Annotated in this window: 100 protein-coding genes, 1 tRNA gene and 2 pseudogenes (2 of these 103 running past the window's edge); 55 read left to right on the top strand and 48 right to left on the bottom strand. The window is 72.9% G+C overall.

The annotated features are described in order from the left end of the window. Positions 1-684 carry the 3' portion of a class I SAM-dependent methyltransferase gene (locus FIV44_RS11835; RefSeq protein WP_141004612.1) on the top strand. The gene continues 177 nt to the left of window position 1, outside the view, so 684 of the gene's 861 nt are visible here — the last part of the coding sequence; its start codon lies beyond the left edge, outside the window; it ends in the stop codon at positions 682-684. Between the two features lie 28 nt (positions 685-712). On the opposite strand, the gene FIV44_RS11830 is transcribed toward FIV44_RS11835, so the two are convergent. Further along, a complete protein-coding gene (locus FIV44_RS11830; protein WP_141004611.1) occupies positions 713-3,031 on the bottom strand; it encodes a sensor histidine kinase in 2,319 nt (772 codons plus the stop codon). A gap of 217 nt (positions 3,032-3,248) precedes the next feature. Here FIV44_RS11830 and FIV44_RS11825 point away from each other — a divergent pair, with 217 nt between their 5' ends. The 7 genes from FIV44_RS11825 to FIV44_RS11795 all read left to right on the top strand — a co-directional run bounded on the left by FIV44_RS11825 (position 3,249) and on the right by FIV44_RS11795 (position 14,074). Further along, positions 3,249-3,824 (top strand): thioester domain-containing protein, encoded by a 576-nt coding sequence (locus FIV44_RS11825; RefSeq protein WP_141004610.1) that lies wholly within the window; start codon positions 3,249-3,251, stop codon positions 3,822-3,824. 38 nt (positions 3,825-3,862) lie between these two features. Beyond that, positions 3,863-5,788: a VaFE repeat-containing surface-anchored protein gene (locus FIV44_RS11820; protein WP_141004609.1), complete on the top strand. Its 1,926-nt coding sequence runs from the start codon at positions 3,863-3,865 to the stop codon at positions 5,786-5,788. Positions 5,789-5,849: 61 nt separating this feature from the next. Beyond that, the gene (locus FIV44_RS11815) at positions 5,850-6,530 is read left to right on the top strand and encodes a response regulator (RefSeq protein ID WP_141004608.1); all 681 of its coding nucleotides are present in this window, start codon (positions 5,850-5,852) and stop codon (positions 6,528-6,530) included. A 146-nt stretch (positions 6,531-6,676) separates the two neighbouring features. Then, positions 6,677-8,254, top strand: coding sequence for a LuxR family transcriptional regulator (locus FIV44_RS11810; RefSeq protein ID WP_141004607.1), 1,578 nt, complete (start codon positions 6,677-6,679; stop codon positions 8,252-8,254). 171 nt (positions 8,255-8,425) lie between these two features. Then, on the top strand, positions 8,426-10,843 hold the full coding sequence (locus FIV44_RS11805) for an SdrD B-like domain-containing protein (protein WP_141004606.1): 2,418 nt from the start codon (positions 8,426-8,428) through the stop codon (positions 10,841-10,843). Continuing rightward, positions 10,837-13,179, top strand: coding sequence for an SdrD B-like domain-containing protein (locus tag FIV44_RS11800; protein ID WP_141004605.1), 2,343 nt, complete (start codon positions 10,837-10,839; stop codon positions 13,177-13,179). The genes FIV44_RS11805 and FIV44_RS11800 overlap by 7 nt, the downstream gene beginning before the upstream one ends. A gap of 109 nt (positions 13,180-13,288) precedes the next feature. After that, positions 13,289-14,074, top strand: a complete 786-nt coding sequence (locus tag FIV44_RS11795) for a hypothetical protein (protein ID WP_141004604.1) — start codon at positions 13,289-13,291, stop codon at positions 14,072-14,074. A 31-nt stretch (positions 14,075-14,105) separates the two neighbouring features. On the opposite strand, the gene FIV44_RS11790 is transcribed toward FIV44_RS11795, so the two are convergent. The 3 genes from FIV44_RS11790 to FIV44_RS11780 all read right to left on the bottom strand — a co-directional run bounded on the left by FIV44_RS11790 (position 14,106) and on the right by FIV44_RS11780 (position 17,115). Then, positions 14,106-15,326 (bottom strand): Dyp-type peroxidase, encoded by a 1,221-nt coding sequence (locus FIV44_RS11790; protein WP_141004603.1) that lies wholly within the window; start codon positions 15,324-15,326, stop codon positions 14,106-14,108. Next, on the bottom strand, positions 15,323-16,642 hold the full coding sequence (locus tag FIV44_RS11785) for a right-handed parallel beta-helix repeat-containing protein (protein ID WP_181411123.1): 1,320 nt from the start codon (positions 16,640-16,642) through the stop codon (positions 15,323-15,325). Before FIV44_RS11785 ends, FIV44_RS11790 begins: the two co-directional genes overlap by 4 nt. Before the next feature lie 107 nt (positions 16,643-16,749). Continuing rightward, the gene (locus FIV44_RS11780; protein ID WP_141004601.1) at positions 16,750-17,115 is read right to left on the bottom strand and encodes a hypothetical protein; all 366 of its coding nucleotides are present in this window, start codon (positions 17,113-17,115) and stop codon (positions 16,750-16,752) included. A 131-nt stretch (positions 17,116-17,246) separates the two neighbouring features. Between FIV44_RS11780 and FIV44_RS11775 the strand changes: the two genes are divergently transcribed. Both FIV44_RS11775 and FIV44_RS11770 read left to right on the top strand, forming a co-directional pair. Then, positions 17,247-18,131, top strand: coding sequence for an AAA family ATPase (locus FIV44_RS11775; protein WP_219996407.1), 885 nt, complete (start codon positions 17,247-17,249; stop codon positions 18,129-18,131). Between the two features lie 2 nt (positions 18,132-18,133). Continuing rightward, positions 18,134-19,555, top strand: a complete 1,422-nt coding sequence (locus FIV44_RS11770; RefSeq protein ID WP_141004600.1) for a VWA domain-containing protein — start codon at positions 18,134-18,136, stop codon at positions 19,553-19,555. 106 nt (positions 19,556-19,661) lie between these two features. Here the strand turns inward: FIV44_RS11770 and FIV44_RS11765 are convergent, their stop codons facing one another. The 10 genes and pseudogenes from FIV44_RS11765 to FIV44_RS33155 all read right to left on the bottom strand — a co-directional run. Continuing rightward, the gene (locus FIV44_RS11765; protein WP_141004599.1) at positions 19,662-21,131 is read right to left on the bottom strand and encodes a flavin-containing monooxygenase; all 1,470 of its coding nucleotides are present in this window, start codon (positions 21,129-21,131) and stop codon (positions 19,662-19,664) included. Continuing rightward, a complete protein-coding gene (locus FIV44_RS11760) occupies positions 21,132-21,842 on the bottom strand; it encodes a TetR/AcrR family transcriptional regulator (protein WP_141004598.1) in 711 nt (236 codons plus the stop codon). It lies immediately after the preceding gene. Between the two features lie 23 nt (positions 21,843-21,865). Beyond that, a complete protein-coding gene (locus FIV44_RS11755) occupies positions 21,866-23,548 on the bottom strand; it encodes an FAD-dependent oxidoreductase (protein ID WP_141004597.1) in 1,683 nt (560 codons plus the stop codon). Positions 23,549-23,558: 10 nt separating this feature from the next. Beyond that, on the bottom strand, positions 23,559-24,563 hold the full coding sequence (locus tag FIV44_RS11750) for an AurF N-oxygenase family protein (protein WP_141004596.1): 1,005 nt from the start codon (positions 24,561-24,563) through the stop codon (positions 23,559-23,561). A 242-nt stretch (positions 24,564-24,805) separates the two neighbouring features. Then, positions 24,806-26,374: a hypothetical protein gene (locus FIV44_RS32110; RefSeq protein WP_246086925.1), complete on the bottom strand. Its 1,569-nt coding sequence runs from the start codon at positions 26,372-26,374 to the stop codon at positions 24,806-24,808. Next, positions 26,371-27,330: a hypothetical protein gene (locus FIV44_RS11740; RefSeq protein ID WP_141004595.1), complete on the bottom strand. Its 960-nt coding sequence runs from the start codon at positions 27,328-27,330 to the stop codon at positions 26,371-26,373. Before FIV44_RS11740 ends, FIV44_RS32110 begins: the two co-directional genes overlap by 4 nt. Before the next feature lie 7 nt (positions 27,331-27,337). Further along, the gene (locus FIV44_RS11735; protein WP_141004594.1) at positions 27,338-27,790 is read right to left on the bottom strand and encodes a WXG100 family type VII secretion target; all 453 of its coding nucleotides are present in this window, start codon (positions 27,788-27,790) and stop codon (positions 27,338-27,340) included. A gap of 59 nt (positions 27,791-27,849) precedes the next feature. Further along, on the bottom strand, positions 27,850-29,019 hold the full coding sequence (locus tag FIV44_RS11730) for an aminotransferase class I/II-fold pyridoxal phosphate-dependent enzyme (protein WP_246086924.1): 1,170 nt from the start codon (positions 29,017-29,019) through the stop codon (positions 27,850-27,852). A 108-nt stretch (positions 29,020-29,127) separates the two neighbouring features. Continuing rightward, a complete protein-coding gene (locus tag FIV44_RS11725; protein ID WP_281285862.1) occupies positions 29,128-30,165 on the bottom strand; it encodes an FAD-dependent oxidoreductase in 1,038 nt (345 codons plus the stop codon). A gap of 134 nt (positions 30,166-30,299) precedes the next feature. Then, positions 30,300-30,539 (bottom strand): annotated as a pseudogene (locus tag FIV44_RS33155) (FAD-dependent oxidoreductase); the annotation flags it as partial. 175 nt (positions 30,540-30,714) lie between these two features. Here FIV44_RS33155 and FIV44_RS11720 point away from each other — a divergent pair. Beyond that, positions 30,715-32,208: a potassium/proton antiporter gene (locus FIV44_RS11720; protein WP_141004593.1), complete on the top strand. Its 1,494-nt coding sequence runs from the start codon at positions 30,715-30,717 to the stop codon at positions 32,206-32,208. An 18-nt stretch (positions 32,209-32,226) separates the two neighbouring features. Here the strand turns inward: FIV44_RS11720 and FIV44_RS11715 are convergent, their stop codons facing one another. Continuing rightward, positions 32,227-32,769: a LytR C-terminal domain-containing protein gene (locus tag FIV44_RS11715; RefSeq protein WP_141004592.1), complete on the bottom strand. Its 543-nt coding sequence runs from the start codon at positions 32,767-32,769 to the stop codon at positions 32,227-32,229. 7 nt (positions 32,770-32,776) lie between these two features. Then, positions 32,777-33,073 carry a type II toxin-antitoxin system VapB family antitoxin gene (locus FIV44_RS11710; protein WP_141004591.1) on the bottom strand — a complete coding sequence of 99 codons (297 nt, stop codon included), beginning with the start codon at positions 33,071-33,073 and terminating at the stop codon, positions 32,777-32,779. Positions 33,074-33,139: 66 nt separating this feature from the next. On the opposite strand from FIV44_RS11710, the gene FIV44_RS11705 reads away from it, so the two are divergent. Beyond that, positions 33,140-34,795, top strand: a complete 1,656-nt coding sequence (locus tag FIV44_RS11705; protein ID WP_141004590.1) for a helicase HerA-like domain-containing protein — start codon at positions 33,140-33,142, stop codon at positions 34,793-34,795. A gap of 6 nt (positions 34,796-34,801) precedes the next feature. Here FIV44_RS11705 and FIV44_RS11700 read toward each other — a convergent pair whose 3' ends face one another. Further along, positions 34,802-35,014 carry a hypothetical protein gene (locus FIV44_RS11700; RefSeq protein ID WP_141004589.1) on the bottom strand — a complete coding sequence of 71 codons (213 nt, stop codon included), beginning with the start codon at positions 35,012-35,014 and terminating at the stop codon, positions 34,802-34,804. A 131-nt stretch (positions 35,015-35,145) separates the two neighbouring features. Then, entirely contained in the window at positions 35,146-35,898 is a 753-nt protein-coding gene (locus FIV44_RS11695; RefSeq protein WP_141004588.1) for a helical backbone metal receptor, read from the bottom strand. A gap of 180 nt (positions 35,899-36,078) precedes the next feature. Between FIV44_RS11695 and FIV44_RS11690 the strand changes: the two genes are divergently transcribed. Both FIV44_RS11690 and FIV44_RS30440 read left to right on the top strand, forming a co-directional pair. After that, complete coding sequence (locus FIV44_RS11690; RefSeq protein WP_141004587.1) at positions 36,079-37,005, top strand: glycoside hydrolase family 16 protein; 927 nt, start codon at positions 36,079-36,081, stop codon at positions 37,003-37,005. Positions 37,006-37,031: 26 nt separating this feature from the next. Further along, complete coding sequence (locus tag FIV44_RS30440; RefSeq protein ID WP_181411122.1) at positions 37,032-37,379, top strand: YrdB family protein; 348 nt, start codon at positions 37,032-37,034, stop codon at positions 37,377-37,379. A gap of 15 nt (positions 37,380-37,394) precedes the next feature. Here the strand turns inward: FIV44_RS30440 and FIV44_RS11680 are convergent, their stop codons facing one another. Beyond that, the gene (locus tag FIV44_RS11680; protein ID WP_141004585.1) at positions 37,395-37,892 is read right to left on the bottom strand and encodes a thioesterase family protein; all 498 of its coding nucleotides are present in this window, start codon (positions 37,890-37,892) and stop codon (positions 37,395-37,397) included. Between the two features lie 168 nt (positions 37,893-38,060). Between FIV44_RS11680 and FIV44_RS11675 the strand changes: the two genes are divergently transcribed. Beyond that, entirely contained in the window at positions 38,061-39,335 is a 1,275-nt protein-coding gene (locus tag FIV44_RS11675) for an MFS transporter (RefSeq protein WP_141004584.1), read from the top strand. 122 nt (positions 39,336-39,457) lie between these two features. Here FIV44_RS11675 and FIV44_RS11670 read toward each other — a convergent pair whose 3' ends face one another. Further along, complete coding sequence (locus tag FIV44_RS11670; RefSeq protein WP_141004583.1) at positions 39,458-41,047, bottom strand: 4-hydroxyphenylacetate 3-hydroxylase family protein; 1,590 nt, start codon at positions 41,045-41,047, stop codon at positions 39,458-39,460. An 11-nt stretch (positions 41,048-41,058) separates the two neighbouring features. Then, positions 41,059-41,604, bottom strand: coding sequence for a flavin reductase family protein (locus FIV44_RS11665; protein ID WP_141004582.1), 546 nt, complete (start codon positions 41,602-41,604; stop codon positions 41,059-41,061). Between the two features lie 202 nt (positions 41,605-41,806). Here FIV44_RS11665 and FIV44_RS11660 point away from each other — a divergent pair, with 202 nt between their 5' ends. The 3 genes from FIV44_RS11660 to FIV44_RS33150 all read left to right on the top strand — a co-directional run bounded on the left by FIV44_RS11660 (position 41,807) and on the right by FIV44_RS33150 (position 44,246). Further along, positions 41,807-42,742 carry an AraC family transcriptional regulator gene (locus tag FIV44_RS11660; RefSeq protein WP_141004581.1) on the top strand — a complete coding sequence of 312 codons (936 nt, stop codon included), beginning with the start codon at positions 41,807-41,809 and terminating at the stop codon, positions 42,740-42,742. Between the two features lie 39 nt (positions 42,743-42,781). Further along, on the top strand, positions 42,782-43,315 hold the full coding sequence (locus tag FIV44_RS11655; RefSeq protein WP_181411121.1) for a tetratricopeptide repeat protein: 534 nt from the start codon (positions 42,782-42,784) through the stop codon (positions 43,313-43,315). A 64-nt stretch (positions 43,316-43,379) separates the two neighbouring features. Beyond that, positions 43,380-44,246 carry a collagen-like domain-containing protein gene (locus FIV44_RS33150; RefSeq protein WP_141004579.1) on the top strand — a complete coding sequence of 289 codons (867 nt, stop codon included), beginning with the start codon at positions 43,380-43,382 and terminating at the stop codon, positions 44,244-44,246. Here the strand turns inward: FIV44_RS33150 and FIV44_RS11645 are convergent. The 3 genes from FIV44_RS11645 to icmF form a co-directional block, all read right to left on the bottom strand. Further along, the gene (locus FIV44_RS11645) at positions 44,219-45,502 is read right to left on the bottom strand and encodes an RNA polymerase sigma factor (RefSeq protein ID WP_141004578.1); all 1,284 of its coding nucleotides are present in this window, start codon (positions 45,500-45,502) and stop codon (positions 44,219-44,221) included. The two genes, FIV44_RS33150 and FIV44_RS11645, sit on opposite strands and share 28 nt — an antisense overlap. Positions 45,503-45,751: 249 nt before the next feature. Next, positions 45,752-46,126: a YciI family protein gene (locus tag FIV44_RS11640; RefSeq protein WP_141004577.1), complete on the bottom strand. Its 375-nt coding sequence runs from the start codon at positions 46,124-46,126 to the stop codon at positions 45,752-45,754. A 394-nt stretch (positions 46,127-46,520) separates the two neighbouring features. After that, positions 46,521-49,691 (bottom strand): fused isobutyryl-CoA mutase/GTPase IcmF, encoded by a 3,171-nt coding sequence (gene icmF, locus FIV44_RS11635; RefSeq protein ID WP_141004576.1) that lies wholly within the window; start codon positions 49,689-49,691, stop codon positions 46,521-46,523. A gap of 83 nt (positions 49,692-49,774) precedes the next feature. Here icmF and FIV44_RS11630 point away from each other — a divergent pair, with 83 nt between their 5' ends. Continuing rightward, on the top strand, positions 49,775-50,278 hold the full coding sequence (locus FIV44_RS11630) for a MarR family winged helix-turn-helix transcriptional regulator (RefSeq protein ID WP_141004575.1): 504 nt from the start codon (positions 49,775-49,777) through the stop codon (positions 50,276-50,278). Between the two features lie 45 nt (positions 50,279-50,323). On the opposite strand, the gene FIV44_RS11625 is transcribed toward FIV44_RS11630, so the two are convergent. Together FIV44_RS11625 and FIV44_RS11620 are read right to left on the bottom strand one after the other, a co-directional pair. Further along, positions 50,324-51,322, bottom strand: a complete 999-nt coding sequence (locus FIV44_RS11625; protein ID WP_181411120.1) for a vWA domain-containing protein — start codon at positions 51,320-51,322, stop codon at positions 50,324-50,326. Between the two features lie 128 nt (positions 51,323-51,450). Further along, entirely contained in the window at positions 51,451-53,061 is a 1,611-nt protein-coding gene (locus FIV44_RS11620; RefSeq protein ID WP_219996406.1) for a sigma-54-dependent Fis family transcriptional regulator, read from the bottom strand. A gap of 160 nt (positions 53,062-53,221) precedes the next feature. On the opposite strand from FIV44_RS11620, the gene FIV44_RS11615 reads away from it, so the two are divergent. The 5 genes from FIV44_RS11615 (at position 53,222) to FIV44_RS11595 (ending at position 59,519) form a co-directional block, all read left to right on the top strand. Further along, positions 53,222-54,334 carry an NDMA-dependent alcohol dehydrogenase gene (locus FIV44_RS11615; RefSeq protein WP_141004572.1) on the top strand — a complete coding sequence of 371 codons (1,113 nt, stop codon included), beginning with the start codon at positions 53,222-53,224 and terminating at the stop codon, positions 54,332-54,334. Further along, complete coding sequence (locus FIV44_RS11610; RefSeq protein WP_141004571.1) at positions 54,334-55,233, top strand: AAA family ATPase; 900 nt, start codon at positions 54,334-54,336, stop codon at positions 55,231-55,233. The genes FIV44_RS11615 and FIV44_RS11610 overlap by 1 nt, the downstream gene beginning before the upstream one ends. A gap of 146 nt (positions 55,234-55,379) precedes the next feature. Then, entirely contained in the window at positions 55,380-56,177 is a 798-nt protein-coding gene (locus FIV44_RS11605) for a vWA domain-containing protein (RefSeq protein ID WP_219996405.1), read from the top strand. A gap of 86 nt (positions 56,178-56,263) precedes the next feature. After that, positions 56,264-57,772, top strand: a complete 1,509-nt coding sequence (locus FIV44_RS11600; protein ID WP_141004570.1) for an aldehyde dehydrogenase family protein — start codon at positions 56,264-56,266, stop codon at positions 57,770-57,772. 55 nt (positions 57,773-57,827) lie between these two features. Continuing rightward, positions 57,828-59,519, top strand: coding sequence for an AMP-binding protein (locus tag FIV44_RS11595; RefSeq protein WP_141004569.1), 1,692 nt, complete (start codon positions 57,828-57,830; stop codon positions 59,517-59,519). A gap of 71 nt (positions 59,520-59,590) precedes the next feature. Here FIV44_RS11595 and FIV44_RS11590 read toward each other — a convergent pair whose 3' ends face one another. The 4 genes from FIV44_RS11590 to FIV44_RS11575 form a co-directional block, all read right to left on the bottom strand. Next, positions 59,591-60,436 carry a 3-hydroxybutyryl-CoA dehydrogenase gene (locus FIV44_RS11590; RefSeq protein WP_281285861.1) on the bottom strand — a complete coding sequence of 282 codons (846 nt, stop codon included), beginning with the start codon at positions 60,434-60,436 and terminating at the stop codon, positions 59,591-59,593. Between the two features lie 110 nt (positions 60,437-60,546). Further along, positions 60,547-61,050 carry a low molecular weight protein-tyrosine-phosphatase gene (locus FIV44_RS11585; RefSeq protein ID WP_246086923.1) on the bottom strand — a complete coding sequence of 168 codons (504 nt, stop codon included), beginning with the start codon at positions 61,048-61,050 and terminating at the stop codon, positions 60,547-60,549. Between the two features lie 4 nt (positions 61,051-61,054). Next, the gene (locus tag FIV44_RS11580; RefSeq protein ID WP_141004567.1) at positions 61,055-61,447 is read right to left on the bottom strand and encodes a phage holin family protein; all 393 of its coding nucleotides are present in this window, start codon (positions 61,445-61,447) and stop codon (positions 61,055-61,057) included. Continuing rightward, a complete protein-coding gene (locus FIV44_RS11575; protein ID WP_141004566.1) occupies positions 61,384-62,160 on the bottom strand; it encodes a GntR family transcriptional regulator in 777 nt (258 codons plus the stop codon). The genes FIV44_RS11580 and FIV44_RS11575 overlap by 64 nt, the downstream gene beginning before the upstream one ends. Positions 62,161-62,185: 25 nt before the next feature. On the opposite strand from FIV44_RS11575, the gene FIV44_RS11570 reads away from it, so the two are divergent. From FIV44_RS11570 to FIV44_RS11535, 8 genes and pseudogenes are all read left to right on the top strand, one after another. Beyond that, positions 62,186-62,623, top strand: a complete 438-nt coding sequence (locus FIV44_RS11570; protein WP_219996404.1) for a hypothetical protein — start codon at positions 62,186-62,188, stop codon at positions 62,621-62,623. Continuing rightward, a complete protein-coding gene (locus FIV44_RS30435; protein WP_181411119.1) occupies positions 62,623-63,636 on the top strand; it encodes an Rv0361 family membrane protein in 1,014 nt (337 codons plus the stop codon). The genes FIV44_RS11570 and FIV44_RS30435 overlap by 1 nt, the downstream gene beginning before the upstream one ends. Positions 63,637-64,006: 370 nt before the next feature. Next, entirely contained in the window at positions 64,007-64,894 is an 888-nt protein-coding gene (locus FIV44_RS31290; RefSeq protein WP_219996403.1) for a DUF2510 domain-containing protein, read from the top strand. Between the two features lie 4 nt (positions 64,895-64,898). Then, the gene (locus tag FIV44_RS11555) at positions 64,899-65,777 is read left to right on the top strand and encodes a hypothetical protein (protein WP_141004565.1); all 879 of its coding nucleotides are present in this window, start codon (positions 64,899-64,901) and stop codon (positions 65,775-65,777) included. A 171-nt stretch (positions 65,778-65,948) separates the two neighbouring features. Further along, positions 65,949-66,821 (top strand): hypothetical protein, encoded by an 873-nt coding sequence (locus FIV44_RS11550; protein ID WP_141004564.1) that lies wholly within the window; start codon positions 65,949-65,951, stop codon positions 66,819-66,821. 398 nt (positions 66,822-67,219) lie between these two features. After that, positions 67,220-67,990: pseudogene (locus FIV44_RS11545) on the top strand (thiamine pyrophosphate-dependent enzyme); the annotation flags it as partial. A 213-nt stretch (positions 67,991-68,203) separates the two neighbouring features. Beyond that, positions 68,204-69,181, top strand: a complete 978-nt coding sequence (locus FIV44_RS11540) for an alpha-ketoacid dehydrogenase subunit beta (RefSeq protein WP_141004563.1) — start codon at positions 68,204-68,206, stop codon at positions 69,179-69,181. Between the two features lie 14 nt (positions 69,182-69,195). Next, positions 69,196-70,524 carry a dihydrolipoamide acetyltransferase family protein gene (locus tag FIV44_RS11535; RefSeq protein WP_141004562.1) on the top strand — a complete coding sequence of 443 codons (1,329 nt, stop codon included), beginning with the start codon at positions 69,196-69,198 and terminating at the stop codon, positions 70,522-70,524. A gap of 31 nt (positions 70,525-70,555) precedes the next feature. Here FIV44_RS11535 and FIV44_RS11530 read toward each other — a convergent pair whose 3' ends face one another. Both FIV44_RS11530 and FIV44_RS11525 read right to left on the bottom strand, forming a co-directional pair. Beyond that, positions 70,556-71,140 (bottom strand): hypothetical protein, encoded by a 585-nt coding sequence (locus tag FIV44_RS11530; RefSeq protein ID WP_141004561.1) that lies wholly within the window; start codon positions 71,138-71,140, stop codon positions 70,556-70,558. Positions 71,141-71,501: 361 nt separating this feature from the next. Then, entirely contained in the window at positions 71,502-72,857 is a 1,356-nt protein-coding gene (locus tag FIV44_RS11525) for an IS110 family RNA-guided transposase (RefSeq protein ID WP_219996402.1), read from the bottom strand. Positions 72,858-73,194: 337 nt separating this feature from the next. Between FIV44_RS11525 and FIV44_RS11515 the strand changes: the two genes are divergently transcribed. After that, positions 73,195-74,337, top strand: a complete 1,143-nt coding sequence (locus FIV44_RS11515) for a protein kinase domain-containing protein (RefSeq protein WP_141004560.1) — start codon at positions 73,195-73,197, stop codon at positions 74,335-74,337. Here FIV44_RS11515 and FIV44_RS11510 read toward each other — a convergent pair. Then, entirely contained in the window at positions 74,334-75,869 is a 1,536-nt protein-coding gene (locus tag FIV44_RS11510; protein WP_141004559.1) for an NHL repeat-containing protein, read from the bottom strand. The genes FIV44_RS11515 and FIV44_RS11510 overlap by 4 nt on opposite strands. Positions 75,870-75,913: 44 nt before the next feature. Continuing rightward, positions 75,914-76,831: a LysR family transcriptional regulator gene (locus FIV44_RS11505; protein WP_141004558.1), complete on the bottom strand. Its 918-nt coding sequence runs from the start codon at positions 76,829-76,831 to the stop codon at positions 75,914-75,916. 159 nt (positions 76,832-76,990) lie between these two features. On the opposite strand from FIV44_RS11505, the gene FIV44_RS11500 reads away from it, so the two are divergent. From FIV44_RS11500 to FIV44_RS11485, 4 genes are read left to right on the top strand one after another with little or no spacing between them, the layout of a single operon-like run. After that, positions 76,991-78,094, top strand: a complete 1,104-nt coding sequence (locus FIV44_RS11500) for an LLM class flavin-dependent oxidoreductase (protein ID WP_141004557.1) — start codon at positions 76,991-76,993, stop codon at positions 78,092-78,094. After that, positions 78,091-78,945, top strand: a complete 855-nt coding sequence (locus tag FIV44_RS11495; protein WP_141004556.1) for an ABC transporter permease — start codon at positions 78,091-78,093, stop codon at positions 78,943-78,945. The genes FIV44_RS11500 and FIV44_RS11495 overlap by 4 nt, the downstream gene beginning before the upstream one ends. Further along, on the top strand, positions 78,942-79,658 hold the full coding sequence (locus FIV44_RS11490; protein WP_246086922.1) for an ABC transporter ATP-binding protein: 717 nt from the start codon (positions 78,942-78,944) through the stop codon (positions 79,656-79,658). The genes FIV44_RS11495 and FIV44_RS11490 overlap by 4 nt, the downstream gene beginning before the upstream one ends. Positions 79,659-79,702: 44 nt before the next feature. Next, positions 79,703-80,686, top strand: coding sequence for an ABC transporter substrate-binding protein (locus FIV44_RS11485; RefSeq protein WP_141004555.1), 984 nt, complete (start codon positions 79,703-79,705; stop codon positions 80,684-80,686). A 3-nt stretch (positions 80,687-80,689) separates the two neighbouring features. Here FIV44_RS11485 and FIV44_RS32100 read toward each other — a convergent pair whose 3' ends face one another. Together FIV44_RS32100 and FIV44_RS32095 are read right to left on the bottom strand one after the other, a co-directional pair. After that, positions 80,690-81,349, bottom strand: a complete 660-nt coding sequence (locus FIV44_RS32100) for a M1 family aminopeptidase (protein ID WP_342778907.1) — start codon at positions 81,347-81,349, stop codon at positions 80,690-80,692. 125 nt (positions 81,350-81,474) lie between these two features. After that, positions 81,475-82,161 carry a gluzincin family metallopeptidase gene (locus FIV44_RS32095; RefSeq protein ID WP_246086921.1) on the bottom strand — a complete coding sequence of 229 codons (687 nt, stop codon included), beginning with the start codon at positions 82,159-82,161 and terminating at the stop codon, positions 81,475-81,477. A 124-nt stretch (positions 82,162-82,285) separates the two neighbouring features. Between FIV44_RS32095 and FIV44_RS11475 the strand changes: the two genes are divergently transcribed. The 6 genes from FIV44_RS11475 to FIV44_RS11450 all read left to right on the top strand — a co-directional run bounded on the left by FIV44_RS11475 (position 82,286) and on the right by FIV44_RS11450 (position 93,949). After that, positions 82,286-84,877, top strand: a complete 2,592-nt coding sequence (locus FIV44_RS11475; protein WP_141004553.1) for an amidohydrolase family protein — start codon at positions 82,286-82,288, stop codon at positions 84,875-84,877. 178 nt (positions 84,878-85,055) lie between these two features. Further along, the gene (locus FIV44_RS11470; RefSeq protein WP_141004552.1) at positions 85,056-88,484 is read left to right on the top strand and encodes a (Fe-S)-binding protein; all 3,429 of its coding nucleotides are present in this window, start codon (positions 85,056-85,058) and stop codon (positions 88,482-88,484) included. 174 nt (positions 88,485-88,658) lie between these two features. Further along, a complete protein-coding gene (locus FIV44_RS11465) occupies positions 88,659-90,293 on the top strand; it encodes an AMP-binding protein (RefSeq protein ID WP_141004551.1) in 1,635 nt (544 codons plus the stop codon). A gap of 36 nt (positions 90,294-90,329) precedes the next feature. After that, positions 90,330-90,911: a toxin-antitoxin system HicB family antitoxin gene (locus FIV44_RS11460; RefSeq protein ID WP_141004550.1), complete on the top strand. Its 582-nt coding sequence runs from the start codon at positions 90,330-90,332 to the stop codon at positions 90,909-90,911. A 24-nt stretch (positions 90,912-90,935) separates the two neighbouring features. Continuing rightward, positions 90,936-91,769 carry a DUF4097 family beta strand repeat-containing protein gene (locus FIV44_RS11455; RefSeq protein WP_141004549.1) on the top strand — a complete coding sequence of 278 codons (834 nt, stop codon included), beginning with the start codon at positions 90,936-90,938 and terminating at the stop codon, positions 91,767-91,769. Positions 91,770-91,843: 74 nt separating this feature from the next. After that, the gene (locus FIV44_RS11450) at positions 91,844-93,949 is read left to right on the top strand and encodes a CocE/NonD family hydrolase (protein ID WP_141004548.1); all 2,106 of its coding nucleotides are present in this window, start codon (positions 91,844-91,846) and stop codon (positions 93,947-93,949) included. Between the two features lie 106 nt (positions 93,950-94,055). On the opposite strand, the gene FIV44_RS11445 is transcribed toward FIV44_RS11450, so the two are convergent. Next, on the bottom strand, positions 94,056-94,808 hold the full coding sequence (locus tag FIV44_RS11445) for an IclR family transcriptional regulator (protein WP_141004547.1): 753 nt from the start codon (positions 94,806-94,808) through the stop codon (positions 94,056-94,058). Between the two features lie 68 nt (positions 94,809-94,876). Here FIV44_RS11445 and FIV44_RS11440 point away from each other — a divergent pair, with 68 nt between their 5' ends. The 3 genes from FIV44_RS11440 to dmpG are packed head-to-tail and all read left to right on the top strand — an operon-like array spanning position 94,877 to position 97,691. Next, positions 94,877-95,710, top strand: coding sequence for a 2-keto-4-pentenoate hydratase (locus FIV44_RS11440; RefSeq protein ID WP_141004546.1), 834 nt, complete (start codon positions 94,877-94,879; stop codon positions 95,708-95,710). Next, positions 95,707-96,654 carry an acetaldehyde dehydrogenase (acetylating) gene (locus FIV44_RS11435; RefSeq protein ID WP_141004545.1) on the top strand — a complete coding sequence of 316 codons (948 nt, stop codon included), beginning with the start codon at positions 95,707-95,709 and terminating at the stop codon, positions 96,652-96,654. The genes FIV44_RS11440 and FIV44_RS11435 overlap by 4 nt, the downstream gene beginning before the upstream one ends. Beyond that, positions 96,651-97,691: a 4-hydroxy-2-oxovalerate aldolase gene (gene dmpG, locus FIV44_RS11430; RefSeq protein ID WP_246086920.1), complete on the top strand. Its 1,041-nt coding sequence runs from the start codon at positions 96,651-96,653 to the stop codon at positions 97,689-97,691. Before FIV44_RS11435 ends, dmpG begins: the two co-directional genes overlap by 4 nt. A gap of 133 nt (positions 97,692-97,824) precedes the next feature. On the opposite strand, the gene FIV44_RS11425 is transcribed toward dmpG, so the two are convergent. The 4 genes from FIV44_RS11425 to FIV44_RS11410 all read right to left on the bottom strand — a co-directional run bounded on the left by FIV44_RS11425 (position 97,825) and on the right by FIV44_RS11410 (position 100,787). Beyond that, positions 97,825-98,814, bottom strand: coding sequence for a siderophore-interacting protein (locus FIV44_RS11425; protein ID WP_141004544.1), 990 nt, complete (start codon positions 98,812-98,814; stop codon positions 97,825-97,827). Positions 98,815-98,916: 102 nt separating this feature from the next. Continuing rightward, on the bottom strand, positions 98,917-99,492 hold the full coding sequence (gene dcd, locus FIV44_RS11420; protein WP_141004543.1) for a dCTP deaminase: 576 nt from the start codon (positions 99,490-99,492) through the stop codon (positions 98,917-98,919). Positions 99,493-99,651: 159 nt separating this feature from the next. Further along, complete coding sequence (locus FIV44_RS11415) at positions 99,652-100,305, bottom strand: hypothetical protein (protein ID WP_141004542.1); 654 nt, start codon at positions 100,303-100,305, stop codon at positions 99,652-99,654. After that, entirely contained in the window at positions 100,305-100,787 is a 483-nt protein-coding gene (locus FIV44_RS11410; RefSeq protein WP_181411118.1) for a SigE family RNA polymerase sigma factor, read from the bottom strand. The genes FIV44_RS11415 and FIV44_RS11410 overlap by 1 nt, the downstream gene beginning before the upstream one ends. Before the next feature lie 76 nt (positions 100,788-100,863). Between FIV44_RS11410 and FIV44_RS11405 the strand changes: the two genes are divergently transcribed. From FIV44_RS11405 to FIV44_RS11395, 4 genes are all read left to right on the top strand, one after another. Further along, positions 100,864-101,637, top strand: coding sequence for an SGNH/GDSL hydrolase family protein (locus FIV44_RS11405; RefSeq protein WP_141004540.1), 774 nt, complete (start codon positions 100,864-100,866; stop codon positions 101,635-101,637). Positions 101,638-101,666: 29 nt separating this feature from the next. Then, a tRNA-Gly gene (locus tag FIV44_RS11400) sits at positions 101,667-101,739 on the top strand. A gap of 120 nt (positions 101,740-101,859) precedes the next feature. Then, complete coding sequence (locus FIV44_RS30430) at positions 101,860-102,555, top strand: DUF3592 domain-containing protein (RefSeq protein ID WP_181411117.1); 696 nt, start codon at positions 101,860-101,862, stop codon at positions 102,553-102,555. A 1-nt stretch (position 102,556) separates the two neighbouring features. Next, positions 102,557-103,189, top strand: a complete 633-nt coding sequence (locus tag FIV44_RS11395) for a DUF2461 domain-containing protein (protein WP_141004539.1) — start codon at positions 102,557-102,559, stop codon at positions 103,187-103,189. Here the strand turns inward: FIV44_RS11395 and FIV44_RS11390 are convergent, their stop codons facing one another. Then, positions 103,190-103,681 carry an FBP domain-containing protein gene (locus FIV44_RS11390; RefSeq protein ID WP_141004538.1) on the bottom strand — a complete coding sequence of 164 codons (492 nt, stop codon included), beginning with the start codon at positions 103,679-103,681 and terminating at the stop codon, positions 103,190-103,192. A gap of 49 nt (positions 103,682-103,730) precedes the next feature. After that, a complete protein-coding gene (locus FIV44_RS11385; RefSeq protein ID WP_141004537.1) occupies positions 103,731-104,183 on the bottom strand; it encodes a nuclear transport factor 2 family protein in 453 nt (150 codons plus the stop codon). A gap of 105 nt (positions 104,184-104,288) precedes the next feature. Here FIV44_RS11385 and FIV44_RS11380 point away from each other — a divergent pair, with 105 nt between their 5' ends. After that, complete coding sequence (locus FIV44_RS11380; RefSeq protein ID WP_141004536.1) at positions 104,289-104,957, top strand: hypothetical protein; 669 nt, start codon at positions 104,289-104,291, stop codon at positions 104,955-104,957. Between the two features lie 139 nt (positions 104,958-105,096). Here FIV44_RS11380 and FIV44_RS11375 read toward each other — a convergent pair whose 3' ends face one another. The 3 genes from FIV44_RS11375 to FIV44_RS32085 all read right to left on the bottom strand — a co-directional run bounded on the left by FIV44_RS11375 (position 105,097) and on the right by FIV44_RS32085 (position 108,573). Continuing rightward, positions 105,097-105,618 carry an RrF2 family transcriptional regulator gene (locus tag FIV44_RS11375; protein WP_246086919.1) on the bottom strand — a complete coding sequence of 174 codons (522 nt, stop codon included), beginning with the start codon at positions 105,616-105,618 and terminating at the stop codon, positions 105,097-105,099. Between the two features lie 76 nt (positions 105,619-105,694). Next, the gene (locus FIV44_RS32090; protein WP_246087019.1) at positions 105,695-106,627 is read right to left on the bottom strand and encodes a PKD domain-containing protein; all 933 of its coding nucleotides are present in this window, start codon (positions 106,625-106,627) and stop codon (positions 105,695-105,697) included. A 503-nt stretch (positions 106,628-107,130) separates the two neighbouring features. After that, positions 107,131-108,573, bottom strand: coding sequence for a hypothetical protein (locus tag FIV44_RS32085; protein ID WP_141004535.1), 1,443 nt, complete (start codon positions 108,571-108,573; stop codon positions 107,131-107,133). A 205-nt stretch (positions 108,574-108,778) separates the two neighbouring features. Between FIV44_RS32085 and FIV44_RS11360 the strand changes: the two genes are divergently transcribed. From FIV44_RS11360 to FIV44_RS11345, 4 genes are all read left to right on the top strand, one after another. Next, on the top strand, positions 108,779-110,662 hold the full coding sequence (locus tag FIV44_RS11360) for an acyl-CoA dehydrogenase (protein WP_141004534.1): 1,884 nt from the start codon (positions 108,779-108,781) through the stop codon (positions 110,660-110,662). A 181-nt stretch (positions 110,663-110,843) separates the two neighbouring features. Next, positions 110,844-111,932, top strand: coding sequence for a family 43 glycosylhydrolase (locus FIV44_RS11355; RefSeq protein WP_141004533.1), 1,089 nt, complete (start codon positions 110,844-110,846; stop codon positions 111,930-111,932). A 24-nt stretch (positions 111,933-111,956) separates the two neighbouring features. After that, positions 111,957-112,772, top strand: a complete 816-nt coding sequence (locus FIV44_RS11350) for a maleylpyruvate isomerase family mycothiol-dependent enzyme (RefSeq protein ID WP_141004532.1) — start codon at positions 111,957-111,959, stop codon at positions 112,770-112,772. Positions 112,773-112,791: 19 nt separating this feature from the next. Next, a complete protein-coding gene (locus FIV44_RS11345) occupies positions 112,792-113,721 on the top strand; it encodes an oxidoreductase (RefSeq protein ID WP_141004531.1) in 930 nt (309 codons plus the stop codon). A gap of 4 nt (positions 113,722-113,725) precedes the next feature. Here FIV44_RS11345 and FIV44_RS30425 read toward each other — a convergent pair whose 3' ends face one another. Together FIV44_RS30425 and FIV44_RS11340 are read right to left on the bottom strand one after the other, a co-directional pair. Continuing rightward, complete coding sequence (locus FIV44_RS30425; RefSeq protein ID WP_181411116.1) at positions 113,726-113,878, bottom strand: hypothetical protein; 153 nt, start codon at positions 113,876-113,878, stop codon at positions 113,726-113,728. A 112-nt stretch (positions 113,879-113,990) separates the two neighbouring features. Next, positions 113,991-114,478 carry the 3' portion of a crotonase/enoyl-CoA hydratase family protein gene (locus tag FIV44_RS11340; RefSeq protein ID WP_141004530.1) on the bottom strand. Its footprint extends 319 nt past the window's final position, so the window shows 488 of its 807 coding nt (coding positions 320-807); its start codon lies off the right edge, out of view; its stop codon occupies positions 113,991-113,993.

Raw genomic sequence — 114,478 nt, 5'->3', positions numbered from 1 at the left:
GTGCGGCAGGGGGCGCGGGCGGTCGGCGTCGACATCTCTCCGGGGATGATCGAGGCGGCCCGGGAGCGGGTGCCGGAGGCGACCGTGCTGCTGGGCGACGCGCAGGAGCTCGACCTGCGCGAGGCGCTCGGCGGCCAGCGCGGCCGCGGGTACGACGTGGTCGCGTCGCGCTTCGGCGTCATGTTCTTCGCCGACCCGGTCGCCGCCTTCGCCAACCTGCGCCGCGCGGCGGCGGACGGCAGGGGCCTGCTCGCCTTCGCGGCCTGGACGGCGCGCGAGGAGAATCCCATGTTCACGCTCGGCACCGAGGTGCTCACCCGGCGCCTGGCCGCGGAGGGCGCGGGCAACGGCTACGCCGCCGCGGGCCCCGGGCCGACCTCGCTGGCCGACCCCGGCGAGGTCGAGCGGATCCTCGCCGCCGCCGGCTGGTCGGCGGTGCACCTCGAGCGGGTCGAGTTCGTCTGCGACTACGGCCAGGACGGGTCGGACGGGGTCGAGGAGCGCCTCGCCACCATCCTCGGTACGACGACGGGCCGGCGCGCCGCCGACGTACTGCGCCCCCTGCTCGGCATGGCCGGGTGGGCGGGCCTGGTGGACGAGGTCCGCGCGGAGCTGCGGTCCGGGATGGTCGGCGGGGTCGTCCGGCACCCGGCCGCCACCTGGCTGGTCACCGCCACCGCCTGACCACCACCCCGACCGCCACCCGGCCCCGTCAGGCCCCGACGACGATCTCCGCGACGTCCTGGTCGGCCAACGACGTCACCCGGGTCGCCGCGGCGAGCGGACCGCGAGCCGCCCGGATGCCGTCCGCGAGGTGCGGGTGGGCGCCGACGAGGGTCATCCGCGCGCCGGCCGAGCTGGGGAACAGCGTGATGGTGAGGTCCTGACCGGTGGGCGTGCCCGCCACGGTCGTGAGCAGGAGGTCGCCGAGGTCGGCCGCGACCTGGGCGGGCAGGTCCTCGCCGCCGGCGCGGACGACGAGCCGGACGCCCTGGTCGTGGGCCTCGTTCAGCGCCCGGGCGAACCACTGGCCCATGTGCACCAGGTCCGGGTGGAGCAGGGTGAGCTGGCGCAGGTACGCCTCCTCCTCGGCGCATCGTGACCGCAGCGCCGGGTCGTCCGGGTCGGCGCCGTCGCGCGCGGCCTCCAGCAGCGAGAGCGAGCGGTTCAGCCCGGCCGCGCGCCATCGCCCCCGGGACCGGTCGGCGGCCTCGCGCTCGGCCAGCTGGGTGCGGGCGGCCCACGCGGCGCGCTCGTCGGCGGCGGCGCGGACGCCGATCGCACCGATGGTGCGCTGGAACCGCCGCCACGCGGCGACCAGCCCCAGGGCGGCGGCGCCGGCCATCAGCACGATCGTCGCGGCCGCCGGCGAGGACCGGCCGACGTCGGCGGCCACGACCAGCACCACGACGGCGTACCCGAGGCCGGCCCACACGACCGTGGCCGGCCGCGGACCCAGCTCGGCGAGGACGATGAGGATCCCGGTGGCGCCGATCGCCTGCCAGAGCACGGGGTCGTCGCGGCCGTAGTCGACGGCGGCGGCGGAGAGCACGAAGGCCGCGGGTGCGGCGGCGGCGAGCACCAGGGCCGCCCAGGCGGGCAGGGCGCGCCGGTTGCGGGTGCACCACCAGGCGAGGGCCGCGCCGAGCGCGGCGATGGTCGCCATGAGGTACTCCGGCGTCGGCTCGCCCGGGTGGTTGCCGACCGCCAGGACGAAGCCGACGGCGGAGACGCCGGCGCCGTACAGGAGACAGGCGCGGCGGCGCAGGACGCGGACGACGTCGGCGATGCCGCCGCGCCGCTCGCGCCGCCGCGGCCCGGCCCCCGAGGACCGGTGCACGGTGAGCGTCACCCGGGTCCCGGCGCCGGGAGCGGTGTCGAGGCCGACCTCGATCTCGGCCTCGCGGGCCCGGTCGAGCACGGACGTGGCCAGCCCGCCGGTGAACCCGGTCCGGCCGTCGAACCCGGCTCCGTCGTCCTCGACCGTCACCACGAGCTCGCCCGCGCGTTCCTCGGCACGGACCCTGACCTCGTCGACGCCGGCGTGCTTGGCGGCGTTCTGGACCAGCTCGGTCGTCGCGCGCCGCAGGGCCCGCAGCCGCGCGGGGTCGAGACGCGCCTCGGCCCCGGCCAGCCGCGCGTCGTCCAGCCCGAGGTGGCGCACCCGGACCCGGGAGTCGTACGACGCCGCGCGGAGCCCGGTGTCGTCGTCCGCCGGCGCGGTGCCGGCCTGCAGGGCCGCTACGGTCGCGATGTCGCGGGCACAGCGCTGGCGCACCGCCTCCGTGTCGCGGACCGCGCCGCCGCCGCTCGCGATGGCGGCGAGGGTGTTGATCACGGTGTCGTGCAGGACCCGGGCGTCCTCGGCCGCGGCCCGGCCCGCGGCCTCCTGGGCGGCGACGGCGGCCCGGTCACGGAGCGCCGCGGACGCCTCGGCGTCGGCCTCGGCGGCGAAGTCGAAGAGGTAGGTCAACCCGACCCGGGTCGCCAGCACGATCGACCACTGCGTGATGAAGACGGCGATCGGCAGCGTCGGCGGCAGATCCGGCCGCAGGAGCAGCATGGCCGCGGGGACCGTCACCGAGGCCAGCGCGGGGAGCACGAGGGCCGGCCGCCCGCGGAGCACGAAGGCCGGCGTGGCGCCGCCGAGGTTCATCATCCAGCAGGACGCGAACAGCAGCGGGTCGACCATCGAGTCCGCCGCTGACCAGCCGCCGACGAACAGCACGTAGACCGCGACGACCGGGACCCATGCGGGGAGGCGGCCCGCCCGGGCCGCGAGCATCGCCCCCAGTGTGGCGGCGTGGGCGAGGAGCAGCGGGACCAGGTCGCGCACCGGTCCCGGCGATGCCACCACGGCGGCCAGCATGACCAGCTGCCACGCGGCGGTGGCGAGTAGGAAGGCCCGCGCCATCGCGCCGGTCAGGGTCCGCGTCGCCCAGCCGTCGACCGCGGGCCGGACGGGGGCGGCGCGGCGGACCAGGTCGCGTGCCAGGTCCCCGAGGTGCCGGCGGGCTCGGACGATCTGCACCGGCCCAGCCTGCCGTACGACGGATCCGGGCGTGACCGGAGGCGGTGCCTTCCCGCTCCGGGGGTGAGGACACGTCCCCCGGACGGGGACATTCGGCGGGCGCCGCGCCGTGGAGCCGCGCTCGCGCCGCCCGGATCGGGCACGGTGCTCCGACCGGTCGGCCGACGACCGGCGACGCGGGATCCCATCGGGTCCACGAACAGGCGGAGACAGATCGATGAGAATGAGCAACGGGCGCCGCACGGGCGTCGCCGCGCTGGCGCTGGCGGTCGTCGCCGTGCTGACGCCGTGGTCGGCGCCGGGAGCGTCCGCGGAGCCGGGCGCCGGCGACACCGTCTACGTCGGCGCGAAGTCGCAGGGCTATCCCGGCAGCGGCATCCACGGCGTCTTCGAGCAGACGCCGGCCGACCCGGGCAACCCGGGCACGCCCGACTACTGGGCCTACTGCATCGAGCACGACGTCACGGCCAAGCCGAACATCGCCGCCGGCGTCGGCACCGCGTCCGACTTCCTCGGCAGCAACCACTTCACCGATCCCGCCGTCCAGGCGAGGGTGCTGTGGGTCCTCGCGCACAGCTATCCGGCGCTGAGCCTCGCCGACTTCGCCACCGCGTCCGGGGTGCCGGGCATCGCGCTCAACGACGCGATCGAGGCCACCCAGTACGCGATCTGGCGCTACACCGACGTCGGGTACGACGCCAGCTGGGCCTGGGCGAGCGACGACTCCGAGGACGCCTACTGGTACCTCGTCAACGGCGCCAACGCCAGTGGCGGCCTGACCCCGCGGACCTGAGCACCACCGCGACCATCGGCGGGCCCGCCGCGGCGCAAGTGGCCGACTCGCTCGTCGGGCCGTTCACGGTCGGCACCGACCAGCCGAGCGTCAGTGTCTCGGTCGCTCCGGCGCTCACCCTGACCGACGCCGGCGGTACGCCGATCGACGCGTCCACGGTCGTCGACGGCCAGCAGCTGTACCTCGACCTGCGCGGGACCACGGCCGCCGGGTCGGCCACCGTCACCGTCACGGCGACGGGCTCGAACGCGACCGGCAAGATCATCTCGGTGCCCACCCAGCCCGGCGGCACCGCGACCGCCGGCGACCACGCGCAGTCGCTCATCCTGGTGGCGCCGAGCACGGCCACCGTCACCGATCAGGCCGCCGTCGCCTGGGCGGCGGCCGCGGCTCCGGCGATCGGGACGACCCTGGTCGACGCCGCCGACGGCGACCACGTGCTGCCCTCGACCGGCGGCTCCGTGACCGACACGGTGGCCTACGCGAATCTGGTGCCGGGCACGACCTACACGATCACCGGCGAGCTGATGCGCAGGTCCGACGGCTCGGCGACCGGCATCACCGGCTCGGCGACCTTCACGCCGACCCAGGCGGACGGGACCGTCGAGGTCCACTTCACCGTCCCGGCGGGGTACGCCGGACAGCAGCTGGTGGCCTTCGAGGAGCTGGTCGAGACCGGCTCGGCGGTCGTCGTCGCCGAGCACAAGGACATCGACGACGCGGCGCAGACCGTCACCGTCAGGGCCGGCCCGACCGTCACCACCCAGGCCTCCGCGGCCACGGCCCGGGTCGGCGCCGCCCTGCACGACGTCGTCACGATCACCGGCCTCGTCCCCGGCGGCACCGCCCAGGGGACCGCCACCCTCTACGGTCCGCTCACCACCGTCGACGACACCGTGTGCGTCGCCGCGAACGAGGCCGGAAGCGTCACCTTCGCCCCGCAGAACGGGACGTCCGCCACCCCGTCGATCACGGTCGTCCGGCCCGGCCTCTACACCTGGCAGGTCACGGTGAGCGCCGACGCCGACAATGACGCGGCGACCCACGAGTGCGGCCTCGCTGCCGAGACGACCCTGGTCGAGGACCAGCCCCCGGGCACGACCCCGTCGACCGTGTCGCTGACGACCGAGACCTCCACGACCGCCGTGAAGCCGGGCAAGAGGATCCACGACGTCGTGACCATCACCGGCTTCGTGCCGGGACACGGCGCGACCGGCTCGGCGACCCTGTACGGCCCGTTCGCGTCCCGCGCCGCGATCACCTGCACCCCCGCGCACGCGGTCGCGACGGTGCCCTTCACCCCGGGCAACGGCGTGATCCGTACGCCGGCGGTGCCGGTGACCCGGACCGGTTACTACACCTGGGTGGCCGCGACGACGGCCGACAGCCACAACACGGCGGCCACGCACGCGTGTGGACTGGCCTCGGAGACCACGCTCGTGCGCAAGCCGTCGTACCGCCCGCCGGTCGTGAGCACCGGCTACCGCTCCGCCGGGCCCGACGTGAACGGCCGCCGGAAGGTCAGTCGGGTGATCATCCCGGCCCTCGGGGTGAACGCACGCACCACGATGGTCGGGATCAGGAAGGGGACCATGCAGGTGCCCGGCCAGGTGGCCCGCACCGGTCAGCTGAGCAGGTCGGCGGCCGCCGGTGACCTGATCGGCACGACGGTCATCGCCGGACACGTCTCCGACCGGCGCGACCGCCCCGGCGCCTTCTGGCGGCTGTCCCGGATCCGGCCGGGCCAGGTGGTCACGGTCCGGGAGGGCAGCAGGCAGCTGCGCTACCGGGTCACCTCGGTCGAGCGGTTCTCGCGCTCGAAGCGGCTGCCCCAGCGGTTCTTCTCGACCACCGGCGAGCACCGCCTCGTCCTGATCAGCTGCGCCGGCCGGGTCGGCACCTCGAACGGCGGCTTCCACTACCGGCAGAACGTGGTGGTCACCGCGACCCCGCTGGACGGCTGACGCCCCGACCCTCACGGGTGATGCCCCTCACCCGTGAGGGTCCACGGCGTGGCCTGCCAGAATGCCCGTCGTGGGTGCGGGGGAGTCGTCCGAGACCGTCTGGCAGGTGGCGCTGGTGGAGGATCACCTCCTGCAGCGTCGGCGTACCGAGGAGATCCTCGGCCGCGAGTCCGGCCTGATCGTGGTGGCGAGCTGCGCCACCCTGCCGGAGTTCCTGGCCTGGGTCCAGCGCGCACCCCGCAGCGCCCGCCCCCACCTGCTCGTGCTCGACCTCAGCGTCGACCGCGGCCCCAGCGTCGACCCGGACGTCGTCGGCCGGCTCGTCGACGCCGGGCTCCGGGTCCTGGTGCTCTCGGCCCTCGCCTCGCCCGGCCTGGTCCGGTCGGTGATCAAGGCCGGGGTGGCCGGCATCGTCGGCAAGCGCGACTCCGAGCAGGACGTGATCGACGCGGTGTGGACGGTACTCCGCCAGGGCGAGTGGATGACGCCCGACCTGGCGGCGATCATCGCCGCCGACGCCGAGCGTCCCCAGCTCAGCGACCAGGAGGAGCGGGCGCTGGTCCTCTACGCGTCCGGGCTCACCCTCGGCGCCGTGGCCGAGGCGCTGGGCGTCAAGCCGGACACGGCGAAGACCTACATCGCCCGGGTCAAGTCCAAGTACGCCGTCGCCGGCCGCCCGGTGCGCTCCAAGGTCGACCTGAGCCGGATCGCCATCGACGACGGGTACGTCGACCGCGGGTGATGCGGCGTCCCCGAACGGGGGGCAAAAAGACCGCCGGCGAGCGGCTCGGGCCACCCGGCCCCGCCGATGCTCCACGCGTCACTCCGGCGCGGCAGTGCGCTCCTCGGGCGCGGGCCCGGGGTCCCGTCCGGCGAGGAGCCCCCATCATGTCCACGGTCGTGTCCGTCGACGCCCTCGGCGAGCTGGCGGCCGCGGGACGGGTGCGGCAGGCGGTCGAGGAGTTCGAGTCGAGCTGGGTGCAGCTCTGGTACACGGTCGAGCCCGCGGCGCTGCGCTCGCTGCTGGTGAGACTCGGCCCGGAGCCGATCGCCCAGCACCCGGGCCTCCGGTTCGTCGCCGTGGCCAGCGGCCTGGTGACCGGGACCGACGCCTGGACCCTGGTCGACGAGGCGATGGGCGCGGTACGACGCGGCCGGCGACCCGACGACGAGATCCTGCTCGCCCACCTCCTCTCCGGCGTCCAGCACCGCGCCAGCGGGCAGCTCCTCCAGGCCCGGCTGCTCCTGGACGGGGCGCGCCCGGTCGCCGCCCGGCGCGCGATGGCGCTGGACGGCGACCTGGACCCGGCCCTCGTCGCCTTCGCCCGGCTGCAGTACGGCATCACCGCGCTGCTGTGCGGGGACATCGCCGACGCGCGCAACCTGCTCGAGGCGGCGTACGACGCCGAGGGCCTGCACGGTTCGCCCGCCGGACGCGCGCACGTGGCCGCGCATCTCGCCCTCGTGTGCGCCGTGGCGGGTGAGCTCCTCGACGCCGCCGAGGCGCTCGCCGCGGTCGACGCGCTCGTCGCGGAGCTGGGGCAGGTCGTCGCGGCGACGAGCGACGCGACCCAGCTCACCCGGATGATCCTGCTGATCGACCACCGGGCGTTCCCCGAGGCCAGCCGGACGGTCCAGAGCCGCACGCCCGCGTCGTACGGCGTCCTGTGGCCGCTGGCCCTGTGGGCTCATGCCCAGTTCCTGCTGCTGACCGAGCGGCACGAGCAGGGCCTGCGCCTGCTGGGACAGGCCGAGGCCGCGGTGCCCGCCGGCATCGCGGGGGAGGGCATCGCCAGCGAGATCATGCGCGCTGCCCGCGCGGACTTCAGCATCGCGCTGGGCAATGTGCGCGAGGCCTGGGTCGCGGTCGAGCCGGGCAGCTCCCGCACGCCGTGGTCCGCGGTCGCGGAGGCGACGGTCCTCTACGTCAGCGGCGAGTTCGAGACGGTGCGCTACGCCGCGCGGGTCGCCCGCGCGGCCCACGACCTCACCCTGCGCGAGTCGGTCCGGCTCCGCGGCCTCGAGGCCGCCTCCTGCGTCGCCACCGGGGACGAGGAGAGCGCCCGGCGCCTGCTGGACGTCCTCCTCGACACGGCCCGGCGCCAGGGCTGGCGCTCCTTCGTCTCGTCACTGCCGCGACCACTGGTCGCCTTCGCCCTGACGAACGACCTGCTGTCGGGCGATCTCGCGGAGGTCGCCCGGGACGCGGTCGGCGTGTGGATGCCGGGACCGGCCCTCGCCGCGCCGCTGTCGCCGCGCGAGCGCGCGGTCTTCCGGCTGCTGCTCGAGGGCGCGGCCCGCAGCGAGATCGCCGACCGGCTCGGCGTCTCGATCAACACGGTCAAGACCCAGATCCGCAGTCTCTACGCCAAGCTCGGCGTCACCAGCCGTCGCGAGGTCCTGCAGAAGGTCGCCCTGATGCCGCCCGCATGGACCTACGACGTCCCCGACTGGCCGGAGGTCTGAGATGCCCCCGCGGCCGGTCCGTACCGACGAGCGGACGGGCCCGCCGTCGTCCGGGGTGAGCCCCGCTCACCCCGGTTCATCCCTTTACCTGAAGCGCCCCGGGCGACCCTTCTCCGTAAATACGATCCCGCGCATGTCTGTGGCATGCCCCGACCAAGGAGTGACACGCTGATGAAGCGCTGGTTCGAACAGGTGAGGTCGTCCCTGCCGACGTACCCCGCCCGACGGCTGACGGCCCTGGCCGTCGCCGCCTCGGGTCTGGCCGTGCTGGGCGGGACGCAGGTGGCTGCCCCGGCCCAGGCCGCCCCGGGCGACGGCACCATCAAGGTGCGCGTCGTCCAGGACTACAACGGCGACGGCGGGTGGGACGACCCGTTCATCGAGCCGGGCCTGGCGGGTGTGACGGTCCGGGTGACCGACGAGGCCGGCGTCACCCAGGACCTCACGACCGACGGCGACGGCCTGGTGGAGATCGTGGGCGCTCCGGGCTCCTACCGGATCGTGGCGGTCAACCCGGACCCCGCGACCCTCCAGCCGGCGCCGGCCCGCGAGAAGACGGGGACGGCGGACACCCCGGCCGCCAAGTGGCTCTCGCCGAACGAGGAGTTCATCACCGTCGGGGCCAACCAGACCGTCCAGATGACGACGGCGTTCTGGGACTCCGGCGACTACTGCCAGTCGAACCCGCTCATCGTCACGGCCTGCCAGCCGCCGATGTTCAACAGCGGCGGCGGGGCGGCGAACAACGCCACCGGCGACACCCTGGTCACCGCGCCGTACCGCGCCGAGGGCGCCGACGTCGCCAAGACCACGCTCTCCACCAAATCGGAGACCGGCGCCCTCTACGGCATCGGCTACCGCAGGCAGGACCGGCGCGTCTTCGCCGGCGCCTACGCCAAGCGCGGCAGCGACTACGGCCCGGGCGGCGCCGGCGCGATCTACGTGACCGACGCCAGCGGCGGCCCCGCGACCCTGTGGGGCACCGTTCCCAACGTGGGGACCCGCGCCCACACCAACGACACCCTCCCCGGCGGCCGCCTGGACTGGAACTTCGCGCCGGCGGTCGGCAAGGAGTCGCTCGGCGACCTCGACGTCAGCGAGGACGGCGACGACCTCCAGGTGATCAACCTGTTCACCCGCGAGCTCTACGTGTACGACGCGTCGGCGGCCACCATGGGCGCCCCGACGCACGTCGTCGACCTGTCCGCGAACCCGGGCTGCGCCGCCGCCTCGGACTGGCGCCCCGGCGCGCTCGGCGAGCGCAAGGGCGTCCTCTACGTCGGCGGCGTCTGCTCGGCCGAGTCGACGCAGAGCGCCGCGGACGTCCGGGCGATTGTGCTGTCGTACGACGCCGACACCTACGCGCCCATCGGCACGGTGATGGACCAGCCGCTCACCGCCAAGCGCCAGGGCAGCGGCGCCGGCAACGGCGGCGGCTGCAACGGTCGCGACATGACCACCTACCGGCCGTGGAACGACGAGGGCATCACCTGCACCAACAAGAACGGCCAGGTCCCGGACCCGCAGGCCTGGCTCAGCGACATCGTCGTGGAGAACAACGGCGACCTGATCCTGGGCTTCCGCGACCGCACCGGCGACCAGCAGCTCGGCCTGAACTCGATCTGGTTCGCCGACACCACCGGCACCGGCGGCACGCGTCTGGGCCTGGTCAATTACAACGCCGAGGGCGACATCAACAAGGCCTGTCCCACGGCCACGTCGGGCGGCATGTTCGTGCTCGACATGAACGGCGCCTGCGGCATCGCGGCCGTCCCGGCCGGCCAGGAGGCCGGCGAGTACTTCACCGGCGACCGCACCGCCCACAACGAGCCCGCCCTCGGCGGCCTGGCGCTCAGCCGCGGCGAACGCGGCGTGGCGACCACGATCATGGACCCGGCCGGCTTCTGGACCCAGGGCTACGCGTCGATCTCCCGCGGCACGGGACGGGCCCTGGACAGCGCCGGCGACGGCTCCGGGCCCGACCCCGACGAGGTGCTGCACGACGGCGACAACTGGGGCAACCGCCTCACCGGGGCCGACGGCTTCGGCAAGGGCCAGGGCATGGCCGACATGGAGGTGCTCTGCGAGTTCGCGCCGATCCAGATCGGCAACCGGGTCTGGAACGACGAGAACGGCGACGGCATCCAGGACCCCGGCGAGGACGGGATCGCCGGCGTCACCGTCAACTTGTACGACCCCGCCGGGAACCTGGTGGCCACCAAGGTGACCAACTCGCGCGGTGAGTACTACTTCGACTCCATCAACGACGGCGTCGGGTTCAACACCGACTACGTCATCCGGCTGGACAAGCCGGAGGACTACACCGGCAACGGCAAGCTGGCCGGGGTGGGACTCACCGACGAGGACCAGGGGACCGGACCGGAGCAGGACCGGCTCGACTCGGACGGCACCCTGGTCGGCGGCTACCCGGAGGCGTCCATCACCACGGGCAACCGTGGCGAGAACGACCACACCATCGACTTCGGCTTCAAGCCGGCGTCGGTGTCGGTCGGCGACTTCGTGTGGATCGACAGCGACGGCAACGGCATCCAGGACCCCGGCGAGTCCGGTCTCGAGGGGTGGTGCTGAAGCTGACCGACAAGAACGGCAACCCGGTGACCGACGTCAACGGCGACCCGGTCGGGCCGGTCACGACGGACGCGAACGGCCGGTACCTGTTCGACAACCTGCCGGTGCTCCCCGCGGGCGACCACTACACGGTCACCATCGACCAGGCCGACCCGTCGACGGTCACCGCGCTGGCGCCGTACGTCCCGACCCAGGCCAACCAGGGCGGGGACGACGCGCTCGACTCCTCGCTGTGGACGGCAGACTCCACGGAGTTGACCACGGCCGGCGCCAGGGACCTGACCCTCGACTTCGGCTTCATGCCGAAGCCGGTCTCGGTCGGCGACTACGTGTGGGTCGACTCGAACGGCGACGGCATCCAGGACCCCGGCGAGCCCGGCATCCCGGGCGTCACGCTCACCCTGCTCGACCCGAGCGGCGCGACGATCGGCACGACGACCACGGACGCGAACGGCTTCTACGTGTTCGCCGACCTGCCGGTCCTCACCGACCCCGACGACCGGTACACGGTGACGATCGACAACGCCCAGCCCGCGCTGGCGCCGTACGTCCCGACCCTGTCGGGCCAGGGCGGCGACCCGGCCAGCGACTCCTCGACCGGGAGCGCCCGGTCCGGACCGCTGACCACGCCGACCGCCAGCGACATGACGCTCGACTTCGGCTTCGTGCCGGCGAAGGTGTCGGTCGGCGACCTGGTGTGGGCGGACACGGACCGTGACGGCGTCCAGGACGCCGGCGAGCCCGGCATCCCCGGCGTCGTCCTGGTCCTGACGGGACCCGACGGCCACCCGGTGACCGACGTCCATGGCGATGTCGTGGGCCCGGTGACCACCGACGCCGACGGCAACTACTCCTTCGACGACCTGCCGGTGCTGCCGGCGGGCCAGCACTACACGGTCAAGATCGACCGGGACGCCCCGTCCACCGTCGCCGCCCTGTCCGGCTACCTCCCGACCCAGACCGGGCAGGGCACCGGAGCGACGGACTCCTCGACATGGGAGGCGGAGTCCGGTGACCTCACCACCGACGGCGACCGCGACCCGACGCTCGACTTCGGGTTCGTGCGCCCCGCGGTGTCCGTCGGCGATCTGGTCTGGGTCGACACGGACCGTGACGGCATCCAGGACCCGGGCGAGCCCGGCATCCCCGGCGTCGTCCTGGTCCTGACGGGACCCGACGGCAACCCGGTGACCGACGTCTACGGCGATGTCGTGGGCCCGGTGACCACCGACGCGGCCGGCCACTACGTGTTCGAGGGCCTGCCGGTGCTCCCGCCCGGCCTGAGCTACACGGTCGCCATCGACCGCAACGCCGCGTCGACGCAGACGGCGCTGGCGCCGTACGGCCCGACCCAGGCCGGCGCCGGCAGTGACCGGGAGGCGGACTCCTCGACCTGGACCGCGGAGTCCGGCGACCTCATCGCGGACGGCGACAGCGACCGCAGCCTGGACTTCGGGTTCGTGCTGCTGCCGGCCACCGTGACGCTGACGACGAGGTCGTCGAAGGCCGAGGCCAAGGTCGGGGTGGCGCTGTCCGACGTGATCACCGTCAGCGGCTTCCGCAGCGGTGGCACGTCGACCGGATCGGCGACGCTGTACGGGCCGTTCGCCAAGCCCGGCGCGGCGACCTGCACGCCCGCGACCGCGGTCGGGACGGTGTCCTTCACGCCGGTGAACGGCACGGTGACGACGCCGTCGATCACGGTCAGCGCCCCGGGCTACTACACCTGGGTCGCCAGCACCACGGCCGACGACCTCAACAAGGCGGCGACCCACGCGTGCGGGCTCGAGGAGGAGACCAGCCTGGTCCACCGCGGCGTCAACCCGGTCCGGGTGATCGACACCGGCTTCACGGGCACCGACAAGGCCGGCCCGGCCGCCCGCAAGGCGCAGCCGGTCAAGCTCGGGTTCGCCAAGCTCGGCATCAACGCGAAGGTGGTGCCGATCGGGCTGGCGGGCAAGAAGGCGAAGGTGCCGGGCAACCGGAGCCTCACCGGCTGGCTGCGGACCTCGGCGCAGCTGGGCGACGTCATCGGTACGGCGGTCATCGTCGGCCACGTGTCCGACAACCACGACCGGCCCGGTGCCTTCTACAACCTGAGGAAGGCCAAGAAGGGCCAGCTCGTGGAGCTGACCGACAAGAACGGGACGGTGCGCACCTACAAGGTCAAGAAGTCCAGGACCTACCTGCGCTCCAAGCCGCTGCCCAAGAAGCTGTTCACGATGACCGGCAAGGCGCGGGTCCAGCTGGTCACCTGCACCGACAAGGTCACCTACGGCAACGGACGGTTCCACTACCGCAGGAATCTGGTGGTCACCCTGATCCCCGTGAGCTGATCCGGGGACCGGCTCACGGCCCCACCGCCCCGGGCTCCGCGACGAGCGGAGCCCGGGGTGCGGTGCGTCGGGAGGTCGAGACGATGGCACGAGGACGAGGAGGTCGCCGGTGACGCCGGTACGACGCAGGACCCTGCTCGGCGGTGCGCTGGGCGCGCTCGGGCTGGGTGCGCTGGGCCTGGGGGTGTCCGGCTGTGGCGCCGGCTCCGGCGCCGCGCGGCCGGAGCCGGCTGACGACCCGCGGCCACTGACCGGCGCGGAGGCCGAGCAGCTGGCCCTGGTGCGCTTCCAGCTCTACTCGGCCTCGCCGGTGCGGGTGGCGATGAGGTGGCCGGGCTCGCCCGCGATCTCCTACACCGTCTCGCTGGACCTGCGCGAGCACCTCGCCTGGGGGACCTTCGAGACCCACGACGGCGAGGACTCCGACACCGGCTTCGTGGCCTGGGACCTCGCCACCGTCGCGACGGCGCCGGGCGCCCCGGACGCGGCGCCGCCGGAGCCGGGCGCGTGGAGTCAGCGCGCGCTGTCGACGCAGTACGCCCAGGACATCTTCCTCGCGCTCACGCTCAACCTGGGCAGCGACCGGCCCGAGAATCCGGCCCTGCTGCGGCAGAGCACGGCCCGCCGCCTGCGCTCCGACGAGGTGGACGGGACCCGGGTCGCGGTCTTCGAGGGACCCCGGCCGGCCGAGGCGACGGCGTCGGCGGGCGGCGGCGCGGCCTCGGGCCGGACCCGGTACTGGCTCGACGACGACGGCGCGCTGGTCCGGTTCGAGGCCTACCTGGGGCAGGCGGACGGCGAGCTCGCCCGCGTCGACGTCGTCGCGTCCGGTCCCGACGACGGTGCGCTGCGGACCCGGGCGAGCGAGGTGCTGGCCTCGCGCAGGGGCGGCTGAGCCTGGTCGACCTCGGCGGTCGGCTCGGCGGTCAGCTCCCGAACAGCGTGCTGCCGAGCGGGCGGTCCGGGGCGAACCCGGGCAGGACGAGGAAGCCGATCTCGGCGGTGGGGGTGGCGAAGTCCATCAGCCGGTCGACCCGGTCCATCCGCTGCTGGGTGCGGGCGAAGACGCGCACGTCGTCCTGGAAGCTGCAGAAGAGCAGGCCCGGCCGGGGTGCGGCGCCGTCGGCGTCGACCCGGATCGCGTAGCTGCGCCGCGCCATCAGTGCCGAGCCGGTGAACGACGGGTGGGCCGCCCGGACGTGGGAGTCCGCGGGCACGAGGTACTCCCCGTGCGGGGTCTTCGCCGTCAGGTCGACGTCGGCGTCCGCGGCGCCGCCGCTCAGCGGTGTCCCGTCGGGCCGGCGCCCGATCACCGCCGCCTGCTCGTCGGCACCGAGTCGGGCGAAGGCCGCGCCGTCGAGGGTGAACCGGCGGACCACCCCGATCGTCCCGTCGGTCGCCGCGCCGTCGCGGATCCACACGCCGGCGTCCATCGCGGCGGCGTCCTCGGGCTGCACGATGCCGTCGAGGAAGCCGAGGGGGTTGCGGACGACGGCGCCCGTGCCCGGCGAGCGGAAGGCGCGCTGAGTCCAGCGCACCCGCAGGCCGGGCAGGTCCGCGAGGAGCAGGTCGACGACGTGGTCGGGGAGCGCCGGGTCGTCAGCGGCGACGGCCAGTACCAGGTCCCCGCCCCGCAGGTCCGCGGCCAGAGCGTCGCTGCCCCGGAACGCGGGCAGCCGCACCCGGTCGCCGAGCCCGGGCTCGGCCAGGTCCGCCCAGGCGGCGCCGACGCCGACCTGGACCGTGAGATTCCCCGGCATGTCGGGCAGGCGGGGGTCGCCCGATGTCGTGAGGACGTCCACCTGCTCGCCCAGGCCGGCGAGCAGCGCCGCGACGTCCGTCCGGCCGAGCGCCGCATCGCCCTGCTCCCCGAGGACGACGAAGGACAGGTGGTGCGGCGGCCGGACCGGACGGTCGACCCCGGCCTGGCGCCGGCCGCGTGCCGCGACGGGAGCGCCGTCGTCGCTGGCGCCGGCCGGGCTCGTGGGGTCCGCCGTGGTCGGCGTGGTCGGCGTACTCGTGGCGTCGCCGCGGGCGCCGGCCCACCAGCCGGCCCCGCCGCCCGCCGCCAGCCCGGCGGCGGAGCCGGCCAGCAGCCGGCGGCGGGTGGCCGTCGGCGGCGACCCGCCGCCGTCCGCGCCGCTCATCCGAGGTCGGCCAGCAGCGTCGCCGCGGGCACCCGCACCTGGGCGAGGTCGGGGTGCGCGACGGTGGCCGGCAGCGGTGCCGGGACGCCGTCCCCGGCCTCCAGCGAGGGCAGGTCGCCGGGCAGCGGCACCTCGAGGAAGCTGATCCCGGCGGGCGCCTGGCCACCGGGCAGGTCGGCGACGGTCGCAGCCGGCTGCGCGGGCGCCGTACAGCTGTCGAGGAGCGTGGGCGGAAGGGCCGACAGCCCCGCGCTCCTGGTGACGCAGTTGCCCGCGGCGGGGGTCAGCTCGCTGGAGGCGTTGGCCACGTCGACCCCGTTGCGGCGGAAGGCGTTGCCCTGCAGCGTGTTGCCGGTGCTCGGCACGTCCTCGACGCTGTCGAGCAGGACGCCGGCGCGCAGGTTGCCGGCCACCAGGTTGCGCACCAGGCGGTTGTCCTGTCCGCCGCCGATGCCGACGCCGATGCCCCACCCGCCGTCCGCCTGGGACGGCGACCGCTGCTCGCTGTTGTCGGTGACGACGTTGCCGGCGACCAGGTTGCCGCGCTGGGGGACGAAGGCCTCCTGGTAGTTGGAGGTCAGCGTCATCCCGACCCGGTTGCCGCTGAACCGGTTGCCGACGATCGTCAGCGAGTCGGACGCGTTGGCGTTCTCGAAGCCCACCGCGTTGCGGGTGGCGACATTCCCGGAGACGACGGTGTCGCACTCGCGGCACTGGCCGACGTAGATCCCGCTGTCCGCGGACCCGGAGGCCCAGGAGTCGACGATCACGCCGTGGCGCGTGTTGAACGCGTAGATGCCGTAGAGGCCGTTGTTGGTCGCCGTCACGTGGTCGATCCGGAACCGCTCCAGCGGCGGGAACCGTGCGGGGTCGAACGACTCGTAGCCGTCCTGGCCCGGGGTCAGCACCTCACGGCCCTCGTGCACGCCGGTGAACAGCACGCCGTACAGGGTCGTGCTGGTGACGGTCAGGTTCTCGACCGTCACCCCGTCGGCGATCACCACGATCCCCGACGTCCGCCGGCCCTCGCCGGTGACGACCACGTCGTTGCGGTCGGTGCCGCGGATCGTCACGCCCGCCACCTCGACCAGCACCTGCTCGGGATAGGTGCCGGGCCCGACCAGGACGAGCCCGTCCTCGGCGACGGACTCCAGGGCCTCGCCGATGGTCGCCGCGTCCTGCGGCACCCGCACCACCTCTGACCGCTGCACCGCCGGACCCGCCGGCTCCGGGTCCTCGCCGGCGGAGCAGCCGGCCAGCCCGGCGCAGCCGAGGACGAGCACGAGCAGGGCCGCGGGAAGCCGGGCTCCGGACACGGGCGACCACTGCTCCTTCATACGTCGGGGCGCAGGCCCACCGTAGTCAGCGCCGGGACGCGTACGGCACCGGCCCGCCAGCCGGCAGGCCCGAGGGTGAACCCGGATCACCCGGCGCGCGTCGGCCCGAGGCAGACGGCGACCAGCTCGCCGGCGATCGCACCGCTGAACACCGCCCAGCCGCGGTCGAAGGACACCAGCTCGACGCTCCCGTCCGGGGTCCGGACGATCGCCTTGCTCGGGATGACGTCGCGGTCGAAGCCGGTGAAGGAGCAGCGGTTCTGCTGCATCATCGCGTCGAGCGGGCCCGCGGACATGTCGACCCGGTGGGACGGGGCGGCCGGTCCGGGCGAGGCGACGTTGCCCAGCGCGCCGAAGCCGACGAGCAGGGTGAGCGCGGCGATCGTGATCGCCGTACGCACGGCGTGGACGGCCACCCGGGGCCAGCTCGGGGACGCGACGGAATCGTGCACGACCGTCCCCCTTGCCATCTGATGATCGCCCGTCGAGCGGGCCTTCCCCACTGCCGATCACAACGACGCGGCGGCGCTCGGGTCACGACCGCGTGACCGGGCAGACACGCCGTCACGGCAGGATGGGGATCATGAACTGGTTCGACGCACCGGCCGACGCGGCCGCCCGGCTCGCGACGGCGGGCTATCTCGCGGACGCCGCCACCGCGACCACCACCTACCTCGCCGGCGCGCTGGAGAAGCCGCTGCTGCTGGAGGGCCCGGCCGGCGTCGGCAAGACCGAGCTGGCCAAGGCGGTCTCGCGGGCGACCGGAGCCGAGCTGGTCCGGCTGCAGTGCTACGAGGGCCTCGACGAGGCACGGGCGCTGTACGAGTGGAACTACAAGAAGCAGCTGCTCCGCATCCAGGCCGCCAACGCGGGCGGCTCCGGTGAGGGCGGGGTCGACTGGGACGCGACCCACGACGACATCTTCAGCGAGGAGTTCCTGCTCACCCGGCCGCTGCTGACCGCGATCCGCCGCGACGAGCCGACCGTGCTGCTCATCGACGAGGTCGACAAGACCGACATCGAGGTCGAGGGCCTGCTGCTGGAGGTGCTCAGCGACTTCCAGGTGACCATCCCCGAGCTGGGGACCGTGGCGGCGACCCGCCGGCCCTTCGTCGTACTGACGTCGAACGCGAGCCGCGAGCTGTCCGAGGCGGTCAAGCGCCGCTGCCTGTACCTCCACATCGACTACCCCGACGCCGCGCGCGAGCGGCAGATCCTGCAGCAGCAGGTGCCCGGCCTCGACGACCGGATCGCCGAGCAGCTGGTCGCGACCGTCGGCCGGCTGCGCGAGCTGGAGCTGAAGAAGGCGCCCTCGATCGCGGAGTCCGTCGACTGGGCGCGGACCCTGATCGCGCTGGAGATCCGCGACCTCGACGAGAAGGCGATCGCCGACACCCTCGGCGCCGTGCTCAAGCACCAGTCCGACCACCAGCGGGCGGTCAAGGAGCTGAAGCTGGCGAGGGCCTGACGATGAGCGCCGAGCAGTCCGGGCTCCTCGACCGCCACCTGGCGTTCGTCGAGGCGCTGCGCGGTGCCGGGCTGTCGGTCTCCCTCGCCGAGGACCTCGACTCGCTGGCCGCGCTCGGTACCGTCCGCTGGGGCGAGCGCGCGACGGTGCGCGACGCGTTCGCGGCGACGATGGTCAAGAAGCAGGCGCAACGGACGACGTTCGACGCGCTCTTCGACGTCTACTTCCCCGCGATGGTGGGGGACGGGGCGGCCTCCGCCGGGGACCAGGAAGCCGGGGACGCGGATGCCGGGGACGACGGCGGGGCGGTCCGCGACAACGCGTCCGCGCTCGCCGACTTCCGCGACCGGCTCGCCGAGGCGCTCGACGGCCCGCAGCTCGACGAGGCCGAGCTGCGCCGGATGGCGGCCGAGATGGTGGGTGTCTTCGGGGCGATGCCCGGCCGCGGACCGGGGCTGTCGTCGTGGTCGGCGTACACCGCCCTCCAGCGGGTCGCGCCGCAGGAGCTCGTCGACCGGCTCGTCGCGGGCCTGATGGGCGAGGGCGCCGACGCGGAGGACGCCCGGCGGCAGGCCAACCGGCGGATCGGGTCGTTCACCGCGATGGTCGAGGACGACGCCCGCCGCCGGATCGCCGAGGAGAAGGGCCCCGACCACGTCGCCGACGTCGCCGTCCGGCCCAGCATCGACAAGCTGGCGTTCATGGCCGCCCGGCGCACCGACCTCGACGAGATGCGCAAGGAGATCTTCCCGCTGGCACGGCGCCTGGCGACCCGGCTGGCCAAGGAGCAGCACTCCCGCCACGCGCGCACGGCCCCGCTGGACTTCCGTCGTACCGTCCGGGCCTCCATCGCCACCGGCGGCGTCCCCATCACCACCCACCACCGCCCCAAGCGCCCGCACCGCACCGACCTGGTCGTGCTCTGCGACGTCAGCGGCTCGGTGGCGAACTTCGCGCAGTTCACGCTGCTGTTCGTGTTCGCGCTGCGCGAGGTGTTCCAGAGCATGCGCGCCTTCACCTTCATCGACCACGTCCACGAGGTCACCGGCCACTTCCGCCCCGGCGCCGACCCGGTGGACGTGCTCTCCGATCTCGCGGCGGCCGCGTCGCACGCCGCGCTGTGGGGTCGGACGAACTACGGGCGGGCGTTCACGAAGTTCGAGGAGTCCCACCTCGACGCGCTCACCCCGAAGACCACGCTGCTCATCCTCGGCGACGCCCGCTCCAACTACAGCGACCTCCACGAGGACGCGCTCAAGCGGCTCGCCGGGTCGGTGAAGCGGGCGTTCTGGCTCAACCCCGAGCACGAGCGGAACTGGGGCACCGGCGACTCCGCCGCCCCGACGTACGGCGAGATCGTGCGGATGATCGAGTGCCGGAATCTCACTCAGCTCAGTGAGTTCGTGCACGACCTCGCGTGGTGAGGGTGCAGGAATCGCCGCTTCAGCGGCGTTTCCTGCGCTTCTTGACCGTTGCAACGGTCAAGAAGCGCCAGTTTCGCCGCTGAAGCGGCGATTCCTGCACCCGATCTCAGCCCGCGAACTCCAGCGCCTCGTCGTCCACCGGCTTGCGGAACACCAGCACGTCCTTGAAGTAGTTCATCTTCAGCCGCCACGGGTACGTCGACCCCTGCTTGGGCAGCGAGTCGATGGACCTCATCACGTAGCCGGCCTCGAAGTCGAGGAAGGGCTCCTCCGTGACGGACGGATCGCGACGGGGGACGACCAGCCGGGCGCCGGTCTCGTCCATCCGCCTGAGCAGCTTGACGACGTACGCGCACACGAGGTCGGCCTTGAGCGTCCACGACGCGTTCGTGTAGCCGATGATGAACGCGAAGTTGGGGATCTCGCTCAGCATCAGGCCCTTGTAGGCCATGGTGTCGGCGGGCTTGACCTCGGCGCCGTCGACGCCGAGGGTGGCGCCGCCGAAGATCTGCAGGTTGAGGCCGGTGGCGGTGATGACGATATCCGCCTCCAGCTCCCTGCCCGACTTCAGCAGGATGCCCTTCGGCGTGAACCGGTCGATGTGGTCGGTGACGATGTCGACGGTGTGGTGACGCAGCGCCTTGAACAGGTCGCCGCCGGGGACGGCGCACAGCCGCTGGTCCCACGGGTCGTACGGCGGCTTGAAGTGCTCGTCGAAGTCGACGTCGGTCGGCAGCTGCCGCTCGAGCAGCTTGCGCAGCAGCGCCCGCGACTCCTTCGGCCGGGCCTGGCAGAACTCGTAGAACGCGATTCGGCTGGTGAGGTAGCGGGTGCGGACCAGCTTCTGCGCGAGCTTGTCGGGCAGCCGGCGGTACATCTGCGCCGACACCTTGTCGTACGTCGGCTGGCTGATGATGTACGTCGGCGTGCGCTGCAGCATCGTGACGTGCCCGGCGCCGGAGTCGGCCAGCGCGGGGATCAGCGTGACGGCGGTGGCGCCCGACCCGATCACGACGATCCGCTTGCCCTGGTAGTCGAGGTCCTCGGGCCAGTGCTGCGGGTGCACGACCTGCCCCTCGAAGTCCTCGACGCCGGCGAACAGGGGCGTGAAGCCCTCGTCGTAGCGGTAGTAGCCCGACGTCGACCACAGGAAGCCGGCGGTCAGCTGGAGCGTCTCGCCGGTGTCGGTGCGCTCGACGGTGACGGTCCAGCGCGCGTCGGCGGTGGAGAACTCCGCGTGCACCAGCTTGTGGTGGTAGCGGATGTGCTCGTCGATGCCGTTCTCGGCCGCCGCCTCCTTCAGGTAGGCGAGGATGTCGGGCCCGTCGACGATCGCCTTGGCGCCCTTCCACGGCTTCCAGCCGAAGCCGAGGGTGTGCATGTCGGAGTCGGAGCGGATGCCCGGGTAGCGGAACAGGTCCCAGGTGCCGCCGAGTGCGTCGCGCATCTCGAGGAGGGCGTAGGACTTCGACGGGAACGCCTTGCTCACGTGGTAGGCCGCGTCGATGCCGGACAGGCCGGCGCCGATGATGAGCACGTCGAGGTGCTCCGGGGTGACGGCAGGGGAGTCGCTCATTCAGGCTTCCTCGATGTTCAGGAGCTGCTCGACCGGAAGGTCGGGCACCTCGATGTCGCGGGACGCGGCGAGCCCCTCGATCTGCAGCCAGGTCACGTCGGCGAGCAGCCGGGTGAACGCGGGTGCCGGGGGACGGAGCTCGTCGCGGGAGCTCCAGCTGCGCACGGCGGCCATCACGCCGCCGACGAGCAGGAAGACGTACGGCGTGAGCGCGTCGCGGTCCTCGTCGCTCACCTCGGCGTCGAGCAGCGCGAGGAAGCCGCCGATGACCAGCTCGATCTGCTCGGCGATCTGGCCGATCGCGTCGTCGAGCGGCTTGGAGGCGGCGCCGGCGATGTCGCGCTCGGCGAACCTCATCAGCGCGACGTTCTCGGCGCCCCAGCCGACGTACGCGTCGATGATCCGGTGCGCGATCTCGCGCGGCGTGCCCTCGAGGGTGACCGCGGCGAGCAGCAGCACGCCCGCGCGGTTGCAGATCTCCTGCTGGATGGCGACGTCGAGGTCGGTGCGGTCCGCGAAGTAGCGGTACAGCACGGTGCGGTGCACGCCCGCCTCGTCGGCGATCTGCTGGACGCTCAGCTCCGCTCCCGGCTCCAGGTCCCGGGCCAGCACGGTGAGGGCGGCGTCGATCACGGCCTGCCGGCGGTCGGCGTTGTGCTGTTGCCAGCGTCGCTTCCGGCCGTCGGGCTGGTCCCGTCTCGCCGTCCCCATGGCGACACCTCCTCGGCTGGTCGTCACGACGTCAGCGCCACCGTACGCCGAAGCAGGCCTCGGCGGCGTACGACGACCGGCGGCGCGGCGATCGAGCGCTGCTCGCCGACGTCGGTGATCTTGGCGCGGGGACGGCCGGCCCGGGTGCCGCGATCGCGCTCGGCGGCGTCGAGGCGCTGCCAGGCGGCGAGGTCGGCGGCGTCGGGGTGCCGCTCGGCGACCAGCGCCGCGATGGCGGACGCCGAGCCGGTAGGGGCGGGGAGGCCGGCGTCGAGGTCGTCGAGGAGGGTCTCGACGGTCTCCTGCGCGTCGGTCTTGTTGGTGCCGATGAAGCCGACCGGACCGCGCTTGATCCAGCCCACGACGTACACGCCGGGCTCGACCCGGCCCTTCTCGTTGGGGACGACCGCGGCGGCCTCGTCGAACGGAAGCCCGGCGACGGGTCGGCCGCGGTGGCCGACGGAGCGGACGACCAGGCCCGTCTCGATCGTGTGGACGTCGTCGGTGGCCCGGGCGCGGATCGTGCCGTCGTCGCCGGGGACGAGGTCGTTGCGGGCGACCCGGACGCCGGTGACCCGGCCGTCCTCGCCGAGGATCTCGACGGGGGAGGAGGTGAAGCTGAGCACGATCCGGCGCCTCGTGGACGCCGGGTCGACCGGCCGCTCGGCCAGCTCGCGGAGCAGTGCGCTGCGCTGGTCGTCGCCGGCCAGCAGCGCCGGGTCGGCGTCCACCACCACGTCGACGTCGTCGAGCGCGGCCAGACCGATCAGCTCGGGCACGGTGAACGCCGCCTGCGCGGGGCCGCGACGGCCGAGCACGACCACCTCGCGGACCCGGCTGGCGCGCAGCTGCTCGAGCGGCCCGGGCGCCAGGTCCGTGCGCTCCAGTACGTCGAGGGGGCGGGCCAGGACGCGGGCGACGTCGAGGGCGACATTGCCGTTGCCGACCACCACCGCGCGCTCGTGCCGGAGCGGGACGTCCAGCTCCTGCTGGTCGGGGTGGCCGTTGTACCAGCCCACCAGGGCGGTCGCGGCCACCGAGCCGGCGAGGTCCTCGCCGGGGATGCCGAGGCTGCGGTCGGCGGAGGCGCCGACGGCGTACACGACGGCGTCGTAGTGCCTGCGCAGGTCGGCCAGGGTGATCCCGCCGTCGGCGCCGACCGCGACGTCGAGGAAGTAGCGGAACCGCGGCTGCCGCTCGATCGCCTCGAACAGCCGGGTGACCAGCTTGGTCGACGCGTGGTCCGGCGCGACGCCGTGCCGGACCAGGCCGTACGGCGTGCGCAGCCGGTCGTAGACGTCGACGCCGTGGACCTCGGGGTGCTTGAGCAGCTCGTCGGCCGTGTAGAGCCCGGCCGGGCCCGCGCCGACGACCGCGACCCGGAACGGCCCGGGCCGGGTGAGCCGCCGCTGCTGCGGGACCAGCGCGACGGGAGTGCGGTCGGCGTGGGGGAAGGTGTCGTAGTAGGCGGCGTTGAGGTCGAGGAAGGGCAGCTGCTTCGTCGTCAGCGCGGCGTCCGGCACCATCGCCCCGACCGGGCACGCGGTCGCGCAGGCGCCGCAGCCGACGCAGGCGGTCGCGTCGACGTACACCATCTCGGTGGTGCCGAAGCCGGGCTCGCCCGGCGCGGGGTGGATGCAGTTGACCGGGCAGGCGACGACGCACGAGGCGTCGGCGCAGCAGGACTGCGTGACGACGTAGGGCATGGCTCGGCCGTCAGGCCGCGGCGGACTTGGGCTCGCTGCGGAACCGCGAGGCGGTGCCGGCGATGCCCAGGGCGCGCCAGATCGGACGGGAGGCCCGGTTCATCAGGCCGAGCTCCTCGGCGAGCATGCGGACGTCGCCGAAGGTGTCGCGCAGCAGCTTCTCCGACTGCGGGCTCCGCCAGTAGACCTCGCGCATGACCGACCGCGGGATGCCCAGGTCCTTCTGCATCCGGCGGCTGGGCTTCATGATCACGTCGCACAGGGTGCGCATGATGACCGGGTAGGCCAGCGAGATGCCGAAGCGCTGCAGCCGGCCCCAGTCGCGGGAGCGCTCGACCAGGTAGGCGTGCGCGAAGCCGATGTGGCGGGCCTCCTCGGCGACGTGGATCTGCATGACCCGCTCGACGATCGGGTGCATCGGGTGGCCCGAGCGGAGCACGGACTTCTGCAGGTAGTCGATCGGCTCCTCGCCCGCGAGGATGCCGATGAAGAAGATGTTGGGGAGCGGGCCGCCGGCCAGGCAGAGGAAGGGCGCGACCTTCACGAACCACCTCGGGCCGCCCTGGACGTCGACGCCGATCCGGTTCACCCCCTCCTGGAACATCTGGGTGTGGTGGCACTCCTCGGTGACCTCGTGCGTGGAGTAGCGGAACTCGGCCCGGTTGTTGGGCATCGCGATGAGGTGGCTCATCACGCCGCCGATCAGCACCTGCTCGAACTGCAGGCCGACCTTCATGATGTTGGCGAGGCGGTACTTGCCGATCTCGATCTGCCGCTCCAGCGGGAGCGACCGGTACCACTCGGTCTGGCCGAGCGGGTCGACCTCCGGGAGCACCCAGCGCGGGTCGTCGTCGACGACCTCGAACTCCGGGCTGTCCCAGGCGATGTCGAGGAAGGCGTCGAAGTGCTGGTGGACCGACGCCTCGGAGAGCACGCGCAGGGTCTCCTGGTAGCTCAGGCCCTCCAGGTCGCTCGCGGTGGGGGTGTCGATCGGGGCGTCGGCAGTCGCAGTCATGGGTCCTCGGTCCGTTCTCTTCATCGAAAGCGGGAGCATGCACGTTGTTAGCGCAACACCATGTTGCGTACATTGACCCCGGTTTTGTCAAGGAGATCGGACAGAAAGGCAGCTGCGCGGCCTGGTGGGGCCTGCTCGGGTGTGACGGGGATCGCGGACTCTGAACCGCGCCCCATGCGAATTCGTCGGGAAACGGGCGGATCAGCGACAGATTCGCATGGGGCGCGGGAACAGCGGGCGAATCAGGCGGGGCGCAGGTAGCCCAGGGCGCGCCAGCGGTCGAGAGCGGCGACGAGGTCCGGGTGGTCGGCGCGGTCGGCGGCCCGACCGCCGGCGACGACGGTGGGTACGCCGGGGTCCGACCCGGCGTCGTACACGACGGTGAGGCGGTTGGCCGCCCCGGCGTTGATCAGCGAGCCGAGGAGGGCGACGGGGTCGCTGCGGTCCTCCAGCGAGAGGACCTGCACGCTGCCGGGGAGCAGGGCGAGCTGGGTGGCGGGGGCGTCGGCGGTGACGACCTGGTCGACGACGAAGCCGGTCAGGTCGGTCCGGGTCGCGATCTCCAGGGCGATCGCGGCGCCGCCGCCGCGACCGACCAGCATCACCCGGCCCGGCTCGCCGGCGCCATCGGCTCCGTCCGCTCCGTCCGCTCCGTCCGCTCCGTCCGCTCCGTCCGCTCCGTCCGCTCCGTCCGCTCCGTCCGCTCCGTCCGCTCCGTCCGCTCCGTCCGCTCCGTCCGCTCCGTCCGCTCCATCGGCTCCGTCCGCCTCGATGGCCGCCGCGAGCGCCCGGATGACCGCCGCCGCTTCCCCCGAGGCGTCACCGGAGACCAGGCGCAGCCGGCCGGCCGCGGTGGGCGTGGGCGCGGCACAGCCGGGGAGCAGGGCGAGCAGTCGGCCGGGCGCGACCCGGAGGATCCGGACCGGCTCGCCCTCGGCGCTGCGGTCGAGGAGCGTCATCAGGTCGCCCAGCCCGGCCGGCGTCTCGGCCGGCTCGTCGACCTCCGCGGCCGGCGTTCCGGGGTCGGCCGTGGTGAGGCCGATCGCGACATCGCGCAGCGCGGCGCTCCAGTCGTCGGCCAGCGGCGTGATGCCGGTGGCCCGCAGTCCACCGGCGCGCGCCGAGCGCCCGGCGTCACCGGCCAGCACGCCCGCGGTGAGCAGGCCCCGCATCTGCAGGCTGTCGAGCACGCCGCCGCCGGTGGTGACGTGCTCCATCAGCTCGGGGTTGGCCTCGGCCAGCTCGCCGAGGTACGCCGCGACGCCGTCGCGGTCGAGCGCGTCGGTCTCGATCAGGCCCGCCGCGACGATCGCGCCGCCGAGGTTGACCTCGGGCGCGAGGTAGCCGATGGCCTTGCCGGCGATCGAGCCGAGGGTCTGGTACGCCGCCGCCTGGAGCTCGTCGATCCAGCGGTAGGTCAGCACGGTCGCGCGCAGCACCAGCGCGTCGGCGTCGAGCTCGATGGAGCGGCTCAGCAGGCTGCCCTTGCCGGTGGTCGCGGCGCGGACCTCCTCCTCGGCGCTCGCCCACGTCGTGGGGGAGAGCGGTGCGGAGTCGGCGACCTCGGGGTCGGCCAGGACGTCGCGGCCCAGCTGGGACCACTCCCGCATCTGGGCGCCGGCGTCGTCGAACAGGTCGGCCAGGCGCAGCATCTGGTCGTACGGCCCGTCGGGGCCGAGCGTGTCGGATATCGAGCTCGCCGCACGGTCGCTCGCTCCGCTCGGACCGCGGGCGTCGCGCGATGCGGCTTCGCCGCCGTCCGCCACGCTGCCGGCCGTGCGGCCGAGCTCGGTCTCGTGGGCGTCGGTCACCGGGCCGCCTCCCCGAGCACCGGCGCGACGACCGTGGCGAGCTCGTCCGGCGCGACCGCGCGCACCTCCAGGCGCAGCACGCCGCCGTCGTGGTGCGGACGCAGCGCCCGCCAGCCGTCGGCGAGCAGGGTCCAGGAGACGACGCCGACGGTGTCGACCTCGGCGCCGGAGACGTCGGCGACCAGCGCCCGCAGCCGGCCGCGGGCCTCGCCCGCGAGGGCGGCGAGCACGGCGACCACGGAGGCGTCGTCCAGAGCGCCGTCGGGTCCGCGTACGGCGCCGCCGTGGCGGGCCGCGAGCACCGGCAGCAGGTCGCCGCGACCGGACCCGCTCGCCTCGGCGGCGGCGTCGGCGAGCTCGAACGGCAGGTCGACGTACGACGGCACGGCCGAGGTCCCGAGCGCGACCTCCTCGGAGACCGCGGCGACCCGGGCCAGCTCGGCGGCCCAGGCGTCGGCGCCGAACCAGCCGAGCTCGTAGACGATCCCGTCGACGGTGGCCAGCGAGGCGACCGCGCCGCCGTCCTGCCGGTGCCAGACCTTGGCCTGCACCCCGCCCATCGCGACGTCGACGTCGAGCGCGAAGTGCGGCGACGCGAGCAGGCCGATCGCACCGGCGAGGCCGGGGTCGAGGACGCCGTCGGCGGTCAGGCCGCGCCGCTCGAGGGCATCGGCCGGGTCGTGCAGCGCGGCCACCACGGTGCGGAAGGACTGGTCGTCGAGGGAGGCCGGGCTCTGTCCGAGCCGCGCCTGCATGGCGTCCGCGGTCGGCGGCGCGGCGACCTCGAAGGGCAGCGGCGCGTCGCCCGCGAGGTGCGCGGCGTGCTGGAGCTCGACCAGGTTCAGGCCGATCCGGCGAGGGGCGGCCGCCAGGGCGCCGGCGGCGTCCGAGGTGTCCGAGTTGTCGGAGATCGCGCGGTCGGGGGGCGCGAGCGAGGTCAGGTCGACGGTGGGCATGCGCCGATCAGCGCTCCAGGCCGGGGACGTCGACGGCGAGCCAGTCGCGGTGGCCCGGCGGGGGCGGGGTGAAGGCGTCGAGCACCTCGTCGAGCGGGTCGGGCGAGACCTGCGGGCCGTCGTTGGTCTCGTTGCGGGCGGCGATCGCGGCGATCCGGGCCCGGGCGTCGGCGACCAGCGCGGACACCCGCGCCTGGGTCGCGGCGATCTCCTCGCGCACCGCGTCCACGCTCTCCGCGTGGTCGGCGAGGGCGTCGGCGGCGCCGATGTGGCGGTCGGCGGCGACCCGGAGGTGGCTGGCGCGGTCGGTCACCCGCTCCCGCATCGCCTCGGCGGCGCGGCCGGTCCACCCGAGGCCCTCGACCCGTGCGACCAGCTCGTCGGCGAGGGCGCGGACGTCGGCACCCTGGTCCCGCAGCTGCGCGGCACGACGCCGGATGACCTCGCTGTCGCCGTACATGAGACGCGCCCTTCCCCTTTCGTGTCCGTGCCAAACCTGCGGATTCCCCCGCCACTCTTCTACAGGTTGCCGTCCAGCCGGTCGAGCGCGGTGGTGATCTCGTCGGCGGTCCCGGCGAAGCTGAACCGCAGGAACCGGCCGCCGTCGACGGTGTCGAAGTCGATGCCGGTGGCGACCGCGACGCCCGTGCGGGCCAGCAGATCGCGGCAGTAGGCCATCGAGTCGCTCGTCAGGTGGCCGACGTCGGCGTAGGCGTAGAACGCGCCGTCCGCCGGGGCGAGCCGGGTGATGCCGAGCCGCTGGAGGCCGTCGAGCAGCAGCCCGCGGTTGTGGGCGTAGCGCTGCACGTGGCCGTCCAGCTCGGCGTACGCCGCGTCCTCGAAGGCGGCCAGCGCCGCCTGCTGGGCGAGCACCGGCGGGCAGATCGAGAAGTTGCCCGTGAGTACGTCGACCGGCCGGCGCAGCCGCTCGGGCGCGAGCATCCAGCCCAGCCGCCAGCCGGTCATCGAGAAGTACTTCGAGAACGAGCCGAACACGACCGCCTCCCGGGAGGTCTCCCAGGCGCAGCTCGCCCGGGCGCCGGCGTACTGGATGCCGTGGTAGATCTCGTCGGAGACCAGCTGCACGCCGCTGTCCTCGCACCAGCGCGCGATCGCGGCGAGCTCCTCGGGCAGCAGCATGGTGCCGGTCGGGTTGGCGGGGCTGGCGACCACGACGCCGTCGAGCGGCTGCCGGGCGTGCGTCTGCGCCAGCTGCAGCGGTGTCGGCTGGAAGCGGGTGTCCGGGCCGGTCGGGATCTCGACCACCTCGCAGCCCAGCGCGGCCAGCACGTTGCGGTAGCAGGGGTAGCCGGGCCGGGCGATCCCCACCCGCGCCCCCGCGTCGAACGCCGCGAGGAAGGCCAGCAGGAAGCCGCCGCTGGAGCCGGTCGTCAGCACCACGTCGTCGGCGGTCACCTCGATGCCGTAGCGCCGGCGGTGGTGGCCGGCGATCGCCGCGCGCAGCTCGACGATCCCGGTCGCGGTCGTGTAGCCGAGCGGGTCGCCGCCGCCGAGCAGCCGGATCGCCGCGGCGTTGACGGTCGCCGGGGCGCCGGTGCTGGGCTGGCCCGCCACCAGGTTGACGAGGTCGCCGTGGGTGCGCTGCCGCTCGGCCGCCGCGGCCAGCAGATCCATCACGTGGAAGGGCGGCACGTTCGCCCGGGCGGCGGCGGTGAGGCGATCGGTCACCCGGTCATCCTGTCACCGCGACCCGGCGCATCCTGACCTCCCTGAGACGCCGACCCGGCGCAAACTGCCCCGGCTCGCTGCGCTCGCGGTCAGTTTCCGCCGGGTCGGCTACCGCGCCTCGCTGCGCTCGCGCGCCCGGGCCGAGGCGGCGTGGCGCCCGGCTCGGCGGCCGAAGAAGGAACCCTCGCCGAGCTGGGTGCCGGAGCAGTAGCCGTTGCCGTCCTGGGCGATATTGGACGCGCAGGCGCCGGCGGCGTACAGGCCCGGGACCACCGAGCCGTCGGTACGCCGGACCTCGCCGTCGACGGTCGTGGCCATGCCGCCGATGGTGAAGCCGGCGTAGAGCGCGACGCCCAGCGACAGGTCGAGGACGGCCCACGGGCCGGCGGTCTGGGGGGCGATCCAGTCGGGGTGCTTGTGGAAGTCGGGGTCCTCGCCGTCGGCCGCGTGCTCGTTGTAGCGCTCGACGGTGGCGACCAGCGCGCCGTCGGGCATGCCGAGGCCGGCCTCCATCTCCTCGAGGGTCTCGAAGCCGTCCTTGAGCGGGACGAGCGGCATGTGGTCCTCGCCGAGGTGCTCGCTGTCGACGATGAGGTACGCGACCGCGTCCGGCTGCTGCATCACGTGGTACGACGTCCGCGCGTGGTAGCTGTCCTCGGCGACGAACCGGCGGCCGTCCCGGTTGACGATGATCCCCTTGCACCGCGAGGACGGCGGGTAGAACGGCGCGGTGATGAACGGCTCCTCCATGTTCTCCAGGGCCGCGCCGACGGACTCGCCGAGGCGGATGCCCAGCCCGTCGTCGTACGTCGAGCCGAGGGTGAACAGCTTGGATCCGAGCGCGGGGGTGTAGCGGGCGACCATGTCGGCGTTCATCACGAACCCGCCCGCGGCGACGACGACGCCGTCGGCGCGGATCACGCCGGTGCGCTCGAACGACTTCCAGGCCACCCCGACCACCCGGCCCGACTCCGGCGGGCCGTCGACGACGAGGTTGGTCGCGCCGGTCTCGTAGCGGACCTCGACGCCGGCCTCCTCGACGGCGGTGCGCAGCAGGTCCACCACGATCCTGGTGCCCTCGGTGTCGCCCGGCACGGGGACCTTGTGGCCCGCGGGGCGGGCGGGACCCGGTCGCGGAACGGCCAGACCTTCTCGTTGCCGGTGAACATCAGCCCCTCGGTGCCGGGCTGGATCACGGCCTTGCCGGGGAAGTAGGAGCGCTCGAAAGCGAAGCCGAGCGACTCCAGCCAGTCGAAGTGGGCGACCGATCCCTCGCAGTAGGCGCGGATCTTCTCCTCGTCGGGGTCCTTCGTGGAGGCCATGAGGTACGCCGCCATCGCCTCGACCGAGTCGTCGTGGCCGGTGGCCCGCTGGACCGCCGTACCGCCGCCGAGATAGAAGTGCCCCCCGGACATCGACGACGTGCCGCCGTGCACGGCCGCCTTCTCCAGCAGGAGCACGCGGGCGCCGGCGCGCGCTGCCTCGAGTGCGGCGCACCCGCCGGCGATCCCGAAGCCCACGACGACGACGTCGGCACGCTCGGTCTCGTCGGTCAGCAGGCTCGCCGGCAGGACGTCGGGAATGGTCAGGCCGGCCGGGACGTTGGAGATCGCAGATGCCACGCCCTGAAATCTAGAACATGTTCTACCGATAGACTAGGGCCCCGCCACCCGACGAGAGCCGAGTGCCAATTTCATGTCCTTCGACGTCCACCAGCTCGACGCGTTCCTGCTGATCGGCGCCGGAGTCACCTTCCTCGCCGTGCTGGCGGTCCGGATGTCCTCCGGGGTCGGACTCCCCAGCCTCCTCGTCTACCTGCTCATGGGCGTCGCCCTGGGCGAGTCCGGGCTCGGCATCGCCTTCGACGACGCGCAGCTCGCGCACGCGATCGGCTTCGGCGCGCTCGCGGTGATCCTCGCCGAGGGTGGTCTCACGACCAACTGGCGCGACGCGCGCCCGGCGATGCGGATGGGCCTGTCCCTGGCCACCGTCGGCGTGCTCATCTCGATCGGCGTGGTCGCGCTGGGGGCGCACTTCCTGCTCGGGCTCTCCTGGCAGCTGTCCATCCTGCTCGGCGCCGTCTGCTCGCCGACCGACGCCGCCGCGGTCTTCTCGGTGCTGCGCGTCGTACCGCTCCCGAAGCGGATCACCGGCACGCTCGAGGCGGAGTCCGGCCTCAACGACGCCCCGACCGTCGTCCTCGTCACCCTCGTCTCCTCCGGTGCCGTCGGGGAGCACGGCCTGCTCGGCACAACCGGCATCGTGCTCTACGAGCTGATCGCCGGCGTCGCGATCGGCCTCGCGGCGGGCTTCGGCGGCGCCTGGGTGATGCGGCGCGCCGCGCTGCCCTCGTCCGGCCTCTACCCGATCGCGGTGCTCTGCCTGGCGCTGATCGGGTACGGCGCCGCCGCGGAGGTGCACGCCAGCGGCTTCGCGGCCGTGTACGTCGCCGCGCTCGTCCTCGGCAACGCCGACCTGCCCCACCGCCCGACCACGCGGTCGTTCGTGGAGGGGCTGGCCTGGCTGGCCCAGATCGGGCTGTTCGTCATGCTCGGCCTGCTGCTGTCGCCCGACCGGCTGTCCTGGACGACCGTCGGCATGGCCGTGGTCGCCGGCCTCGTCCTCACCTTCCTGGCCCGGCCGCTCTCCGTCGTGGTGAGCTCGGTCGTCAAGCCGATGCGCTGGGCGGAGCTGGCCTTCCTGTCGTGGGCCGGGCTGCGCGGCGCCGTCCCCATCGTCCTCGCCACGATCCCGCTGGCCGAGGACGTCGACGGCGCGACCCGGCTGTTCGACATCGTCTTCGTCCTCGTCGTCCTCGACACGCTGATCACGGCGCCGTCGCTCCCGTTCACCGCCCGGCTGCTGCGCGTCGCGCGCCGCTCGGAGCCCCGCGGGATCGAGGTCGAGGCGGCGCCCCTGGACCGGGTGGCCGCCGACCTGCTGCAGATCGCCATCAGCCCGGGGTCGCAGCTGCACGGCGTCGAGGTCGGCGAGCTGCGCCTGCCCGTGGGCGCGAACGTCTCCATGGTCGTCCGGGAGGGCCAGACGCTGGTGCCGGAGCGTCGTACCGTCCTGCGCCACGGCGACGACCTCATCGTCGTCACGCCCCGCCGGCTCCGCGAGGCCACCGAGCAGCGGCTGCGGCAGGTCAGCACCGGAGGCCGGCTCGCGCAGTGGCTCGAGGACTGACCTCCCGTAGGCTCAGGCTCAGGTCGCGTCGTCGGGCTTGCTGCTGAGCGGCGGCGTGCAGACGTACGCATCGGCGCGGGCGGTCACCGTCGGGTGGCCCTGGACGACGCCCTGGAACCGCTTGCCGACCACGATCGTCACGCCCGGGTAGCCCGAGGGCTGGTCGACGACGTCGACGTCGTCACCGAGGTACGACGCCAGCAGCATCGTCGCCGGATCGTCGGGGTCGTCGGACCACACCTGCGCGGCCACCGGGCCGTCGGTGTCGGGCGCGTTGCCGAGGCTGCCCTTGGCGAACCCGAACTCCACGAGCTCGTCCATCGTCTTGCTCGCGAGGCCGTTGGCGCCGCCCCCGTTGAGCACGGTGACCATCACCTGCGGCGGCGCGAGGTCGTCCCCCGCCGGGATCAGCGTGTCGGTGCACGGCGCCGCCTCGGCCTTCTCGGGGAACGGCTCGGTCACCCGCGACCAGCCCCACGCCGCGGCGGCGACGAACACCACCGCCAGCGCGCCCAGCGTGATCGCCGAGCGGCTGCTCGCCCTGACATCGAGACCGTCCATGGGTGTCTCAGCCCTCCATCCGGATCACGCGTGCATGGAGGACGTGCCGCTGCTGCAGCGCGGCACGGAGGGCGCGGTGCAGCCCGTCCTCGAGGTAGTAGTCGCCCTGCCAGAGCACGACGTGGGCGAAGAGGTCGCCGAAGAACGTCGAGTCCTCGTCGAGCAGGGACGACAGCTGCAGCGTGTCCTTGGTCGTGACCAGCTGGTCCAGCCGGACCTGGCGCGGAGGCACGGCAGCCCACCCCTTGGAGTCGAGGCCGTGGTCGGGGTAGGGACGCCCGACCCCCACGCGCTTGAAGATCACGGCTTCGGATTCTACGGGGCGGTCCGCCCGCTGACCGCGACGGCGTGTTCCGCCTAGAGTTCCGGCATGACGCAGGAGCAGACGCCCACTCCCGACGCAGCACCTGACAGCCCGCCCGTCGAGGCCCCGGCGGCGGAGACCCCGGCGACCGACGCGCCGCCCGCACCCGCGGCGAGCAGCCCGATCGAGGAGGCGATCGCCCCCGGGTACGCCTTCGAGGGGCCCGCGCTCGAGCTGGGCGGCCTGATGACCGGCCCGGACCAGCTCTCCGCCAGCACGATCCGGATCCCGCTGGCGATGCTCAACCGGCACGGCCTGGTCGCCGGCGCGACCGGTACCGGCAAGACCAAGACGCTCCAGCTGCTCGCCGAGCAGCTCAGCGCCGCCGGCGTACCGGTCTTCGCCGCCGACATCAAGGGCGACCTCTCCGGCATCGCCACCCCCGGCGAGGCCAACGACAAGCTCCTCGCGCGGACGAAGTCGGTCGGGCAGGACTGGACGGCGACGGCCTTCCCGGTGGAGTACTACGCGCTCGGCGGCCAGGGCATCGGCATCCCGATCCGGGTGACGGTGTCCTCCTTCGGCCCGATCCTGCTCAGCCGGGTGCTCGGGCTCAACGACACCCAGGAGTCCAGCCTGGGCCTGGTCTTCCACTACGCCGACAAGCAGGGCCTGCCGCTGCTCGACCTCCAGGACCTGCGGGCCGTGGTCCAGCACCTGACGAGCGACGAGGGCAAGGCCGACCTCAAGGAGCTCGGCGGGCTGTCCTCGGCGACGGCCGGGGTGATCCTGCGCGAGCTGATCGCGTTCGCCGACCAGGGTGCCGAGGCGTTCTTCGGCGAGCCGGAGTTCGACTCCGCCGACCTGCTCCAGCAGGCGCCCGACGGCCGCGGCCTGGTCAACCTGGTCGAGCTGCCCAACCTGCAGGACCGGCCGGCGATCTTCTCCACCTTCCTGATGTGGCTGCTCGCCGACCTGTTCCACGACCTGCCCGAGGTCGGGGACGTCGACCAGCCCAAGCTGGTGTTCTTCTTCGACGAGGCGCACCTGCTGTTCAAGGACGCGTCGAAGCCGTTCCTCGAGCAGATCGCCCAGACCGTGCGGCTGATCCGGTCCAAGGGCGTCGGCGTCTTCTTCGTCACGCAGAGCCCGACCGACGTGCCCGACGACGTGCTCGCGCAGCTCGGCTCGCGGATCCAGCACCAGCTCCGCGCCCACACCCCCAACGACGCCAAGGCGCTCAAGGCGACCGTCAACACCTACCCCCGGAGCGCGTACGACGACCTCGGCGAGGTCATCACCACGCTCGGGATCGGCGAGGCCATCGTCACGGTGATGGGCGAGAAGGGCGCGCCGACGCCGGTGGCCTGGACCCGCCTGCGGGCGCCGGAGTCGCTGATGGCGCCCAGCAGCACGGAGTCCATGGAGGCCACCGTCAAGGCCAGCTCCCGCTACGCGACGTACGCCGAGGTCGTCGACCGCGAGTCGGCCCGGGAGATCCTGGCCAAGAAGCTCGAGGAGGGCGCCAAGGCGGCCGATCAGGCGAAGGGCGCGCCCGCCGCCAAGCCGAAGGCCGGCACGGCGAAGAAGAAGGACGACGGCGGCGGGGCCGGCAAGATCGCCAAGGACGTGGTGCAGTCCTCGGCGTTCAAGCAGTTCATGCGCACCGCGGCCGCCGAGATCGCCCGGGGCATGTTCGGCACCGCCCGGCGGCGCCGCTGACCCGCCTCAGGCGGTCCAGCGGATGGCGTCGTCGACGAAGTCGGCGAGCGGATGGACACCGCGCAGGTCGCTGCGCTCCTCCATCAGGCGCGAGAGGCCCTGGGCATGGCGGCTGCGGAGAGCGGCGCGGCGGACGAGGGTGCGGTCCACGGGGTCGAGGTCGTCGACGGGCTCGAGGTGACGCCCTGCGGTCTGGGTCTCAGGAGAGGTCGTCTTCATGCATCCAGCCTGCGCGCCTCACGTTTCCAATGTCCAGCGCGTTGGTTAAGAATCCGTGACTCGGCCTGTGAGGCGCACGACACCGGCGATCCGGCCGTTCGGCGCGGGGCCGCGCCAGGACGCGCACGGGGTCAGCCTGACAGCACGTCGTGGGCCTCGACCATCGCCGGGCCGTACCAGGTCAGCAGGCGTCCCGACACCAGCCGCGTCGTGATGTCCGGGAACGCCTCCGGGCCGTCGTCGGCGGTGAACACATAGGGCTCGTCGGGCAGCAGGACCAGGTCGACCGCGGCCGGGTCGAGGTCGGCCAGGTCGATCGCCGGATAGCGGTCCGGCCCGTCGTCGTACGCATTGGCCCAGCCGAGCCGGCGCAGCAGGTCGCCGGTGTAGGTGCGCGGGCCGACGACCATCCACGGGTCCCGCCAGATCGGTACGACGACCCGGCCGCGCGGCGCCGGCGGCGGGCCGTCCCAGCTGGCCCGCGCCCGGACCAGCCAGCCGGGCTCGGGGAGGCCGAGCGCCTCGTCGTAGAGGCGGGCGAGGGAGGCGATCGCCTGCGGCACGGTCTCGATCGAGGTGACCCAGACGGGCACGCCGGCGTCGCGGAGGCGGCGCACGTCGAGCGCGCGGTTCTCCTCCTGGTTGGCGACCACGAGGTCGGGCTCGAGCGCGCGGAGCGCGGCGAGGTCGGGGTTCTTGGTGCCGCGGACCCGGGTGACATCGAGGTCGGCGGGGTGGGTGCACCAGTCCGTGGCGCCGACGAGGCGCTCGGGCACGTCGGTCGCGAGGGCCTCGGTGATCGAGGGCACCAGGGACACCACGCGTCGTACCGGACCGGGGAGGGGGACCTCGTCGCCGAGGTCGTCGACGGCGCGGGAGGTCACCAGGCCACCGTAGCCCGGGGCTCTCACAGCCGATCGACAGGTTCCGGCCGACGCCTCACGACCTCTAGCCAGTAACACGTTCTATGCGCAAGGATCGTCCCGACCTCGCGGTCCGGCCGCCATGGGAGCCCCCTGACGGGGCTGACCGGATCGCATTCCGGGGGGAGAGAAAGGTCCGTCATGCTCCGGTTCCGACTCCTGTGCGCCCTCGGCGCGGCCCTGGCCGCCGTCGCGGCGCTCGCGCCCGTCGCCGCCGGCCCGACCGTGGCCGCGCCCGCGATCGCCGCCACGGCCACCACCGCGGCCGCCGCCGCGGCGGCGCCGACCTGCGGCGGCGAGCGGCCGGCGAAGCCGACCGGTGGGCGGTACGCCTGCACGTTCGAGGACGAGTTCGACGGGACCGCGCTCGACCGCTCCACGTGGGTCGTCCAGGAGACCGCGGTCACCGGCATCAGCGCCCTCGGCAAGGGCTGCTACGTCGACGACCCCGACAACATCCGGGTGGCCTCCGGGCAGCTCCACCTGACCGCGCGCAAGGAGCCGGCGTTCTTCCCCTGCAAGGGCCCGCTGTTCACCTACAACGCCGAGCGCACGGCCGCCACGATCGGCACCTACGGGAAGTTCACCCAGACCTACGGCCGGTTCGAGTTCCGCGCCAAGATGCCCGCCACGACCGTGACCGGCATCCACTCGGCGCTGTGGCTGTACCCGCAGAAGCACACCTACGGCGGCTGGCCCAACTCCGGCGAGGTCGACGTCGCCGAGTGGTTCAGCGCCGACGCCGGCCGGGTCTACCCCTCGGTGCACTACGCGGGCGAGAACACCCTGCTGAGCACCGGCTACAACTGCACGATGGCCACCGCCGGCACCGAGTACCACCGGTACGCCGTCGAGTGGACGCCGACCTCGATGCGCTTCCTGTACGACGGCAAGGAGTGCTTCTCCCACGCCTGGACCCCGTCCGCGCCGCTCACGGCACCGCAGCCGTTCGACCAGCCGTTCTACGTCGTGCTCACCCAGGTCTTCGGCGGCAGCTGGAACGCCATCACCCAGCAGACCCCGCCCGAGGCGACGATGAGCGTCGACTGGGTGCGGGTCTGGCAGTAGCTCCCCGCGCGCGCCATGATCGGCTCGTGAACGCGATCTTCGGGTGGTCCGTGCTGGCCCTGGTCTTCGTCGACGAGCTGCTCGCCGTGGCGGCCTTCGGGGTCTGGGGCTGGCACCACGACCCGCGGTGGCTGCTGGTCTGGCTGCTCCCGGTGGCCGGGATGGCGGTGTGGTTCTGCTTCGCGTCCCCGAAGGCGCCGTACGGCGGCGGGCTGGTGCGCCCGCTGGCCAAGGTCGTCGTCTTCGGCCTCGCCTGCGTGGCGCTGTGGGACGCCGGCCACGAGGACTGGGCGATCGCGCTGCTCGTCTTCTCCATGGTGGTCAACGGCCTCGCGCAGCTGCCGAGCATCCGGGTGCTGGTGGACGAGCAGTAGGCCCGGCCGGCCGCGTCAGCGCAGCGCCAGGAAGCCGGAGGTGGCCGGCTCCCACGCGATCGCCGCGTGCTCGGCGACCCGCTTGTCGAGCCCCACGGCGATGTCGTCGGGCCAGGGAACGGTCTTGCGGTCGGCGAGCCGGACGCAGAGGAAGATCTCCTCGAAGTAGCAGGCGACGCGCTGGTTGGTGTCGTCGAGGATGTGCACGAGGGCGTGGGCGGCGCGCTCGGAGCGGCCGAGCAGGCGCACCCGCACGGACATCTGGTCGCCGGTCCGCAGCTCGTGCAGGTAGGTCAGGTGGTGCTCGGCCGACAGGCAGGCGAAGCCGCTGAGCACCGGCCAGTTGAACGGGATCCCGATGTCGTACAGCGACTCGTCCAGGCCCTCGCTGCCGATGCCGAGGTAGTGCCGCACGTTGAGGAAGCCGTTGCTGTCCTCGAACGCGCTGGGAACCGGCTGGACCGCGAAGGCGGGCAGGGTGACGAGCTGGTCGTACGTCGGCTGCGTGCTCATGACCCGGACCCTAGCGTCGCCGGCGACATCCGGTGCCGATTGGCTGACGTGCGGCACGCCGCGATAATCTGAGCGGAGTCGTTCCCATCCGTGGGTGCATCTACCTCGCGCCGGTCGTCGGACCGGCGGTCCAAGGCGGCACCAGTTCCACCCCTTGGAGTCGAGGTCATGCACGATCACGCGCCCTCCCTGGTCCGCGCCGCCGGTCCGTCGTACTTCCCGATCGCCCTCGTGGCCCGGATGCCGTACGCGATGATGGTCGTCGGGGTGCTCACCCTGGTCGTCGCCGGGCGGGACTCGCTCGCGTTCGGCGGGCTCAACTCGGCGGTGGTCGGCCTCGGCGCCGCCTGCGTGGGGCCGCTGCTCGGCGCGGCCGCCGACCGGTTCGGCCAGCGGCGGGTGCTGCTGGTCAGCGGCCTGGCGTCGGCGACCGCGCTCGGCCTGATGGCGTGGGTCGTCTACAGCCCGCTGCCGGCCGCGGCCGTGCTCGCGGTCGCCTTCCTGGTCGGCGCGAGCGCGCCGCAGATCGCGCCCATGTCGCGCAGCCGGCTGGTGCAGATCATCGGTGCGCGGATCGCACCCGGGCGCCGCTCGCGGACCTTCGACTCCACGATGGCCTACGAGTCGGCCGCCGACGAGCTGGTCTTCATCGTCGGGCCGTTCGTCGTCGGCATCCTCGGCACGACGCTCGACCCGTGGGCGCCGGTCGCCGGCGCCGCGGTGCTCACGCTGGTGTTCGTGACGGCGTTCGCGCTGCACCCGTCCGCGCTCGCCGCGGCCGGACGCGACGAGGACGCGCTGCCGCCCGCCCCCGTCCGCGATCTCTTCCGGCCCGCCGTGCTGGCGGTCGTGGTCGGGATCTTCGGCGTCGGGCTGTTCTTCGGCGCGATGCTCACCTCGCTCACGTCGTTCATGGCCGACCACGGCCGGCCCGCCTCCGCCGGCCTCGTGTACGGCGTGATGGGGATCGGCTCCGCCGCGCTGGCCCTCGGCGTGGCGCTGTTCCCCTCCTCGTTCTCGCTGCGGGCGCGCTGGCTGGTGTTCGGCGCCACGATGCTCGCGGGCGCGGCCCTGCTGCCGAACGTGTCGTCGGTCGCGGCCATGTGCGCGGTGCTGCTGCTCATCGGCTGCGGCATCGGGCCGACCATGGTCACCCAGTACAGCCTCGGCGCCCTGCGCAGCCCCGTCGGCCGCTCGGCCACGGTGATGACCATCCTCGGCTCGGCCGTCATCGTCGGCCAGTCGCTCGCCTCGGCCGTCACCGGCGAGCTGGCCGACCGGTTCGGCACCTCCACCGCGCTGTTCGTGCCGATCGCCGCTGCTGGGGTCGTCGTCCTCGCCGGCATGGCGAACCGGGTCCTCTCCCGCCCCGTCCCGCCCCGCGACCCGGCCCGTCCTGACCTCGAGCTGACGCCGACCCGGCCCGTCCTGACCTCGAGCTGACGCCGACCCGGCCCGTCCTGACCTCGAGCTGACGCCGTCCCGGCGCGAAAGGACCTGCACGCGAAAGGTCCTTTCGCGCCGGGTCAGCGCGAATTGCGGGTCAGCTTGCGCCGGGTCGCGGATCAGAACAGGTCGGGGACCGTCCAGCCGTCGAGGTCGTACTCGCCGAGGAACTCGTCGGCGAAGCCCTTCATCCGGTCGACGATGCCCCGGTTCTGGGCGGCGAAGAGCAGCTCGGCCTTCACGTTCTCGTGGTTGCCCGAGTAGTTGCGCTCGTACAGCTCGTGCCGGCCGCCGAACTCCGACCCGATCGAGTCCCACAGCGCCTTCATCACCTTCACGCGGTCCACGGCGGTGATGCCGTTGGAGCCGCGGACGTACTTGTCGAGGTACGGGCGCACCTCCGCGGACTTGAAGTCGGCGGAGCCGGACGGCAGGTAGATCAGGCCGGAGGCGACGTCCTGCTCGATGATCTCCTTGACCCGCGGATAGCCGTGGATCATGAACATCCGGTAGGTCAGGCCGTACTCCAGCTTCGGGATCACCGCGTCGCCCACCCACGGCTCGGGGTCGCGGGCCATCGACTCGGTCAGCGACCAGAACAGGTTGCGCCAGCCGATGACCTCGCCGACCCGGGTCTGCACGCCGCGGAAGTCGCCGGAGCCGGTGGTCTCGAGGGCCTTCAGAAGCAGGCCGGCGATGAAGTCGAGCTTCACCGCCAGCCGGGTGCAGCCCTGGAAGGTGAACCGCGGGAGGAAGCCGGACTGGGGGAAGAATGCGTTGATGCGGTCCACGTCGCCGTACATGAAGACGTTCTCCCAGGGCACCAGCACCTTGTCGAAGACGAAGATGGTGTCGTTCTCGTCCATCCGGCTCGACAGGGGGTAGTCGAAGGGGGTGCCGTTCCTCGCGGCCTGCTCGGTGTACGACGAGCGGCAGATCAGCTTGATGCCGGGGGCGTCCATCGGGACGGTGCAGATCAGCGCGAACTGCTTCTTGCGGATCGGCAGACCGTAGTGCGCGATGAAGTTGTAGTTGGTGATCGCCGAGCCGGTCGCGACCACCTTGGCGCCGGAGACGACCAGGCCGGCGTCGGTCTCCTTCTCGACCTTCATGTAGACGTCGCCGACCTCGTCCGGCGGCAGGTTGCGGTCCACCGGCGGGTTGATGATCGCGTGGTTCCAGTAGAGGACCTTCTCCTGCGACTCGCGGTACCACCGCTCGGCGTTGTCCTGGAACGGCGCGTAGAGCTCCTTGTTGGCGTGCAGCGTGCCGAGGAAGCTCGCCTTGTAGTCGGGGCTGCGGCCCATCCAGCCCCACGTCATCCTCGCCCAGCGCGCGATCGCGTCGCGCTCCTTGAGCAGGTCCGCCGAGGAGGTCGGGGTCTTGAAGAAGGGCATCGTCACGCCGCCGTTGCCGGTGTCGGTGGGCACGGTGAGCTCGTCGACGTGCGGTCCGGTGTGCAGGGCGTCGTACAGGCGGGCGGTCATCCGGATCGGGTTGCGGAACGCCGGGTGCGTGGTGACGTCCTTCACCCGCTCGCCGTGGAGGTAGATCTCCCGGCCGTCCTTGAGGCTCTCGATGTACTCGTCGCCGGTCATCGGGCGGGAGGCGAAGTTGGTCTGCCGGTTGGCCGGCGAGTCCGCGGCCGGGTTGACGGTCGGCGGACCGTCGGCGGCAGCGCTCGTCTCGGGTGCGAGGGTGTCGGTCATCGGGAATCTCCTCAGTAGTGGGTGTCGGCCGGCACGAGCGCGCCGAACCAGCTGGTGTGGGGGTCGTCCTGGCAGCCGAGCCAGACGACGTCGGACGAACGGCGGCCGATCTGGTGGAAGGCGCTGTCGTGGAACAGCAGCGGCGGTCGGCCGGTGCTGACCACGTCGACCACCTCGCCGAGGAACAGCAGGTGGTCGCCGCCGTCGTCGGTGCGGTGCGCGCGGCAGGTGATGGTGGCCGCCGTACCGCGCAGGGAGGGCGCCGTGGCGCCGTCGCACCACGGCACCGGGTCCGGGCCCGGCCGGCCCGCGAAGTGCATCGCGACGTCGACCTGGTCGGAGGCCAGCACGTTGACGGCGAAGGACGCGCCGTCGAGGTACGCCGCCGCCTTCGACGTCCGGGTCAGCGCCACCTGGACCAGCGGCGGGTCCAGGGAGATCGGGGTGAACGCGGTGACCGTCGCGCCGTGGTGCGCGCCGTCCGGCGTACGGCAGGTGATGACGGTGACGCCGGTCGCGAAGCGGCCGAAGGTCGACCGCAGGGTGCGCGGGTCCATGGGGGGTCCTCCGTCGGTCTCGGGGACCGCCCTGTGGTGGCGGTCACGTGAGCCGGGACGCTAGGCCGGTACGACGGGCCCGGCGATCCGCTCGGCGAAGGCGCTGTCCGGATTGCGCACCGGGTTGGATCGGGTGCGTTTTCCGGATGACGGAGTTCGCTTAGTGTGAGGGGCGTCACGATCGAGGCCGAGGGGGTGGATCATGAGCGCGACCGGCACGGTCACGGCGTCCTCCGACGAGCTGGGCGGCTTCTCCGACTCCGTCGCCCGCGCGTACTTCCCCCACCGGCTGCTCGTGAAGGGTCGTGCGACCGGTCCCGCCGACCTGCGTGCGGTCGATCTCGGCCCGGTGCGCCTGGCCCGGATCGGCTGGGGCTCGGAGGTCTCCGTCGAGTCCGACCACCCCGGTGCGTGGGCGGTGAACGTGCCCCGAAGCGGCGTGCTCGAGGCGCAGATCGGCGCCCACCACGTGCTCTCCCTCGACGGGCAGGCCACCGTGTGCCCGCCCAACGAGGAGACCCGGATGACCCGCTGGTCGGCCGACTGCTCGATCGTCGGGATGCGGGTCGACCGGGCCTATCTCGTCGAGGAGGTGGCCGCCCTGGTCGGCCTGCACACCGACCGGCTCCCGGCCCAGCTGGACCTGCGCACCGACGGCGGCCGCGCCTGGGTCGGGCTGCTCGCCTCGATCGGCACCGAGGCCCTGCGCAACCCCGCCCTCGCCCGCGACGAGCGCGTGGCGCGGCGTCTCGCGGCCACCCTCACCGCCGCCTTCGTCGCCGCCTCCTTCCCCGAGGAGCCCGGGTGCGGCACGGTCCGGCCGCGGATCGTGTCGCGGGTCGTCGAGGCGATCGAGGCCGACCCGGCGCGCGACTGGACCGCCGCCGAGCTCGCCCGCGAGGCCGGCGTCGGCATCCGCCGGCTCCAGCAGGGCTTCCAGCGCTACCTCGGCCACACCCCGACCCAGCACCTCCTCGCCGTCCGGCTCGAGCGGGTGCACGCCGACCTGCTCGCCGCCACCGACGGCAGCGTCGCCGACCTCGCCAGCAGGTGGGGGTTCGCCCACCTCGGGCGGTTCGCCGCGTCGTACCGGGAGAGGTACGGCGTGGCGCCGTCGGTCACCCTGCGCGGTCGGTGAGGGGGAGGGGAGAGCGCCGGGGCGCGTAGGATCCGCGCCGTGTCCCGACGCCTGCACCTGCTGGCGGCGCTCGCCGCCGTCGTGGCCGCCACCCTGCTCTCCGGCTGCAGCGACGAGGAGCCGGGAGCCGAGTCGAGCGCGTCCGCGCTGCTCCAGACCGGCCTCGACCAGCTCAGCGAGGGGTCCACCGCGGCCGCGCGGGGCACCTTCGAGAACGTCCTGGTCCTCGACCCGGACAACCAGTACGCCCTCTACAACCTGGGGTTGATCGCGCAGGCCGACGGTGACGAGGACGAGGCCCGGGCGAGGTACGACGCGGCGCTGGCCGCCGATCCCGACTACGCCCCGGCGCTCTACAACCGCGCCATCCTCGACGAGCGGACGGACCTCGCGGCGGCGATCGCGACCTATCGCCGGGTGCTCGAGATCGACCCCGACCTCGCCGCGGCCCACATGCGCCTCGGCTTCGCCCTGCTCCACCTCGGGCAGACCGCGGAGGCGGAGGCCTCGCTCGCCCGGGGCGTCGCGCTGGACCCCGCGATGGCCGAGATCGAGGCGCCGTCCTACGAGTGAGGACCGCGGCACCGGATTTGTCGTCACCCTTCACAAAAAGTTCGCCGGCGGCGATAGTGGTCCCATGCGTCTCGTCGCCCCGGCCGCCGTCCGCCTTCTCCTGGGTGCGCTCGCGGCCGCGGTCGTCGCGGGCCTGACGCTCGTCGGCGTCGCGCCGGCCCCGGCAGCGTCGGCCGACGAGGACGGCGGCGCGACCGCCACCCGCGCGAGCATCACCGCCTGCCTGACGATCGCCACCGGCGAGCTGCGGGTGATCCCGAACCGCGCGGAGCGTCGTACCGGCAAGAAGAAGTGCCGGGGGTCGGAGCGGCTGATCCGGTGGCAGGTCGCGGGCGTGGCCGGACCGCAGGGCGAGGCCGGGCCCGCAGGCCCGGCGGGCGCCCAGGGGCCGCAGGGTGAGACCGGCCCGGCCGGGCCGGTCGGCCCGCAGGGCGCCATCGGTCCGCTCGGCCCGCAGGGTCCGGCCGGTCCCGCCGGACCGGTCGGTGCCATCGGACCCGCTGGTCCCGTCGGACCTACCGGCCCCATCGGTGCGACCGGCCCGCAGGGCCCCATCGGTCCCCAGGGCGCGACCGGGCCGACCGGGCCCGCCGGCCCCACCGGCCCCGTCGGCCCCACCGGCCCGGCCGGCGGGCTGGGTGGTGCGATCTACCGCACCGCCACGAGCACGACCTTCGAGCCCGACGGCGCGACCATCACCACGCTCACGGCCGACTGCCTGGCGGGGGAGATCGCGCTCGGCGGCGGCGTCCACGCGGCCGATCCGGCCACGGTGAGCGCGGGTCAGGTCCTGCAGCAGTCGTACCCCAGCAACAGCGCCGGCGCTCCGGTCACCACGGCGCCGAGCAGCTGGACGGTCGTCTACGCCAGCCTCGCCGCCCACTCGCCCGGCACGCTGACCGCCTACGTGCTCTGCGCCCCGGCGCCCTGACCGCGGGTCGTGGCGGCCCTCCGCTCCAGCAGGGTCCGCTCGTCCGCGTTGCGGGTACGACGAGCCGCCTCCGCGAACGCCTCGGCCGCCTCCGCGGGGCGGCCGGCGCGCTCGAGCAGGTCGCCGTGGACGCTCGGTAGCAGCGGGGAGTCGCGTAGCGCGTCGGCCGGGAGCGCCGCGAGGACCGCGAGTCCTGCTTCCGGGCCGTGCGCGCGGCCGTGGGCGACGGCCCGGTTGACCTCCACGACCGGGCCGGGCGCGGCCGCGGCGAGGACGTCGTACAGGCGGGAGATGCGGGGCCAGTCGGTGGCCTCGGCGGTGGCGGCGCGGGCATGCTCGGCGGCGATCGCGGCCTGGAGGACGTAGCGGCCCACGGGCACGCCCCGGGCGGCGATCGCCTCCGCGCGGGCGAGGGCGGCGAGGCCGCGGCGGATGAGCAGCTCGTCCCAGAGCGCCCGGTCCTGGTCGTCGAGCAGGACCGGGCTGCCGTCGGCGTCGGCGCGTGCGGGCAGGCGGGAGCCCTGGAGCTCGAGCAGCGCCTGCAGGCCGTGCACCTCGGGCTCGGCGGGGGCGAGCTCGGCCAGCAGCCGGGCCAGCCGGATCGCCTCCGCCACGAGATCGGGTCGGGTCCAGTCGTCGCCGGCCGTGGCGGCGTACCCCTCCGTGAAGATCAGGTAGACGACCGCCATCACGTCGTCGAGACGCTCCGTGCGCTCGGCGCCGGTCGGCAGCTCCAGCTCGGCGCCGGCGTCGGACAGGGTGCGCTTGGCGCGCGAGATCCGCTGGCCCATGGTGGCGTCGGGGACCAGGAACCCGCGCGCGATCTCGGTCGTCGTCAGCCCGCCGACCAGGCGCAGGGTGAGGGCAGCGCGGGACTCGGGCGTCAGCGCGGGGTGGCAGCACAGGAACACCAGCCGCAGCACGTCGTCCTCGATGTGGTCCACCTGGGCCTCCAGGCCGGGCATCGGATCCGCTTCCCCGGCCGCCCGCTTGAGCTCGGCGGTCCTGCGGCGCAGCGTCTCGGCGCGCCGGAACGCGTCGACCGCCCGCCGCTTGGCGGTGGTCATCAGCCAGGCTGCCGGATTGGCGGGTACGCCGCGCTCCGGCCACTGCTCGAGCGCCGCGAGGAACGCGTCCTGGGCCAGATCCTCCGCGAGCCCCAGGTCGTGGGTCATCCGGGTCAGCGCCGCCACGAGGACCGGCGCCTCCCGGCGCCAGACCTCGATGACGACGTCGGTGGCGCCGGCCTCGGGCATGGGGCCAGCCTAGGTCCGCGCGAAGTGCGACCCCCGCAGGTGCGAAGTACGACCCCGGCAGGTGCGAAGTACGACCCCGGCAGGTGCGAAGTCGGGGGACTGCAGGGGCGAGATCAGGGAATTGCAGGGCGCGAGATCGGCAGCATCCGCACTTCGCGCCTGCAGACCTCGCACTTCGTGCGTGCGGAGGTCGCACCTCGCGCGTGCAACCCCCACACCTCGCGCGTGCAACCCCCACACTTCGTCGGTTCAGTCGGCCTGCGGGGGTGCCTCGGCGACCTGGCGGAGGGTGAGCACGAAGTCGAGCTCGGGCCAGTGGTCGGCGTGCAGCTGGGCCATCTCCCGCATGCTCTCGACCGCCGCGTCCTGGGAGTCGAACTGCAGCAGTGCCCAGCCGCCGACGACCTCCTTGGCCTCGGCGTACGGCCCGTCGACCCGGGTGGTCTCACCGCCGCGGATCACGAAGTTCACGGCGTCCTCGGTGCCGAACAGGCCGGCGCCGTCGAGGTAGTTGCCGTTGGCGGTGGTCTTGGCGATGAACTCGTCCATCGCGTCGATCAGCGGCTGCGGGGGAGCGGCGGTGATGCCCTCCTCCATCCGGATCAGGCCCATGTAGCGCGTCATGCGGATCAACCTCTCGGTTCGTAGGTGCTTGTCGAACCTACGTCGAACGGGCGGGCGCACTTTCGACACGGACTCTGGACGAGTTCTCCAGGCGCGGGTGGCGCGGGTGGCGCGGCGGCGGGTGGCCCGGCGGCGGGTGGCCCGGCGGCGGGTGCGCTGTAACACGTAGGGCGGGTGCGCTGTAACACGTAGTTCGCTCACCTACCAGCCCGGTGACATCGCGAAAAGGCCCCTGTGCCGGGCTGCTACCGAGGTGATGGGGCTGCCAGAGCGGCGAACGACGTGTTACAGCGGTGGTCGGGCTGCCAGAGCAGCGAACGACGTGTTACAGCGGTGGTCGGGCTGCCAGAGCAGCGATCAACGTGTTACAGCGGACCCTGGCCGGCGCCAGACCTCAGACATTTCTCCGGTACTGCCCGCCGACCTCGAAGAAGGCCTCGGTGATCTGGCCGAGGGAGCAGACCCGCGCGGCGTCCATGAGGACGGCGAACACGTTCTCGCCGCTCGTGGCCGCCTCCTTGAGCCGGGCGATCGCAGCGGTCGCGTCGTCGGCGTGGCGGGCCTGGAAGTCGCGGAGCCGTACGAGCTGCGAGTCCTTCTCCGAGGTGGTGGCGCGGGCCAGCTCGATGTGGTCGGGGGTGCCGTCGTCGCCGTCGGGCGCCCGGAAGGTGTTGACGCCGATGATGGGCAGGGTGCCGTCGTGCTTGCGGTGCTCGTAGAGCATCGACTCGTCCTGGATCCGGCCGCGCTGGTAGCCGGTCTCCATCGCGCCGAGGACGCCGCCCCGCTCGGAGATCCGGTCGAACTCGGCCAGGACGGCGGCCTCCACGAGGTCGGTGAGCTCGTCGACGACGTACGCGCCCTGGAGCGGGTTCTCGTTCATCGCCAGGCCCCACTCGCGGTTGATGATCAGCTGGATCGCGAGCGCGCGACGTACCGACTCGGCGCTCGGCGTCGTGACCGCCTCGTCGTAGGCGTTGGTGTGCAGCGAGTTGGCGTTGTCGTAGATCGCGATCAGCGCCTGCAGGGTGGTGCGGATGTCGTTGAAGTCCATCTCCTGCGCGTGCAGCGAGCGCCCGGAGGTCTGGACGTGGTACTTCAGCTTCTGCGAGCGCTCGTTGGCGCCGTACCGGTCCCGCATCGCGATCGCCCAGATCCGGCGGGCGACCCGGCCGATCACGGTGTACTCCGGGTCCATCCCGTTGGAGAAGAAGAACGACAGGTTGGGCGCGAAGTCGTCGATGTCCATGCCGCGCGCGAGGTACGACTCGACGTACGTGAAGCCGTTGGCGAGGGTGAACGCGAGCTGGCTGATCGGGTTCGCCCCGGCCTCGGCGATGTGGTAGCCGGAGATGGAGACCGAGTAGAAGTTGCGGACCTGCTGCTGGATGAACCACTCCTGGATGTCGGCCATGCAGCGCAGCGAGAATTCGGTGGAGAACAGGCAGGTGTTCTGCCCCTGGTCCTCCTTGAGGATGTCGGCCTGGACCGTGCCGCGCACCGTCTTGATCGCCTCGTACGGGTCGATCCCGCGCTCGCGGGCCTGGTCCATCGCGGTGTTGAGATAGAACGCGAGGACGGCGGGCGCCGGGCCGTTGATCGTCATCGACACCGAGGTCGTCGGCGACAGCAGGTCGAAGCCGTCGTACAGCGCCTTCATGTCCTCCAGCGTCGCCACCGAGACGCCGGAGGTGCCGATCTTGCCGTAGATGTCGGGGCGCTCGTCGGGGTCGCGGCCGTAGAGCGTCACCGAGTCGAACGCGGTCGACAGTCGGGTGGCCGGCTGGCCCTCGGAGAGCAGCTTGAACCGCTTGTTGGTGCGGAACGGGTCGCCCTCGCCGGCGAACATCCGGGCCGGGTCCTCGTCGGCGCGCTTGAAGGGGAAGACGCCCGCGGTGAAGGGGAAGTGGCCCGGCAGGTTCTCCCGGCGCCAGAAGCGCACCAGCTCGCCGTGGTCCTCGAAGCGGGGTACGGCGACCCGCGGCACCCGGTTGCCGGCGAGCGACTCGCGGCCCTTCGTGGCAGTGTCCTCGTCGTACGACGCCACCACGCCCGGCCACGCCGCGAGCTGGTCGCGGACGTCGAGGGGGAGGTCGTCGTGGGCGCGCGCGGCCGCGGCGGCGAGCTCCTCGATGTCGCCGAGCTCCTCGGCGACGGCGCCGAAGCGCTGCGCGCGGCGTACCTTCTCGACGAACACCTCGGTGTCGGCGTGGTAGCCGCGGACCGTCTCGGCGATCTCGGCGAGATAGCGCACCCGGTCGGCGGGCAGCACCTGCTGGATCCGGGTGGAGCGCTTGCCCTCGATCGGGGCCAGCAGGCCGTCGCCGACGGCGAGGCCCTGCCCGGCGAGCAGGCCGCGCAGGTGCTGGTAGAGCGCGGTGACGCCGTCGTCGTCGAAGGTCGCCGCGGAGGTGCCGAACACCGGCATGTCGGAGGGCTGCTGCCCGAACGCCTCGCGGTTGCGCACCAGCTGCCGGCCCACGTCGCGCAGCGCGTCCTCGGCGCCGCGGCGCTCGAACTTGTTGATCGCGACCGCGTCGGCGAAGTCGAGCATGTCGATCTTCTCCAGCTGCGACGCGGCGCCGAACTCCGGCGTCATGACGTAGAGCGAGGTGTCGACGAAGGGCACGATCGCCGCGTCGCCCTGGCCGATGCCGGGCGTCTCGATGACGACGAGGTCGAAGCCGGCCGCCTTGAGCACGGTGAGCACGTCGGGGAGGTGCTCGGGCACCTCGTGGGCGCCGCGGGTGGCGAGGCTGCGGAAGTAGACCTGGTTGCGGTCCAGCCCGTGGCCGGACAGGTCGAGGCTGTTCATCCGGATCCGGTCGCCGAGCAGCGCGCCGCCGCCCTTGCGCCGGGTCGGGTCCACGGCCAGCACCGCGACGCGGACCTTGTCCTGCTGGTCGACCCGCAGCCGTCGTACCAGCTCGTCGGTGAGGCTGGACTTGCCGGAGCCGCCGGTGCCGGTGATCCCGAGGATCGGTACGGCGTGCGCCGCGGCCGCCTCGGACAACCGGTCCAGCAGCCGGGCGTCGAGCCGGCCGAGCTCCGCGCCGGTGATGGCGCGGGCGAGGGCCGCGCGGTCGCCGCTGAGGACCTGCTCGGCGCTCACGCTGCCGGTCTCCCACAGGTCGGTGTCGCAGGCCTCGACGACGGTGTTGACCATGCCCGGCAGGCCGAGCCGCTGGCCGTCCTCGGGGGAGAAGATCGTGACACCGGACTCGCGCAGCCGCGAGATCTCGTCGTGGACGATGACGCCGCCGCCCCCGCCGACCACCTTGATGTGGCCGGCGCCGCGCTCGCGGAGCAGCTGGGTGAGGTACTCGAAGTACTCCACGTGCCCGCCCTGGTACGACGACACGGCGATGCCCTGCACGTCCTCCTCGATCGCGGCCTCGACCACCTCGGCCACCGACCGGTTGTGCCCGAGGTGGATCACCTCGCAGCCCTGGCTCTGGAAGATCCGCCGCATGATGTTGATCGACGCGTCGTGCCCGTCGAACAGGCTGGACGCCGTCACCAGGCGGACGGGGTGCTGCGGCACGTGCAGGGTGCGCTCGGACATCGATCCTCCAGACTCCTAGGACTTCCTATAGTAGGACGTCCAAGTAATCTGGAAAAGTCCGCATCCCCGATAGTGTGCGGGCCATGTCCGACTCGCGCCTGCCGTTCGACCCGATCGACCGTGCCGGCGACCTGTGGGAGAAGAACTTCGGCGACGCGACCGCGATGCGGCTGGCCACCTCGGTGATGCGGGTCCAGCAGCTGATGATCGGCGCGCTCGACGCCGCGCTCAAGCCCTACGGGCTGACCTTCTCCCGCTACGAGGTGCTCGTGCTGCTGCTGTTCAGCCAGCACGGCTCGCTGCCGCTGAGCAAGATCGGCGAGCGGCTGATGGTGCACCCCACGTCGGTCACCAGCGCGATCGACCGCCTCGAGGCCCAGGGGTACGTCGTGCGGGTGCCCGACGAGGACGACCGTCGGCGTACCCTCGCCCGGCTCACCGCCACCGGCCGCTCCACGGTCCGCAAGGCCACCGAGGCGGTCAGCGCCATCGACTTCGCGATCACCGGTCTCACCGAGGACCAGCAGGCCCTGGCCTACGACCTGCTCCGGCAGCTCCGGCAGGCCTCGGGCGACTTCCCGGCGTGAGGACGGCCCCGCGGAGATCTCCGCGGGGCCGTTCCTGCGTCGCGCCTACTTGCCGGACTTCTTCTTGCTCTGGCTCACCTGGGTCGTCACCGTGACCTCCGGGGCGCCGGAGCCCGCGGCGGTGTTCTTCACCTTGAACTTCAGCTTGCCCGGGGTCAGCTTGGTCACCTTGATCACCAGGTAGGTCGTGCCCTTCTTCGTCTTGACCTTGAGGTTGCGGCCCTTGACCGCGACCACCCTGCCGTTGCGCACGATCCGCAGCTTCTTGATCTTGAACGTGTCGAGCGGGCTGGTCCAGCTCAGCGTGAGCTGGGCGGAGCGCGACTTCTTCTTGATCTTGACGCCGTGCTTCTTCGACTTGCCCGGCTTGATGTTGTCGACGAACGTCTTCGTGGCCGACTGGCAGGTCAGCCGGGTCTGGATGTCGTTCATCACCGACTGCAGCGCCTGCGCGTCGGGGAGCGCGTAGTAGGCGCCGCCCGTCTCGTTGGCGATCTGCTGCAGCCGGGCCTGGTCCGTGGTCCCGGACAGCCCGGGGCTGAAGCCGATGACGTACGTCGGCGTCTGGGCCTGCGGGGCCGGGTTGAGGTGGGCGTTGGCGTAGGCGCCGGAGTTGTGGCCGCCGTCGGTCAGGAAGATCCGGGCCGTCGCGCCCGGGTTGACCGCGCGCGCCGTGCTGAACGCGAGGTTGTAGTCCGTGGCGCCGTTGTCCGCCTGGATGGCCGCGTTGAGCGCGTTCTTCATCGCCGGCGCGGTGGGGCCGACGGCGGCGGGCGCGAAGACGTCGGCCACGCTGGTGCCGAACTCCGTCGCGCCCAGGGTCGTGGAGGCGGCGAGCGCGTCGATCAGCAGGTTCATGGCCTGGACGCGCAGCCGGGTCGGGTCGGTCCCCGACATGGACCCCGAGTCGTCGATGATGGCCTGGATGTTCTTGGCCGGCACGCAGGCCGCGGCGGCCTGTGCCCCCGCCGTCGTGCTGGCGGATGCCGTGGCCGGCGCGACGAGTGTCGCGGAGACGAGTCCCCCCGCCAGACCCCATGCCACGACTGAAACCGGAACTCGCATGCTGATCCCCTTCGCTCGGACGTCCCCGCATCGTCCATCGCGCCGGCGGTCGTGGGCATCATCGAAATACGGGTTATCGACCCCGCGCCGGGATCCTCTGCCCGGGCTCAGTAGACCGTGATCCGCAGCGCCCGCATCTTGGCGTACAGCGTCGTGCGGGAGATCCCGAGCGCCTGGGCGGCCTTGACCTTGTTGCCGTCGTGCTCGCGCAGCGCCTCCACGATGACGGTGCGCTCGGCGCGGTCGATCGGGGCGAGGCGGCGCGACGGCTCCTGGGTCCGGTAGGCCTCGGGGAGGGCGTCGACGACGACGGCGCCGGTGCGCTGGCGGCGTACGACGTGCTCGACGACCGCGCGCAGCTCGCGCAGGTTGCCGGGCCAGGGCTGCGAGGACAGGGCGGCGAGCGCGCCCGGCGTGAAGTGGAGCGACGGGTCGGCGCCGAGGTCGGCCAGCATCGCCCGGACCAGCTCGGGGATCTCGTGGGGCCGGCCGGCGAGCGGGGTCAGCAGGGTCCGCTCGGTGCACTCGCCGGCGAGCGCCGCGGCCCGGCCGGCCAGGCCGTCGACGGGCCCGCTGACCAGCACCAGGCGCGGCGCCCGGCGCTCGGCCAGATGGGCGGCGACGAGGTCGAGGAGGTCGTCGGGGAGCAGGTCGAAGCCGTCGATGCACACCGAGCCCTGTCCCGCTCGCACCACCGCGGCGAAGTTGCGGACCCAGGCCTCGGAGCCGTCGAGCAGCGCGGACGCGGCGCTCAGCACGGTGACGGGCTGCGGGCCGGCGATGCGGCGGGCCTCGGTCGAGCGGCCGGAGCCGGGTGGGCCGGAGACCAGCAGCGGAGCGTGCGCGGCCGGCGTCTCGGCGGCGGGACGGGTACGTCGGGCCTCGCGGCGCGGCTCGACGTGGAGCAGCGCGCCGCCGCGGGCCCCGCCCACACGGGCGGCCTCGACCCGGACCTCCAGCCCGGACTCGAGGGTCAGCTCGATCGCCGCCTCGCCACGCACGTCCGAGGCCAGCATCCGCAGCAGCGCGACGTCGGTCGACCCGAGCAGGTCCGCGGCGGCCTGGTTGGACATCAGCAGGTCGTGGCCGATCGCGACTACCGCCCGGCGCCGGCTCGCGGCGGCCTGGAAGGCGGCGAGCAGCTGCTTCTCCGACACCCGGCTCCCGTCCAGCAGGCGCTGCTCGATGTCGGCGACCGCGCGGGCCACCAGCGGCGGCAGCAGCGGGCTGGCCTCCTCCATCAGCGCCGTGATGTCGAGGACACCCTCGATCCTGCGGGTCGTGGGATGGAAGATCGGGTGGCCGTAGCAGCTGAACCGCCGCAGCGCGACGGCGAAGTGCTCGCGGCCGTTGACCGAGATGCTGGTCCGGGTCTCCAGCACCGTCCCGAGCGCGTTGGTGCCGACGACCTCCTCCAGCAGCGAGGCGCCGACGTCCACGCCGAGGTTGTCGAAGACGCGGCGCGCACCGCTGTCGCCGCACCAGCGCTGCACGATCCGTCCGTCGCGCTCCACCAGGAGCGTGCCGAACATGGTGCCCTCCAGCTGCTCGTTGAGCTCGTCGAGCACGGGGGACGCGGCCACCTGCAGCGGCGTGGTGTGGTCGACGTCGCCGTACGTCAGGTGGTCCAGCGCCGATCCCGGGCTGAGGCCGGCGAGCTCGGCGCGCCGCCAGGACTTCGCGATCGGGTCGCGGAGGTCGTGGGTCTCCGTCGTCACGCGTCCTCCCTGGCTCGGCTCGTTCGTGGCGGCCGTCACAGTATGCGAACCAGGGTTGGGCGGTGGTTGTCCAGTTTCTGAACACTCGCGCGCGGCCGGTCTTGCGAATGTGGCGGGCGTCACCCCACTGCCGCTCCCCGGCGAGATCAGGAGAACCCTCATGAAGACCAAGGCCGCAGTCGTCTACCAGACCGGCAAGCCGATCGAGATCGAGGAGCTGACCCTCGACAAGCCCCGTGAGGGCGAGGTGCTGATCCGGTACACGCACGCCGGGCTGTGCCACTCCGACGTCCACATCGCCCACGGCGACCTCGAGGCGCGGCTGCCCATGGTCCTCGGCCACGAGGGCGCGGGCATCATCGAGGAGGTCGGTCCCGGCGTCACCCGGGTCCGGCCGGGCGACCACGTCGTGTGCTCGTTCATCCCCAACTGCGGCACCTGTCGCTACTGCGCGAACGGCCAGCAGTCCATCTGCGACATGGGCGCGACCATCCTCGAGGGCTACCTGCCGGGCGAGCGGTTCCCGATCACCGGCCGCCAGGGCGAGTACGGCGCCATGTGCATGCTCGGCACCTTCAGCCAGTACGGCGTGATCCACCAGAACTCCTGTGTGAAGGTCGACGACGACCTGCCGCTGGAGAAGGCCGTCCTGGTCGGCTGCGGCGTCCCCACCGGCTGGGGCTCGGCGGTCAACACCGCCGAGGTCGGGCCCGGCCAGACCGTCGTCGTGATGGGCGTCGGCGGCATCGGCATCAACGCCGTGCAGGGCGCGGCGCTGGCCGGGGCGAAGAACGTCATCGCCGTCGACCCGCTCGCCAACAAGCGGGAGAAGGCGATGGAGCTCGGCGCGACCCACGCGTTCGAGTCCGCCGAGCTCGCGATGGAGACGATCACCAACCTCACCCGCGGCCAGATGGCCGACGCGGCGATCCTCACGCCGGGGCTGATGACCGCCGAGATCGTGGGCGACGGGTTCAACGCGGTCGGCAAGGGCGGCAAGGTCGTGCTGACCGGCCTGAACAAGCTCGAGGAGACCAACATCCAGCTGCCCGGCTCGGTGCTGACCCTCTACCGCAAGGAGATCCGCGGCAGCCTGTTCGGCGACTGCAACCCGACCGTCGACATCCCGCGGATCCTCGGCCTCTACCAGTCCGGCGACCTCAAGCTGGACGAGATCCTGACCCGGACCTACACGCTCGAGCAGGTCAACGAGGGCTACGACGACCTCCTCAACGGCAAGAACGTCCGCGGCGTCGTCATCCACGAGCACTGATGACCGCCGTGCTCGCGGCGCTCGCGGTCGTCGACCGGGCGCGGGAGACCGAGCTGCTCGAGGCGGCGCTGGCCAGCGGCGCCCACGTCGTCCTCGAGGGTCCGCCCGGCACCGGCAAGAGCACGCTGCTGCGCCGGGTGGCCACCGGCCGGGCCACGTCGTTCGTGCTCGTCGAGGGCAACGCCGAACTCACTCCCGCCCGGCTCGTCGGGCACTTCGACCCCGCGCTCGTGCTCAGCCGCGGCTACCAGCCCGACGTCTTCGTGGACGGCCCGCTGCTGACGGCCCTGCGCGACGGCGGCCTGCTGTACGTCGAGGAGCTCAACCGGGTGCCGGAGGAGACCCTCAACACGCTGCTCACCGTGATGTCGGAGCGCGAGATCGTCGTCCCGCGCCTCGGGCCGGTGCGGGCGGCGCCCGGCTTCGGCGTGGTCGCCGCCATGAACCCGTACGACGCCGTCGGCACCGCCCGCGTCTCCAGCGCCGTCTACGACCGGACCTGCCGGATCGCGATGGGCTACCAGTCGGCCGAGGCCGAGGCGCAGATCCTCGCGCAGCGCGCGCCGGTGCCGTCCGACGCCTGGCGGGACCGGGCGGTGGCCCTGGTCCGCGCGACCCGCGCGCACCCGGAGCTGCGGGTCGGCTCGTCGGTGCGGGGCACCATCGACCTGGCCGGCATCAACCACCAGCTGGCGCGGTCCCGCGGGGTCGCCGAGGACGACTGGCGGACCGGCCTGGACGCGGCCCTGGTCGCGCTCAGCGGCCGGGTCCGGGTCGACGAGTCGTCGACGCGCTCGCCGGAGGACATCATCGCGGAGCTGTACGCCGACGCCTTCGGGCCCGAGCCCGGGGCGCCGGAGCCCCGGCGGGAGGAGGCGCGGGACCCGGGGGGAGCCTGAGCCCGCCCCCGCCGGGGGCGGGCTCCCCACCACCGGCGGGCGCCCGGCGCGGCCGGCCCGACCGGACGCATGGCCGCTCCGAGCTGGCGCGGGACCCGCGCTTCGAGGAGCTCTCGCCCGAGGTCGGCGAGCTCGACGTCGACGCCGTGGAGGCCGCCGTCGCGGAGGACCCGGACCGGGTGCTCCCGCTGCTCGCGCTGATGAGCCGCGCCACCGACCCCGCCCTGCGGGCCCGGGTCCAGGCGCTGGCGCCGCGGCTCGTGCTGGAGCGGGCCCGCAGCGGGCCCAGCGGCCGGATCGGCTCCGGGCGACTGCGACCTGTGCGGGCCGACCGCGGCGGTGACCTCGACCTGGACGCCTCGCTGGAGGCGGTCGCGGTCGCCCACGCGGAGGGCCGCCCGCCGTCCCTGGAGGAGCTCACCTCCTCGGTGTGGCAGCGGCCGGCGACGGCGCTGTGCCTGCTGGTCGACCGCTCGGGGTCGATGGACGGCCAGCGACTCGCCACCGCCGCCATGGCCGCCGCGGCCTGCGCGCTGCGGATCGGGGAGTCCGGCGGCGAGCTCGCGGTCGTCGCCTTCGACCGCCGGGCCGACGTCGTCGTCGACCTCGCCGCTCCGGCCCGGGCCCGTCGTACCGTCGAACGGGTCCTCGGCCTGCGCGGTCACGGCATGACCTCCCTCGACGCCGCCCTCCGCGCGGCCTGCGAGCAGCTCGCGCCCGCCCGGGCCCGGCGCCGGATCACCGTGCTGCTGTCCGACTGCCGGGTCACCGACGACGTCGACCCCGTGCCCGCGGCGCGTGCGCTCGACGAGCTGGTCGTCATCGCCCCGGCCTCGGACGACGACGAGGCCCGCCGGTTCGCGCGGGAGGCCGGCGCACGGGTCGCCTCGCTCGACGCCCTCGCCGAGCTGCCCGCCGTCCTCGACCGCCTGCTCGCGCCGTGAGCCCCGAATGTCCAGAACCTGAACACCGCCCGCCGCCCGGCGGGACGACGCTCGCCCCATCGATCGACCACGTCACCGGAGGAACCATGACCGACCTTCTCGTCCCCACCGACCACGCCGTGCTGCCCCAGGTGCGCGACTGGCTGTCCCGGCCCCGGCGCCTGTTCGTCGGCGGCGCCTGGGTGGACGCCGCATCCGGCCGCACGTTCGAGACCCGCGACCCCGCCACCGGGCAGGTGCTCACCCGGGTCGCCCACGGCGAGGCCGAGGACGTCGACCGCGCGGTCCGGGCCGCCCGCACCGCCTTCGAGGGGGAGTGGGCGCTGTGGACCCCCGCCCAGCGCCAGCGGCTGCTGTTCAAGATCGGCGAGGCGATCTACGACCACGCCGAGGAGCTCGCCCAGCTCGAGTCGCTCGACAACGGCAAGTCCGCCGCCGTCGCCCAGGCCGTCGACATCACCTGGGTCGCCGAGCTGTTCCAGTACTACGCCGGCTGGGCCACCAAGATCGAGGGCCGCACCATCCCGGTCTCCGTCCCGTGGGCGCCCGGCACCCAGTGGCACGCCTACACGCTGCGCGAGCCGGTCGGCGTCTGCGGCGCGATCGTGCCGTGGAACTTCCCGCTCCTCATGGCGGCCTTCAAGGTCCCGGTCGCCCTCACCTGCGGCAACACCGTGGTGCTCAAGCCCGCCGAGGACACCCCGCTCACCGCGCTCCGCCTCGCCGAGATCATGGCCGAGTGCGGCCTGCCGGACGGCGTCTTCAACGTCGTGACGGGGTACGGCGACGCCGGCGCCGCGCTCGCCGCGCACGACGACGTCGACAAGATCGCCTTCACCGGCTCCACCGAGGTCGGCAAGCTCATCGTCGACGCCGCCAAGGGCAACCTGAAGAAGGTCAGCCTCGAGCTCGGCGGCAAGAGCCCCCAGGTCGTCTACGCCGACGCCGACCTCGATCTCGCCGTCCCCGGCACCGCCTCCGGCTTCCTGTTCAACCACGGCCAGACCTGCACCAGCGGCACCCGGCTGCTCGTCGAGGACCGGATCTTCGACGAGTTCACCCAGGGCGTCGCCGAGGTCGCCGCGGCGAGCAAGCTCGGCCCCGGCCTCGACCCGACCAGCGAGGTCGGCCCGCTCGTGTCGCAGACCCAGCTCGACCGGGTCCTCGGGTACGTCGACCAGGGGCTCCGCGACGGCGCCCGCGCCCTCACCGGCGGTGGCCGCCACGGCGACGCCGGCTACTACGTCGAGCCCACCGTCCTGGTCGACGTCGACTCCTCGTTCAGCGTCTACCGCGAGGAGATCTTCGGGCCCGTCGTCGTGGCGACCCCGTTCAGCGCCGAGAGCGGCGTGGCCGCGGCGGCCAACGACACGCCGTACGGACTGGCGGCGTCGGTCTGGACCAAGGACGTCACCAAGGCGCACCGCACCGCCCGCCAGATCAAGGCCGGCACGGTGTGGATCAACTGCCACAACGCCTTCGACGCCGCGATGCCGTTCGGCGGCTACAAGCAGTCCGGCTGGGGCCGCGAGCTCGGGGCGTCGGCGATCGACGCCTACACCGAGCAGAAGTCGGTCAACGCGCTGCTGGCGTGAGCCCGCCCTCGTTCGGGGGTGTCCGGGCGAGCCCCCGAACGAGGAGAGTGGGACCATGAGCACCGCCCTGAGCACCGCCCGCGACCTGCTGCGCGACCTGCGCGCCGACCACGCGGAGGCGGTGGCCCGGTTCCGCTGGCCGGACGTCGGGCCCAGGTTCAACTTCGTGCACGACTGGTTCGACGGCTACGCCCGCGGCAGCGACCGGCCCGGGCTGGTCATCGTCGAGGAGGACGGCGCGCGGGCGTCGTACTCCTTCGGCGAGCTGGTCACCCGCTCCGAGCAGGTCGCCGCCCACCTGGCCGCGCAGGGGATCGGTCGCGGCGACAGCGTCGTGGTGATGCTGGGCAACCAGGTCGAGCTGTGGGAGTCGATGCTGGCGCTGATCCGGCTGGGCGCGGTGATCATGCCGACCACGACCGCGGTCGGCCCGGCCGAGCTCGTCGACCGGCTCGGGCGCGGCGCTGCGCGGGCGGTGATCTGCAACAGCGCCGACACGGCGAAGTTCGCGGAGGTGCCGGGCTCCTACGCGCGGATCGCGGTCGGGGAGGCCCCGGCCGGCTGGCTGCCCTACGCCGCGGCGTACGACATCGCGGCCGCGCCGCTGCCGCACCCGGGCAACGCCAGCACCGACCGGCTGCTGCTCTACTTCACGTCCGGGACGACGTCGCGGCCCAAGCTGGTCGAGCACACCCACCTCTCCTACCCGGTGGGGCACCTGTCCACGATGTACTGGCTGGGCCTGCAGCCCGGCGACGTGCACCTCAACATCTCCAGCCCCGGCTGGGCCAAGCACGCGTGGTCCAACTTCTTCGCGCCGTGGCTGGCCGAGGCGACCGTGCTCGTCCACAACTACACGCGCTTCGACCCCGCCGCCCTGCTCGGGCAGCTGCGGGCCGAGGGCGTCACGACCTTCTGCGCGCCGCCGACCGTGTGGCGGATGCTGATCAACGCCGACCTCTCCGGCGGGCCGGGCGCACTGCGCGAGGCGATCGCGGCCGGCGAGCCGCTCAACCCCGAGGTCATCAGCCAGGTCGAGAGGCACTGGGGACTGACCATCCGCGACGGCTTCGGGCAGACCGAGACGACCGCGTCGATCGCGAACACCCCCGGCCAGCCGGTGCGGCCCGGCTCGATGGGACGCCCGTTGCCCGGCGTACCCGTGGTGCTGGTCGATCCCCTCGAGGGCACGGTGGTCGACGGCGTCGGCGAGGGCGAGATCTGCCTGGACCTCGCCGCGTCGCCCCTGACCCTGATGACCGGCTACCAGGGGGACGAGGCCCGCAACGCCGACGCCATGGCCGGCGGCTTCTACCACACCGGCGACGTCGCGGCCCGCGACGAGGACGGGTACATCACCTATGTCGGTCGCACCGACGACGTCTTCAAGGCCTCCGACTACAAGATCAGCCCGTTCGAGCTGGAGTCGGTGCTCATCGAGCACCCCGCCGTCGCCGAGGCCGCCGTCGTCCCCGCCCCCGACCCGGTCCGCCTCGCCGTGCCCAAGGCGTACGTCGCGCTCGTCGACGGCCACCAGCCCACGGCCGAGACCGCGGAGTCGATCCTGCGGTACGCCCGCGAGCACCTGGCGCCCTTCCTGCGGGTACGCCGGCTGGAGTTCTTCGAGCTGCCCAAGACCATCTCCGGCAAGATCCGCCGGGTCGAGCTGCGGCAGCGCGAGACCGAGGTCGAGGGCGCCCGGCCGGCTGGGGAGTACCGGGACGAGGACTTCGACCTGCGCGGCTGAGCTCCGAGCCGAGTGGGTCGTGTGCCTGAGAACCCGGATATCCGGGTTCTCAGGCACACGACCGCGTCGGGTCAGCCGTAGGTGTAGAAGCCGCGCCCGGTCTTGCGGCCCAGCAGCCCGGCCTCGACCATGCGGGCGAGCAGCGGCGGGGCGGCGTACAGGGGCTCCTTGAACTCCTCGTAGAGCGACTCGGCGACGGCCTTGACGGTGTCGAGGCCGATCAGGTCGGCGAGGGCGAGCGGGCCCTGGGGGTGGGCGGCGCCGAGGACCAGGCCGTGGTCGATGTCCTCGGCGGAGGCGAAGCCGGACTCGAACATCCGGATCGCCGAGAGGATGAACGGGATCAGCAGGGCGTTGACGACGAAGCCCGCACGGTCCTGGCAGTCGATGGCGGTCTTGCCGAGGTCGTCCTGCACGAACGCCCGGGCCCGCTCGGTGGTGGCCTCGTCGGTCATCAGCGACGGCACCAGCTCGACCAGCTTGAGCACCGGGACCGGGTTGAAGAAGTGCACGCCCAGCACGTGGGTGGGGCGCTTCGTGGCGACCGCGAGCTTCATGATCGGGATGGACGAGGTGTTGGAGGCGAGGATCGCGTCGGGGCTGGTGACGATCTCGTCGAGACGGCGGAACAGGTCGGTCTTGGCCTGCTCGTCCTCGACGATCGCCTCGATCACGATGTCGCGGTCGGCGAGCGCGGTGAGGTCGTCGACCACCCGCACCTGAGCGAGTACGGCGTCCGCGGACTCGATCTTGCCGCGGCTCTCCGCGCGCTTGAGCGAGCTCTCCAGGCGCTGGCGGGCGGCCTCGACGGCGGCGGGGGAGGACTCGACGACGATCACGTCCTTGCCGGCGCGGGCGTTGACCTCCGCGATGCCCGATCCCATCAGGCCGCCGCCGACCACTCCCACACGCTCGATGCTCGTCATCAGGTTCCCCTCGTTCGGTCGGCCGCGCCGGGTTGCGGGGGCCGTTTGCTAGGACGTCCTAGCAAACGTACGGGTGACCCGTGAGTAGGACCAACCGGCGATCAGCCGAGGACGCCGGCCACCGCCGCGACCACCGCGTCGGACGTCCGCTCGACCATGGTGAGCACGGTGCGGAAGCCCGCGTCCCCGCCGAAGTAGGGGTCCGGCACCTCGCCGCCCGGCTCGTCGGGGTCGAAGTCGCGGAACAGCCGCACCCGCGCCGGGTCGGTCTCGCCGAGGTCGCGCAGGTCGCGGAGATTGTCGTGGTCCATGGCGAGCACGAGGTCGTGCTCGGCCAGCCAGGTCGCGAGCACCTGCTGGGCGCGGTGCCGGCTGGCGTCGTACCCGTGGGCGGTGAGGAGCGCCGCCGCCCGGCGGTCCATCGGCTCGCCCACGTGCCAGTCGCCGGTCCCGGCGCTGACGACCTCGACCCGGTCGTCGAGCCCGGCATCGGCCACCCGGGCGGCCAGGACGACGTCGGCCATCGGCGAGCGGCAGATGTTGCCGAGGCACACGAGCGCGATCCGGTAGCGCCCCGGCGTGCGGGGCGGTGGCGCCTGCGTCACGGGATCAGTCGTCGACGCCGACGAGCGCGTCGAGGAACCACGTGGTCACGCTGATGATGATCGAGCCCCACACCGCCGCCCAGAAGCCGTCGACGTGGAACCCGATGTCGACGAGGTCGGCCAGCCACGCGGTGAGCCGCAGCAGCAGCGCGTTGAGCACGATGAGGAACAGGCCCAGCGTCACCAGGATGAACGGGATCGACAGCAGCGTCAGCAGCGGCTTGACCCACGCGGTGATCGCGCACGAGATCAGCGCGACCAGCAGCAGCGGCAGGATCTTGTCCTCGAGCTCCGCGCGCCCCGAGTCGGCACCCTCGAACCAGATGCCGTCGATCAGCTGTGCGGCGACGGCGAGCGCGGCGGCGGTGATCGCCCAGCGCGACAGGAAGGCCAGCATGCGGCCATCCTCTCATTCGAGCCCGAGCGCCTCGATGATCTCGACCTCGGCGTCGTCGATGTGCCGGCGCAGGAAGGCGTGCGCGCCGTCGGGCCCGTCGATCCGGCCCGCCTCCAGCAGCGCGACCAGGCCCCGTGGGAATCCGCCTCGTCGTGGGCGTTGCGGTGCATGCGCTCCACCTGCGCCAGCGCGAGCCGGAGCTCGTCCATCAGCGCCTCGGCCATCTGCACCAGCCGCAGGCTGCCGGTCAGCTCGACGAGGGAGACGTGGAAGGCGAGGTGCCGCTCGTTGAGCTCCTCGTACGACGCCTCGCTGCGGACCGCCGCCGTATAGGCGTCGAGGGTGGTGCGGACCCGCGCCCGCCGTCCGTCGTCGGCGGCGGGCCACGCCTGCACGCCGGCGCCCTCGAGCACCCAGCGCGCGCGGCACACGTCGCGGACCGAGTCCGCCCGCGGCGTCGCCACCATGACGCCGCGGTGCGGCTCGCGCGTCGCCAGGCCCTCGGCCACCAGCACGGTGAGTGCCTCGCGGACGGTCGGCCGGGACACGCCGAGCGACTCGGCCAGCGCGACCTCGCGCAGCGGCGTGCCGCTCTCCAGTTCGCCCTCGAACACGGCCCGCCGCACCTCCGCCGCGACCCGCGACACGGTCGAGGCGTGCTCGACGCTCAGCGGGGTGAAGGGCGACTCGGGTGGCGTGGACGGACCGGCCATGCACCCATTGTGCAAGGCTGAGGGGGTGGCTCCCGACTCCCCGTCCGACGGCTCCCCGTCCGGCGGGCCGTCCCTCGAGGTGGGCGGCGGCCGCGGCCTGCGGGTCGCGATCGCCGTCGGCGGCGTGCTGCTGGCGCTGGCCGTCGTGGCCGTCGGCGCGTTCCTCCTGCTCGGCCGCGACGACGGGGACTCCGACCGGGTCAGCGAGCACACCAGCAGCACCCCGCCGGACGCCCCCGCGTCCGGGACGACGCTCGACCTGCCGACGATCCACCCGTCGGACTTCCCGAGCGACCTGCCCACCGAGAGCCTGCCGAGCGACCTGCCGAGCGTCCCGGACCTGCCGAGCACCGTCCCCAGCGGGCTCCCGTCCGGCATCCCTTCGCAGCTGCCCGGCTTCCCGACCGATCCCGCGGACCTCGAGTCCTGGTTCTCCGACTACCTCAAGCAGGTGAGCCCCTGATGAGCGACATCCCGCCGTACGGCGCCCCGCCGCCCCCGCCGCCCCCGCCTCCGACCGGCCCGCCGCCGAGTGGTCCGCCTCCGAGTGGTCCGCCGCCCAGCGGGCCTCCGCCGAGTGGCCCGCCGCCGTTCCCGCCGCCGGGTGTCCCCGGTGCTCCGGGCGCTCCGGGCAAGGGCACGGGGAAGGGCCTGTGGATCGTGCTCGGCGTGGTGGGCGTGGTCGTCCTGATCGGCGTGGTGGTCGGCCTGATCGTGGCGCTCACCGGTGACGACGACGGCGACGGCCGCGGCGACGATCCGGCTGCCGCCTCCCCCGAGGACGTCGTCGAGGACGTCATCGACGCCGCCGAGGACGGCGACTGCGCCGCCGCGGAGAAGCTGCTGACCGAGTCCGCCCGGGCCGCGAAGCCGTGCGAGTCCGAGGCGTTCCGGCTGCTCTCGACCGAGGACGTCGACGCGGAGGTCGGCGACGCCAGCATCGACGGCTCCACCGCGAGCGTGTCCGTCGACTTCACCAGCGCGCAGGGCACCTCGGAGTACACCTTCGTGCTCGAGCAGGTCGAGGGCCGGTGGCTGGTCGCGTCCTACGCCCCCGCGCGCAGGGCCAGCAGCGACGGCCCGAGCTCCTCGCCGACCGGCGGCGTCGTGACCGACCCGCCCACCTCCGGCGCGCCCAGCCCCTCGGCCGGCGGCACCAGCACCGCCGACGCCGTCCCCGACGAGCCGGCCGCCGTCGTCGCGTCGTTCCTCGACGCGGTGTTCGCGGGGGACTGCGCGACGGCCGAGGACCTCGTCACCGAGGCGTACATCCAGAAGGAGGGCGGCTGCTCCGACGAGCAGCTCCCGTCCGGCATCGGCGACAGCGTGAAGTACGACGTCGGCGAGCCCACCGTCGACCAGGCCGCCGGGACGGCGAGCGTCCCGGTCGAGATCACCGCCTACGGCTCCAGCGAGAGCTCGGTCGTCAAGCTGGTCCGGGTCGACGGTCGCTGGCGGATCGACGAGGCCGACTGACCGGCCCCCGCCGGCCCCGATGCGGCATTAGGCTGACCCCATGACGCAGCCGCCACCGTACGGCGCCCCGCCGCCGACCGGACCCCCGCCGCCGCCCTACCTCGGAGGGCCCGCCCCGCCTACGGCGGCCCTGCCCCCGCGTACGGCGGTCCTGCGCTGCCTCCCCCGCCGCCGAGCGCGAAGCGGACCATCGGCCTGACGATGGGCCTGCTCACCGCTGTCGTGCTCGTGCTGTTCGTGGTGGTCGTGGCGATCATCACCGCCAACAACTGAGGACCCCCGGGACGCACGCCGTACCTCGACCGGGTTGAACCCGGCGGCAGCGTGGCATGATGCCCGCCAGCCTGCCCAGCCCGCCGAGGAGAGTGCGATGTCCGACCCGAACCAGCCCGCCACCCCCGCTGGGTGGTACCCCGACGGCCAGGGCGGGCAGCGCTGGTGGGACGGCACCCAGTGGACCGAGCACACCCAGCCCCCGGCGGCGGGCCCGGGCGTGGACGCGACCGTGGTCGCGCCCCAGCAGCCCGCCCAGCACCAGCCGCCGGTCCAGCCGCAGCAGCCCGCTCCCCAGCAGCAGTTCCAGCAGCCGGCCCAGCAGGCCTACGGCCAGCAGCAGTACGGCCAGCCCCAGCAGTTCGGGGGCCAGCCGGTGTACGGCCAGCAGCCTCCGTACGGGCAGCAGTACGGCCAGCCCGCCTGGGGCGCCCCGCCGGCCGGCGGTGGCGGGGGCAACACGAAGCTGCTCGTCATCCTCGGCGGCGGTACGGCCGCCCTCCTGCTGGTCGTGCTGCTCGTCGTGATCCTGGTCAAGGCGGTCGGCGGGGGCAGCCCCGAGGACGTCGCGAAGGCCTACCTCCAGGCGGGCTTCGAGGGCGACTACGAGAAGGTCTGCGAGCTGACCGCCGAGGACCGCCGGGAGGAGCTGCTCGAGGAGGCGGACGCCGACGACTGCGGCGAGCTCGCCGACCAGCGGAAGGAGGAGGACGAGAAGGAGGAGGAGAAGTACGAGGAGGAGTACGGACTGTCCATCGACGACATCCGCGGCAACTTCGACCTCGACGTCGACATCAGGGATGTCGACGAGAAGGGCGACGACGAGGCGATCGTCGAGGTGCGGCAGACCCGCGAGTACACCAAGGACGACGACTTCCTCGACAAGGAGCTCGGCGGCGACCGGACCAACTCCGCGACCTTCAAGATGAAGCTCGTCAAGGAGGACGGCGACTGGAAGGTCGAGCAGCCCTTCATCGACGAGTGAGCGCATGCGCACCCTCGTCGCGGCCGCTGCCCTCCTCGTCGCCACCCTCGTCGCCCCGTTCGCGATCGCGGGGACCTGGCTGACCGCGCGGGTCGACGACCGCGACGAGTACGTCGACACGGTCGCCGGCCTCGCCGACGACCCGACCGTCCGCAGAGTATTGGCCGACGCGGCCGCCGACGGCGCGATCGACGCGCTGCAGGAGCACATCCCGGTCGGGCTGCCCGAGGCGGTGCGCGAGTGGGCCGGCACGGCCGCGACGGCGGTCGTCGAGAGCCCCGACTTCCCGTCCTTCTGGCGCTCGGCCAACGCCGACGTCCACGACCAGGTGCTCACGATCCTCGACGACCCCCGTGCGCCGGCCAACGGGACGGTCACGATCGACGCGAGCCCGCTGCTCGCCCAGGTGCTGCTGCAGCTCGAGGACCGCGGCATCCCGGTCGGGCTGCTGCCCGATCTCTCGCTCCCGGTGCCGGTGGTGCGGGAGGCGAAGGTCGCGGAGGCGGGCCCGTCGTACCGCACCGCCGAGGGCATCGCCCGCCTGCTGCCGGTGCTCTGGCTGGGCCTGGTCGCCGTGGCGCTCCTCGTGGCCCGCGGCTGGCGCGGCCGGGTGCGGGCGGCCGGCGCCGGCCTGCTGGGAGTGGCGCTCGCCGCGGTGGTGCTGCAGCTGGCCGCGGAGCCGCTGGCGTCCGCCGCGGTGGACCGGGTCCGGCTGGAGCGGCGCGGCCTCGCCGGCGTGCTGCTGGACGCCGTCGTCGGCTCGCTCGAGCCGTACGCCCGCGGCTTCCTCCTGGCCGCCCCGATCGGCCTGGTCCTCCTGGCGGTGACGCTGTGGCCGCGGCGTCGGGTCGAATCGCCCGTCCCGGGGGCCGACTACCACTAGTGTCGCGAGCGCGAAATCCGTGCCATAGGTCGTGCCCCGAGTGCGTGCATCGCAAGGCGGCGTCGCGACGGCAGACCGGGCGTCTTTCGAGCGATGCCAACGCGGCGAGGTGCGTGCTCGGGGTGCGAGTTATGGTGCGGACTTCAAGTTCGGGACACTAGGCTCACGCGCGTGAGCGACCAGTTCCCCCCACCTGGGCAGCCGGGCGAGCAGCCCCCGACCCAGGTCGCGCCGTCCTCGGGCGGCGCCCCCGTGCCTCCGCCGTACGGCGCTCCGGGCCAGCAGCCCGGCTACCCCCAGCAGCCGCCGGCTCCCGGCTACCCCCAGCAGCCCGCGGCGCCGGGCTACCCGCAGCCCCCGCAGCAGCCCCAGCAGCCCGTTCCCGGCGGATACCCCGGCGGCTACCCCGGCGGGGGCTACCCCGGCGGGCCGGGCGGCGGCTATCCCGGCGGTCCCGGCTATCCCGCCCCGCCGACCGGCGGCGGTGGCGGCAGGAAAGGCCTGATCATCGGCATCGTGGCCGGTGTCGTGGTCCTCGTCCTGGGCGTGGTGGCGGTGCTCGCGTTCACCGTCTTCAAGGACGACGATGACGAGCCCGCGGCCAAGGACGACAAGACCACCGCCTCCACCGAGTCCACCGAGCCGACCGAGGAGCCCACCGAGACCGACGAGCCCACGGAGGAGCCGACCGAGACCGACACCGGCGGCGCCGGCGCCGCGCCGGACCAGGACCCGAACATCACCGCCCGGGCGTTCCTCGACTCCCTGCTCGAGGGCGACTGCGTGGCGGTCGAGGGCCTGACGACGCCGGCGTACTTCGCCTCCGAGTTCACCGACCAGGCCGGGTGCCGCGCGGTGGCGGGCAACCTGGAGATGTCGAACGCCGAGTACACCTTCGAGGACCCGATCGTGCTGGGCACGTTCGCGACCGCCAGCGGCGACGTGTACGCCCCCAACACGGGCAAGACGCTGGTCTCGACCTGGATCCTCGACGGCACCACCGGGGACTGGCTGGTGAGCGGCTACAGCTACACGGAGAAGTGAGATGAGGGCGGCCCGGCTCCCCGGGCCGCCGTCCTGCCCTGGGGGACAGGGCGCCGGGAGCGGTCTCCTGCGCGTCGCGCCAGCCGCCGTACGGCGGAGGGAACCATCTGCCGATCATGGGGACGAGTATCGTGGCGATGAAGGTGTGCTCCGGCTCACACGTCACGCCACCCCTGTGACGGATCCCGGAACCACGGACCGACCCCGACCCGCGCCGCGGCGATCCCGCGGGCGGTTGCAAGGAGTGGCGACATGAGCGATCCCGTCTTCGGACCGGCTCCCGAGCACGCACCCGATCCCGAGCTCGTGCAGCTCCTCACCCCGAGGGCGAGCGGGTGCACCATCCCGGCTTCGACGCCGACTTCAGCGCCGACGAGCTGCGCGGCTTCTACCGCGACATGACGCTCGTGCGCCGCCTCGACATCGAGGCGACCGCGCTGCAGCGCCACGGCGAGCTCGGCCTGTGGGCCCAGCTGCTCGGCCAGGAGGCCGCCCAGATCGGCGCCGCGCGGGCGCTGGCGCCGCAGGACTACGTCTTCCCGACCTACCGGGAGCACGGCGTCGCGTGGGTCCGCGGCGTCGACCCGGTGAAGCTGCTCAGCATGTTCCGCGGCGTCGACCAGGGCAGCTGGGACCCGGCGGAGCACAGCTTCGGGCTCTACACGATCGTGATCGGCGCCCAGACCCTGCACGCCACCGGCTACGCGATGGGCGTCCAGCGCGACGGCCTCGTCGGCACCGGCGACCCCGAGCGCGGCATGGCGGTCGTCGCCCACTTCGGCGACGGCGCGTCGTCGCAGGGCGACGTCAACGAGGCGTTCGTCTTCGCCGCCTCCTACAACGCGCCGGTCGTCTTCTTCTGCCAGAACAACCAGTGGGCGATCTCCGAGCCGTTCGAGCGGCAGTCCCGCATCCCGCTCTACCGCCGGGCCCACGGCTTCGGCTTCCCGGGCATCCGCGTCGACGGCAACGACGTGCTGGCGACGTACGCCGTCACGAAGGCCGCGCTGCAGCGGGCCCGCGAGGGGCAGGGACCGATCCTGATCGAGGCCTACACCTACCGGATGGGCGCCCACACCACCACCGACGACCCCACCCGCTACCGGCTCAGCGACGACGTCGAGCACTGGAAGCTCAAGGACCCGATCGCCCGGCTCGAGGTCTACCTGCGCCGCAACGGGCTGGCCGACGACGCGTTCGTGGCCGAGGTCGCGGCGGAGGCGGACGCGCTCGGCGAGCGGATGCGCCGCGAGTGCCACGCCCTCCCCGATCCCCCGTCCACGGGCTGTGGGACCTCGTCCACGCGGAGAAGACCGCGGAGCTGGCCGCCCAGCAGGCCGAGTACGACGCGCACGCCGCGGCGTACGAGGAGGTGCGCTGAGATGGCGACGATGACCCTGGCCAAGGCCCTCAACGCCGGCCTCCGCAAGGCCATGGAGGACGACCCGAAGGTCGTGATCATGGGGGAGGACGTCGGCACGCTCGGCGGCGTCTTCCGGATCACCGACGGGCTGCAGAAGGACTTCGGCGACGCGCGGGTGATCGACACGCCGCTCGCCGAGTCCGGGATCGTCGGCACCGCCGTCGGCCTCGCGATGCGCGGCTACCGGCCGGTGGTCGAGATCCAGTTCGACGGCTTCGTCTACCCGGCGTACGACCAGATCGTGTGCCAGGTCGCCAAGCTGCACTTCCGCAGCCAGGGCCGGGTGCGGATCCCGATGGTCATCCGGATCCCGTTCGGCGGCGGCATCGGCGCGGTCGAGCACCACAGCGAGTCGCCCGAGGCGCAGTTCGTGCACACGCCCGGCCTCAAGGTGGTCGCCTGCTCCAACCCGGCCGACGCGTACGCCATGATCCAGCAGGCCGTCCACGCCGACGACCCGGTGGTCTTCCTCGAGCCGAAGCGGCTCTACCACTCCACGAAGGCCGAGGTCGACATCGAGGCCCCGGCCGCGCCGCTGTGGCAGTCGCGGGTCGTGCGCTCGGGCGGCGACGCCACCCTCGTCGCCTACGGCCCGACCGTCTCGACCTGCCTCGACGCCGCCACCGTCGCCGCCGAGGAGGGGCGCTCGCTCGAGGTCATCGACCTGCGCACCCTCTCGCCGCTGGACCTGGTCCCCGTCTACGAGTCGGTACGACGCACCGGCCGCCTGGTCGTCGTCCACGAGGCCCACGTGACCCTCGGCGTCGGCGCCGAGATCGCGGCCCGGGTCACCGAGGAGTGCTTCCACTCCCTCGAGGCGCCGGTGCTCCGCGTCGGCGGCTTCGACACGCCGTACCCGCCCGCCCGGATCGAGGAGGCGTTCCTGCCCGACCTCGACCGGGTCCTCGACGCCGTCGACCGGACCTTCGGGTTCTGAGGAGGAACGCCGCCATGACGAACGAGTTCAAGCTCCCCGACGTCGGCGAGGGCCTCACCGAGGCCGAGATCGTGGCCTGGCGGGTCAAGGTCGGCGACGTGATCGCCGTCAACGACGTCATCGTCGAGATCGAGACCGCCAAGTCCATCGTCGAGCTGCCCTCGCCCTACGGCGGGGAGGTGCTGGCGCTGCTCGTCGCCGAGGGCGCCACGGTCGAGGTCGGTACGCCGATCATCCAGATCGGCGAGCCCGGCGCCGCCACCGCCCCGGCCCCGGCCGCGTCCGGACCGGTCGTGATCGACACCAACGTGCCGCCGGAGGGGAACGCCACCCTGGTCGGCTACGGGCCCAAGCAGCGGGCGCTCAAGCGGCGGGCCCGCAAGGACGACCCCGCCCCCGCTGCCGGCTCGGCCCCCGCCCCGGCTCCGGCTCCGGAGGAGGCGGGGCGCCCGATCCGGGCGCTGGCCAAGCCCCTGGTCCGGCGGCTGGCCCGCGACCTCGGGGTCGACCTCGCCGCGCTGGTCCCCACCGGCCCGCGGGGGACGGTCAGCAAGGAGGACGTGCTCGCCGCGGCCCAGCCCGGCTCGGCCGCGGGCGGCGCCGCGCGTCCGGCGTCCGCCGTACCCGTCGCCGCCGACCCCGCCGGCCGCGAGACCCGCGAGCCGGTGAAGGGCGTGCGCAAGCAGATGGCCGGCGCGATGGTGGCCTCCGCCTTCTCCGCGCCCCACGCCGCCGAGTGGGTGACCATCGACGCGACCGCGACCGTCGAGCTGGTGGCCCGGCTCAAGGAGCGCCGCGAGCTCGAGGGGGTCAAGGTGAGCCCGCTGCTGGTGGTCGCCCGGGCCTGCCTGCTCGCGCTGCGTCGTACCCCGTTGGTCAACTCGGCCTGGGACGAGGCCGCCCAGGAGGTCGTGGTCAAGCACTACGTCAACCTCGGCATCGCCGCCGCCACCCCGCGCGGGCTGATCGTCCCCAACGTCAAGGACGCCCACGCGCTCTCGCTCGTCGAGCTCGCCCGGGCGCTCGAGGCGCTGACCGCCACCGCCCGCGAGGGCCGCACCCAGCCGGCCGACCTGGCCGGCGGGTCGTTCACGATCACCAACGTGGGCGTGTTCGGGATCGACGGCGGCATGCCGATCATCAACCCCGGCGAGTCCGCGATCCTCTGCCTCGGCGCGATCAAGCCGCAGCCGTGGGTCGTCGGCGACCAGGTCGTGCCCCGCCAGGTGATGACCCTCGCGCTGTCCTTCGACCACCGGCACATCGACGGCGCCACCGCCTCGCAGTTCCTCGCCGACGTCGCCGACCTGGTGGGCGATCCCGCGACGGCCCTGCTGTACTGACCCGGGCGGGGCGCTCGGACGTGTCGGCCGCTCAGCCGCAGGGCTCCTCGCCCCGGGTGAGCACCTCGCCGCCGAGGGTGGTCGTGATCCGGTAGCAGGTGCCGCTCGAGCGGTTGCCTGCGGAGACCACCACGGCGGCCCGGCCGTCGGTGCGCAGGATCGTCACGCCGAGGATGTCCACGGGGCCGGCGGCCGAGCGCCGCGCGGTGCGCACGTGCCCGAACATCGCGTCGACGTCGACCTCGGCGAAGGCGATCAGCCCGGGCTCGAGCGGCGCGCTCGGCGTCCGTGCGCCGTCGTCGAGGAAGGTGCTGCCCTGCAGGAACCAGCGGTGGATCTTGCCTCGCTCCGGGGAGGGGCGGTAGATCACGGCCTGGTGATCGGTGAAGCCGAAGGCCAGCGCGCGCGGCCCTTCGCCGAACTCCTCCTGGTAGAGGGCGGCGAAGCGGCGCACGCCGTCCGGGGTGAAGGAGTAGGCGGCCTCGTCCACTGGCGGCTCCGGCTCCGGCTCGGCCGGCTCGGCCGGCTCGGCCGGCTCGGCCGGCTCAGCGGCTGGTGCCCGGTCGGTCAGGCCGGTGGCGGTGGCCGGCTCGGGCTCGTCGCTCCGGACGACCACGTAGGCCGCTCCTCCCATGACCGCCAACGCGATCACGGCCCCGGCGATCGCGGCGCGGCGCGACCTCGTCGCGTGTCCGCCCGCGGGGTCGCCGCCCCGGAGGTCCTCGGTGAGGCCGGTGAGCTCGGCCAGGGTCTCCGCACGCAGCGCGAGCTCGCCCCGCCTCTCCCACTCGGGCGGGAGAGACGACCCTCGCCGTACGCCGACTCCAGGAGGCTCAGGGCCGCCATCCGGTCGGCCTCGCTCGCCCACCCGCCGCGCTCGGTCATGTCGCGACGCTACCGGGCCGCCGGCCGACCGCCCGGCCGGGATCGGGGGACGCGGGTGACCCGGATCCCCGATGAGTAGCCCTGTGTCAACGTCAGGCCGCGAGAACGGCTTGGAGCGCGTTGTGTTGGTCGGGCTGGTAGGTGGTGCCGTCTTGCCAGCAGCGCCAGATGACGCCGAGCCAGGCGCGGGCCAGGATGCGGGTGGCGTGGGGATGGTCCTTGCCGCGGGCGATGGCGTCGTTGTAGATCTTCGCGGCCCAGGGGTTGGCGCGTCGGGAGTCGCCGGCGAAGTCGCAGACCGCGTCGCGGAGCTCCTTGTTGACCGCCCACCTGTAGGTGACGGCCTTGTGCTTGCCGGACTGGCGGGTCGAGGGCGCGACGCCGGCCAGACAGGCCAGGGACGCGGCGTCGGGGAAGCGGCCGCGGACGTCGCCGATTTCGGCGAGCAGTCGCGCGGCGCGAACGGTGCCGCCACGGGGCAGGGACTGGAAGATGTGGGCGTCGGCGTGCAGGGCGAGTTGTTCGGCGATCTGGGCTTCCAGAGTGGCGATCTGCTCGACGATCTCGGTCAGGACGCTCAGCATGGCGCGGGTGACGTGGGCGCGGGCCGCGCCGTCGGGACCGACCGGTCCGCGGGGCGCATTCTGCAGGTGCGCGAACAGGTCGGCGGGGTCCTTGCGGCCGCAGTAGCCGACACTGCCAAGCCAGGCAGCCAGTCGCTTCACGCTGAGCCAGTCGGCTCGCTCCTGGCAGTCGAAGCGGGCCAGGAACTTCAGGCTGATCTGGGAGTCCAAGTCACTGAAGAGCCCGACCGCGCCGGGGAACGCGGCCTGCAGGTGCGCGCGGAGCTGGTTGCACAGCGCGACGCGGTGCTTGACCAGTTCGCGGCGGGCGCGGACGGTGGCGCGCAGGGTCTTGGTGGCCTCGCTGTTGTGGGTGAGCGGGCGGAGCCGGGTCCGGTCGGTGCGCAGGGTGTCGGCCAGGACGTAGGCGTCGAACCGGTCGTCCTTGTTGCCGGCCGAGCCGTAGCGGCTGCGCAGGTTCTTGAGCCGGTTCGGGCTGATCACGACCACGGTCATGTCCGCCTCGAGCAGGGCGTCGACGACCGGTCCGTCGCCGCGCTCGATGGCGACCTCGCCCACGCCGTGCTGGCCCAGGAACTTCACCAGGGCGCGGAGTCCGGGGCTGGTGTGATCGACGCTCTTGCGGGCGATCTCGAGGCCACGGTCGTTGACGATGCTGACCGCGTGGTCCTCGCTGGCCCAGTCCACACCGGCGGTGACACTGTTGACGGGCTCCTCAGGCAGCTCCTCAGGCAGCTCCTCAGGCAGCTCCTCAGGCAGCTCCTCAGGCAGCTCCCCAGGCAGCTCCCCAGGCAGCTCCTCAGGCAGCTGGTCGGGCAGTTTCCTACCTGTGGTGTTGTTCGGGGTGGTGCTGGCAGACTTCACGTCAGCCTCCTCGCTGCTAGACCCAGTGGGGAGGCACCCTCTTTTCGGTGCCGGGACGCATCTGTCAGTCAGCTCACTGATCGGCGCTCCCAGCCAGCCACGGGGTCGGCCTTGGCGCTCAGCCCTGTCGACGATCACGGCGTCCCGAGTGACCGCCGGGCCCTGCAGAACTCATCGTGGACCTCACTGGGTCGAGCGAGCAGGGCAGTGACCCGACGGCACCTGGGGTGCATCAGCGGCCCATCCAGGACCACCGACGCGAGGAAGGTAGTCCAGTGAGCCACGAGCCTGGGGACGACCGTTCGCCCGCTCCGCGACGAGCGGGTAGAACGGGGGGATGCCGACCCCGCCCCGCTCCGGTACGCCGGCGCCCGGCGACGAGCTCGGGCCGTACCGCATCGTGCGCTGGCTGGGCCGGGGCGGGATGGGGACGGTCTACGAGGCGGTCGACACCGTGCTGGGCCGCCGCGTCGCGCTCAAGCTGATCGCGGAGCCCCACGCCGGCGATCCCGGCTTCCGGGCCGGGTTCGTCCGCGAGGCCCGGCTGCAGGCGTCGCTGGACTCGCCGCACGTCGTCCAGGTCTTCGCGCACGGCGAGATCGACGGACGGCTCTACATCGCCGGCCAGCTGGTGCCCGACGGCGATCTCGGCACCGCGGTACGCCGGCACGGCCCGCTGCCCGCCCGCGATGCGGCCGAGCTCGTCGCCCAGGTCGCCGACGGGCTGGCCGAGGCGCACCGCGTGGGCCTGGTCCATCGCGACATCAAGGCGTCCAACGTGCTGCTGCGCCGCCGCGGCACCCACACGGTCGCCTACCTCGGGGACTTCGGCATCGCCGCCGCGGTCGGCGGCGACGGGATCGCGGACGACGTCCGGGCGCTGGTCCGCCTGCTCCGAGCCGTCCTCGCCGGTCCTCCCGGCAGCGCGCTCGAGCAGGTGCTGCGCGACCCGCCGGCCTCGGCGGCGGCCCTCCGCGACGCCCTCCGCGACGCTCTCCGCGACGACCTGCGGGCGGCCGCGACCAGGCCGTCCCGACGCCGGGCGGCGGGGACCGGAGCGGCCGCCGCCGTCCTGGCGCTGCTCGCCGGAGCGGCCGTCCTGGTCCCCGACCGCCCACCGGTGGCGGGCCGGGGGAGCCGGACGCCGCGGCCGCCCTCGTCCGCAGCCTCGAGCGGGACGCCGGCCTCGATCCGGCCACCGCGCGCTGCACCGCCCGTTCGCTGGTCGCCGCCCGCGGGGCCGGCCGGCTGCGCGACGTGCCCGTCGACGACGTGCTCGCGGCCGCCGCCGGCTGCCTGTGGCGACCCCGATCTAGTGTCCTGTCAGGCTGATTCGCCGCCATATTCGGCGGCCCTGGCACGCACCTCGCGGCGTTGGCCGCGCTCGACAGACGACCCGGTATGCCCTCGCACGGCCGCCTTGCGATGCACGCACCATGACCACCGACTATGTCAGCGCTCCAACCTGACAGGACACTAGCCGTCCGTGAGCCGGACCAACCCCACGATGGTGGCGATGTAGAGGGCGCCGTCCGGACCGAGGTAGATCGAGGCGTAGTGGTTGTTCCACTGGATGCCGGTGCCGGTGAGGCGGCTCCAGCGGGTCTGGCCGGTGCGGATGTCGATGGCGGTGACGTACCACGGGTCGACCAGGTTGCCGCCGGGCTTGGAGTAGACGTAGACGAGGCCGTTGCCGAGGGAGGCCTTCGGGACCGACGACGGCGCGACGGTCGGGTTGGTCCAGGCGACGTGGCAGCCGTCCGGGTCGATCATCACCCGGGAGACGCCGGGGGTGGTGGTCTTGCCGAGGGTCGTGGAGAGCACGCTGGAGTACCCGTAGTTGTTCTCGATGATCAGCGACTCGCCCGCGGCCACCAGGCTGTTCTCGGTCGTGCTGGCACCGCTCTGCAGCACGGGGATCGAGCAGTGCTCGCGGTCGGCGACCCCCGTGCGGCGGTCGTAGACGAGGACGTGGCTCTGCGGCTCGGCGTTGTCGGCGATCGCGATCCAGCGCTCGCCGATCAGCGTGGGCGACGTACCGGATCCCTGGGAGAGCATGCCCGGCTTCGTGCGGGTGCCGCGGTCGTAGGGGATCGCCCAGGTGATGGCCGGCGTGCCGTCGGCGGCGGCGTCGAGGCGGTAGGTCTGGTGGGTGGAGACGAAGTAGACGCCGCCGGTCTCGTCGGTGGAGACGGAGTTGAAGATCCCCTCGCCCGCCGGCAGCTGCAGCGCCCGCACCGCGCCCGTGGCGCGGTCGAGCGTCCCGACCGTGCCCTGCTGGCTGAACCACCAGACCCGGCCGTCCCAGTCGACGCCGGTCGCGACGAGGCAGTCGTCGGCGCCGAGGTGGGCGGCGAGCGGCCAGGTCCGGCCGCGGGTCAGCGTCCCGTCCGCGCCGACCGCCACCTCGGCGATCGAGGAGTCGGTCGTCGTGGCGTACGCGCGGTCCTGGCCGTCGAGGAAGAAGTACGTGCCGCCGCAGATGTCGGTGAACGGGTTCGCGGCCTTGCTGAGGTCGCGCGCGGAGAGCTGCAGCTGCGAGATCGCGCGCAGCGTGACCGGGTCGATCACCATCATGGTGAAGCCCTCCAGCCCGCCGCACAGCCCGACGATCCGGTCGCGGGAGTCGAACGCGATCGTGGCGCACTCCCGGATCCCGTACGACGCGGTGCGCACCTGCAGGTTGCGCCCGGTCGGCCCGGACCCGGCGTACGCGTCGGTGCTGTAGGGGTCGTTGTGCATGCTGCTGCGCCCGTTCGGCGCGAGGTACGGGTTCTGCGGGACCGGTGGCGCCGGGAGCGGCTGCGGGGTGACCGCCGCGCCGGTGAACCGCGGCGCGAGCAGGTCGGTGGGCAGCGACGGGATCGGCAGCCCCGGGACGGCCGGCAGCGCCGGGAGCCCGGGCAGCCCGGGCAGGCCGGGATCGGGGTCGGCCGCCGCGCGGGGCGCGGTGCCGAGCGACAGGGCGAGGACGGCGGCGATCCCCGAGGCCGCGACGCGGAGCAGGAGCATCCCCGGAGAGTAGAACGCGTTCCAGTTCTTGGGAAGGGCCGGCGTCAGGCGGGTGCGGCGTACCGCGTGTAGTCCCGGGCGCGGCGCACCAGCGCGGCGTGGAGGCCGCGGACGACCTCGGGCTGGGGGACCCCGCGACGGGTGCAGGCCACCAGGGTCACGGTGGGCGGCTCGCCGTCGATCGCGCGGTAGGTGATCATCCCGCTCTGCTCGAGCGGGTGGCCCATCACGGTGAAGTCGGGCAGCAGGGTGAAGCCGATGCCCTGCGCGACCAGCGCCTTGCCCAGCTCGGCGCCGTCGGCGGTGTAGCAGACCTCCGGCATCGCCGGCCCGAACCACCGGTGCGCGAAGCGGTTCATCAGGTAGCCCGGCCGCATCTCGACGAAGGGCTCGGGGCGCAGGTCGTCGGCGGTGAGCGTGTCCCGGGCCGCCAGCGGGTGGTCGGGGGTGAGCACCGCGACCGGGCGGCCGTGGATGAGGTCGGCGCGGGCGACGTCGGGTGGTACGTCGTCGCCCTCGAGCACGTTGACCAGGCCCAGGTCGAGGGAGCCGGCGGCGATCTCGGCGAAGATCTCGGACTGCTGCATGTTGCGCAGCTCGACGGTGACCTCGGGGCTGGCCGCGCGGAACCGTCGTACCGCGGGGATGAGCAGGGTGGAGCTGGCGGCCTGCACGGTCCCGACGTGGATCACCCGGGCGGCGGCGGCCTGCTCGCGGGCGGCCGCGCGGATCCGCTGCACCGCGTCGATCGCGTCGACGATGTGCGGGAGCAGGTCGCGGCCCCGCCTGCTGATCCGCGCGCCGGAGCGACGGCGGTCGAGGAGGGTGACGCCGAGCTCGCGCTCGAGCCGCATGATCGACTCCGAGAGCGCCGGCTGCGAGATGTGCAGGTGCTCGCTGGCGCGTCGCAGCGACCCGTGCCGGGTGATCGCGTCGATGTACTCGAGCTGCTCGATGCGCATGGCGGGACTCCTCCTGGACGGCGTGTTCCTCGGCTGCAAGCGATCGTGGAGCCCTATCGCCCCACCGTGAGATCCCATGGCGGAACCAGCGGGGAACCCTTGCATCGACCTAATCCTAGTAGTTCGATTGAATTAAGCACTTTGTGAGCGAGGAGTTCGATGTCCCTGAAGTTCAACTGGTTCCTGCCGACCAACGGCGGCGACGGTCGCCAGGTCGTCGGCGGCGGCCACGGCGTCGACGCCGGCCCGGCGGGCCGTCCGGTGACCGTGCCCTACCTCGGCCAGATCGCCCGCAGCGCCGAGCAACTCGGCTTCGAGTCGGCGCTGGTCCCCACGGGAGCGTGGTGCGAGGACGCCTGGGTGACCACCGCGATGCTGTCCCAGGTCTCCGACAGCCTCGGCTTCCTCGTCGCGCTCCGCCCGGGCCTGATGTCGCCGACGCTGGCGGCGCAGATGGCGACGAGCTTCCAGAACCTCTCGCGCGGCCGTCTGCTGCTCAACGTCGTCACCGGCGGCGAGAGCGCGGAGCAGCGCGCGTTCGGTGACTTCCTCGACAAGGAGGGGCGCTACGCCCGCTGCGACGAGTTCCTGACCGTCGTACGCCGGCTCTGGGACGGCGAGACCGTCGACTTCGCCGGCGAGCACGTCCGGGTCGAGGGCGCGCGACTCCACCAGGTCCCCCACAAGCGTCCCGAGATCCAGTTCGGCGGGTCCTCGCCGGCCGCGGGCCTGGTCGCCGCGCGGCACGCCGACGTCTACCTCACCTGGGGCGAGCCGCCGGCCGCCGTGGGCGAGAAGGTCCGCTGGATCCGCGAGCTCGCCGCGCAGGAGGGCCGCGAGCTGAGCTTCGGCCTCCGCGTCCACGTCATCAACCGCGACACCTCCGCGGAGGCCTGGGCCGAGGCCGACCGGCTGCTGTCCGGCATCGACGACGCCGCCATCGCCGAGGTGCGCGCCGGGCTGGCCCGCAGCGAGTCCGTCGGCCAGCAGCGGATGCTCGACCTCAGCGGCGGCACCCGCGACGACCTGGAGATCCACCCCGGCCTGTGGGCCGGGATCGGGCTGGTCCGCGGCGGCGCCGGCACGGCGCTGGTCGGCAGCCACGAGGAGGTCGCGAACCTGATCGAGGAGTACCACGCCGTGGGCATCGACCAGCTCGTCCTCTCGGCGTACCCCCACCTCGAGGGCGCCTACTGGTTCGGCGAGGGCGTGCTGCCCGTCCTGGAGCAGCGCGGCCTGTGGAAGCGGCCGGTGGCGGCATGAGCGTCGACACCGCACCCCGCGGTCTGGTCTCCGCCGGCGTCGGTACGCCGGCCGCGCGCGGCCCGGCGCGGCCCCGCCGGCGGAGCATCGCGCTGCCCTACCGGCTGCTGCGGCTGCTGAGCCCGCTCATCCTGGTCGGCCTGTGGCAGCTCGCCTCCTCGACCGGCGTACTGAAGGAGAGCACGTTCCCGGCGCCCGGCACCGTCGTCGAGACGACACGCTTCCTGTGGGAGAGCGGCCAGCTGCAGGACGCGATCCTGGTGTCCCTGCGCCGTGCGGCGCTCGGCTTCCTGCTCGGTGGCGGCCTCGCCGTCGTCCTCGGCGCCCTGGCGGGGCTGAGCCGGCTCGGCGACGCGCTCGTCGACCCGTACGTCCAGATGCTGCGCGTGCTGCCGCTCTTCGGGCTGGTGCCGCTGTTCATCATCTGGTTCGGCATCAAGGAGGAGCCGAAGATCTACCTGGTCGCCCTCTTCGCGCTGGTGCCGCTCTACCTCAACCTGGTGGCCGCCCTGCGCGGCGTCGACCGCGACCTCCAGGAGGTCGCGGTGTCGCTGCGGCTGAGCCGCTGGGAGCGGCTGCGCCACCTCTACGTCCCCGCGGTCCTCCCCGGCGCCCTCGTCGGCCTCCGGCAGTCGCTGGGTGCCGCGCTGGTCGCGCTGGTCGTCGCCGAGCAGGTCAACGCCGGCGCCGGCCTGGGCTACCTCATCAACAACGCCCGCGACTTCCTGCGCACCGACATCATCGTGGTCGCCCTGCTCTGCTACGCGATCCTCGGCCTGCTCACCGACGCCGTGGTGCGGGTCCTCGAGCGCGCGGCCGTGCGCTGGCGCGAGGAGGGGGTGTCGGCGTGAGCGAGATCGTCGCCGCCGCCCACGGCGTACGCCGCGCCTTCGGCGACCACGTCGTCCTGGAGGGCATCGACCTCGAGATCCGCACCGGCGAGTTCGTCGCGCTGCTCGGTCGCTCCGGCTGCGGCAAGTCCACCCTGCTGCGCATCCTCGCCGGCATCGACACCGGCGCCGAGGGCGAGGTCGTGGGCGGCCGGGAGCCCGCGGTGGTGTTCCAGGACCCCCGGCTGTTCCCCTGGCGACGCGTGCTCGACAACGTCAGCCTCGGCCTCCGCGGCGCCGATCCCCGCGGTCGCGCGGAGCGGGTGCTGGCCGAGGTCGGCCTCGCCGGCCGTGAGCGGGCCTGGCCGCGCCAGCTCTCCGGCGGCCAGCGCCAGCGCGTCGCCCTCGCCCGCGCGCTCGTCCGCGAGCCCGACCTGCTGCTCCTCGACGAGCCGTTCAGCGCCCTCGACGCGCTCACCCGGATCTCCGCCCAGGAGCTCGTGCAGACCCTGGTCGAGACCCACCAGCCCGCCGTCCTCATGGTCACCCACGACGTCGAGGAGGCGCTGCTGCTCGCCGACCGCGTCCTGGTGATGGACGCCGGCGGGCTGGTCCACGACGAGCGCATCGACCTGCCGCGGCCCCGCCGCCGCGACCACCCCGAGATCGTCCGCCGCCGCGCCGCCCTGCTGGGGCTGCTCGGCGTGGACCAGGGCGCCCCGGCCTCCGCCTGACCGGCCCGCGCCCGCCCACCCCTCCCGAGAAGGACAGAGATTCCATGCTGCACACCAACCGAACCCGCCTGCGCCGCGCCCTCGCCGGCACCGTCGCCGCGATCGCCGCCGTGGCCGGCCTCAGTGCCTGCGGCTCCGGCGACGCCGACGCCTCCGGCGACAAGCCCGTGCTCCGGGTCGGCGTCCAGAAGGACGGCGTCCGCGCCGTGCTCCAGGAGGCGGGTCTGCTCGACGACCTGCCCTACGAGATCGAGTGGGCGGAGTTCACCGCCGGACCGCCGATCGTCGAGGCCGCCTCCGCCGACCAGATCGACGTCGCGTGGGTGGGCTCGGCGCCGCCGATCTTCGGCGCCGCCGCCGACGCGAACTTCAAGATCGTGGCGCAGGTGCAGGAGCGCGACCAGAAGGAGAACTCCATCCTCGTGCCCTCCGGGTCCGACATCGCCGACGTCGCGGGCCTGAAGGGAAAGAAGGTCGCGGTCGGCAAGGGCACCTCCGCGCACGGGCTGCTCCTGCAGGCGCTCGAGCGCAACGGCCTGACCCTCGACGACATCGAGGCGAACTACCTCGCCCCGGCCGACGGACTGGCCGCGTTCACCTCCGGCGAGGTGGACGCCTGGGTGGTCTGGGACCCGTTCGTCACCCAGGCGATCGAGCAGAACGATGCCGTCGAGATCACCGGCGGGGCGCCCGACGAGCAGGGCGTGCAGTTCGAGATCGCCTCGTCGAAGTCGCTCGAGGAGCCCGAGACCCGCAAGAGCATCGAGCACTTCGTCAAGCTCCTCCAGGAGGCCTGGGTCTGGGCGATCGACAACGCCGACGCCTGGGGCGACGGCTGGGCCGCCGAGTCCGGCCTGGCTCCCGAGATCACCCGGGCGGTGGCGAGGAACAAGGCCGCCGACTTCGGCCCGGTCACCCCCGAGACCATCGCGGCCGAGCAGGCCCTGGCCGACGCCTTCTTCGAGGCCGGCGAGCTGCCCAAGCAGATCGACTTCGCCTCGATCGTGGAGCCCGGCCTGATCGACTGATCGTCAGCCCCGCTCCGGGGTGGTCCGGCCGAGCAGCCAGGCGTCGAAGAACGACGACAGCTCCTCGCCCGTCGTCTCCTCGATCCAGTCGACGTACTCCCGCCGGTCGGCGGTGTCGTTGGCCCGGCCGGCCGGCCACTCCCGGAGCACCTCGAAGAACCGCTCGTCCCCGATCCGCTCCCGCAGCTCCTGCCACATCAGGGCCGGGCCGTAGTAGATGTTGCCGTCGCCGAACTGCGCCGGGTCGTAGGCGCCCGGAGGGCCGGCGGCGGCGCGCAGGTCGGGCTCGAAGCCCGCCCAGTCGTCCATCTTCTGCGCGATGGGGATGCCCTCCTGCTCGGCCTCCCACATGCCTTGGAGGTACATCGCCATGCCCTCGTTCATCCACACGTCGGACCAGTCGGCGGGCGTGACCGTGTCGCCGTACCAGTGGTGGGCCGCCTCGTGCACGATCACCGCGGCGGAGAGGCTGTACGGCGTGTCGCCCAGGGTCACCATCGTCTGGGTCTCCATGCCGCTGTCGTTGTCGACGACGAGCAGGCCGAAGCTGTCGAACGGGTACGGCCCCAGGATCTGCTCGAGCCAGTCGATCGCCTCCGGCGCGTAGGCGGTCTGGCCGGGCGTCGCCTCGCCGTCGGCGTCGGTCCAGATCTGGATCGGCACGCCGCTCGACGACTCGAGGTCGGTGTGCTGGAAGTCGCCGAACGCCACCGTCACCAGGTACGACGACGCCGGCTCCGCGAGGTGCCAGCTGTTCACGCTGCGGCCGCCCTCGGTCGTCGAGGACGTCAGCACGCCGTTGGCGACGCCGGACCACGGCGCCGGGACGGAGAGGGTGAAGTCGTAGAGCGCCTTGTCGGACGGCTGGTCGTTGACGGCGTACCAGGTGAAGGCGCCGTAGGGCTCCTGCAGCGTCCACGTCTCGTGCTCGGGGTGATGCTCCACCCGACGCCCTGCGCGAAGTCCCGGCGGGCGCTCGGCGCGGGCGCGGTGGCCGGCGTGCCGGCGTACTCCAGGACCAGCTCGTACTGCTCATCGGCCGTGATCGGGTGCTCGACGGCGAGGTCGTTGCCCTCGACCTTGAACGTGGCGGGGGTGCCGTCGACGCTGACGTGGCTGATCGCGAGCTGCTCGTTGAAGTCGAGCGGGATCCGCTCGGCGTCGCCGGTGGCGCGGAAGGTCAGCGTCTCCTCGCCGGCGAGGTGGTCCTGCTCCGGGTCCCAGGTGAGCCGCAGGTCGTAGTGCAGGGCGTCGACGAGCGGGTTGCCGATGTCGGGGTAGACCGAGTCGGCGCGGGTGTCGTTGCGGGCGATCGCGAGGTCGCCCGCCGCCGCGGTGTTGCTGGGGGAGCTGGTCGGGGACGCCGGGCCGTCGGTCTCGCCCGGTCCGTCCGGGTCGTCGGTGTCGCCGCCGCCGCAGGCGGCGAGGACGAGGCAGAGCGCGAGGGAGAGGGCCGCCGTCGCGCCACGAGTCATGGCGCCATCATGCCCGGCGACGGAATCTGACACCGATTCACGTTAGCGGCGTCACCGAAGCGTCGGACCCTCGTTGGAGGGTGACCGGGGTCACTCGGTGTGCCTGGAAGGTGGAGGTGGAGCGGTGTCGGAGGAGCAGGTCGAGCCCACGAGCGCGTGGCGACGGGTCGGACTCGCGGCGCTGGTCGCGCTGTCCGTGGTCGGGGTCGCGCTCGCTGTCCCGACGGTCGGCCCCGGCGACGGCACGACCACGCTGGCCGCGGCCGCCGAGCAGCAGAAGTCCGACCTCGGCGTGCCCCACGACGACGCCCTGCTCGCGCCGCACGACCACAACGACCCCGCGACCAAGAACGACGTCTCGCGCGGCCTCGCCGTCGGCGCCGACGCGGCCGCCGCGGTCGACCCGACCACCGCGGCCGAGCGGAAGGCCGCCGCGTCGTACGTCGACCGCGAGCGCGCGCTCCCCGACCCGAAGCTCGTCCCGACCGCGGCCCACCCGCCGCGCACCGCCGTCCCCGCCGACCGGTTCGCGATGGCCGGCGGCTGCTACACCCTCAGTGCGTCCGGCGCGACCTTCGGGCCCTACTACTTCAAGGCGACCCGCCTCGGCGGCTACCTGCTGCACACGGCCACGGGCGAGCTCACCCGCAACCCCAACGGCTCGGTCGCGCTCGCCGCCCAGCCCGGCCCCCGCGCCGACTGGACCGTCTCCGGCGGCTCCGGCACCTTCACCTTCCAGATCGACGGCGCCGGCGCCCTCGTCGCGCAGGGCGGCGCGCTCGCCAGCGGCGCGACCGGGACGACCTTCCAGGTCCGCCTCGCCACCGGCTGCCCCGACTACCCCGAGGCCGACGTCAACGTGAGCGGCGCGCCCTTCGGTGGCACGACGCCCTACCAGGAGGTGCGCGGCTTCGTCGACGCCCACACCCACGGCATGGCCTTCGAGTTCCTCGGCGGCAGCCTCCACTGCGGCCGCCCCTGGCACGAGTACGGCGCGCCGTACGCGCTCCCCGACTGCTCGGCCAACCCCGTGGCCGGCGCCGGCACGATGGCCGTCGAGTCGGTGCTGTCGGGCGGGGTGGCGCTCGACCCGGTCGGCTGGCCGACGTTCAAGGACTGGCCGGCGCCCGACGCGCTGGTCCACGAGGGCACCTACTGGCGCTGGCTGGAGCGGGCGTGGCGCGGCGGACAGCGGCTGTTCGTCAACCTGCTGGTCGAGAACAACCAGCTCTGCCGGCTCTACCCGGTCAAGCGCAACTCCTGCGACGACATGGACTCCATCCGGCTCCAGGCCGAGGACATGTACCGGATGCAGGACTACATCGACGCCCAGTTCGGCGGCCCCGGCAAGGGCTTCTACCGGATCGTGAAGGACCCCTACGAGGCCCGCCGGGTGATCAACGCCGGCAAGCTGGCCGTCGTCATGGGCATCGAGACCTCGATCCCGTTCGGCTGCACGTTCAAGAGTCTCCTCGGCCGCGACCGGCCGGCCTGCACGACCGCGGAGATCGACAAGAGCCTCGACGAGATGCAGGCGCTCGGCGTCCGCCAGATGGAGCTGGTCAACAAGTTCGACAACGCGCTCGCGGGCGTGGCCGGCGACGCCGGCGAGACCGGCGTCCTGGTCAACACGGCCAACTTCCTCGAGACCGGCACGTTCTGGGCGATGGAGCACTGCGACCCCGTCGACGGCGAGTCCGCCGACAACCCGCAGCTCACGCTGCCCGACATCACCGCCGGCCAGCAGGACGCCCTGTTCGGCGCGCTCGGCAAGGTGCTCGGCCTGCTGCCGGCGCTGCCGCTCTACCCGCAGCCCGCGCACTGCAACAGGCGCGGCCTCACCGACCTCGGCGTCCACACCATCGCCGGGCTGGCGAAGCGGAAGATGGTCTTCGACCCCGACCACCTCTCCGTGAAGGCGCGGGCCGCGTCGATGGACGTGATCGAGGACCTGCGCTACCCGGGCGTCATCTCCAGCCACTCCTGGTCGACCCCGGACACCTACCCCCGGATCTACCGCGCGGGCGGGTTCGTCACGCCGTACGCCGGCGACTCCACCGGCTTCGTCGCGAAGTGGCGCCGCCACCTCGGCTGGGCCGACTCGCGCTACTACTTCGGGTTCGGCTTCGGCGCCGACATCAACGGGCTCGGTGCCCAGGGCAACCCGCGCGGGGCGAACGTCGCCAACCCGGTCCGCTACCCCTTCACCGGTCTCGGCGGCGTCACCGTCGACCGGCAGCGCGCCGGCCAGCGGGTGTGGGACATCAACACCGACGGCGTCGCCCAGTACGGCCTCTACCCCGACTGGGTCGAGGACCTGCGGCAGGTCGCCGAGGCGCAGCGCCGCGGCGACGGCGCGAAGATCGTCGACGACATGGCGCGCGGCGCCGAGGCCTACCTGCAGATGTGGGAGCGCGCGTACGGCGTACGACCGGACTCCTGCCGCAACCCCGGCCTGCGGATGTCGCTGAAGAAGGCGAAGCGGCTCGCCCAGCAGATGAAGCGCAAGCACCTGACGACCGCGCAGGTGATGGCGAAGGTCGGCCAGCCCTACCAGCGGCTCGGGAAGAAGTACGTCTTCTGCGTGAAGGCGAAGAAGGCGAAGGGCGCGAAGGCGAAGGGTGCGAAGAGCGGGCTGACGAAGGCCGGGAACGCGACCGTCGTGGTCAAGTTCAACGCCCGGGGCACGGTGAAGAAGGTCAAGATCCGCCGGTGAGGTGCGGATCACGGCAGCGACAAGTTACTTGCCGGTAGTATCCCTGGTGGCCCTGCTGCCGGGCGTGCGCGGGTAAGGCATACCTATCATGATCGGCCCCGCTCGTCGGCACTAGGCTCGTCGGGCGCACTCCCATGCGCCCCCTGACTCCGTGGCCGATGAGGAGCTGTTGGACACCATGCAGATCGTTGCGATCGTCGTCTCCCTGGCCGTCTCGGTCGTCGCCGTGGCGCTGACCGCACGGGCCGTCGGTGCGATGCTCGGCGTGATCCGGCGCGGCCAGCCGGCGCCCGGGCGCACCGGCAACCCGCTCGGTCGCACGATGACGATGGTCAAGGAGACGATCCTCCACACGAGGATGCTGCAGTGGACCTGGGTCGGCGTCCTGCACTGGTTCGCGTTCGCGGCGTTCCTGTTCCTCTCCACCGCCGTCGCGGCGGCCTTCCCGCAGCTGTTCTCCCCGGAGTGGACGATCCCGGTCATCGGCAAGTGGGTCGTCTACGAGTGGACCGCGGAGCTGCTCGGCCTGCTCGGCACCCTCGCGATCATCCCGCTGATCGTCTACCGGCTCACCCACCGGCCCTCGGAGATGGGGCGCAAGAGCCGGTTCTTCGGCTCCACGATGTGGCAGGCGTACTTCGTCGAGGCGATGGTCCTCCTCGAGAGCTCGGCGATCCTGTTCATCCGCGGCGCGGAGTACAACCTCGCTCAGGCCCACGGCGGCGAGCACGCCGAGCACGCCACCGGCGCGCACTTCCCGATCTCCCAGGCCTTCGGCAACCTCTACCCGACCGGCCACGACGCGATCGGCTCGCTCGAGAACATCGTCTACGTCATCGCGATGATCAAGATCGTCTCCGCGATGGTCTGGCTCATCGTCATCTCGACGAACCTCACCATGGGCGTGGCCTGGCACCGGTTCACCGCCTGGTTCAACATCTGGCTCAAGCGCGACGACAGCGGCCGGACGGCGCTCGGCGCGGTCAAGCCGCTCACCTCGGCCGGCAAGCCGATCACCCTCGACGACGTCGACGACCTCGACGAGGACGCCGTCCTCGGCGCCGGCTCCATCTGGGACTTCTCCTGGAAGGACATCCTCGACTTCACGACCTGCACCGAGTGCGGTCGCTGCCAGTCGCAGTGCCCCGCCTGGAACACCGAGAAGCCGCTGTCGCCCAAGCTGATGATGATGGCGATGCGGGAGGAGGCGTACGCCGTCGCGGGCGGCGCCGAGCAGCGCGCCCTCGTCGGGTCCGCCGGGCGCGACCAGAGCGAGGGTGTCGACGACTGGTTCTACATGCCCGAGGGCGGCGACTTCGTCGTCGACGAGGACGCCCTGTGGGCCTGCACCAACTGCGGTGCCTGCGTCCAGCAGTGCCCCGTCGACATCGAGCACGTCGACCACTTCGTCGACATGCGCCGCTACCAGGTGCTCGTCGAGTCCAACTTCCCCTCCGAGCTCAACGGCCTCTTCAAGGGCCTGGAGAACAAGGGCAACCCGTGGAACATGTCCGCCACGGCGCGCCTCGACTGGGCCAAGGACCTGCCCTTCGACGTCAAGGTCGTCGGCGACTCGATCGAGTCGCTGGACGAGGTCGACTGGCTGTTCTGGGTCGGCTGCGCCGGTGCGTACGAGGACCGTGCGAAGAAGACGACCCGCGCCGTGGCCGAGCTCCTCGACCTCGCAGGCGTGTCGTTCGGCGTACTCGGCAACGGGGAGACCTGCACCGGCGACTCCGCCCGCCGGGCCGGCAACGAGTTCGTGTTCCAGGGCCTGGCCCAGCAGAACATCGAGGTGCTCACCGACGCCAAGGCGAAGAAGGTCGTCTCGACCTGCCCGCACTGCATGAACACCCTCAAGAACGAGTACCGCCAGCTCGGTCTCGAGCTCGAGGTCATCCACCACACCCAGCTGCTCAACCGCCTCGTCCGCGAGGGCAGGCTGACCCCGGTGGCGACCGGTGCCGGCGCGCACGAGCGCAAGGTCACCTACCACGACCCCTGCTTCCTCGGCCGCCACAACCAGGTCTACACGCCCCCGCGCGACCTGCTCCAGATCCTCCCCGGCGCCGAGCTCGCCGAGATGGAGCGCAACTCCGAGCGGTCCTTCTGCTGCGGCGCCGGCGGTGCCCGCATGTGGATGGAGGAGACCATCGGCGAGCGGATCAACCTGAACCGCACCGCCGAGGCGGTCGGCACCGGTGCCGACCAGGTCGCCGTCGGCTGCCCCTTCTGCCGCGTGATGCTCTCCGACGGCCTCACCAAGATGCAGGCCGACGGCGAGGCCCGCGAGGAGGTCGAGGTCCTCGACGTCGCGCAGATGCTGCTCGCCTCGGTGAAGGGCGAGATGGCCACCAAGCTCGCCCCGGGTGCCGGTGCCCCGCTGCAGCCGAAGAAGGCCGCCGCTCCGGCCGAGGCCAAGCAGTCGGTCGCGACCAAGGCGGATGCGAAGCAGGCGGGGAGCGCAGCGACCGACGCCAAGCCCGAGGCCGGCGACGTGACCCTCACCGAGGACACCGTCGTCGCCACCGAGGACGTCGGCCCGGCGGCCAAGGCCTCCGGCGGGTCGTCGATGTTCGACGACCCCGGCTCCATGTTCGACGACCCGGCGCCTGCTGCGTCCGCTGCTCCTGCTGCTCCTGCTGCTCCGGTCGAGGAGAAGTCGGCCGCGCCCGCCGACGGTGGCTCGCTGTTCGACGACCCGGGCTCGCTGTTCGACACGCCCGCTCCGGCTGCCGAGAAGTCGGCGGCCCCGTCCGCTCCGGCGGCTTCGGCGACGCCGGCGGCCGAGGAGAAGCCGGTGTCCGGAGGCTCGCTGTTCGATGAGGGCGGCTCGCTCTTCGACACCCCGGCCCCCGCTCCTGACCCGGCCGCACCGGCTGAGGAGAAGCCGGAGGAGAAGCCGGCGGAGACGAAGCCGGTCGCGGACCTCGGCGCCGGCGGCTCGCTCTTCGACATCGCCGCCCCCGCGCAGGAGGCCCCTGCGCCCTCCGAGCCCGCCGCTCCGGAGCCCGCCGCTCCGGCACCGGCTGAGGCGTCCGCTGAGGCGCCCGCCGCGGCGCCGAAGCCCGAGGCCCCGGCGGAGCCGACCCCCTCGGTCGACCTGAACGCCGGCGGCTCCCTGTTCGACATCGCCGCCCCCGAGCCAGCCCCGGCCGCCGCGACCCCCGCTCCTGCCCCGGCTCCGACGCCCGAGGCGGAGCCGGTCGAGGCCGAGGCCCGCGCCGAGGAGGCGGAGGTCGTCGCCGACCCGCCGGCCCCCGAGCCCACTCCGGCCGCGACCTCGTCGGCCACGGCGAACGCGCCGAAGACGGACGTCGACATCAACGCCATGGGCTCGCTGTTCGACATCGCCGCTCCCGAGCCGACCGCCGCCAAGGCCGCAGCTGCCCCGACGCCGTCCCCCGCCCCGGTCGCCGAGCCGACCGCCGAGCCGGTCGCCGAGCCGACCCCGGAACCAGAGCCCGAGGCAGCCCCCGAGCCGGAGCCAGAGCCCGAGCCCGAGAAGCCGGCCGTCCCCGCCCCGAAGCCGGCGTCCTCCGGCGAGGCCCACCAGCCCCGCACCGACACCGACATCAACGCCGCGGACTCTCTCTTCGACCTCTGAGCCGGCACCACCCGCCACATCCGTCACAGCCGGAGGGCGTTCCATGCGCTTGTCAGGCGTTGCAACCCCTGACAAGCGCATGGATCCCCGGACATCCGGGATCCATGCAGGCCCACCGCAACCACCCCCTTTCGAGGGGTGTGACCCGGGTCACCGGCGGGTCACCATGGAGCCATGACGGAGCTGTCGTACGCCGCTGGCGAGACCACCACGCCCCTGCTCGACGAGACCATCGGGGCGAACCTCGAGCGCACGGTCGCCCGGTGGCCGGACGGTGAGGCGCTGGTGGAGGTCGCGAGCGGGCGCCGGTGGACGTGGCGGGAGTTCGACCATGCGGTCGACGAGGCGGCGCGCGGCCTGATCGGGCTGGGCATCGCGAAGGGCGACCGGGTGGGGATGTGGGCGCCGAACTGCGCGGAGTGGACGATCGTGCAGTTCGCGGCGGCCAAGGCGGGGGCGGTGCTGGTCAACGTCAACCCGTCGTACCGCACCCATGAGCTGGCGTACGCCGTCAACCAGTCGGGCCTGCGCCTGCTGCTGGCCGCGACCCGCTTCAAGACCAGCGACTACAGGGGCATGGTGGAGGAGGTCGTCGCCGCCGGCGAGGTCGAGGGCCTCGAGCAGACCCTGTACGTCGACTCCGACGACTGGCAGCGCCTGGTCGCCGCCGGCAAGGACCTCCCGGCGGAGGCTCTCACCCGGCGCCAAGCGGAGCTGCGCCCCGACGACCCGATCAACATCCAGTACACGAGCGGCACGACCGGGTTCCCCAAGGGTGCGACCCTGAGCCATCGCAACATCCTCAACAACGGCTACTTCGTCACCGAGCTGATCGGGTTCGGCGAGCAGGACCGGCTCTGCATCCCGGTGCCCTTCTATCACTGCTTCGGCATGGTGATGGCCAACCTCGGCTGCGTCACCCACGGCGCGACGATGGTGATCCCGGCGCCCGGCTTCGACCCCGCGATCACCCTGCGCACGATCCAGGACGAGCGCTGCACCGCGGTCTACGGCGTCCCCACCATGTTCATCGCCATGCAGAGCGCCCCCGACTTCGCCCAGTACGACCTCGAGACCCTCCGCACCGGCATCATGGCCGGCTCGATCTGCCCGGTCGAGGTGATGAAGCGCTGCATCAACGACATGCACATGGCCGAGGTGTCGATCGCCTACGGCATGACCGAGACCAGCCCGGTGTCCTGCCAGACCCGTGCGGACGACGACCTGGACCGTCGTACGTCGACCATCGGCCGCGCCGCGCCCCACGTGGAGATCAAGATCGTCGACCCGGCCACGGGGGAGACCGTGCCGCGCGGCGAGCCCGGCGAGTTCTGCACCAAGGGCTACTCCGTGATGCTCGGCTACTGGAACGACCCCGACAAGACCGCCGAGGCCATCGACGCCGACGGCTGGATGCACACCGGCGACCTCGCCGTCATGCGCGAGGACGGCTACTGCAATATCGTCGGCCGGATCAAGGACATGGTCATCCGTGGCGGCGAGAACATCTACCCGCGCGAGATCGAGGAGTTCCTCTACACCCACCCCGACGTCGAGGACGTCCAGGTCGTCGGTGTCCCCGACGAGAGGTACGGCGAGGAGCTCTGCGCCTGGATCCGGCTGCGGGCCGGTGCGGATCCGCTCGACGCCGACGCCGTCCGCGCCTTCGCCACCGGCCGGCTCGCGCACTACAAGATCCCGCGCTACGTCCTGCTCGTCGAGGAGTTCCCGATGACCGTCACCGGCAAGATCCGCAAGGTCGAGATGCGCGAGCGGTCCGCCGAGCTGCTGGGTCTGACGTCATCCTGACTTGATTTGACGCCATCTTGACGTCATAGTGGCGTCATGGACCTCGCGCCGTACGTCGACAGCCTCCGCCGCGACCTGCTCGCGGCCGCCGACGGCGCCGGTCCGCAGGCGCGCGAGGTGGCGGAGCGGCTCGGCTACGCGCTGGACCCGGCGGTCCGGCTCGCGGTGATGGAGGCGCTCAGCCAGGCCGCGGCGGAGATCACGGCGGCGATGCCGAGCGGCAGCGTCGACGTCCGGCTCGACGGGCGCGACCTCGACTTCGTGGTCGACCCCGGCGCCCCCGAGCCGCCGACGCTCCCGCCGACGCTCCCGCCGGCCGCCAGGCCGCCGAGCCCGGACGCCGGCCCGGGCCCGGCCGACGTCCCCGCCGAGGACGAGAGCCAGGCCCGGGTCAGCCTCCGGCTCCCCGAGTCGCTCAAGGCGCGCGCCGACGACGCCGCGGCGCAGGCCGGCCAGTCGCTCAACACCTGGCTGGTCACCCTCATCCGCGCCGCGACGAGCGAGCGCGCCAGCCACATCGACGTCGACCTGTCCAGCGTGCCCTTCGGCACCGACTTCCCGTTCGGCTCCCCGCCCGGATCCCCGTCCGGCAACCGCCGGCTCACCGGCTGGCTCTGAGCCCACCACCCCAGGAGAGCGCCCATGTCCACCGAACCCCTCCGCCAGGTCCTCGACACCCCGGGCCCGGTCCGGCTGCACGTCGAGAGCGGCCGCGGCCGGATCGTCGTCCACGCCGCCGAGCAGCAGACCACCGACATCACCCTCACCGGCCCCCGTGCGGACGAGGTGCGGGTCACCCAGGACGGCCGCCGGGTCACCGTCCTCGCGCCCAAGCCCCGCAACGGGATCTTCGGCCGCGGCGACGAGCTGCTCATCGAGGTCGTCGTGCCCGTCGACAGCGACCTGGTCGCCCGCAGCGGCAGCGCCGCCATCACCGCCAGCGGCCGGCTGATGACGACCCGCGTGAAGAGCGGGTCGGGCGCGGTCGCGCTCGACCAGGCCACGACCGTCGTGGTGGCCACCGGCTCCGGCGACGTCACCGTCGCCGAGGTGGACGGCGACGCACGTGTCCGCACCGGCTCCGGGGCCGTCGACCTCGGCCGGATCGCGCGCTCCGCCTCGGTCTCCACCGGATCGGGCGACGTCTGCCTCGGGCAGGCGCTGGGCACCGCCGTGGTCAAGACCGGCTCCGGCGACCTCGAGGTCGGCGAGAGCCGGGGCGACCTCACCAGCAAGACCGGCTCCGGCGACGTCGTCGTCCGGACGGCGCGCCGCGGCCGGATCTTCGTCAAGGGCGCGTCGACGCGGGTCCACGTGGGCGTGCCCGTCGGTACGCCGGTCTGGACCGACGTCACCAGTGTCACCGGCCGGGTCACCTCCACCCTGCCGCCGGTCGGCCGGCCCGAGCCCGGCGCCGACCACGTCGAGCTCCGCGCCACCACGGTCTCGGGGGACATCGCGCTCGTTCCTGCGTGATCCGCGCAGACAGGGCGTGACCGACGCCACGTCCCGGTCGTTACCCGTGAGTACCACCACGGGAGGGACTCCGGATGATCGACCCCAGCACGCCTCGCCGCCGCCTGGTCGCGGCCCTGCTCAGCACCGGCCTCGCCGCCGCCCTGGTGCTCCCCGTCGCCGGTGACGCCGCCGGTACGACGGGAGCCACCGCCGCCCAGCACGCCTCCGCCGCGCAGCGGGCCGGTGGTGCGGGCGAGGCGGTCGCCCAGAAGCCGAAGAAGCCGAAGAAGTGCAAGAAGCCCGCCAAGGCGACCAAGCAGGGCACGAGCAAGCAGGGCAAGAAGAAGTACAAGAAGTGCAAGGCCGCGAAGGCCGCGGCCGCCGCCACGCCGGCGCCCACCCCGTCGGGCGGCGCCGGAGCGGCGCCCGCGCCGTCGGCGACCGCTCCCTGGACGCCGCGCGCCGCCGAGTACGACGCGACCGTGACCACCCGGGACATCCCGATCACCATGGACGACGGCGTGATCCTGCGCGGCGACCTCCAGCAGCCCGCAGGGCCGGACGGGAAGCCGGTCACCACGCCGCTGCCGGTCATCGTCACCATCACCGCCTACAACAAGACCGTCCTGTCGGCCGGCGCCGGCGCCACGCTGGCCGGCGCGGACCCGGCGTACCTCGTCAAGCGCGGCTACGCCCAGCTCACCGTCGACGCCCGCGGCACCGGCACCTCCCAGGGCCAGTGGGCCGCGTTCAGCGCCCGCGAGGGCCAGGACGCCGGCGCGATCGTCGAGTGGGCGGCCTCCCAGCCGTGGAGCAACGGCAAGGTCGGCATGACCGGCGCGTCGTACATGGGCATCTCGCAGCTCTTCGCCGCCGCCCGCCAGCCGAAGGGGCTCAAGGCGATCTTCCCGCAGGTCCCGGCCGCCGACGTCTACCGCGACGTGGTCGCGTCCGGCGGGCAGATCGACGTCGGCTTCATCCCGCTCTGGCTGGGCCTGGTCACGGCGACCGGCGTGATCCCGCCGGCGTACGGCCTGCAGGAGCCGCAGGCCGGCCTCGAGATGGCGCTCGACCACCTGATGGGCGGGCTGACCTTCACCCTGCCGCTCGCGGTCCAGGCAGTGCTCGGCGGCGACCCGGCGTACGACGGCCCGTTCTACCGCGAGCGCTCGCCCATCGAGGTCCTCGACAACGTCACCGTCCCGACCTTCCTCGTCGGCGGCGAGTTCGACCTGTTCCAGCGCGGCACCCCGCTGGTCTTCGAGCGGCTCCAGCAGCGCGGCGTCCCGGCCAAGCTGATCTTCGGTCCGTGGGACCACCTGCAGGGCTCCGCCGGCGCCGAGGTCGGCAAGGCGGGCTACGGCTCGCTCGCCGAGCTCCAGCTGCGCTGGTTCGACCAGTACCTGGGCGGCATCGACGGGCAGCTCGACCAGATCGCGCCGCTCACCTACTACGAGCAGGGCTCGGGCGCGTGGGTGCGGAAGTCGAAGTGGATCGACGGCGACCTCTCCGCCCGCACCTACCGGCTCTCCGGCGACGCGTCGATCGGTGGGCGCGCCGGCCTCCTGACCACCGGTACGCCGAGCGCCGGCTCGGCCGTCGTACCCCCCATTCCGGTCACCGGCCTCTGCACCCGCTCGGCCAACCAGTGGACCGCGGGCCTGCCCAACATGCTGCTGAGCGACCTGCCCTGCTTCAAGGACAACCGGCTCAACGACCTCGGCGGCGTCACCTTCGACACCGCTCCCCAGGAGGCGGACGTCCGGTTCCAGGGGCCGCTCAACGCCCGGCTGTACGTCTCGACGCCCTCGGGCGACGGGATGCTCTCGGTCGCGGTCGAGGACGTCGCGCCCGACGGCACGGTGAGCCGGATCAGCGGCGGCTGGCAGACCATCGCCCACCGCGCCCTCGACGAGGGCCGCTCGCGCTACCTCGACGGCCAGCTGCTGCAGCCGTACCACCCGTTCACCCGTGAGGCGAAGGCCAAACTGCCCGCCGGCCAGGTCGCGCCGGTCGACGTCGAGATCTTCCCGACCGGCGCGGTGATCGCGAAGGGCCACCGGCTGCGGATCTCGGTGCAGGCCTTCGACGTCCCGCACCTGCTCTCCCCGGTGACCGACCTGGTCACCCAGCTGGTGCCGGTCACGGTGCACACGGGGCCGCAGTACCCGTCGGCGCTGACCCTGGCGGTGCGCTGAGAGTAGGTCGAGCCGACCGTCTGGCCGCCAGGCGGCCTGGTACTGAGCGAACGTCAACCGCGTGCGCGGCAGTGCGGCGCGACGAAGGAGCGACGCGCTCGCGCCATCAGATAGTGCGGCGGGCCAGGGTGCTGGCGAGCGCCGTGGCCGCCGCCCGGACGGCGTTCTGGTGCGCGTCGGGCCGGAACCGGCCGACCGGCCCGGTCACGCTGATGGCGGCGACGGCGGTCGCGCCGTCGGTGTCGAGCACGGGTGCGGCGACGCACAGCAGGCCGGGCGTCGACTCCTCCCGCTCGAAGGCGAGCCCGGTCTCGAGGGCCCGGTCCAGCTGCTGCTCCAGCAGGCCGGGGGCCACCACCGTGTGCGGGGTACGACGGGCGAGCGGGCCTGACAGCACCGCCGAGCGGATCGCGGGGTCGGCGTGGGCGAGCAGCACCTTGCCGAGGGCGGTGCAGTGCATCGGCATCCGGCCGCCGGTGCGCGAGGGGCTGGGGGCCTGCCGGTGGCCGCCGATCTTGGCGACGTAGACGACCTCGGTGCCGTCGCGGACGCCGAGGTGCACGGTCTCGTGGGTGCGCTCGTAGAGATCCTGCAGGAAGGGCATCGCCACCTCCAGCAGGGTGCGCTCGGTGGCCGCGCGCATGCCGAGCTCGAACAGCCCGCCGGCGAGGCGGTACCCGTGCTCGGTCTTCTCCAGCAGCCGGTGGTGGACCAGGTCGCGGGCGACCCGGTGCACGGTGGGCTTGGGCAGCCCGGTCCGTCGTACCAGCTCCGCGAGCGGGAGCAGCCGGTCCTCGGGCCCGAACGCCCGGAGCAGGGCGACCGCCTTGCCGAGCACGGTGTCGAGGTCGTCCGTCACCCACACAGCGTATCGGTGAGTGGAACGCCGCGATGGTGGTCGGCCGCGCGGGGCCCGAGAGTAGGGACATGACCCCACCCGTCCTCGGCACCGACACCGACGCCGACACCGACGCCGCGGTCGCCGCGGCCGCCGCCCGGCTGCGGACCGCCCTCGAGACCGGCGTCCCCTGTGCCCCGATCCGGGAGCTCGTCGGCGCCACCGACATCCGGCTCGCCTACGCCGTCCAGCAGCAGCTCAACCGGGCCCGGCTCGACGCCGGCGCCCGGATCGTCGGCCGCAAGGCCGGCCTGACCTCCAAGGCCGTGCAGGAGCAGCTCGGCGTCGACCAGCCCGACCTCGGCGTCCTCTTCGCGGACATGGCGTACGACGCCGGGTCGGCCGTCCCGGTCGGCGACCTGCTGCAGCCCAAGGTCGAGGGCGAGATCGCGTTCGTGCTGAAGGAGGACCTCGCCGAGGGCGACCTCGACCCGGACCAGGTCGCGGCCGCGATCGAGTACGCCGTGGCCGCGATCGAGATCTGCGACAGCCGGATCGCGGACTGGGACATCTCCTTCGCCGACACGGTCGCCGACAACGCCTCCTCCGGCGCCTACGTGCTGGGGACCGACCGCAGGACGCTCGCCGAGTTCACCCCGCGCGACGTCGAGATGCGGATGACGGTCACCGGCCAGGACGACTCCACCGGCACCGGCGCCGGCTGCCTCGGCGACCCGCTCCTCGCCGTGCAGTGGCTGGCCCGCCAGGCCCGCGACCTCGGCGAGCCGCTCCGCGCCGGCCAGGTCATCCTGTCCGGCGCCCTCGGACCGATGCGCCCGGCCGCGCCGGGCGCCGACGTCCACGTGACCATCACCGGCCTCGGTGAGGTCTCCGTCCACTTCGCTGACCAGGAGGACCGATGAGCAAGACCAAGGTGGCCATCATCGGGTCGGGCAATATCGGCACCGACCTGATGATCAAGGTCATGCAGACCGCGCAGCACGTCGAGATGGGCGCCCTCGTCGGGATCGACCCGGACTCCGACGGCCTCGCGCGGGCCCGCGACCTCGGCGTACCCACGACGCACGAAGGGGTCGACGGACTGATCGCGCTGCCCGGGTTCGACGAGATCGACATCGTCTTCGACGCCACCTCGGCCAAGGCACACGTCGTGAACGCCGAGAGGCTGCGGCCCCTCGGCAAGCGGCTGATCGACCTCACGCCGGCGGCGATCGGCCCGTACGTCATCCCGGCCGTCAACATCGACGAGCACCTCGACGCGCCCAACCTCAACATGGTCACCTGCGGCGGCCAGGCGACGATCCCGATCGTCGCCGCGATCTCCCGCGTCGTGCCGGTGGAGTACGCCGAGATCGTCGCCTCGATCTCCTCGAAGTCCGCCGGGCCCGGCACCCGCGCCAACATCGACGAGTTCACCGAGACCACGTCCGGCGCGATCACCGCGGTGGGCGGGGCGAAGCGCGGCAAGGCGATCATCATCCTCAACCCTGCCGAGCCGCCGCTGATGATGCGCGACACCGTCTTCGCGCTCGTCCACGCGCCCGACCCGGCGGTGCACGACGAGATCCGCGCGAGCGTGGAGAAGATGGTGGCCGACGTGGCGGCGTACGTCCCCGGCTATCAGCTGGTGCAGAAGGTCCAGATCGCCGAGGTCCCCGCCGACCAGCCGGTCGAGACCCTGCTGGTCGACGGCGCGGAGCGCCCGACGCACCAGGTGTCGGTGTTCCTCCAGGTCACCGGCGCCGGGCACTACCTCCCGGCGTACGCCGGCAACCTCGACATCATGACCTCGGCCGGCCTGCAGGTCGCCGAGCGGATCGCCGCGGCGAAGGAGAGCGCACTGTGAGCACGCCGGCCGAGAAGACCAGGATCTTCGTCCAGGACGTCACGCTGCGCGACGGGATGCACGCGATCCGGCACCGGATCTCGCCCGCCGACGTGAAGCGGATCGTCGTCGCCCTCGACGAGGCCGGCGTCGACGCGCTCGAGGTCGCCCACGGCGACGGCCTGGCCGGCGGCTCGGTCAACTACGGACCCGGCTCGCACACCGACTGGGCGTGGCTCGAGGCCGCCGCGTCGGTGCTGAAGAACGCCCGGCTCACCTCGCTGCTGCTGCCCGGCGTCGGCACCGTCCACGAGCTGAAGCGCGCCTACGACCTGGGCGTCCGCTCGGTCCGCGTCGCCACGCACTGCACCGAGGCCGACGTCTCCGCGCAGCACATCGCCGCCGCCCGCGAGCTCGGCATGGACGTCTCCGGCTTCCTGATGCTCTCCCACATGGCGCCGCCGGAGGAGCTGGCCCGCCAGGCCAAGCTGATGGAGTCGTACGGCGCCCACTGTGTCTACGTCACCGACTCCGGCGGCCGGCTGACCATGGACGACGTCGCCGCGCGCGTCCAGGCCTACCGCCGGGTGCTGGACCCGGAGACCGAGATCGGCATCCACGCCCACGAGAACCTCTCGCTCTCGGTCGCCAACTCCGTGGTCGCCGTCCAGAACGGCGTCTACCGCGTCGACGCCTCCCTCGCCGGCCACGGCGCCGGCGCCGGCAACTGCCCGATCGAGCCGTTCATCGCGGTCGCCGACCTGATGGGCTTCGAGCACCGCTGCGACGTCTTCAAGCTCCAGGACGCCGCCGACGACATCGTCCGCCCGCTCCAGGACCGCCCGGTGCGTGTCGACCGGGAGACCCTCACCCTCGGGTACGCCGGCGTGTACTCCTCGTTCCTCCGGCACGCCGAGCGCGCCGCCGAGCAGTACGACGTCGACGTCCGCGACATCCTGATGGAGTGCGGCCGCCGCAACCTGGTCGGCGGCCAGGAGGACATGATCGTCGACATCGCGCTCACCATCGTGGCCGAGCGCGAGGCGGCTCTCGTCTAGCCGCGACCCGGCGCATCCTGACCTCGCAATTGCGGTGACCCGGCGCATCCTTACCTCCCTGCTAGGTAAGGACGCGCCGGGTCAGCGTCTGATGCAGGCCAGTTTGCGCCGGGTCGGCGTCGTGCGAGATCTTTCAGGAGCGCATGGCGACGCCCTCGCGCCAGTAGCCCATGAAGGCGACCTGGCCGCGGTCCAGTCCGAGGTCGTTGACCAGCTTGCGGCGCAGACCGGTCACGACCTTGGACTCGCCGGCGATCCAGGCGTACAGGCCGGCGTACGGGCTGTCGTCGGTCGGGACGGTGGTCGCCTCGGCGACCTGCTCGCCGGAGGAGGAGTAGACCGGGGTCTCCCACAGGTCCGGGTCGACCTCGTCCTCGGCGACGGCGAGCGCCTCCGTGGGGGTGTCACCGGTGAGGTGCGCGAGGACGGCGGCGTGCAGGTCCTCGCCGCGGGCGGCGCCGTTGCGCGGCAGCCAGGTCACCGTGACGCCCGCGGGCGCGGTGACGTCCTGGACGTCCGCGTCGACCGGAACCTCGACGAACGCCGCGCCGCTCGCGTCGGCCGGCAGGTCGCGGAGCACCCCGCGGATCGCGGGTACGGCGGTCTCGTCGCCCACGATCAGCAGCCGGCTCGCCTCGCCCGGCGCCCACTCGATGCCGCCGAAGTCGTGGCCCCTGCGCGGGGCCAGCGTGATCAGCCGCTGGCCCGACTGCGCCTGCAGCGCCCAGCGGTTGCCGGCGCCGTCGAGCGGGTCGCCGTGCTCTCCGTCCTCGCTCTCGTGGACCACGATGTCGACGACCAGCCGGGTGTCCGCGCCCTCGCCGACGACGTCGCGGATCGTGTAGGTCCGCATCGACCCCCGCTCGTCCTCCGGGATCTCCATCCACGTCGTCCACCACGACTCGTCGGCGGCCGCGAACGACGGCAGGCTCCCCGCCGCGTTGGGGAAGATCAGCTTGATCCGCTGGTCGTACACCGGCCCGTCCGGACCCAGCTCCGCCAGCTCCGCACCCCCGAGCTCGACCCGCACGAACGACGGCGACACCCGCTCGGCCCGCACCACCTCGACCTCGGTGAGGATCAGGGGCAGGCTGGCGACGTACTCGTTCTGGTCGGTGGTCATGCAGGCAAGGCTAACCTGACTGCATGAATCCCCGGATGTCCGGGGATTCATGCGCTTGTCAGGCGTTGCAACCCCTGACAAGCGCATGAAACACCTGACAAGTCAGATGCTCGTGCGATGGAAGTTCTGGAACGACCGCGACGGAGTGGGCCCGCGCTGGCCCTGGTAGCGCGACCCGTACTTCTCCGATCCGTACGGGTGCTCGCTGGGCGAGGTCAGCCGGAAGAAGCAGAACTGCCCGATCTTCATGCCGGGGTAGAGCTTGATCGGCAGCGTCGCGACATTGGCCAGCTCGAGCGTCACGTGCCCGGAGAACCCGGGGTCGACGAAGCCGGCGGTGGCGTGGGTCAGCAGCCCGAGCCGGCCCAGCGACGACTTTCCCTCCACCCGGGCCGCGATGTCGTCGGGCAGCGTGACGACCTCGTACGTCGACCCGAGCACGAACTCGCCCGGGTGCAGGATGAACGGCTCCTCGCCCTCGGGCTCCACCACCCGGGTGAGGTCGGACTGGTCGGCGGCCGGGTCGATCGACGGGTACTTGTGGTTGTCGAAGACCCGGAAGAACCGGTCCAGCCGGAAGTCCACCGACGACGGCTGCATCAGGCCCGGGTCGTAGGGGTCCAGGCCGATCCGGCCTGCGTCGATCTCGGCGGTGATGTCGCGGTCGCTGAGCAGCACGTCCCGCACCCTACCGGCCGGCGGGACCGCCGTTCGGAAGGTCGCCGAGATCGTCCAGATCGCCGATCGGCGGCGGCGCCACCACGTCCTGCGCCACCACGACCACGCGGACGCCGGCGAGGTCGCTCAGCGTCCGTTCCAGCTCCGGCGCGCGTCCCCCTAGCGTCTCGGGGTGATGCCGAGCGTCACCCCCACGCCGTTGGAGCACTGGGCCAGGAACGTCAGCCGTCCCGCGAGCCCATCCTCCCCGAACGCCGCCATCACCTGATCGCCCGCCCGTGCCAGCTCGGCGGCGGAGTACGGCACGCCGACCACGACCACCCGGATGCCGTGGTCGAGAGGCAAATCCTCCAGGGCGCGCACCTCGGCGGGCACCGGCTCCTTCCAGTGCACGATGACGGCGTTCTCGGTCGTCGAGGCGTCGACGGTGCCGGCGCCCTCGATCCCGCGGGTACGACGACGCACGTCCTCCATCGCGTTCTCGAGCGGCGCGCCCGGCGGATCCCCGAGCCAGCGGGAGTACAGCTCCTCGGGCGGCATGCCCACTCCCGCCTCCTCCAGGCAGTCGGCGACGTCCGCGTCGACCCCGCCGGCGGCCGTCCCGTTCGGGTCGGTGGCGATCGCACGGCTTCCGGCATCGTCCGCACCGAGGACCAGTGTCGCGACGACAGTCACGGCCGCTCCCGCGACCGCGCCCGCCGCGGCCCCCCGGCGGAGGCGTCGACGTCGTCGAACCTCACCTTGGATGCGCGCCAAGCCCTCCTCCGTCGCACGCAGCTCGCCGCCGCGCAGCGCCTCCATCCACTCGTCCATCAGCCGTCCTCCTGCTCGCCGGTCATCGACGGGGCCAGCTCGCGCAGGCGAGCCAGGCCCCGGGACAGGTGGGAGCGCGCGGTGCCCGCCGAGCAGCCGAGCCTGGTGGCGATGGCCGCGTGGTCGAGGTCGTCCAGCACCCGGAGTACGACGGCCGCCCGCTGCTGCGGCGTCAGCGTGTCGAGAGCGTCGAGCAGCCACGAGGGCAGCTCCTCGACGACCTCCACTGGCGCCGCATGGTCCGGGGCGCGCTCGGTCAGCAGCTCGCGCCGCCCGCGCCGGGCCCGGTCGATGTTGAGCCGGACGAGGACCGTGCGGGCGTACCCGCCGGGGGACTGCGTGGCCAGCCGCCGCCAGCGCACCGCCACCCGCACGAGCGCCTCCTGGGTCAGGTCCCAGGCGTCGTGCGGGTTGCCGGTCAGGGCGTACGCCAGGCCCAGTAGCCGAGGCGTCTCGGCCCGCGCGAACTCCGTGAACTCCACCTGTCTCCCTCCTGTCACGACCTCAACGGAGGACGGTGCCGGAACGTTGAGACGGCTGCTGGGTCATCATGGCGTCATGACCTTCAGCAAGTACGTCGCCCTGGGCGACTCGTTCACCGAAGGGGTCGGTGACCCCGATCCGGCGCGTCCCAACGGCCTGCGGGGATGGGCCGACCGGACGGCGGAGGCGCTCGCGGCGCATGCGGCGGCCGCCGGGTCCGACTTCGGCTACGCCAACCTCGCGATCCGGGGCCGCAAGCTGCCGGCGATCATCGACGAGCAGGTCGAGGCCGCGCTCGCGCTCGGGCCGGACCTGATCAGCATCCACGGCGGCGGCAACGACGTGCTGCGGCCGAAGGTCGACATCGACGCCCTCGCGGCGACGTACGACGAGGCGATCGGCCGGCTCGCGGCCAGCGGCGCCCAGGTCGTCATGTTCACCATCGCCGACCCGGGCCTCAACGGGGTGATCAAGGTGATCCGGGGGCGGACCGCGATCTTCAACGAGTGGGTCCGCGAGATCGCGGAGAAGCACGGCGCGACCGTCGTCGACATGTGGCGGATGCGGGGCTGGAAGGTCGCCGAGGTGATGGACGAGGACCGGCTCCACCTCAACGCCGTCGGCCACCAGGCGATCGCCATCGCGGCGCTCGACGCGCTCGGCGTGCCGCACGACCTGGCGCCGCTCGACCCGGTCCCGGCGCCGGTCCTCACGTCCCGCGAGCAGCGCGCCGCGAACGTCGCCTGGGCCCGCACCCACCTCGCGCCGTGGGTGCAGCGCCGGGTCACCGGCCGCTCCTCGGGCGACGGGGTGGAGCCGAAGCGACCGACCTTCCTCCCCATCGGGTAGCATCCTCATCGCTCGGTTCGCCGGGCGCTGCGGATGTAGCTCAGTTGGTAGAGCGTCAGCTTCCCAAGCTGAATGTCGCGAGTTCGAACCTCGTCATCCGCTCCGATGGTTCGCCGGGGCGAAGCCGGGTTGAATGAGGCCATGGTGCACTCGGAGCCACAGCCGTTCACGTTCGCCCCGCGCGCTCGGCGTCGGACGGGGCTGGTCGTCGCGGCTGTGTTTATGGCCGCCGGCAGCGCCTGGGCCGGGTACGGCCTGGGCTGCACGATCATCGACGCCAACGACGACGCGCCGGCGGCGTACGTCGCCCAGGGCGCCGCCGGGGCCGGCACCGTGGGCGGGCTGCTGCTCGCCGTGATCGGCGCGGTCGGCTGGCTGGTGATGATGGACCGGTTCCCGCTCGCCCTCAGCGGCTGGCACGGCGCGGGCCTGCTGCTCCTGTGCTCCGTCCCGGGCCTGGTGGTCGCGACCCGGGAGCTCGGCGCCGGTGGCTGGTACGACGTCGCCGCGGCCGGCCTGGCCACGGCGGGGCTCCTCGCCCTCCTCGGCGGCTCGCTGCTGGCCGCCCGGCGCCGGCTGCGCTGGCTCGAGGAGCTGCGGCTGATCGCCGAGGGGACGCCGACGGTGGCGACCGTTGTCGACTCGGGGATCGCCCCGAACGACTTCGAGGAGGCGTCCAACCTGATCACCATCGCCACCTTCCGGTTCTGGGGCGCCGACGGGACGCCCTACCTGCTGCACCAGCGGGTCACCATCCCGGCCGCCGCGCCGATCGCGGAGGGCCAGCGCACCACCGTCTGGTACGACCCGGCGAACCCGCTCGACGAGCGGCGCATCGTGGTCGCGATGGTGCACGCGCTGCGCTGGAACGTGCCGATCCCGCGGGTGTCGGTCGACGGGCCCGCCGTACCCTCCTGACGTGGACTTCACCGGATTCCCCGTCGCCGCGCTCGACTTCTACGACGACCTCGAGGTCGACAACACCAAGTCGTTCTGGGACGAGCACAAGCCGGTCTACCTCGAGAGTGTGCGCGCGCCGATGGTGGCGCTCACCGACGCCCTCGCCCGGGAGTTCGGCGACGCCAAGGTGTTCCGCCCCTACCGCGATGTCAGGTTCGCCAAGGACAAGACCCCCTACAAGACCCACCAGGGCGCCTTCGTCGGCGTCGGGCCCGCCACGGGCTGGTACGTCGAGGTCGCCGCACCCGGCGTTCGCGTCGGCGGCGGGATCTACGAGGCGTCCGGTCCGCGGCTGGCCGGGCTGCGCGAGGCGATGGCGGAGGAGAAGACCGGCAAGCTGCTGCAGCGGATCCTGCGCGACCTCGAGCGGGGCGGCTTCGAGGTCGCCGGCGAGCGGCTGAAGACCGTGCCGCGCGGCTACGACAAGGAGCACCCGCGCATCGAGCTGCTCAAGATGAAGACCGTGCTCGGGATGCGCTCCTACGGCTTCGAGCCCTTCGTCCACACCGCCGAGCTGCTCGACCGGGTGCGCGAGGACTGGCGCCGGCTGCGGCCCCTCGTCAGCTGGATCGCCGACGCGGTCGCGGAGTGATCAGCCGCGGACCCGCCGCAGGAAGGCGGCCAGGTTGTCGGTCAGCCGCGCGACCTGCTGCTCGAGGGTGAGCGACTCCGCCATCCGGCCCTGGTCGCTGACCCGCTTGCCGCGCACGTAGAGCGAGCACTGCAGGTCGGCGCAGATGTAGGTGCCGACCGAGTCGCCGTTCTGCCCGGCCTTCCCTGCCCGCGGCGCGACCATCAGCACCACCCCGCCCGAGCCGTGCGGCGTCAGGCACAGCGAGCAGAGGTTCTTGCGGGGTACGCCGGCGCTGCCGTCGGTCGACCGGAGCACGATGCCGTACGGCGACCCGTCGACCTCCGCGACGACGTACCCGCGCACGCGTGACTGCGGGTCGCGCCAACCGAGGAAGTCGAGGTGCTCCCACGGCTGGTCGGCGAGGGCGCGCGGGACGTTGAGGCGCTTGGCCTCGCCCTTCGAGCAGTTGACGAAGGAGGCGCGGATCTGTTGCTCGGTCAGGGGCTCCACGTCGATCCACCCTACGAACCGGCGCTACCCATTTACCGCGTCTACCGCGTCAGGCGGGGGTGAAGCTCGCCATCGTGCGGTCCGGCTCCCAGAACGCCTTCATCGACTTCACCCGCCCGTCGTCGTCGACGACGTACACCATGATCAGGTCGGTCGTCGTGTGCGAGCCGTCCGGGAAGGAGGTCCTGATCCGCCCGATGTTGGCGCAGGTGTTGCTGCCGGGGTTGGCGAAGGAGTCGTCGATCTGGAACTCGAAGGTCGCGATCGGCGCGATCGCCTTCTCCCAGAACGCCGAGATGCCGGCGTGCCCGTGGTGGCCCCTGCCCTCGGGGTCGAACATCGACGGGCCGACCGGGTCCTCGAGCACGGCGTCCTCGGCGTACACCGTCAGCCACTCGGCGAGGTCGCCCTTGGCGACGGCGGAGTAGGAGCGCTGGGACGCGGCGCGGGCCGGGTGCGGGTCGTTGGGGGCGTTCCAGACGATCGCGTCGGAGGTGATCATGCGGCCATCGTAGGGCGAATCTAGAACGTGTTCTACCCTGTGTCCTTCGGCGACCCGTCGCCCCGCGTTCACGGACCGCTCATCGGGGCCTGTCACCGTGCGGGTATGGCGAAGAAGCACAAGGCCTGGATCCACGTGGGCGTGCCCGGTGCGGGCGACGTCATCGAGCCGGCGCTGGCCCACCACCACGCGGCGCTCGTCGAGCTCGGGGTCGCCTCGCTCGCCGAGTCCACCGCCGAGAGCTTCCGGGCCGCGGTCGAGATGACCCGCTCGCACAAGGACTGGGGCCTCAAGCGCAGCGACGTCGAGGGTCAGTGGACGCGGCTGGTCCGCCGCGCCGCCAGGGCGAAGGCCGATCTCGTCTTCAGCCAGTCGCTGCTCGCGTCCGCGACCGCCGACCAGGTCGCGCTGCTGGTCGATGCCCTCGCCGGCCACCAGGTGCACGTCGTACTCACCACGGGTCTCGACGACGAGACCCTCGCGACCGCCACCTGGCAGGCGGCCTGCCGCAAGCCCGAGCGCCTCCACGTCCTCGAGACCGACGGCCTCGAGCCCGCCCAGGTCTGGAAGGCCTTCGGCAAGCTCGTCGGGTTCGGTACGGCGTCGCTGCGGCTCGAGGACGTCCCCTGCGCCTCGGCCACCCTCCAGACCCTCCCCGAGGCGCTGCGCGAGGTCGAGCGCCTGGCCCGACGCAACGCCTCGCTCGAGGTCCGCCTCGAGGAGCTCGACCGCAAGCGCCGCAAGCTCAAGCGCAAGCTCGACCGCGTCGCCTGACGCCACCGACGCAGGCCCCAGCACTCAGCAAGCCGCGACGCGCGCTCGTGTCATCAACCAGGAACGAGCGACCGGAGCCGACGAGGGCGGTGCTTTTCGCCGCGCCGGCGTCTGGCCGCCATGCGACCTTGCACTGCGTCTACGTCAACTGCGCGCGCGGCAGCGTGGCGCGAGGAACGAGGGACACGCTCGCGCCATCCAAGCTAGTGCGGCGCCCAGGCGTCGTCGTCCGCGGTGCGCGAGGTGACGGCGTCGGGGAGCTCGCCGTCGGCGAGCTGCTGGATCGAGACGTCCTCGAAGACCTCGCGCAGGGCCCGGCGGGCGGCGATCCAGACGTGCTGGAGGACCTCGGCGGCGTCGTTGTAGTTGACCGCCTCGGGGCGCAGTCCGTAGACGGAGACGAGGGGCCGTCGACGGCGCGGATGACGTCGGCGACCGAGACCGAGGTGGCCTCGCGGGCCATCCGCCAGCCACCGGACTGGCCGCGCTGGGACATCACGATGCCGGCGCGGCGCAGGTCGGCGAGGATCGCCTGGAGGAAGCCGTGGGGGATGTCCTGGAGCCGGCCCAGCTCCTCGGCGCTCACGGCCCGACCGTCGGACCTGCTCGCCATCGCGATCAGGGCCCGCAGTGCGTAGTCGGACTTGGCGGAGACGCGCATGAGCACAGTCTGTCAGATTGCTCGATCGATTCACTCGACCTACACGCCCTGGCGCGCGCCCGGATGCCCCCCAGCATCACCCGGGCGCGACCAGGACGCTGAACATGATCGCCGCGTTCCCGTCGCTGTCGGCGGTGGCGGTGAGCCCGCCCTGCGGCCCCGCCGGAACGGGCCCGGCGCTGTCGGCGAGGGCCGCGGAGATGTGGCCGGCGCCGGTGCCGAAGGCGGTCGACCGGCCGGTGACGCCCGGCGGCAGCGTCCATGCCTCGGTCGCCGCGCTCTTGTCGGCCCAGTAGCTCACCAGCCAGTGCGATCCGTCGGGTGCGGTCACGTCGGGGGTGACGTGCGTGGCGCTGCCGCTGGTCTGCACCGCCACGGCGCTGCGGGCCACGGCCGCGGTCGGCGACACGCCGCGGAAGGCGACGATGGTCAGCACGCTCTTGGCGTAGTCGCTCGACGTGACCGTCACGGCACTGCCCGCGTCGCCGGCGGTCGCGACCCGGCTGTAGAGCCGGCCGACGGCCTTCGAGCCCGCGCTGACGGTCTCGACCTGCGTCCACCCCGGTGGTCCCGTGTACGACGGCCCGGTGGTGTTGGCGACGAAGAACGCCAGCAGCAGGTCGCCGGGCTGCACCGACCCGGGGACGGTGGTGCGGTGGTTGATCCGGTTCCCGCTCGTGGTGTCGGCGGCGACGTACGTCACCGCGGACGTGCCGCCCTGCGACGGCTGGGCGGTGCGGGTCGTCGTGTTCGTGGCGCCGCCGTTGTCGGTGACGGTCAGGGTGACCGTCACCGCGCCGCCGGTGGCGTAGGTGTGGGTGGTGGTCGGTCCGCCCGTGCCGTTCTGGCCGTCGCCGAACGCCCAGGCGTAGCCGGTGATGGTGCCGTCGCTGTCGCTGGAGCCGCTGGCGTCGAAGGTGCAGGTGAGCCCGGTGCAGGAGGCGGTGAAGGCCGCGGTCGGCGGCTCGTTGACCGGCGGCGCGATGGGCTGGCCCTGGTAGAGGAACATCGCGCGGGAGGACCAGCCGGTCCCGGCGGCGGTGATCGTGGTGGCCGTGCCGCCCACGGCGCCGTGGGCACCCCAGTCGGCCCGGTTGAGGGAGCCGCCGGTGGTGGCGAACCACAGCTTGCCGTCCGCGACGAACGCGCCGCGCATCGTGCTGTAGCTGACCCCCGCCACCGACGGGACCGAGAAGAGCTGCTGCCCGACCACGCCCGACTCCGGCTCGAACCCGCGCCGGAAGAGCTGGCTGGAGCCCGACTTGGTGAAGTACATCCAGCCGCGGTCGTAGAACAGGCTGGTGATCGTGGGGATGTCGCCGTTGTGCCAGTCGCCCTGGTAGACGAGCTGGTCGGCCGCGTCCACCGGGACCTCCGGCCCGTAGGTCGTCCCGTCGAAGGTGCGACGCGTCAGCGTGCGGTTCGAGTACGCCGTGTAGAGGTCGCCGTTCACCATGAAGGCGCCGACGCTGGTGCCCCAGCCGGAGCCGTTGGGCGCGTTGGCGGACGAGGTCACCTGGGTGCCGTCGAAGCCGCGCCGCAGCAGCTGCGACTGCCCGCTGTTGACCCGGAAGATGTCCCCGGGCAGGGTCCCGTCCTGCTGCGGGGGCAGGGTCTTCCCCGACGCCAGCGGCAGGAACGCGATCTTGCGGTGGGTCTCGCCGGCGAACACGTCGGTGTCGGAGCCGACGAAGAGGCCCTCGGGGTGGCGATCATGTCGCGCACCCCGGCGCCGAGGGTGCGCGTCGGGTTCCAGGAGTACGGCATCCCGGTCCGGGTGCTGAGCGCGGCGATGCCCGGCCGGGACACCGCGCCCTGGCCGGCGGCGTCGCCGCGGCCGGGGTTGTTCTGCCAGCGCTGGTGCCCGCCGGCGTACACGACGTCGTCGGTGACCTCGACGGCCCAGGTGGTGTCGCCGCCGGGGTACGCCGTCCAGGTCGGCCGGACGTTCGTGCCGGTGGCGCCGGACTCGAAGCGCGCCACCACGTCGCAGCCGCTGGTGCCGGCCATGCTGGCGGAGAGGCCGCCGTACGCACCGGTGGTGGAGACGACGAAGAAGCTGCCGTCGGGGGAGAAGTCCACGTCGGTCATGTAGGTCTCGAAGGATGCGCTGCAGCCCGACTCGTACTGGGTCGTGTAGTAGTTCGCGAGGGCGAGGCTGCTGCCGGAGATGTCGAAGACCGCGAACTGGTGGCGCTTGGTGCCGTTGACGGTGTCGAAGTTGCCGATCGCCACCAGCAACTTGTTGGTCGGGTCGGTGGCGATCTTCTGCACGTTGGTCGTCGCCCCGCGGTGGACGCCGGCGAGCACGGCGTTGTAGTAGGGGTCGCGGGCGCCGGTGGTGGCGTTGAGCGTGCCGAGGGCGCGGCTGGCGGAGCCCTGCAGGTGCGTGAACTTGCCCGCGACCCACAGCCGGTTGCCCGTCACGGAGACGTCGCGCACCTGGCCGTTGATGGTGCCGGGCTGGAAGGCCGTGATCCGGTCGCCGGTCGTGACGTTCGCCTTGTACAGCCGGCTGACCGCGACCGTCGAGCCGCCGGAGGTGGCGCTGTCGAAGGCGCCGCCGATGTAGACCGAGCTGCCGTCGGCGGCGGGCTCGAGGGTGTACACGAGGCCGTTCGGGTTGGGCGCGAAGGCGGTGCTGACCTGGCCGGTGGTGGCGTTGAACGCGAACAGGTTGCGGCGCGCGATGTCGGTCGAGCTGCCGGCGTTGCGGACCCGGGTGAAGCTCCCGCCCACCACGACGGTGTTCCCGACCCGTGCCATCGAGTACACGGCGCCGTCCATCACGTGCGGCGTGAAGCCCGCCGGGTCGTCGTCGACGATCCGGCCGGTCTGGGGTGCCGCGTTGCCGGTGTCCGCGGCGGGCGCGGGTGGCGAGGCCAGGACGACGAGGAGGCCGGCGACGAGGGCACCGGTGGCCAGCAGGGCTCGGGTTGTTCTGCGCGCGGTCACGGGGTCCATCCGACCCCAACGGCTGCGGTGGCGAATGCCCCGTTTTGGGTGAATTCGCGGCTTTCCGCGGGCCGCCGGCGGGCAGGTGTGAGCGATCCCGCGACCCCCGTGCTTGCCCGCTGCTAGCACCCCCCGTATCATGAAGTTACTGGCGAGTAGCAGCCAATTGGGAAACCCTCTCCGACCCCTGGAAATGGTGGGAACTGTGAGCCACTACAAGAGCAACCTGCGCGACATCGAGTTCAACCTCTTCGAGCTCTTCACCGTGCAGGACTACCTCGGCACCGGCCTCTACGAGGAGATGGACGCCGACACCGCGCGCGAGATCCTCTCCGAGGTCGAGCGCATCGCCCGCGAGGACCTCGCGGCCTCCTACGTCGACGCCGACCGCAACCCGCCGGTGTTCGACCCCACGACCAACACCGCGCCGCTCCCGGCGTCCTTCAAGAAGTCGTACGACACCTGGATGGAGTCCGGCTTCTGGGGCCTGGGCCTGCCCGAGGAGATCGGCGGCACCACCGCGCCGCCGTCGCTGGTGTGGGCCTCCGGCGAGATGGTGCTCGGCTCGCACGCCCCGATCTGGATGTACTGCACCGGCCCGTCGATGGGCTCGGTCGTCTTCAAGAACGCCAACGGCGTCGCCCGCGACGTCCGCATCGCCGAGATCATGGTCGAGCGCCTGTGGGGCGCCACCATGGTGCTCACCGAGCCCGACGCGGGCTCCGACGTGGGTGCCGGCAAGACCTTCGCCACCCCCAACGAGGACGGCTCCTGGAACATCTCCGGCGTCAAGCGCTTCATCACCAGCGCCGAGTCGGACCTGCAGGAGAACATCATGCACCTCGTCCTCGCCCGCCCGAAGGGCGTCGAGGGAGCCGGCGGTCCCGGCACCAAGGGCCTCTCGCTCTTCCTGGTGCCGAAGTACCACTTCGACCACGAGACCGGCGAGCTGACCGGCGAGCGCAACGGCGTCTACGTCACCAACGTCGAGCACAAGATGGGCATCAAGGTGTCCAACACCTGCGAGCTCACCTTCGGCGACCCCCAGGTCGGCGGCGGCGAGCCTGCCAAGGGCTGGCTGCTCGGCGAGGTCCACGACGGCATCCGCCAGATGTTCGACGTCATCGAGAACGCCCGGATGATGGTCGGCACGAAGGCCATCGCCACGCTGTCCAGCGGCTACCTCAACGCGCTGGAGTACGCCAAGGAGCGCGTGCAGGGCGCCGACCTCACCCAGTCCGCCGACAAGGCGGCCCCCCGGGTGACGATCACCCACCACCCCGACGTACGCCGCTCGTTGATGACGCAGAAGTCGTTCGCCGAGGCGATGCGCTCGCTGGTCGTCTACACCGCCACCTGGCAGGACAAGGTCCAGCTGGCCAAGGCCGCCGGCGAGAAGGACGAGCTGGCCGAGGCGGTCAACGACCTGCTGCTCCCGATCGTCAAGGGCTACGGCTCGGAGCGCTCGTGGGTGCTGCTCGGCACCGAGTCGCTGCAGACCTTCGGCGGCTCGGGCTTCCTGCAGGAGTACCCGATCGAGCAGTACGTCCGCGACGCCAAGATCGACACCCTGTACGAGGGCACCACCGCGATCCAGGGCCAGGACTTCTTCTTCCGCAAGATCGTCAAGGACCAGGGCAAGGCGCTGGGCCACCTCGCCGCGGAGATCAAGTCGTTCGTTGAGAGGGGAGTGTCCGGTGCCGACGGTGTTGGAGATGCCCGCCTCAAGAACGAGCGCGAGCTGCTCGCCACCGCGCTCGCCGACGCCGAGGCCATGGTCGGCCTGATGATCAACGACCTCATGTCCGCCCAGGACGAGATCAAGAACATCTACAAGGTCGGCCTCAACACCACCCGCCTGCTGATGGCGCTCGGCGACGTCGTCTGCGCCTGGCTGCTGCTCCGCGGCGCCGAGGTCGCGCTGGCGCGGCTCGACGGCGACGCCGGCAACGAGCAGGCCTACTACGAGGGCAAGGTCGCCGCCGCCCAGTGGTTCGCGCAGCTCAACCTGCCGCGGGTCTCCGCCGAGCTCAAGATCGCCCAGGCCACCGGCCTGGACGTGATGGAGCTCGACGAGGCGGCGTTCTGATGGGATGGGTCGAGCGCGTCTCCGGCGACGCGAAAGCCAGCAAGCTGCCGGAGGTCGCCTCCCGCCGCGCTGCCGACCTGGTCGCGCCGATCCGCTGACCCGGTCCGTACGACGGCCGCTCCGGACACCCGGGGCGGCCGTCGTCGTACGTCGAGGGCGCGGCGTGGCTTAGGGTCTGCGGGTGCGCCGACCTGCTCCCCGCCTCGCCTGCGTCCTCGCCGTCCTCGCCGCGCTGGTGCTCGCGCTGTGCGGCACGCCGGCGCGGGCCGAGGAGCGCTACCCGGAGCCGTACTTCAACGGCAATGTCGGCGACCCCAGCGTCGTGATGGTCGGCAAGCGGATGGTCGTGGTCGCCACCGGGCCGCAGATCAACCGCGCCTACAAGGACCCGGGCAAGAAGTGGAAGTGGGCGCAGCCGGTCCTCACCCACCGGCCCAAGTGGGCGCTGAAGGAGGGCGGCATCTGGGCCGCGGACATCGCCAAGGTCCGCGGGAAGTGGCTGCTCTTCTATGCGATCCCCGTCGCCGGCCTCGGGGACTACGGCCGGTGCATCGGCGTCGCGGTCGCCAAGCGGGCCCTCGACCGGTTCCGGCCGGTGGGCAAGCGGCCGCTGGTGTGCCCGTCGCGGGCGCTGGTGCCGACGGCGCAGGACCCGGTCGCGACGCCCGACCTGCCGAGCCGCGGCGTCATCGACCCGTCCTTCTACGAGGAGGGCAACCAGCGCTACCTGCTCTACAAGACCGACGGCCGGCCGTCGTCGATCCGGCTGCTGCCGCTGAGCAAGAGCGGTCGCAAGGTCCGCGCCGGCCAGGATCCCGCGAACCCGAGCGTCGAGCTGGTCCGCACCGCCGAGGTGATCGAGAACCCGGTGCTGATGCGCAATCCGTGGGGCTACTACCTCTTCGCGTCGGAGGGCGACTTCGCGCGGTGCAGCTACCACGAGACGTGGCGGCACTCGCCGAGCCTGACCGACTGGAGCGCCGCGCAGCCGAGCGTCCTGCTCGACAGCACCAGCACCGGCGGCCTCTGCGGCCCGGGCGGCGGCGACATCATCAAGCGCAAGGGCCGCACCACGCTGTACTTCCACTCCTGGGTCCGGCTCAAGTCCACCAAGCCCAAGGGCCCGAACTACTGGGCGTGGAACGGCGGCGAGAAGTACGGCCGGCGGGTGATGTACGCCGCCCGGCTGAGGTTCCCCGGCGGCGTGCCGACGGTCAAGAAGTACGTGACGCGCAAGGGCGTCGCGGCGCGGGTTCCCACGCCGTATTGATGCCGGCTCGGTAGGGTCGGCGCCATGAGCGACCGCGCGCTGCTGGCCGGCTACGTCGAGAACTGGTGGAGCGCGGTCGGTGACTTCGTCGCCCTGCTCGAGGAGCTCGGTCCCGACGACTGGGCGACCCCGACCGACCTCGCCGGCTGGGACGTGAAGGCGGTCGCGTCGCACACCGCGCACCTGGAGTCGATCCTGGCCGGCGGGCCGGAGGAGAGCGCCGACATCGGTGAGCCCGCGCACGTGACCGGGCCGATGGGGCAGTTCACCGAGATCGGTGTCGTCACCCGCCGTGACCGCGACCCGGCCTCGATCATCGAGGAGATCCGGAAGGCCACCGGTGCCCGCTACGCGGCGCTCACCGCCGCTCCGCCGGAGGACCCGGACGCCCCCGCCGACGGCCTCTTCGGCCTGATCGGCTGGAACCAGCGCACCCTGCTGCGCAACCGACCGCTCGACGTGTGGATGCACGAGCAGGACATCCGCCGCGCGGTCGGCCGGCCCGGCGGCCTCGACACCCCGGGCGCGCAGCACACCGCCGACTACCTCGTCGAGGCCTTCGGGTTCGTCGTCGGCAAGCGCGTCGCCCCGCCCGCCGGTACGACGGCCGTGCTGGCCGTCGAGGGCAGCGCGCCCATCGCCGTGCAGGTGGGCGACGACGGTCGGGCGCAGCGGCTGGCCGTCGTACCGGACGAGTCGACGGTGTCGCTCGCCATGGACCGGGAGAGCTTCATCGTGCTCGCCGGCGGGCGTCGCGCCGCCCCGCCCGGCGCCGTCAGGATCTCGGGCGAGAAGGAGCTGGGGGAGCGGATCGTCGCCCGGCTCGCGACCACTCCGTAGAAGCTCCCGAGGGGAACCGATGACCGACACCTGGAACGTCGCCGACCTGCCCGACCAGACCGGCCGGACGATCGTGGTGACCGGGCCGACGCTCGGCGGGCTCGGCCACCACACCGCGCTGGAGCTGGCCCGTCGCGGCGGCCGGGTGGTCCTCGCCGGCCGCAATCCGGCCAAGGTCGAGGAGACCGCCGCCGCGATCCGCGAGGAGGTGCCCGACGCCCAGCTGGAGGCGCTGCACCTCGACCTGGCGAGCCTCAGCTCGGTCCGCACCGCCGCGGCCGCGGTCGCGCAGGTCGGGCCGATCGACGTACTCGTCAACAACGCCGGCGTGATGGGCACGAAGTACGCCCGCACCGCCGACGGGCTCGAGCTGCAGATGGCTACCAATCACTTCGGGCCGTTCCTGCTCACCGGCCTGCTGCTGCCGCAGCTCGTGCAGAGCGCCGACGGGCGGGTGGTCACGGTGTCCTCGCGGTTCCACAGCTTCGCCGGCAAGGCGCCGCTCGGCGACCCGCGTGAGCAGATCGGGCGCTACCACACGTGGCGGGTCTACGGGCAGTCCAAGCTCGCGAACCTCTACTTCACCGCCGAGCTCGACCGCCGCCTCCGCGCCGCGGACCTCCCGGTCCGCGCGCTCGCCGCCCACCCCGGCTTCGCCGGCACCCACCTCGCCGCCAACGGCCAGTACGGCCGCTCCGCCGGCGGCATCGCCACCATCCTCGACGCCGGCGTCAAGGCGATCTCCCAGTCGGCCGCGGCCGGCGCCTGGCCGTCGCTGATGGCCGCCACCGCCGACCTGCCCGGCAACACCTTCGTCGGCCCCAGCGGCCTCCAGCAGCTCTCGGGCAGGCCACGCGAGGTGGGGCGCAGCAAGCTCGCCCGCAACGCCGACAAGGCGCGGCGGCTGTGGGAGATCAGCGAGGAGACCGTGGACCTGAGGTACCCGTAGCGGCTCAGGCGGCGTAGGGAACTGAGCCGGGCATCACCGTCGGCGCACAGTCGCAGCTGTCGCTGCACGCGAGGAAGGTGTGCACGGCGTGGCCGCACGCGGGGCACGGCAGGTCGTGGCTGAGGTGCTTCTCGGTGGTGGGGGTGGTGGTCCACATGGCCGTGTCTCCTGTCGTCTCGTGGCGGCCTTCACTCTCTCCACGAATGACTCGGGGCAGATACGACACTCATCGGACGACGACCCGTGTCCGTGAGGAATCGGGCTTGCCGTCAGCGCCCCCGCGGACCGTAAACCGCCTCGGCCTTCTTGAACGCGGCCTCGCGGGCGGCCTTCGTGTTGCGGGCGGCGAGGAGGAAGGCCTGCTCGATCCGCTCGCGGGCGAAGGTACGGCGGGGCGAGGCGGTCCAGGTGTCGTTGAAGAGCCGCTTGGCGGCGGCGAGGGCGTCGGGGGAGCGGTGGGAGAGCTCGTTCGCGAGGCGGAGGGCGCCGGAGAGCGGGTCGTTGTCCAGGCGGGTGACGAGGCCGAGGTCGTGGGCGCGGGTGCCGTCGAAGACCTCGGCGGTCATGGTGAGCAGCTTGGCCTGGTCGATGCCGACGAGCTCCTTGAGGGCCTGGATGCCGGACATGTCGGGGATCAGGCCCCACTTGCCCTCGAGCACGGACCAGCGGGAGTCGGGGGTCGCGATCCGGAAGTCGGCGGCGAGCGCGATCTGCAGGCCGCCGCCGAGGCAGTGGCCGTGGACGGCCGCGATCACGG

Origin of the sequence: Nocardioides humi, assembly GCF_006494775.1 — a bacterium.
Taxonomy (GTDB): Bacteria; Actinomycetota; Actinomycetes; order Propionibacteriales; family Nocardioidaceae; genus Nocardioides; species Nocardioides humi.
Note: the sequence above shows the minus strand (reverse complement) of the source record. Positions and strands in the feature narration are given on the sequence as shown.

Coding starts and splice junctions, on each gene's coding strand:
- FIV44_RS11825 (WP_141004610.1), top strand. CDS start 3,249: ATGAGAATGAGCAACGGGCGCCGCACGGGCGTCGCCGCGCTGGCGCTG.
- FIV44_RS11815 (WP_141004608.1), top strand. CDS start 5,850: ATGCCCGTCGTGGGTGCGGGGGAGTCGTCCGAGACCGTCTGGCAGGTG.
- FIV44_RS11810 (WP_141004607.1), top strand. CDS start 6,677: ATGTCCACGGTCGTGTCCGTCGACGCCCTCGGCGAGCTGGCGGCCGCG.
- FIV44_RS11805 (WP_141004606.1), top strand. CDS start 8,426: ATGAAGCGCTGGTTCGAACAGGTGAGGTCGTCCCTGCCGACGTACCCC.
- FIV44_RS11790 (WP_141004603.1), bottom strand. CDS start 15,326: ATGAGCGGCGCGGACGGCGGCGGGTCGCCGCCGACGGCCACCCGCCGC.
- FIV44_RS11775 (WP_219996407.1), top strand. CDS start 17,247: ATGAACTGGTTCGACGCACCGGCCGACGCGGCCGCCCGGCTCGCGACG.
- FIV44_RS11770 (WP_141004600.1), top strand. CDS start 18,134: ATGAGCGCCGAGCAGTCCGGGCTCCTCGACCGCCACCTGGCGTTCGTC.
- FIV44_RS11765 (WP_141004599.1), bottom strand. CDS start 21,131: ATGAGCGACTCCCCTGCCGTCACCCCGGAGCACCTCGACGTGCTCATC.
- FIV44_RS11760 (WP_141004598.1), bottom strand. CDS start 21,842: ATGGGGACGGCGAGACGGGACCAGCCCGACGGCCGGAAGCGACGCTGG.
- FIV44_RS11755 (WP_141004597.1), bottom strand. CDS start 23,548: ATGCCCTACGTCGTCACGCAGTCCTGCTGCGCCGACGCCTCGTGCGTC.
- FIV44_RS11750 (WP_141004596.1), bottom strand. CDS start 24,563: ATGACTGCGACTGCCGACGCCCCGATCGACACCCCCACCGCGAGCGAC.
- FIV44_RS11740 (WP_141004595.1), bottom strand. CDS start 27,330: ATGCCCACCGTCGACCTGACCTCGCTCGCGCCCCCCGACCGCGCGATC.
- FIV44_RS11735 (WP_141004594.1), bottom strand. CDS start 27,790: ATGTACGGCGACAGCGAGGTCATCCGGCGTCGTGCCGCGCAGCTGCGG.
- FIV44_RS11720 (WP_141004593.1), top strand. CDS start 30,715: ATGTCCTTCGACGTCCACCAGCTCGACGCGTTCCTGCTGATCGGCGCC.
- FIV44_RS11715 (WP_141004592.1), bottom strand. CDS start 32,769: ATGGACGGTCTCGATGTCAGGGCGAGCAGCCGCTCGGCGATCACGCTG.
- FIV44_RS11705 (WP_141004590.1), top strand. CDS start 33,140: ATGACGCAGGAGCAGACGCCCACTCCCGACGCAGCACCTGACAGCCCG.
- FIV44_RS11700 (WP_141004589.1), bottom strand. CDS start 35,014: ATGAAGACGACCTCTCCTGAGACCCAGACCGCAGGGCGTCACCTCGAG.
- FIV44_RS11690 (WP_141004587.1), top strand. CDS start 36,079: ATGCTCCGGTTCCGACTCCTGTGCGCCCTCGGCGCGGCCCTGGCCGCC.
- FIV44_RS11680 (WP_141004585.1), bottom strand. CDS start 37,892: ATGAGCACGCAGCCGACGTACGACCAGCTCGTCACCCTGCCCGCCTTC.
- FIV44_RS11675 (WP_141004584.1), top strand. CDS start 38,061: ATGCACGATCACGCGCCCTCCCTGGTCCGCGCCGCCGGTCCGTCGTAC.
- FIV44_RS11670 (WP_141004583.1), bottom strand. CDS start 41,047: ATGACCGACACCCTCGCACCCGAGACGAGCGCTGCCGCCGACGGTCCG.
- FIV44_RS11665 (WP_141004582.1), bottom strand. CDS start 41,604: ATGGACCCGCGCACCCTGCGGTCGACCTTCGGCCGCTTCGCGACCGGC.
- FIV44_RS11660 (WP_141004581.1), top strand. CDS start 41,807: ATGAGCGCGACCGGCACGGTCACGGCGTCCTCCGACGAGCTGGGCGGC.
- FIV44_RS33150 (WP_141004579.1), top strand. CDS start 43,380: ATGCGTCTCGTCGCCCCGGCCGCCGTCCGCCTTCTCCTGGGTGCGCTC.
- FIV44_RS11645 (WP_141004578.1), bottom strand. CDS start 45,502: ATGCCCGAGGCCGGCGCCACCGACGTCGTCATCGAGGTCTGGCGCCGG.
- FIV44_RS11640 (WP_141004577.1), bottom strand. CDS start 46,126: ATGACGCGCTACATGGGCCTGATCCGGATGGAGGAGGGCATCACCGCC.
- icmF (WP_141004576.1), bottom strand. CDS start 49,691: ATGTCCGAGCGCACCCTGCACGTGCCGCAGCACCCCGTCCGCCTGGTG.
- FIV44_RS11630 (WP_141004575.1), top strand. CDS start 49,775: ATGTCCGACTCGCGCCTGCCGTTCGACCCGATCGACCGTGCCGGCGAC.
- FIV44_RS11615 (WP_141004572.1), top strand. CDS start 53,222: ATGAAGACCAAGGCCGCAGTCGTCTACCAGACCGGCAAGCCGATCGAG.
- FIV44_RS11610 (WP_141004571.1), top strand. CDS start 54,334: ATGACCGCCGTGCTCGCGGCGCTCGCGGTCGTCGACCGGGCGCGGGAG.
- FIV44_RS11600 (WP_141004570.1), top strand. CDS start 56,264: ATGACCGACCTTCTCGTCCCCACCGACCACGCCGTGCTGCCCCAGGTG.
- FIV44_RS11595 (WP_141004569.1), top strand. CDS start 57,828: ATGAGCACCGCCCTGAGCACCGCCCGCGACCTGCTGCGCGACCTGCGC.
- FIV44_RS11580 (WP_141004567.1), bottom strand. CDS start 61,447: ATGCTGGCCTTCCTGTCGCGCTGGGCGATCACCGCCGCCGCGCTCGCC.
- FIV44_RS11575 (WP_141004566.1), bottom strand. CDS start 62,160: ATGGCCGGTCCGTCCACGCCACCCGAGTCGCCCTTCACCCCGCTGAGC.
- FIV44_RS30435 (WP_181411119.1), top strand. CDS start 62,623: ATGAGCGACATCCCGCCGTACGGCGCCCCGCCGCCCCCGCCGCCCCCG.
- FIV44_RS31290 (WP_219996403.1), top strand. CDS start 64,007: ATGTCCGACCCGAACCAGCCCGCCACCCCCGCTGGGTGGTACCCCGAC.
- FIV44_RS11555 (WP_141004565.1), top strand. CDS start 64,899: ATGCGCACCCTCGTCGCGGCCGCTGCCCTCCTCGTCGCCACCCTCGTC.
- FIV44_RS11540 (WP_141004563.1), top strand. CDS start 68,204: ATGGCGACGATGACCCTGGCCAAGGCCCTCAACGCCGGCCTCCGCAAG.
- FIV44_RS11535 (WP_141004562.1), top strand. CDS start 69,196: ATGACGAACGAGTTCAAGCTCCCCGACGTCGGCGAGGGCCTCACCGAG.
- FIV44_RS11515 (WP_141004560.1), top strand. CDS start 73,195: ATGCCGACCCCGCCCCGCTCCGGTACGCCGGCGCCCGGCGACGAGCTC.
- FIV44_RS11510 (WP_141004559.1), bottom strand. CDS start 75,869: ATGCTCCTGCTCCGCGTCGCGGCCTCGGGGATCGCCGCCGTCCTCGCC.
- FIV44_RS11505 (WP_141004558.1), bottom strand. CDS start 76,831: ATGCGCATCGAGCAGCTCGAGTACATCGACGCGATCACCCGGCACGGG.
- FIV44_RS11500 (WP_141004557.1), top strand. CDS start 76,991: ATGTCCCTGAAGTTCAACTGGTTCCTGCCGACCAACGGCGGCGACGGT.
- FIV44_RS11495 (WP_141004556.1), top strand. CDS start 78,091: ATGAGCGTCGACACCGCACCCCGCGGTCTGGTCTCCGCCGGCGTCGGT.
- FIV44_RS11485 (WP_141004555.1), top strand. CDS start 79,703: ATGCTGCACACCAACCGAACCCGCCTGCGCCGCGCCCTCGCCGGCACC.
- FIV44_RS32095 (WP_246086921.1), bottom strand. CDS start 82,161: ATGACTCGTGGCGCGACGGCGGCCCTCTCCCTCGCGCTCTGCCTCGTC.
- FIV44_RS11470 (WP_141004552.1), top strand. CDS start 85,056: ATGCAGATCGTTGCGATCGTCGTCTCCCTGGCCGTCTCGGTCGTCGCC.
- FIV44_RS11465 (WP_141004551.1), top strand. CDS start 88,659: ATGACGGAGCTGTCGTACGCCGCTGGCGAGACCACCACGCCCCTGCTC.
- FIV44_RS11460 (WP_141004550.1), top strand. CDS start 90,330: ATGGACCTCGCGCCGTACGTCGACAGCCTCCGCCGCGACCTGCTCGCG.
- FIV44_RS11455 (WP_141004549.1), top strand. CDS start 90,936: ATGTCCACCGAACCCCTCCGCCAGGTCCTCGACACCCCGGGCCCGGTC.
- FIV44_RS11450 (WP_141004548.1), top strand. CDS start 91,844: ATGATCGACCCCAGCACGCCTCGCCGCCGCCTGGTCGCGGCCCTGCTC.
- FIV44_RS11440 (WP_141004546.1), top strand. CDS start 94,877: ATGACCCCACCCGTCCTCGGCACCGACACCGACGCCGACACCGACGCC.
- FIV44_RS11435 (WP_141004545.1), top strand. CDS start 95,707: ATGAGCAAGACCAAGGTGGCCATCATCGGGTCGGGCAATATCGGCACC.
- FIV44_RS11425 (WP_141004544.1), bottom strand. CDS start 98,814: ATGACCACCGACCAGAACGAGTACGTCGCCAGCCTGCCCCTGATCCTC.
- FIV44_RS11415 (WP_141004542.1), bottom strand. CDS start 100,305: ATGGACGAGTGGATGGAGGCGCTGCGCGGCGGCGAGCTGCGTGCGACG.
- FIV44_RS11405 (WP_141004540.1), top strand. CDS start 100,864: ATGACCTTCAGCAAGTACGTCGCCCTGGGCGACTCGTTCACCGAAGGG.
- FIV44_RS30430 (WP_181411117.1), top strand. CDS start 101,860: ATGGCCGCCGGCAGCGCCTGGGCCGGGTACGGCCTGGGCTGCACGATC.
- FIV44_RS11385 (WP_141004537.1), bottom strand. CDS start 104,183: ATGATCACCTCCGACGCGATCGTCTGGAACGCCCCCAACGACCCGCAC.
- FIV44_RS11380 (WP_141004536.1), top strand. CDS start 104,289: ATGGCGAAGAAGCACAAGGCCTGGATCCACGTGGGCGTGCCCGGTGCG.
- FIV44_RS11375 (WP_246086919.1), bottom strand. CDS start 105,618: ATGCGCGTCTCCGCCAAGTCCGACTACGCACTGCGGGCCCTGATCGCG.
- FIV44_RS32090 (WP_246087019.1), bottom strand. CDS start 106,627: ATGTTCCTCTACCAGGGCCAGCCCATCGCGCCGCCGGTCAACGAGCCG.
- FIV44_RS11350 (WP_141004532.1), top strand. CDS start 111,957: ATGAGCGACCGCGCGCTGCTGGCCGGCTACGTCGAGAACTGGTGGAGC.
- FIV44_RS11345 (WP_141004531.1), top strand. CDS start 112,792: ATGACCGACACCTGGAACGTCGCCGACCTGCCCGACCAGACCGGCCGG.
- FIV44_RS30425 (WP_181411116.1), bottom strand. CDS start 113,878: ATGTGGACCACCACCCCCACCACCGAGAAGCACCTCAGCCACGACCTG.